78 protein-coding genes and 2 pseudogenes are annotated in these 103,952 nt (G+C 69.1%); 42 read left to right on the plus strand and 38 right to left on the minus strand.

The genetic code is table 11. The features are described from left to right. Positions 1 to 92 precede the first annotated feature (92 nt). The 5 genes from E3T49_RS15290 to E3T49_RS16670 all read right to left on the minus strand — a co-directional run bounded on the left by E3T49_RS15290 (position 93) and on the right by E3T49_RS16670 (position 10,478). Positions 93 to 1,064, minus strand: a complete 972-nt coding sequence (locus E3T49_RS15290; protein ID WP_134425781.1) for an AAA family ATPase — start codon at positions 1,062 to 1,064, stop codon at positions 93 to 95. A 22-nt stretch (positions 1,065 to 1,086) separates the two neighbouring features. After that, the gene (locus E3T49_RS15295) at positions 1,087 to 7,023 is read right to left on the minus strand and encodes a fibronectin type III domain-containing protein (RefSeq protein ID WP_134425782.1); all 5,937 of its coding nucleotides are present in this window, start codon (positions 7,021 to 7,023) and stop codon (positions 1,087 to 1,089) included. Next, entirely contained in the window at positions 7,020 to 8,471 is a 1,452-nt protein-coding gene (locus tag E3T49_RS15300; RefSeq protein WP_134425783.1) for a serine/threonine-protein kinase, read from the minus strand. The genes E3T49_RS15295 and E3T49_RS15300 overlap by 4 nt, the downstream gene beginning before the upstream one ends. Before the next feature lie 134 nt (positions 8,472 to 8,605). Further along, complete coding sequence (locus E3T49_RS15305) at positions 8,606 to 9,412, minus strand: PP2C family protein-serine/threonine phosphatase (protein ID WP_134425784.1); 807 nt, start codon at positions 9,410 to 9,412, stop codon at positions 8,606 to 8,608. 28 nt (positions 9,413 to 9,440) lie between these two features. Beyond that, positions 9,441 to 10,478 carry an FHA domain-containing protein gene (locus tag E3T49_RS16670; RefSeq protein ID WP_241972860.1) on the minus strand — a complete coding sequence of 346 codons (1,038 nt, stop codon included), beginning with the start codon at positions 10,476 to 10,478 and terminating at the stop codon, positions 9,441 to 9,443. A gap of 221 nt (positions 10,479 to 10,699) precedes the next feature. On the opposite strand from E3T49_RS16670, the gene E3T49_RS15315 reads away from it, so the two are divergent. Then, the gene (locus E3T49_RS15315) at positions 10,700 to 11,182 is read left to right on the plus strand and encodes an Lrp/AsnC family transcriptional regulator (protein WP_134425785.1); all 483 of its coding nucleotides are present in this window, start codon (positions 10,700 to 10,702) and stop codon (positions 11,180 to 11,182) included. A 4-nt stretch (positions 11,183 to 11,186) separates the two neighbouring features. Then, entirely contained in the window at positions 11,187 to 12,728 is a 1,542-nt protein-coding gene (locus E3T49_RS15320; protein WP_134425786.1) for an aspartate aminotransferase family protein, read from the plus strand. A gap of 43 nt (positions 12,729 to 12,771) precedes the next feature. Here the strand turns inward: E3T49_RS15320 and E3T49_RS15325 are convergent, their stop codons facing one another. Then, complete coding sequence (locus E3T49_RS15325; protein WP_134425787.1) at positions 12,772 to 13,968, minus strand: DUF4192 domain-containing protein; 1,197 nt, start codon at positions 13,966 to 13,968, stop codon at positions 12,772 to 12,774. A 160-nt stretch (positions 13,969 to 14,128) separates the two neighbouring features. On the opposite strand from E3T49_RS15325, the gene E3T49_RS15330 reads away from it, so the two are divergent. Together E3T49_RS15330 and E3T49_RS15335 are read left to right on the plus strand one after the other, a co-directional pair. After that, positions 14,129 to 15,310: a MarP family serine protease gene (locus E3T49_RS15330; protein WP_134425788.1), complete on the plus strand. Its 1,182-nt coding sequence runs from the start codon at positions 14,129 to 14,131 to the stop codon at positions 15,308 to 15,310. A gap of 59 nt (positions 15,311 to 15,369) precedes the next feature. Next, positions 15,370 to 16,080 (plus strand): RNase H family protein, encoded by a 711-nt coding sequence (locus E3T49_RS15335; protein WP_134425789.1) that lies wholly within the window; start codon positions 15,370 to 15,372, stop codon positions 16,078 to 16,080. Here the strand turns inward: E3T49_RS15335 and E3T49_RS15340 are convergent. Then, on the minus strand, positions 16,046 to 17,539 hold the full coding sequence (locus E3T49_RS15340) for a sugar porter family MFS transporter (protein WP_134425790.1): 1,494 nt from the start codon (positions 17,537 to 17,539) through the stop codon (positions 16,046 to 16,048). The genes E3T49_RS15335 and E3T49_RS15340 overlap by 35 nt on opposite strands. A 114-nt stretch (positions 17,540 to 17,653) precedes the next feature. On the opposite strand from E3T49_RS15340, the gene E3T49_RS15345 reads away from it, so the two are divergent. Further along, positions 17,654 to 18,517, plus strand: a complete 864-nt coding sequence (locus E3T49_RS15345; protein ID WP_134425791.1) for a DUF429 domain-containing protein — start codon at positions 17,654 to 17,656, stop codon at positions 18,515 to 18,517. On the opposite strand, the gene E3T49_RS15350 is transcribed toward E3T49_RS15345, so the two are convergent. After that, a complete protein-coding gene (locus E3T49_RS15350; protein WP_134425792.1) occupies positions 18,489 to 18,779 on the minus strand; it encodes a hypothetical protein in 291 nt (96 codons plus the stop codon). The two genes, E3T49_RS15345 and E3T49_RS15350, sit on opposite strands and share 29 nt — an antisense overlap. 141 nt (positions 18,780 to 18,920) lie before the next feature. Here E3T49_RS15350 and E3T49_RS15355 point away from each other — a divergent pair, with 141 nt between their 5' ends. Then, complete coding sequence (locus tag E3T49_RS15355; protein WP_174722435.1) at positions 18,921 to 19,403, plus strand: hypothetical protein; 483 nt, start codon at positions 18,921 to 18,923, stop codon at positions 19,401 to 19,403. Here E3T49_RS15355 and E3T49_RS15360 read toward each other — a convergent pair. Then, complete coding sequence (locus E3T49_RS15360) at positions 19,306 to 20,250, minus strand: Pvc16 family protein (protein WP_166785582.1); 945 nt, start codon at positions 20,248 to 20,250, stop codon at positions 19,306 to 19,308. The genes E3T49_RS15355 and E3T49_RS15360 overlap by 98 nt on opposite strands. A 228-nt stretch (positions 20,251 to 20,478) precedes the next feature. Here E3T49_RS15360 and E3T49_RS16290 point away from each other — a divergent pair, with 228 nt between their 5' ends. Beyond that, on the plus strand, positions 20,479 to 20,769 hold the full coding sequence (locus E3T49_RS16290; protein WP_166785583.1) for a hypothetical protein: 291 nt from the start codon (positions 20,479 to 20,481) through the stop codon (positions 20,767 to 20,769). Positions 20,770 to 20,960: 191 nt separating this feature from the next. Here the strand turns inward: E3T49_RS16290 and E3T49_RS15365 are convergent, their stop codons facing one another. The 3 genes from E3T49_RS15365 to E3T49_RS15375 form a co-directional block, all read right to left on the minus strand. Continuing rightward, the gene (locus tag E3T49_RS15365) at positions 20,961 to 22,394 is read right to left on the minus strand and encodes a DUF222 domain-containing protein (protein ID WP_134425794.1); all 1,434 of its coding nucleotides are present in this window, start codon (positions 22,392 to 22,394) and stop codon (positions 20,961 to 20,963) included. Between the two features lie 85 nt (positions 22,395 to 22,479). Beyond that, the gene (locus E3T49_RS15370) at positions 22,480 to 22,662 is read right to left on the minus strand and encodes a hypothetical protein (protein WP_134425795.1); all 183 of its coding nucleotides are present in this window, start codon (positions 22,660 to 22,662) and stop codon (positions 22,480 to 22,482) included. Between the two features lie 143 nt (positions 22,663 to 22,805). Then, positions 22,806 to 24,269, minus strand: coding sequence for a cryptochrome/photolyase family protein (locus E3T49_RS15375; protein WP_134425796.1), 1,464 nt, complete (start codon positions 24,267 to 24,269; stop codon positions 22,806 to 22,808). 113 nt (positions 24,270 to 24,382) lie between these two features. On the opposite strand from E3T49_RS15375, the gene E3T49_RS15380 reads away from it, so the two are divergent. The 3 genes from E3T49_RS15380 (at position 24,383) to E3T49_RS15390 (ending at position 26,337) form a co-directional block, all read left to right on the plus strand. Continuing rightward, complete coding sequence (locus E3T49_RS15380; protein WP_134425797.1) at positions 24,383 to 25,285, plus strand: oxygenase MpaB family protein; 903 nt, start codon at positions 24,383 to 24,385, stop codon at positions 25,283 to 25,285. A gap of 9 nt (positions 25,286 to 25,294) precedes the next feature. Beyond that, positions 25,295 to 26,029: an SGNH/GDSL hydrolase family protein gene (locus tag E3T49_RS15385; protein WP_134425798.1), complete on the plus strand. Its 735-nt coding sequence runs from the start codon at positions 25,295 to 25,297 to the stop codon at positions 26,027 to 26,029. Between the two features lie 104 nt (positions 26,030 to 26,133). After that, positions 26,134 to 26,337 (plus strand): hypothetical protein, encoded by a 204-nt coding sequence (locus E3T49_RS15390; protein WP_134425799.1) that lies wholly within the window; start codon positions 26,134 to 26,136, stop codon positions 26,335 to 26,337. Between the two features lie 103 nt (positions 26,338 to 26,440). On the opposite strand, the gene E3T49_RS15395 is transcribed toward E3T49_RS15390, so the two are convergent. The 3 genes from E3T49_RS15395 to E3T49_RS15405 form a co-directional block, all read right to left on the minus strand. Beyond that, on the minus strand, positions 26,441 to 27,085 hold the full coding sequence (locus E3T49_RS15395) for a MerR family transcriptional regulator (RefSeq protein ID WP_198414271.1): 645 nt from the start codon (positions 27,083 to 27,085) through the stop codon (positions 26,441 to 26,443). Between the two features lie 2 nt (positions 27,086 to 27,087). Continuing rightward, a complete protein-coding gene (locus E3T49_RS15400; protein WP_134425800.1) occupies positions 27,088 to 28,032 on the minus strand; it encodes an NAD-dependent epimerase/dehydratase family protein in 945 nt (314 codons plus the stop codon). 148 nt (positions 28,033 to 28,180) lie between these two features. After that, entirely contained in the window at positions 28,181 to 29,455 is a 1,275-nt protein-coding gene (locus E3T49_RS15405; RefSeq protein ID WP_134425801.1) for a M18 family aminopeptidase, read from the minus strand. A gap of 86 nt (positions 29,456 to 29,541) precedes the next feature. Here E3T49_RS15405 and E3T49_RS15410 point away from each other — a divergent pair, with 86 nt between their 5' ends. Then, positions 29,542 to 32,754 carry a beta-phosphoglucomutase family hydrolase gene (locus E3T49_RS15410; RefSeq protein ID WP_134425802.1) on the plus strand — a complete coding sequence of 1,071 codons (3,213 nt, stop codon included), beginning with the start codon at positions 29,542 to 29,544 and terminating at the stop codon, positions 32,752 to 32,754. A 156-nt stretch (positions 32,755 to 32,910) separates the two neighbouring features. Here the strand turns inward: E3T49_RS15410 and E3T49_RS15415 are convergent, their stop codons facing one another. Continuing rightward, the gene (locus E3T49_RS15415; protein WP_134425803.1) at positions 32,911 to 33,633 is read right to left on the minus strand and encodes a hypothetical protein; all 723 of its coding nucleotides are present in this window, start codon (positions 33,631 to 33,633) and stop codon (positions 32,911 to 32,913) included. 65 nt (positions 33,634 to 33,698) lie between these two features. Between E3T49_RS15415 and E3T49_RS15420 the strand changes: the two genes are divergently transcribed. Continuing rightward, complete coding sequence (locus tag E3T49_RS15420; RefSeq protein ID WP_134425804.1) at positions 33,699 to 34,178, plus strand: PPOX class F420-dependent oxidoreductase; 480 nt, start codon at positions 33,699 to 33,701, stop codon at positions 34,176 to 34,178. 172 nt (positions 34,179 to 34,350) lie between these two features. Then, positions 34,351 to 36,567 (plus strand): RecQ family ATP-dependent DNA helicase, encoded by a 2,217-nt coding sequence (locus tag E3T49_RS15425; RefSeq protein ID WP_134425805.1) that lies wholly within the window; start codon positions 34,351 to 34,353, stop codon positions 36,565 to 36,567. A gap of 12 nt (positions 36,568 to 36,579) precedes the next feature. Here E3T49_RS15425 and E3T49_RS15430 read toward each other — a convergent pair whose 3' ends face one another. Further along, positions 36,580 to 37,599, minus strand: coding sequence for an ADP-ribosylglycohydrolase family protein (locus tag E3T49_RS15430; RefSeq protein WP_134425806.1), 1,020 nt, complete (start codon positions 37,597 to 37,599; stop codon positions 36,580 to 36,582). Between the two features lie 280 nt (positions 37,600 to 37,879). On the opposite strand from E3T49_RS15430, the gene E3T49_RS15435 reads away from it, so the two are divergent. From E3T49_RS15435 to E3T49_RS15445, 3 genes are read left to right on the plus strand one after another with little or no spacing between them, the layout of a single operon-like run. After that, complete coding sequence (locus E3T49_RS15435; protein ID WP_134425807.1) at positions 37,880 to 38,689, plus strand: amino acid ABC transporter substrate-binding protein; 810 nt, start codon at positions 37,880 to 37,882, stop codon at positions 38,687 to 38,689. Between the two features lie 12 nt (positions 38,690 to 38,701). Beyond that, complete coding sequence (locus E3T49_RS15440; RefSeq protein WP_134425808.1) at positions 38,702 to 39,370, plus strand: amino acid ABC transporter permease; 669 nt, start codon at positions 38,702 to 38,704, stop codon at positions 39,368 to 39,370. Next, positions 39,357 to 40,181, plus strand: coding sequence for an amino acid ABC transporter ATP-binding protein (locus E3T49_RS15445; protein ID WP_134425809.1), 825 nt, complete (start codon positions 39,357 to 39,359; stop codon positions 40,179 to 40,181). The genes E3T49_RS15440 and E3T49_RS15445 overlap by 14 nt, the downstream gene beginning before the upstream one ends. Positions 40,182 to 40,242: 61 nt before the next feature. Here E3T49_RS15445 and E3T49_RS15450 read toward each other — a convergent pair whose 3' ends face one another. Further along, positions 40,243 to 41,271, minus strand: a complete 1,029-nt coding sequence (locus tag E3T49_RS15450) for a TerC/Alx family metal homeostasis membrane protein (RefSeq protein WP_134425810.1) — start codon at positions 41,269 to 41,271, stop codon at positions 40,243 to 40,245. Between the two features lie 154 nt (positions 41,272 to 41,425). Between E3T49_RS15450 and E3T49_RS15455 the strand changes: the two genes are divergently transcribed. Further along, positions 41,426 to 42,118, plus strand: a complete 693-nt coding sequence (locus tag E3T49_RS15455; protein WP_134425811.1) for a Pr6Pr family membrane protein — start codon at positions 41,426 to 41,428, stop codon at positions 42,116 to 42,118. Positions 42,119 to 42,319: 201 nt separating this feature from the next. Here the strand turns inward: E3T49_RS15455 and E3T49_RS16675 are convergent. Both E3T49_RS16675 and E3T49_RS15465 read right to left on the minus strand, forming a co-directional pair. Continuing rightward, positions 42,320 to 42,481, minus strand: a pseudogene (locus E3T49_RS16675) (helix-turn-helix transcriptional regulator); the annotation flags it as partial. Continuing rightward, complete coding sequence (locus E3T49_RS15465; RefSeq protein ID WP_134425812.1) at positions 42,478 to 43,548, minus strand: TerC family protein; 1,071 nt, start codon at positions 43,546 to 43,548, stop codon at positions 42,478 to 42,480. The gene E3T49_RS15465 and the pseudogene E3T49_RS16675, both read right to left, overlap by 4 nt. A gap of 220 nt (positions 43,549 to 43,768) precedes the next feature. On the opposite strand from E3T49_RS15465, the gene E3T49_RS15470 reads away from it, so the two are divergent. Next, on the plus strand, positions 43,769 to 44,281 hold the full coding sequence (locus tag E3T49_RS15470; RefSeq protein WP_134425813.1) for a cupin domain-containing protein: 513 nt from the start codon (positions 43,769 to 43,771) through the stop codon (positions 44,279 to 44,281). Here E3T49_RS15470 and E3T49_RS15475 read toward each other — a convergent pair. Beyond that, positions 44,278 to 44,640: a DUF2834 domain-containing protein gene (locus E3T49_RS15475; RefSeq protein ID WP_134425814.1), complete on the minus strand. Its 363-nt coding sequence runs from the start codon at positions 44,638 to 44,640 to the stop codon at positions 44,278 to 44,280. The two genes, E3T49_RS15470 and E3T49_RS15475, sit on opposite strands and share 4 nt — an antisense overlap. Positions 44,641 to 44,693: 53 nt before the next feature. Between E3T49_RS15475 and E3T49_RS15480 the strand changes: the two genes are divergently transcribed. Next, the gene (locus E3T49_RS15480; protein ID WP_134425815.1) at positions 44,694 to 45,485 is read left to right on the plus strand and encodes an HNH endonuclease family protein; all 792 of its coding nucleotides are present in this window, start codon (positions 44,694 to 44,696) and stop codon (positions 45,483 to 45,485) included. A 62-nt stretch (positions 45,486 to 45,547) separates the two neighbouring features. Here the strand turns inward: E3T49_RS15480 and E3T49_RS15485 are convergent, their stop codons facing one another. Together E3T49_RS15485 and E3T49_RS15490 are read right to left on the minus strand one after the other, a co-directional pair. After that, positions 45,548 to 48,553, minus strand: coding sequence for an AAA family ATPase (locus E3T49_RS15485; protein ID WP_166785584.1), 3,006 nt, complete (start codon positions 48,551 to 48,553; stop codon positions 45,548 to 45,550). Continuing rightward, positions 48,550 to 49,770 carry an exonuclease SbcCD subunit D gene (locus tag E3T49_RS15490; protein ID WP_134425817.1) on the minus strand — a complete coding sequence of 407 codons (1,221 nt, stop codon included), beginning with the start codon at positions 49,768 to 49,770 and terminating at the stop codon, positions 48,550 to 48,552. The genes E3T49_RS15485 and E3T49_RS15490 overlap by 4 nt, the downstream gene beginning before the upstream one ends. Positions 49,771 to 49,911: 141 nt before the next feature. Between E3T49_RS15490 and E3T49_RS15495 the strand changes: the two genes are divergently transcribed. From E3T49_RS15495 to E3T49_RS15515, 5 genes are all read left to right on the plus strand, one after another. Then, positions 49,912 to 50,700 (plus strand): DeoR/GlpR family DNA-binding transcription regulator, encoded by a 789-nt coding sequence (locus E3T49_RS15495; RefSeq protein ID WP_134425818.1) that lies wholly within the window; start codon positions 49,912 to 49,914, stop codon positions 50,698 to 50,700. Beyond that, complete coding sequence (locus tag E3T49_RS15500) at positions 50,697 to 51,668, plus strand: 1-phosphofructokinase family hexose kinase (RefSeq protein WP_134425819.1); 972 nt, start codon at positions 50,697 to 50,699, stop codon at positions 51,666 to 51,668. The genes E3T49_RS15495 and E3T49_RS15500 overlap by 4 nt, the downstream gene beginning before the upstream one ends. After that, positions 51,665 to 53,674, plus strand: a complete 2,010-nt coding sequence (locus E3T49_RS15505) for a PTS fructose transporter subunit IIABC (protein ID WP_134425820.1) — start codon at positions 51,665 to 51,667, stop codon at positions 53,672 to 53,674. The genes E3T49_RS15500 and E3T49_RS15505 overlap by 4 nt, the downstream gene beginning before the upstream one ends. Before the next feature lie 91 nt (positions 53,675 to 53,765). Next, a complete protein-coding gene (ptsP, locus tag E3T49_RS15510; protein WP_134425821.1) occupies positions 53,766 to 55,451 on the plus strand; it encodes a phosphoenolpyruvate--protein phosphotransferase in 1,686 nt (561 codons plus the stop codon). A gap of 74 nt (positions 55,452 to 55,525) precedes the next feature. Next, positions 55,526 to 55,804, plus strand: a complete 279-nt coding sequence (locus E3T49_RS15515) for an HPr family phosphocarrier protein (RefSeq protein ID WP_134425822.1) — start codon at positions 55,526 to 55,528, stop codon at positions 55,802 to 55,804. Between the two features lie 65 nt (positions 55,805 to 55,869). On the opposite strand, the gene E3T49_RS15520 is transcribed toward E3T49_RS15515, so the two are convergent. Further along, entirely contained in the window at positions 55,870 to 59,421 is a 3,552-nt protein-coding gene (locus E3T49_RS15520) for a TM0106 family RecB-like putative nuclease (RefSeq protein ID WP_134425823.1), read from the minus strand. A gap of 312 nt (positions 59,422 to 59,733) precedes the next feature. On the opposite strand from E3T49_RS15520, the gene E3T49_RS15525 reads away from it, so the two are divergent. Next, positions 59,734 to 59,997, plus strand: coding sequence for a hypothetical protein (locus E3T49_RS15525; protein ID WP_174722436.1), 264 nt, complete (start codon positions 59,734 to 59,736; stop codon positions 59,995 to 59,997). Positions 59,998 to 59,999: 2 nt separating this feature from the next. Next, positions 60,000 to 60,989, plus strand: coding sequence for an FHA domain-containing protein (locus E3T49_RS15530; RefSeq protein WP_174722437.1), 990 nt, complete (start codon positions 60,000 to 60,002; stop codon positions 60,987 to 60,989). Positions 60,990 to 61,128: 139 nt separating this feature from the next. On the opposite strand, the gene E3T49_RS15535 is transcribed toward E3T49_RS15530, so the two are convergent. The 3 genes from E3T49_RS15535 to E3T49_RS15545 all read right to left on the minus strand — a co-directional run bounded on the left by E3T49_RS15535 (position 61,129) and on the right by E3T49_RS15545 (position 65,050). Then, on the minus strand, positions 61,129 to 62,811 hold the full coding sequence (locus E3T49_RS15535; protein WP_134425824.1) for an MFS transporter: 1,683 nt from the start codon (positions 62,809 to 62,811) through the stop codon (positions 61,129 to 61,131). Further along, a complete protein-coding gene (locus E3T49_RS15540; RefSeq protein WP_241972861.1) occupies positions 62,808 to 63,629 on the minus strand; it encodes a tryptophan-rich sensory protein in 822 nt (273 codons plus the stop codon). The genes E3T49_RS15535 and E3T49_RS15540 overlap by 4 nt, the downstream gene beginning before the upstream one ends. Positions 63,630 to 63,709: 80 nt before the next feature. Beyond that, positions 63,710 to 65,050 carry an LCP family protein gene (locus E3T49_RS15545; RefSeq protein WP_166785585.1) on the minus strand — a complete coding sequence of 447 codons (1,341 nt, stop codon included), beginning with the start codon at positions 65,048 to 65,050 and terminating at the stop codon, positions 63,710 to 63,712. Positions 65,051 to 65,090: 40 nt separating this feature from the next. On the opposite strand from E3T49_RS15545, the pseudogene E3T49_RS15550 reads away from it, so the two are divergent. After that, positions 65,091 to 65,477: pseudogene (locus tag E3T49_RS15550) on the plus strand (VOC family protein). A 13-nt stretch (positions 65,478 to 65,490) separates the two neighbouring features. Here E3T49_RS15550 and E3T49_RS15555 read toward each other — a convergent pair. Continuing rightward, the gene (locus E3T49_RS15555) at positions 65,491 to 66,189 is read right to left on the minus strand and encodes an HAD-IA family hydrolase (RefSeq protein WP_134425826.1); all 699 of its coding nucleotides are present in this window, start codon (positions 66,187 to 66,189) and stop codon (positions 65,491 to 65,493) included. 66 nt (positions 66,190 to 66,255) lie between these two features. Here E3T49_RS15555 and E3T49_RS15560 point away from each other — a divergent pair, with 66 nt between their 5' ends. Continuing rightward, positions 66,256 to 68,421: a S9 family peptidase gene (locus E3T49_RS15560; protein ID WP_134425827.1), complete on the plus strand. Its 2,166-nt coding sequence runs from the start codon at positions 66,256 to 66,258 to the stop codon at positions 68,419 to 68,421. 144 nt (positions 68,422 to 68,565) lie between these two features. Then, positions 68,566 to 71,703, plus strand: coding sequence for a DEAD/DEAH box helicase (locus E3T49_RS16775; protein WP_134425828.1), 3,138 nt, complete (start codon positions 68,566 to 68,568; stop codon positions 71,701 to 71,703). A gap of 32 nt (positions 71,704 to 71,735) precedes the next feature. Here E3T49_RS16775 and E3T49_RS15570 read toward each other — a convergent pair whose 3' ends face one another. Continuing rightward, positions 71,736 to 72,263 (minus strand): flavodoxin domain-containing protein, encoded by a 528-nt coding sequence (locus tag E3T49_RS15570; protein ID WP_134425829.1) that lies wholly within the window; start codon positions 72,261 to 72,263, stop codon positions 71,736 to 71,738. A gap of 147 nt (positions 72,264 to 72,410) precedes the next feature. On the opposite strand from E3T49_RS15570, the gene E3T49_RS15575 reads away from it, so the two are divergent. From E3T49_RS15575 to E3T49_RS16435, 3 genes are all read left to right on the plus strand, one after another. Continuing rightward, on the plus strand, positions 72,411 to 74,714 hold the full coding sequence (locus E3T49_RS15575) for a putative bifunctional diguanylate cyclase/phosphodiesterase (protein WP_134425830.1): 2,304 nt from the start codon (positions 72,411 to 72,413) through the stop codon (positions 74,712 to 74,714). After that, a complete protein-coding gene (locus E3T49_RS15580) occupies positions 74,711 to 76,969 on the plus strand; it encodes a putative bifunctional diguanylate cyclase/phosphodiesterase (RefSeq protein WP_166785586.1) in 2,259 nt (752 codons plus the stop codon). Before E3T49_RS15575 ends, E3T49_RS15580 begins: the two co-directional genes overlap by 4 nt. Before the next feature lie 431 nt (positions 76,970 to 77,400). Next, the gene (locus tag E3T49_RS16435; protein WP_206750827.1) at positions 77,401 to 77,892 is read left to right on the plus strand and encodes an AMIN-like domain-containing (lipo)protein; all 492 of its coding nucleotides are present in this window, start codon (positions 77,401 to 77,403) and stop codon (positions 77,890 to 77,892) included. A gap of 43 nt (positions 77,893 to 77,935) precedes the next feature. Here E3T49_RS16435 and E3T49_RS15590 read toward each other — a convergent pair whose 3' ends face one another. Then, positions 77,936 to 79,438 (minus strand): DUF222 domain-containing protein, encoded by a 1,503-nt coding sequence (locus E3T49_RS15590; protein ID WP_134425833.1) that lies wholly within the window; start codon positions 79,436 to 79,438, stop codon positions 77,936 to 77,938. 391 nt (positions 79,439 to 79,829) lie between these two features. Here E3T49_RS15590 and E3T49_RS15595 point away from each other — a divergent pair, with 391 nt between their 5' ends. Next, positions 79,830 to 82,661 (plus strand): cation-translocating P-type ATPase, encoded by a 2,832-nt coding sequence (locus E3T49_RS15595; protein WP_134425834.1) that lies wholly within the window; start codon positions 79,830 to 79,832, stop codon positions 82,659 to 82,661. A gap of 51 nt (positions 82,662 to 82,712) precedes the next feature. Next, positions 82,713 to 83,213 carry a DUF6328 family protein gene (locus E3T49_RS15600; protein ID WP_134425835.1) on the plus strand — a complete coding sequence of 167 codons (501 nt, stop codon included), beginning with the start codon at positions 82,713 to 82,715 and terminating at the stop codon, positions 83,211 to 83,213. 54 nt (positions 83,214 to 83,267) lie between these two features. Here the strand turns inward: E3T49_RS15600 and E3T49_RS15605 are convergent, their stop codons facing one another. Further along, entirely contained in the window at positions 83,268 to 83,915 is a 648-nt protein-coding gene (locus E3T49_RS15605; RefSeq protein WP_134425836.1) for a thermonuclease family protein, read from the minus strand. Positions 83,916 to 83,938: 23 nt separating this feature from the next. After that, positions 83,939 to 84,724 carry a DarT ssDNA thymidine ADP-ribosyltransferase family protein gene (locus E3T49_RS15610; protein ID WP_166785588.1) on the minus strand — a complete coding sequence of 262 codons (786 nt, stop codon included), beginning with the start codon at positions 84,722 to 84,724 and terminating at the stop codon, positions 83,939 to 83,941. A gap of 338 nt (positions 84,725 to 85,062) precedes the next feature. On the opposite strand from E3T49_RS15610, the gene E3T49_RS15615 reads away from it, so the two are divergent. Continuing rightward, positions 85,063 to 87,345 (plus strand): FdhF/YdeP family oxidoreductase, encoded by a 2,283-nt coding sequence (locus E3T49_RS15615; RefSeq protein WP_134425838.1) that lies wholly within the window; start codon positions 85,063 to 85,065, stop codon positions 87,343 to 87,345. A 38-nt stretch (positions 87,346 to 87,383) separates the two neighbouring features. On the opposite strand, the gene E3T49_RS15620 is transcribed toward E3T49_RS15615, so the two are convergent. Then, complete coding sequence (locus E3T49_RS15620) at positions 87,384 to 88,829, minus strand: short-chain fatty acid transporter (RefSeq protein ID WP_134425839.1); 1,446 nt, start codon at positions 88,827 to 88,829, stop codon at positions 87,384 to 87,386. Between the two features lie 449 nt (positions 88,830 to 89,278). Here E3T49_RS15620 and E3T49_RS15625 point away from each other — a divergent pair, with 449 nt between their 5' ends. Continuing rightward, on the plus strand, positions 89,279 to 90,373 hold the full coding sequence (locus E3T49_RS15625) for an S-(hydroxymethyl)mycothiol dehydrogenase (protein ID WP_134425840.1): 1,095 nt from the start codon (positions 89,279 to 89,281) through the stop codon (positions 90,371 to 90,373). Then, positions 90,373 to 91,002: an MBL fold metallo-hydrolase gene (locus E3T49_RS15630; protein WP_134425841.1), complete on the plus strand. Its 630-nt coding sequence runs from the start codon at positions 90,373 to 90,375 to the stop codon at positions 91,000 to 91,002. The genes E3T49_RS15625 and E3T49_RS15630 overlap by 1 nt, the downstream gene beginning before the upstream one ends. Before the next feature lie 38 nt (positions 91,003 to 91,040). Here the strand turns inward: E3T49_RS15630 and E3T49_RS15635 are convergent, their stop codons facing one another. Further along, entirely contained in the window at positions 91,041 to 95,837 is a 4,797-nt protein-coding gene (locus E3T49_RS15635) for an NAD-glutamate dehydrogenase (protein ID WP_134425842.1), read from the minus strand. Positions 95,838 to 96,078: 241 nt separating this feature from the next. Between E3T49_RS15635 and E3T49_RS15640 the strand changes: the two genes are divergently transcribed. Together E3T49_RS15640 and E3T49_RS15645 are read left to right on the plus strand one after the other, a co-directional pair. Then, positions 96,079 to 97,056 carry an NAD(P)H-quinone oxidoreductase gene (locus E3T49_RS15640; RefSeq protein WP_134425843.1) on the plus strand — a complete coding sequence of 326 codons (978 nt, stop codon included), beginning with the start codon at positions 96,079 to 96,081 and terminating at the stop codon, positions 97,054 to 97,056. A 255-nt stretch (positions 97,057 to 97,311) separates the two neighbouring features. Then, on the plus strand, positions 97,312 to 97,512 hold the full coding sequence (locus tag E3T49_RS15645) for a hypothetical protein (protein ID WP_134425844.1): 201 nt from the start codon (positions 97,312 to 97,314) through the stop codon (positions 97,510 to 97,512). A gap of 45 nt (positions 97,513 to 97,557) precedes the next feature. On the opposite strand, the gene E3T49_RS15650 is transcribed toward E3T49_RS15645, so the two are convergent. Further along, a complete protein-coding gene (locus E3T49_RS15650) occupies positions 97,558 to 98,304 on the minus strand; it encodes an endonuclease/exonuclease/phosphatase family protein (RefSeq protein ID WP_134425845.1) in 747 nt (248 codons plus the stop codon). Between the two features lie 118 nt (positions 98,305 to 98,422). Here E3T49_RS15650 and E3T49_RS15655 point away from each other — a divergent pair, with 118 nt between their 5' ends. From E3T49_RS15655 to E3T49_RS15665, 3 genes are all read left to right on the plus strand, one after another. Continuing rightward, positions 98,423 to 98,995 carry an MOSC domain-containing protein gene (locus E3T49_RS15655; RefSeq protein ID WP_241972862.1) on the plus strand — a complete coding sequence of 191 codons (573 nt, stop codon included), beginning with the start codon at positions 98,423 to 98,425 and terminating at the stop codon, positions 98,993 to 98,995. A gap of 75 nt (positions 98,996 to 99,070) precedes the next feature. Further along, the gene (heR, locus tag E3T49_RS15660; RefSeq protein WP_134425846.1) at positions 99,071 to 99,871 is read left to right on the plus strand and encodes a heliorhodopsin HeR; all 801 of its coding nucleotides are present in this window, start codon (positions 99,071 to 99,073) and stop codon (positions 99,869 to 99,871) included. Between the two features lie 137 nt (positions 99,872 to 100,008). Continuing rightward, positions 100,009 to 100,464 carry a GyrI-like domain-containing protein gene (locus E3T49_RS15665; protein WP_134425847.1) on the plus strand — a complete coding sequence of 152 codons (456 nt, stop codon included), beginning with the start codon at positions 100,009 to 100,011 and terminating at the stop codon, positions 100,462 to 100,464. Positions 100,465 to 100,620: 156 nt separating this feature from the next. Here E3T49_RS15665 and E3T49_RS15675 read toward each other — a convergent pair whose 3' ends face one another. The 3 genes from E3T49_RS15675 to E3T49_RS15685 all read right to left on the minus strand — a co-directional run. Then, positions 100,621 to 101,010: a DUF7715 family protein gene (locus E3T49_RS15675; protein ID WP_134425848.1), complete on the minus strand. Its 390-nt coding sequence runs from the start codon at positions 101,008 to 101,010 to the stop codon at positions 100,621 to 100,623. A 172-nt stretch (positions 101,011 to 101,182) separates the two neighbouring features. Continuing rightward, positions 101,183 to 102,067, minus strand: coding sequence for an alpha/beta fold hydrolase (locus tag E3T49_RS15680; RefSeq protein ID WP_166785589.1), 885 nt, complete (start codon positions 102,065 to 102,067; stop codon positions 101,183 to 101,185). Positions 102,068 to 102,278: 211 nt separating this feature from the next. Further along, positions 102,279 to 103,952, minus strand: a 1,674-nt coding sequence (locus E3T49_RS15685) for an FAD-dependent monooxygenase (protein WP_338145435.1), incomplete at its 5' end; no start/stop codon positions are given.

Consider the following 103,952-nt stretch of genomic DNA (forward strand, 5'->3'; position numbering starts at 1 on the left):
GCCGGCGTCCGGCCCCGGCGCAGCGACCGCGGCCGGCAGCGCGGGTGCCGCGGCCGGCAGCGGCGGTCCCACCGTCCCCAGCGTGCGCTGGGTCACGCAGCCTGCCTGTCGCTGGGCGGCGGCGTCTCCATCAGCACTCGGGCGATCACGCTGGACGCGGTGACGCCGTCGAACTCGGCCTCGGGGTCGAGCACGAGCCGGTGCGCGAGCACCGCGTCGGCGAGTTCCTTGATGTCGTCGGGCACGACGTAGTGACGACCGTTGGCGGCGGCGAGGGTCTTCGCCGTGCGGATCAGGGCCAGCGCCCCCCGCACGCTCACCCCCAACCGCACCTCGGAGCTCGTGCGGGTGCCGTCGATCAGCCGTGCCACGTAGTCGTTGATGGTGGCGTCCACGAACACCGTCCGGGCGAGGGCGGCGAGTTCGACGACGGTCTGTGCGGAGACCACCGGCGGCAGCGTGATCTCGTGGGCGCGGTGCCCGGCGCCCTCGAGGATCCGCACCGTCGAGGCGTGGTCCGGGTAGCCGATCGAGGCCTTCATGATGAAGCGGTCGAGCTGGGCTTCGGGCAGTCGGTAGGTGCCGGCCTGTTCGATCGGGTTCTGCGTGGCGATCACCATGAACGGGGCCGCAACCGGGTGGGTGACGCCGTCGGCGGTGATCTGGCCCTCCTCCATCACCTCGAGCAGCGCGGCCTGCGTCTTCGGACTGGCCCGGTTGATCTCGTCGGCGAGCACGATGTTCGCGAAGATCGGACCGCGGTGGAACTCGAACGCCCCGCTCCGCTGGTCGTAGATGCTGACCCCGGTGATGTCCCCGGGCAGCAGGTCGGGGGTGAACTGCACCCGGTTGCTGGTTCCCCGCACGCTCTGGGCGATGGCGCGGGCAAGCGATGTCTTGCCGGTGCCGGGCACGTCTTCGAGCAGCAGGTGCCCGCCGCTGAGGAGCGCGGTGAACGACATCCGGATGACGTGGTGTTTGCCGAGCAGAACCTGCTCGACCCCGGTCACCAGTCGGTCGAAAACGTCGGCGAACTGGGCCGCCTGCTCCGCGGTCATTGTCATGGGGTGATCACTTTCGTGGGTTTCATGGTGCGTAGGTATAGCTCTGATTATTCACGGTCACCGTGAGTCTCACCGATCCGGCGGGCGGTGGAGTACCCTCCGTGGCGAAACTGCAGGTGTTCGGGGAGTCGGCGGCGCGCGGGGCCACCGAAGCGTCACCAGGCACCGAGCACCGGTAGTCGGCGGGGAAGTCGTTGTTGTCCGGCCCGTTGGTCCAGCTGATCACGCCGGTCGCCGGGTTGTAGCCGAGCCCGGTCACGGTGAAGCTGACGGATGCCTCCGGCGCCGTGAGCGTGCCGGACCACGGCCCGCAGGAGCCCCAGTCGGTGCAGGCGGAGACCTGGTAGCGCACGACCTCGCCGAAGGGGAGTCCGAGCAGTTCACGCGGCCAGCCGGTCCCGCCGAAGGTCTTGTCGGAACCCGGGACGGGAGCGCCGGAGGCATCCACCGCCCGCAGTCGATAGTCACGGATGCCCGCGGACGGGCTGATCCCGTCGACACGCAGATCCCAGGCTTCTCCACGCGGCGCCATCGTGCTCGCCACGTCAGTGACGGGCCCCGGAGCCGGACGAACGAGCACGCTCGTCACGGCTGTCGACGCGCAGCCGGCCGCGTTGTACCCCCAGACCACGAAGTAGTACCGTCCGTTGTCGGTGAGCAGGTCGTCGAACACGACGCTGCTCGCCTCGCCGCCGAGAGTCTGCTGCCTGGCAACGATGCCGCCCTGGCTCGGTGCCTGCACCGCCCCCGACGCGGATACGGTGCAGGCCTGCGCACCCGTCGGAACCCGGTCGGCGTTCAGCTGTTGCACGAAATAGCCGCCGATCACGGCGCCCCGGCCATCGAACGGGTCGAAGGACACGGTCACGGCCCCGGCGGCGTCCGCAGCGGTGGCTGCTATCCCGCCGGCGCGGGCCGGCCCGAACGGCGTCGCGCTGCCGGACGCGCTCTTCCAGCCGGCCAGGGCTGGGTAAGCGTCGTTGCGGGCGCTGACGGTGAAGGGTGTGTTCACTCCGTTGGCCAGGCCCATCACGTCGACGGTGCAGGATGCCGCGCCGCAGTCCGGTCCGGTGGCGCTGACCTCCGGCGCCGCGACGCCGTTCGCGGTGACGACGTAGCCGCGCATCGCGGTTCCGCCGCCGGCCGGAGCGACGGTGTTCCAGCGCAGGCGCAGCCCGCCGTCGAGCGGCTCGGCCACCAGTCCCGTGGGTGCGGACGGGATCGAATCGGACCAGACCCGATCGCCGAGAACGGTCGGCGTCGACAGGCCGATCGTGTTCCGGGCGGCGACGGAGAGCCGGAGCGCGTTGTTCTGACCGTTGCCGGGCGTCGCCACCTCGCAGGCCGTGGCCTGGCAGAGGGAGGTGCCGACCACGGCACCCGACGCGGCATCCCGCAGTGTGATCTCGAAGCCCGTGATGGCCGAGTTGTTGAAGGCGCCGGCGTTGAACGAGACCGAGAGGGTGCGGTCCGCGAAGCCTGTGACGCGCAGGCTGGACACCGGGTCCGGCTTGTCCTGAACCGACACGCGCACCGTGCCCCAGGCGTAGCGGCTCGGGTCGTTGGTCGCGTCGGCCACCTGGTATTGCAGGTTCAGGTCGGTCGCAGCGGCGTCCGCCGACACCGTGACCGTCAGCCTGCTGTTGTCGGCGCTGGGCGTGACGCTGACCCCGTCCGGGACGCGGCCGCCGTCCAGCCCTCGCACGGCGAGCACGCGGAGCGGCACCGCCGGGAAGGGGTTGGTTGCGCCGTCGTTCGCGAGCACCTCGACGACGGTCGTGCGTCCGCGCGGGGCGACGGCGGCATCCGCCTGCGGGATCGCGACGGGCCGGGTGGAGGCGACCACGCCGAGGTCGATCCGGCCGGCGCGACCGTCGTTGAGGTCGTCCCGCACACCGATCGTGATGGAGCTCCGCGCACCCTTCGCAGTGGATTCCGCGGCACGCAGCGTGAGCGTCTGGCCGTCCAGCGTGTAGCTGAAACCGACCGGGCGCGGGTCGAGCACGGTGTACGCCAGCTCGGCCTGGTCCTTCGGATACGGGTAGCTGGTGAGCTTGGTGAGGTCGATGACCTTCTCCTGGCCCGGCTCGACGTCGAGCACGGCGCCGCCGAACGCCGGAGGCTGGTTCTCACGGGGCGTGACGAGGATGGGCAGCACGATGGTGGCCGTGCGGCCGGAGGCATCCGCCGCCCCTGACCCGTCGGTCACCTCGAAGGAGATGGAGGCCGGACCGAAGTACTTGTCGGCGCTCGTGAAGGCGAGGCTGGTGTCACTGCCGACCAGAGCCGCACCATCGGAATGGGTGGCCTGCACGAGGCTCTTGTCGGTGAGCCGCACCTTCTTGCCGCCGACCGCGACCACGTAGTCGTTGATGTCGATGGTCAGCAGCGACTCGCTCCGCACGGTGAGCGCGGGTACCCCCCGGCGCACCTGGGGCAGGGCGTCGTCCGACCCGGGAACCCAGATGAACGCGTAGGACACGATGCTCGCGTCTTCCGGGTGGGCGACCGCGAACGGGATGATCTGGCTGGCCGCACCCACCGTGACGCGGATGCGCCGGGCGGGCGTGATCTCGGCGACCGGTGCGAAGCGGTCGGGCACCGTCAGATCCAGTTCACTGGCCGGGCCCTCGGCGAAGAAGACGTTGGCCAGCACGTCGACGTCGACCGTGCGCGCCTCGAGCACGTCGGAGAGAGCCACGTGGGTGTCGCGCGCGTCCGGTCGCGAGCGGGGCGCATCCTCCTGCACCACGACGGTGAGGAAGGTCGAACTCGTGCCGCCGCGCTCGTTCTGGATCGCGTAGATGAAACCGTAGCGGCCCTCTGTCGGCGGTGCCGTCACGGCCACGGTGTCGCCGTCGACGACGGCGCTGCCCGCATCGGTGCCGGAGTCGCCGCTCCCCTCGACGCCCGTGATGCTCAGCGTGCCGCCGTCGGGATCGGAGTCGTTGCCGAGCACGCGCACGGCCACGGTGCTGCCGGGGCGCACCACGACCTCGTCCGGCGCGGCGACCGGGTTGCGGGCGCCGTCGAGGCGTGGGCTGATACCGACCCGGACCGTGCCGACGGCCCTGGCCCCGAGCGCGTCGACCACGGAGTAGGTGAACGTGTCCGTTCCGGCCGAGTATTCCCCGGCCGTGTAGGAGAGTGAGTCGGTTCCCGTGACCGAGACGGTGCCCTTCTCGGGGCTGGACTCCTGGCCCACCAATTGCACGGAGTCGCCGTCGGGGTCGATGCCGGACAGCGGGATCGGGATGCTCACGGTGTCGCCGGCGAGCACGCGCGCGGTCACGGTCTTCGGCACGGGGGCGCTGTTGGAGGTCGGGTCGGCCTCACGCACCGCGATGCTGACCTCGGCGTTGGCGAACTGGCCGTCCGGGGCGTTCACTCGGTAGACGGCGGTGACGTTGCCGGCCGTGTCCGGCGCCAGGAACCGCAGCACGCTGCCCGAGACGAACAGCAGGCCGCCGCCGGACGGGAGCTCGGTCGCGAGCGCCGGGGCGAGGGTCAACGGGTCCCCGTCGGGGTGCTCATCGTTCGCGAGCACGGGAATGTCGATGGCGTCGCCGACCCGCACGGAGATGGTGTCCGGCACGGCGATGGGAGCCTGTTTCTGCGCCGGCGGCGGGATCTCGATCACGGTCACTGTGCCGACGGCTTCGGCCAGGCCGTTGCTGACCCGGTAGCCGAAGACTGCCGTGCCGCCGTCGAGCGGTTTGGTCAGGGTCACCCGCAGGATGCGCTGGTCGAGGATCTCGATCCGCATCCCACTGTCGGCGGGGACATCCGTCGTGCCGGTCACCAGCAGCACTCCGCCGGCCGGGTCGGAGTCCGAGGCGAGAACGTCCACCAGGGTGGCCTGCTGGCCGCGGATGAAGGCGGTGTGCGGCACCGTGATCGGCGGGGTGTTCGCGTCGGGCGCGGCCGTCACCTGGACCCGGATGCGTCCGGTGGCGGTGAGTTCGCCATCCGTCACCGCGTACTCGATCTCGTGAACGCCCACCACGCTGCTCTGCAGCCGGAACGTTCCGGCGTCGAAGTCGGCGACGACATCGACCTCGGGTTTGGCCGGCACACTGCTCAGGCGCAGCGGCGCCGACCCACCGCGCACGTGTTCGAGCGGTGAGACGGTCACCTCGCTGCCCGCGGTCGCCAGCACGACGAAGGCCTCGGCGACGATGGGCACCGACCCGCGCGGGCGCACCATGACCGCGAGGGTGCCCGAACCGGACAACCGGCCGTCGGAGACGGTCAGGCCGACGGTTTTCGCGCCGCCGCCGGAATCACCGTCCGTGTAGACGACGGATCCGGCAGGGGTGAAGCTGACCCGGTCGGGTTCCGGCGTGGTCGCGGCAGCCAGGTAGAACGGGTCGCCGTCCGGGTCGATCCAGTCGCCGAGCACGGCGGTGGTGACCCGCCCGCCGGCGTGCACGGTGGTGTTCGTCGTGCGCGCCTGCACGGGTGCGGCATTTTCCTCCGGGCCCCGCACCGTGACGGTGACGGTGGCGGAGGCGCTGCCGCCCCGCCCGTCGTTGATGGTGTAGTCGAAGGCCAGGCTGCCGGATGCCTCCGGTGCGAGGGTCAGCTGCACCTGCTGGGTGTCCGCCACGAGCTCGAGCCGCCCGTCCGCGGCGGGCAGGTCGGTGACTGATTCGATCACCAGCACGTCGCCGTTGGGATCGAAGTCGTTGAGCAGCACAGGCAGCGTCACCGTGCGCCCCGGCCTGCCGCCGAAATCGTCGTCGACGGCGACCGGCGGCACCTGTGCCTTCTCGTATTCGGGCGTGCTGTCGTCCGTGGTCTGCTCGACCTGCTGCTGATCCTCCTCCGTGTCGATCAGGTCGGCCCAGTTGTCGATCAGTTCGTTGTCCTGCTGCACCGCCCAGGACGCGCCGTTGCGGGCGTCGTTCAGCACCAGTCCGGAGCCGTTCCGCCGGAAGGCGAGCCGGGCATCACCCACCACCCCGGACAGCGTGGCCGTGTTGGCGTCGACGGATGCTGCTCCGCCGCCCGCGGTGCCGGCATCCTCTCCGCAGTCGCGCCACACGGTGCCGTCCGACCAGGCCGCGTGGGCGCAGGAACCGTCCAGCACCGGGGCGGCGGCGTCGCCGTTCCGGCCGGTGACGAGCGTGCTCAGCCGGCCGCCCGCGACGGGAACCGAGACGAGCCCTTCCCGGTGGGCGACGAGGACGCGGTCGCCGGTGAGGCTCGGCTCGGCCAGGATCGGATCGTCGGCGGCTCGGATGCTCCCGGACAGGTCGTCCTCGCCCTCGGCGTGGAAGACTCGCCGGGTCGACGCGTTCAGCAGCGCCCAGCGGCCGTCGACGCTGGTCAGCTGGTAGCGGTCATCCGGTTCGCCCGCCGCCACCACGACGGTGCTGGTGATGGTGTCGCTGGTGAGGAGATCGACCCGGGCGAGCTCGCCGGTGGCGGGTGTGAAGGCGAAGAGCACCCCGGCGTCATCCATGCTGATCACCGAGCCGGCGCCGAAGGCCAGCATCGGCTCAGCGGTGCTGTCGAATCCGGACAGCTGGTTCGCGGCCACGTTCCAGACGTCGCCGTCCGCGGTGATCACCGCGCGGTCGCCCGCCAGGATGACCGACGCGGCTTCCGGCGGCAGCGCCACGCTGTCGGCCACCTCCGCGGTGGCGGGGTCAAGGATGTCGAGGGCGCTGTTGCCGCGGTCCAGCACCAGAACGGTGGCACCCTGCTGCACCACGTCGAGGCTGGCGCTGCCGGCGGTGACGACCGTGTTGAGTTCGAACACGGCCGTATTCGCCCGTCCGACCACCTGCCGGGCCTCGTTCGTCACCCAGACTGCCGCGTCACCGAGGTCCAGCCGTTGCGCGGTGTAGCCGCCCGAAACCACGGCCAGAGTGGCGACGACGGCGACCACCAGGGTTGCACTGAGAGTGGTGGCGAACAGTGACCGGTGGGTGGCGAGCCAGCGACGGATCATTGATCGGCGCCAGTCCCGGTCTGCGTACCGGCGGGTGCGCTGTCCACGCACTTCTCGCCGCTGGGCTCCCCGCTCTTGCCGTCCCGGTTCACGGCGACGGTCGCGCAGACCCGCGCCCGGCCCTGCGGGTCGACCGTGAATTCCGTTCCGCGCTGGATGCTGCTCTCGCCGGTGCGCAGGGTCACCACGTAGTTGTCGCCGTCCCGCACACCGGGATCGGACCAGGTGAACCTGGCCGTTCCGGAGCGGAGCTCACCGGTCAGATCGCTGACCCCGGGGATCTCGGTGCCGGTCTGGCGTACCAGCACGGACGCCGCCGTACCGGCCAGACCCAGGATGACGGCCGCGGCGGCCACCAGCCCCCAGACCGTGAGCAGGCGCCGCCGCGCCCTCGGCGCGGTGGTCACGGTGACGCCCGGAGTGCCCGTGCCGGCCCGTCCGGACGTCGCCGACCGGGTGCCCCGGCTGCTGGCCGGTGCCTTCCGGCGGCGACGCGGGGCGCTGTACGCGTCGACGGAGTTGACACCCGTGATGCGGGTGCGGTCGTCCTCATCGTCGACGGACTCCATCGCCCAGCCGTCTCGCGCCACCTCGAGCGGCGTCTGGGCGAGACCGAGTTCGGCCTCGACCGATTGGAGCTCGCGGATGAGCTCCAGCACACTTCCCTGGCGCAGTTCCGGCCGCCGGGACATGGACCTGGTCAGGATCGCCTCCAGCCGGTCCGGCACGTCGGCGCGGTTCAGCGGCGGGATGCGGGCCTTGTTGATCCGGGCCATCATCGCCGCGGAACCGTTCTCGATCCCGGGCAGTTCGAACGGTGAACGTCCGGCCAGGAGCGAGTAGAGCGTGGCGCCGAGCGACCACACCTCCGCGGCGACCGATCCCGAGATCTCGCCGAGGAGGACTTCAGGGGCAGACCACGGAATCGAGAGTCCCACGGCGTCGGATCGTTCGGCCTCGCCGAGGGTGGCCGCGATCCCGAAGTCGGAGAGCACCGGGTGCCCATACGCGGTCACCAGGATGTTGGACGGTTTCAGGTCCCGGTGCAGAACGCCGGCCTGGTGGGCGGTCTCGACGGCGCTGGCGATTTTCACACCGATTCGCAGGGTCTCCGGAACCGGCAGCGGTTGCACGCGATAGCGCTGGCTCAGGGTCGAGGAACAGTACTCCATCACGAGGTACGGACGCCCGTCCGCGGAGACGCTCGCCTGGAAGACCGTCAGGATCGACGGGTGCGAGCTCAGCTGCGCCATCAGGTTCGCCTCGGCCTGGAAGAGCTGGCGTACGTGGTCGTTGACGATCTCGGCGAGGAGCACCTTGACGGCGACCTGGCGCCTCGGCATGTTCTGCTCGTACAGGAACACGTCGGCGAAACCGCCGGATCCGAGCAGCCGCAGATAGGAGAATCCCGGCAGGTTCGGCGGCGTCGAGGGTAAGCGCCGTGCCATGTCGCCTCCCGGTACCGTCGATGCGTGTCAAACGTGTGAACAGGCGCACGTCGACCGGGTGACTCGACGGGCGCCCCTAATTTTAGGGGCCTGCCGACGTTCAGGAGCGTGCCCGCCGTTGGGGTGGCGGGAAACTACCCCAACTCTGGGGGTACGGCGTCGCCGACGGCGAGAACGTCCAGCACGATCACGGTGACGTTGTCGCGACCGCCGTTGTCGAGCGCGGCCTCCAGGAGAGCCTTGGCCGCGTCATCCGCTCGCGGGTTGGAGATCAGGAAATGACGGATGCCGTACGCCGTGAGTTCCTTGGTCAGGCCGTCGGAGCAGATCAGGAGCCGCATCCCGGCCTGCAGGGGGCGAATGCGGTAATCGGGCACCGGCGGTTCGTGGAACCCGACCGCACGGGTGACGATGTTGCCGTGCGGGTGCACATCGGCCTCGTCCCGCGTGATCCGGCCGGCGTCGACGAGCTCCTGGACCACGGAGTGATCGGTGGTGATCTGCTCCAGCACGCCTGAGGTGAGCTGGTAGACCCGGGAATCGCCGATGTTGAACACGATCCACTGCGGCACTCCGGAGACGACGGCCAGCGCCGCTCCCGTGACGGTGGTTCCGGTGCCGAGGTCGGTCACGCCCTCGCCGGAGGCCATGTCCACGACCGAGCGGCTGAGCGCGTCGTTGATCTGCTGCGCCTCGACGTGGTCCGTGCCGGCGAGTTCGGCCAGCCGGGTGACGACGGCGGCGCTGGCGACGTCGCCGGCGGAGTGCCCGCCCATCCCGTCGGCGACCGAGAAGACGGGAATTTCCGAGACGAGGCTGTCTTCGTTGATCTGCCTGCGGTGACCGGTGTCGGTCAGCGCCGCCCAGGCCAGGGTCACGGTCTTCTGCACCGTTGGAAGGAGGACGGTGGAACCGGTTGAGCCTTGACCAATCTGGGTCACGGTTGTGCCTTCCGAAATTGCCGAGCGATTACTGAGCGGGCGTCGTGCCGGCTGCGGGGAGGATCTCGATGATATTACCGTCCCCGATGTCCACTGTCGTACCGGGCAGCACCGTGAGCGACTGTCCGGGGTGGAGACGTAGCCTGCGTCCACGCGGCGGAATCACGATCGACCCGTTCGTGGAACCGAGGTCGGTGACGACCACCGAGCTGCCCTCCTGCCGGATTTCGAGGTGGGTTCCGGAGACCGCGGAGGTCGGTGAGTCCACGTTCACCAGCCGCGCCGGAGCACCGGATGCGATGCGCGGCGGCCGCGGACGGCGCCCGACGTGACTGGGCCGGTCAAGCGGAATCTCCTCCCCGTTCGGCAGCCGGAACCGCAGCCGCGCCTCGGCGGGACGCACCGGATGAGCTGCTGCCGCTCTCGGGGTGGCCCGGGCCGGGCGGCCCAGGACGGTGTCCGCGTCGGCCGGACTCTGGTTGCCCCCGGCGTGGATGATCGTGGCGTCGTCTGGGGGGTCGTCTGGGGGGTCCGCCGCTCCCGGGGCCGCGTCGGCCGGGGCCGGAGCCGGCAGTGCCAGATCCGACAACGACCAGAACAGTGTGGTCGCGTCCACAGATCCCAACCCGAACGGATGACCGGAGCCGAGGCCGGCCGCGGGCACCACCGGCCGGCCGGCGAACCCGATCGTGAGCCCGATCACGGACCGGAAGTCAGCCAGCAGCCAGGGGCGGATTCCGCCGGCCGAGAACCGACGCGATCCACCGACCGAGAACACGTCGACCGCCACGTCGCCGCGAGCGATCACGGAGACCGGGATTCCGTCCTCGTCGGTGGGGGCGCGCTGCACGATCACTGCGAAGTGCGCGGTCGGGGTCTCCCCACCGAGCGGAAGCAGGGCCACCAGCGCTTCGGCTTCGACGTGGGGTGCCGTGACGAGCGCGGCCAGTGTCGCGGTCACCGCCGACGGAGTGTCGTCCGGCAGCGCCGCGATGAAGCCGCGGCCCACCACGAACGTCCAACCGGCTTGTCTGCCGGGTTCGAGTTGGTATCCGACGCGCCCCACGGAATTGGTGCCTTCCATTCAGTACACGAGCAAGTCAACACCATCGGTTGCGGGATCGATCCGATTCGACGGTGACGCCGCCGAAGATCCGACGCACATTGAGCATCATCGCGGCGGGAATCGAGCCCAAACCAGTCAATACTCAGTGGATTCCGTTGTCCTTGCTGTGTATTACTGCGGAATCGCTTGCCTGAGGCAACTCCCACTGGCATACTCGCTGGATGAGCGTAAACGGGCGCAATGTTGCGGGCAAGTCGGCACCGCTGGACGAGGTCTCGAAGAAGATCATCGAGCAACTCCAGGTCGACGGCCGGCGCTCCTACGCCGAGATCGGCAAAGCCGTCGGTCTGAGCGAGGCCGCCGTGCGTCAGCGCGTGCAGAAATTGACGGATGCCGGCGTCATGCAGGTCGTCGCCGTCACCGACCCGATGCAGCTCGGGTTCTACCGCCAGGCCATGATCGGGATCCGTGCGACCGCGGACACCCGGGTGCTCGCCGACCAGCTGTCCGCCATCCCCGCCGTCGACTATGTCGTTCTCACGGCCGGCTCCTTCGATCTCCTGGTCGAGGTCGTCTGCGAGGACGACGAGGAACTGATCGACCTTCTCAATGCTCAGATCCGCGGTCTCGACGGAGTCAGCTCCACCGAGACCTTCGTTTATCTCAAACTCCACAAGCAGTTCTACAACTGGGGAACACGGTAAAAAAATGACAACCACAGCACCCACCACGCACTCCGCCGCGACCGACAGCGCAGTCGACGCCCACGTCGACGCCCACGTCGATGCACTGGTCGACGCCACGGTCGATACCGCGAGCGCCGGCGACACCGTAGCCGAGGCCCCGGCTGCACCGCGCGTCTACACGGATGCCGAGAACGCCGCCCTGCAGCAGAAAGCGAAAGACCACCTCTGGATGCACTTCTCGCGCCAGTCGGTGCTCGAATCGGGTCACGGCGTGCCGATCATCACCAAGGGTGTCGGACATCACATCTGGGACTCCAACGGCAAGAAGTACATCGACGGCCTGAGCGGACTGTTCACCGTCAACGCCGGCCACGGCCGTAAACGCCTCGCCCAGGTGGCAGCCAAGCAGGCCGAGGAACTCGCGTTCTTCCCGATCTGGTCCTACGCCCACCCGAGCGCGATCGAACTGGCCGACCGCCTGGCCGCCAACGCTCCCGGCGACCTCAACCGGGTCTTCTACTCGACCGGCGGCGGCGAGGCCGTGGAGACCGCTTTCAAACTGGCCAAGTACTACTGGAAGCTGCAGGGCCGCCCCACCAAGCACAAGGTCATCTCCCGCAACGTGGCCTACCACGGCACCCCCCAGGGTGCACTGGCCATCACGGGCATCCCGGCCATGAAGGAGATGTTCGAACCGGTGACCCCGGGCGGATTCCGCGTGCCGAACACCAACTTCTACCGCGCCGACGAGATGGGTTCCGGGTTCGGTGACGACGTGGAGAAGTTCGGCCTGTGGGCCGCCAACCGGATCGAGGAAATGATCCAGTTCGAGGGACCGGAGACCGTTGCTGCCGTGTTCCTGGAGCCGGTGCAGAACTCCGGCGGTTGCTTCCCGCCGCCCCCCGGCTATTTCAAGCGTGTGCGCGAGATCTGCGACCAGTACGACGTGCTGCTGGTGGCTGATGAGGTCATCACGGCCTTCGGACGTATCGGCAACATGTTCGCGTCGACCACCTTCGGGATCGAACCGGACATGATCACCTGCGCGAAGGGCATGACCAGCGGCTACTCACCGATCGGCGCCACCATCATCAGCGACCGCATCTACGAGCCCTTCAAGCACGGCGAGACCACGTTCTACCACGGCTACACCTTCGGTGGCCACCCGGTTTCCGCCGCTGTGGCCATGGCCAACCTCGACATCTTCGAGGAGGAGAAGCTCAACGAGAACGTGCGCGAGAACTCCCCGCTCTTCCGCGCGGAATTGGAGAAACTGCTCGAACTGCCGATCGTGGGCGATGTGCGCGGCGAGGGCTACTTCTTCGGAATCGAACTCGTCAAGGACAAAGGCACCAAAGAGACGTTCAACGACGCCGAGTCCGAGCGCCTGCTGCGGGGTTACCTCTCCAAGGCGCTGTACGAAGCGGGACTCTACTGCCGCGCCGACGACCGAGGCGACCCGGTCGTGCAGCTCGCTCCCCCGCTGACCATCGGCCCTGCCGAGTTCACCGAGATCGGCGACATCCTGTACGGCGTGCTCTCGGAGGCCCCGAAGTACCTCTAGCGTTCGGCGTCCCGGTGCCGATTCGCGCACCGGTCACGCGGACTCAGGCGTTTGCGGTCTCGTCCAGCGGGACCGCAAACGCCCAATCCGGCAGATGCCCCACACCGAACACTGTGCGCAGCAGTTCAGCCATTGGGTAGCGGGGATCGATCGCCAGCGCCCGGTCGACGAAGATGCCGGCGACGGACCCGCGCCCCATCGCCCAGGACAGCCAGGCCAGCATGCACAGCGGTGCCGGCCGGGCCCGGCGCGGCGCCAGAGCCACCAGCAGTTTCAACAGCCGGATCGCCCGCTCGATCCGCTCCGGGTCGGGGCGTTCCCGCGAGAGCCCGAGCATGAGGTCGCCGGTGGCCCGGGTGTTCGGGCTGTCGTTCCCGGCGGCCTGCTCCTCGCCGATGATGTCGTCGAGGCTGCGCCCCGTGGCGCGCTGGATGATCGCATAGCGCAGGTTCAGTTCGTGCGTCTGCCGCCCGACCGTCTCGCCGAAGGCGAACTGCAGCATCATCTGGTCCCGGCAGGCCGGCCCCTGCACGAGGTACAGCACAGTGGCCGCGTCGTCGACGCCCAGCTGCTCGAGGTCGAAGCCCAGCGCGGCCTCCGCGGCCGGCACCGGGTCGAGGATGTCGCGGGCCAGCTCGAGCAGCTCCGGCACCGTCTGCGACGTCGAGCCGAGCCGCTGATACCGAGCGAGCCGCCGGGCGACCTTCGCCTTCATCGACGGGTCGACCGCCGGCAGGTCGGCGCGGCTCTGCAGGGTGGCCAGGTCTGTGCGCACCGCGGCGGGGATGGCCCGGTGCACGTCGGAGGCGGCGATCGCGCTCAGCGGATTCCCGCCGGCCGGGCAGTCCGGGTCGAGGTATGAGCCCCACCCGTCCGGTGCCACACAGAGGGCGTCGCGCACCAGGAAACCGGAGAGTCGTGCTCGCGCGCACAACACCTCCGCGAAGCGTTCCTGCGGCAGGCCGGTCACGCCCGCGATGGTTTCGTCGCTGTAGAACACGGGAACCAGCGCGTCGACGCCCGGGATCTTGCAGACGGTGCCCACGAGGGTGGTGGCGATGCGCCCCAGCACTTTTTGCGGGGCTCCGGGTTCGGGCAGGTTGAACCGCATGGCCCCGCAGGTGCGGTTGCCGCGGAAGGCGACGAGCACCAGACTCTTCTCGGGCAGGAACCCGACGAGCTGTGGCACGAGGGCGAGGAAGTCATGCGCTTCCCTGGTCTTGACGATTGTCCTGTTCATGGATCCACCCTGATCGGAAGCGGCTTCCCCTCCCGATCCGGGCCCGGTCGGTGCACAACTCGGCGGATTCACATTCTGGGGAGGCCCGGCCACGTACTCTGGATCGAGACGGATGCGGCCGGTGGGCAAGCACGACACCGACAGAGAACGAGGTTCACGGATGGCGTTTTCAACGATTCTGGATGTGGTGCTCCTGATCGTGCTGTTCGGCTATCTCGTGTCCGGGTATCGCAGTGGGCTGATCGGAAGCCTCAGCGGAATCGCAGGACTCGTCGCAGGAGCCGTGGCCGCCTACTTCCTGGTGCCGCTCGTGGGCACCTGGGTTCCCGCTGCGGAGTGGCGCACCGCCGCCACCCTGGCGACCGCCGCCGTCCTCCTGATCGGCGGTCTCTCCCTCGGCCGTTCCGTCGGCCGCCTGCTCACCCCTCAGGGAACCCGCAACAAGCTCCGCGTCATCGATCGCATTCTGGGTGCCGGCGCCGCCGTCACCGTGTCCGCCCTGGTGGCCTCGATGATCGCCTTCAGCATCGGCGCCCTCGGCGTGCCGGTGGTCTCCTCGGCCGTGAGCTCGTCCAGCGTGATCCGTTCGATCGACTCGCTGACCCCCGACCCGGTCACGAGCTTCCTGGCCCAGCTGCGGTCGATCGTGGCGACCGAGGGCATCCCGCGCGTCGTCGAGGCTTTCAACGGCCCGGCCCCGGTCGTGCCCAGCGTGGGCACCGACAGCGAGGCACTGCTGGCGGCGCGGGCATCCGTGCTGAAAATCACCGGAACCGCCTACGCCTGCGGCCAGAACCAGTCCGGCAGCGGATTCGTCATCGCGACCGACCGGGTGCTCACCAACGCCCATGTCGTCGCCGGGGTGTCGGAGCCCGTGGTGGTCACCCCCGACGGCCGGGCCCAGTCGGGTCAGGTCGTCTATTTCGATCCGGTCGTCGACCTCGCCGTGATCGCGGTGTCCGGGCTGGACGCCCAACCGCTCGCGCTCGGCGACAACCTGGGACCGGGCAGCCTCGCCGTGAGCGGCGGCTACCCCTTCGGCGGGCCCTTCGAGTCCGCGCCGGCCGAGGTGGTCGCCGTCGCGCCCGCCATGGTGGCCGACATCTATGGCGCGGATCCCTCGTCCCGGCAGATCTATACGCTGGCCGCCGATGTGGCCCACGGCGAGTCCGGCGGCCCTCTGCTCAGCGAAGCCGGTGTCGTGGCCGGCGTCATGTTCGCCAAGTCGACCATCACCGACAACCTCGGCTACGCCCTGGCGATGGAGGAGGTCGATCCGGTCGCGGCTCAGGCATCCGCGCTCGACGCCCCGGTCTCCTCCGGCTCCTGCATCAGCGGGTAGCCCGCGGTGGCAGACTAGACAGGTCCTGAACGCGCGGGACCCCAGGAAAGGCCCTCAGCATGACTATCATCGCCGCCGCCGACGGTTCGGCCCTGGGCAATCCCGGTCCCGCCGGATGGGCGTGGTACGTCGACGACTCCTGCTGGGCTGCCGGCGGCTGGAAACACGCCACGAACAACCAGGGTGAGCTGAAGGCCGTGCTCGAGCTGTTCCGGGCCACCGCGCACCTCGACGACGACCTGCTCGTGCTGTGCGACAGCCAGTACGTGATCAACTCCGTGACCAAGTGGATGCGCGGGTGGAAGGCCAAGGGCTGGCGCAAGGCGGACGGCAAGCCCGTGATGAACCTTGATCTGCTCCAGGAGCTCGACGAGGCCCTGGCCGGACGCAAGTATCGGTTCGAATGGGTCAAGGGCCACGCGAACCACCCGCTCAACGAGGCCGCCGACACGCGTGCCCGGGCTGTGTCGGAGGCGTTCCAGCGCAAATCACCGATCAACGCCGGCCCGGGCTGGGTCCGGGCGGGCGACGCCCCGGCTGCCCGTCGGCCCGCGCTGACCGCTCCGGCGAAGGCACGGGCCGTCGCCGCTCCGACCGTCGCCCGGAAGCTCCCGGCCGGACCGGCGCATCCGGAACTCTTCGCTTTCGACGAGCCGCCGACCTCCCACACCGTGTCCCTGGAACTGTCCCCGGACGAGCACGCCCGCCTGTCGGAGCGCGCCGCCCGGCTCGGCGTCAGCGTTGAGGTACTGCTTCGCGGCCTGATCTGACCTCTGGGGTCCTCGCAGCGGTCTTGGCCGCGTTTCTCGCCGCGTTCCTCGGCGGCAGCAGGGTGTTCGCCTCGTCCAGGGACATGCCGTTGGTCTCCGGGATCTTGGTCAGCACGAAGACGAACGACAGCGCCGCGAACAGCGCGTACATGCCGTAGGTCAGCGGCAGCGAGACGGCTGCCAGCGACGGGAAGGTGACCGCGACCAGGAAGTTGGCGATCCACTGGGCCGCTGCCGCAATGCCGAGCGCTTTGACCCGGATGGTGTTCGGGAACATCTCGCCGAGCAGCACCCAGACGACCGGGCCCCACGAGGCGCCGAAGAAGACCACGAAGACGTTTGCCGCGACCAGGGCGATCGGGCCCCACGCACCGGGCAGGCTGATCTCGCCGCCCACGGTGACCGACTGGCTGAAGGCGATCGCCATGGTGGCCAGGGACAGCGTCATGCCGATGGATCCGGTCATCAGGATCGGCCGACGTCCGATCCGGTCGATCAGGGCGATGGCGATGAAGGTGACCGCGATGTTGGTCAGCCCGGTGAACACCGAGATGGTGAGCGAGCTCGATTCCTCGAAGCCGACCGCCTTCCACAGGGTGGTCGAGTAGAAGAAGATCACGTTGATGCCGACGAACTGCTGGAACATCGACAAGAGGATGCCGATCCAGACGATCGGGCGCAGGCCGAAGGACTTGCCGCGCAGCGACCCGGCACGCTGACCCAGGGCGTCGGCCTTGATCGAGGCACGGATGTCCCGGATCTCCCGGTCCACGTCGCCGTTGGGCCACACCTTCCGGAAGACCGCACGGGCCTCATCCTCACGGTCTTTCAGCACCAGGAAACGAGGGGACTCCGGCAGGATCTTGGCGATCACGAAGTACACGGCAGCGGGGAACGCGCAGGCCAGGAACATCCACCGCCAGGCGTCGATCCCGAACAGGGAGGGCTCACCCGCACCACCGGCCGTGTTGGCGAACAGGGCATCCGACAACAGCGCGGAGAAAATACCGATCGTGATGGCGAGCTGCTGGAGCGATCCGAGACGCCCACGCATCGCTCGCGGCGAGATCTCGGCGATGTAGGCCGGGGCCACCACGGATGCCAGCCCAATACCGAGACCCCCGACGATGCGCCACAGCACGAGGTCATAGACGCTGAAGGCGAAGGCGGAACCGACCGAGCTGACGAAGAACATGATCGAGCCCAGGAGCATCACCGGAATGCGGCCGAACCGATCGCCGACCCGGCCGCCCAGATAGGCGCCGGCGGCGGCCCCCAGGAGCGCGCTCGCCACCGCGAAGCCGGTCAGGGTCGCCGTGAGCGCGTACTCGTCTTCAATGGCATTCACCGCGCCGTTGATCACGGATGCGTCGAACCCGAACAGGAACCCTCCGAAGGCACCTGCAATAGCCAGCGCGATGACTTTCCCGTTCGTGGATGGTTTCTCGGTCTGGAACATCGTCACTGCCTCTAACTGATTGTCTAACAATCCGGAAGAGACTACGCCCGAACAGGGGGTGCCGATAATCGGCGGCGGCATACGACCGTCACCTGCCTGTGCTATTCATGAGCCATGACGCGATTCCTCGGAGTTGACCTGGCCTGGGCCGAAGGCAGCGCGTCGAAACCGGCCAACGAGTCCGGCCTGGCCTGCATCGATGAGACCGGCCGGGTGATCGACGCCGGCTGGGCCCGCGGCACGGATGCCGTGATGGCCTGGATCGACTCTCTGTGGGAGCCCGGCGCCGTGCTGGCGGTCGACGCCCCCCTGGTGGTGCACAACCTCACCGGCATGCGCCTGTGCGAGCGGGAGACCGGGAGTCGCTACGGCAGCTGGCACGTCTCCGCGAACGCCTCGAACCTCGGCCGCCCGTGGGCCGGCGGGGTGGCGATCCGCCGCCGGCTGGAGGCCTCCGGCTGGACCTACACCGACGGCCTCACGCCGGTCGATCCGGCCGCCCCCAGCTTCTTCGAGTGCTACCCCTACACGACGCTCGTGGGCGCGGCAGAGTTCGGCTACGTCGACAAGAGACCCCGCTACAAGCGCATGGGCACCTCGCTTCCGCCGGACGAGCGCCGGGCGGCGCGGGCCGCGGTCTGCGACGACCTGATCCAACGGATCTGGCGGCTCACCCGAGCCTCGCCACCGCTCGACCTGGGCTCCCACCCCGTCTCGGACGCCCTGGTGACCGTGCCGTCACCGTTGGTCGACCGACCCTACAAACACCGCGAAGACCTGATCGATGCCCTGCTCTGCGCCTGGACGGCCTCGCTCTGGTGGCACCGGGGCATGGAGCGCTGCCAGGTCCTCGGCGCCCTCGACGGCGTGTCGGAGCTCGGTCAGCGCCCGACCATCATCGCGCCGGCCCGGCCGGAGCAGCGCCGCGACGACGACGGGGCGCGGCTCGTCACCGCACCGGGTACCAGCGCGCCTTGACCCGCTCCGTCACCTGCCACGACACCGGTTCCACACGGGCGCGGGCCGCAGCGAGCACATGGTCACCCACTTCGAGCGCCATCGCGGCGTCATCCGCCGTGAACCGCACGATCGCGCGGGGTGCCCCGGCGACGACGGCGAGGTCGGATGCCTCCACAATCGTCATCTCGGCGGCGGCGGCCGCGAGCGACGACAGTACGGAGTCCGGGGCCACGCCCGGGCGGAGGGACCCGATGATCAGGGTGATGCGAAACGAGGGCATTCAGCCAGCGTAGGCGGGGAAGCAGGTGTTCCGGACCGGAGCGAAGAGGTGTCTACTGGAGCCACCGGCTCCGTCCCGGTCTCCGCTTCCGGCAGACTCCGCTGCCGGCAGACTCCGCTACCCGACCGAATGGAGGTCGACATGCTCTGGCGTATTCCCCTTCTGGTTCTGCAGGGATTCTTGGCTCTGACCTCGTTCGCGGGTGGGATGGCCCTCATGTTCGGGCCCAGCCTCGGCCCGCTCGGCATCGTGCCGCCGGCCGAGTTGCTCGCGGGCACCGGGTTCGACTCCTATCTGCTGCCCGGTCTCATCCTGGTCGCTGTCGTCGGAGGCACGCATCTCGTCGCGTTCCTGTTGCTGCGGCAACGCCGACGCTCCGCTCCGGCCGCGGCCTCGGTCGCCGGGTTCGGACTGCTGATCTGGGTCTTCGTTCAGATGATCTTCATTCCGTTCAGCTTCCTGCAGGCCGTTTACTTCGGCGGCGGCCTGCTGGAGCTGGTGTTCGTGCTCCTCCTGCTCGACGTGGTCAATCCTCGGTGGACGGCGGCGGTGTCCCCGGGAAGCGCACTTCGACCCGGGTCCGGTCCGCCAGCTCATCCCCGGCCGGATGAGTCAACTCAATGATCACGACGCTCGGAGCCTGGCCGAGGAGATCAAGGACCGATCCGATCTCCACCCCGGCGTAGGGGTCGTCGAGATCGAGTTCCTCCGGGCGCACGCCGAACAGCGGGTCGGCGGCAGCCACCATCAACACGGCTCCCCGGTGCTCGGCCTGCTCGAACACGCGCGCGAGCTTGGCTTCGGTTTCGGATTGGGTGGCGCCCACGATATCCCCCAGCGGCAGGGTCACGAGCGCTTTGCCCAGCTCACTCGCCACGGATGCCGCTGCCGTGGCCTTGCCCGCGGCATCCGTTCCCGTGAACACGGCGATCGCGCCGGCCCCCGCCAGCTTCACGACGTCACGCACGGTACCGACCACCGCAGTGCGCTCCGCCGCGTCCAGGGTGAACGACGCCATCACGGCGAAGGACAGCCGCAGGGGCGCTTGGGATGCCAGCCACAGGGAGGTCAGCACCTCGTTGGTCAGCGGGGAGGGCGAGAGCCAGACCTGCAGGTTGTCCGCCGAACCGATGGGGACATTCAGCACGGGGTGGCGCTCGATGACGGCTCGCGCCGTGCCGAAGACGCGGTGGCTTCCGGCATCCGTGTCGACCTCGTCGCCGGGATACGCGCTGACCAGGTAGTGCAGTTCGGCAATGACCCGGCTGGGTCCGCGCTGGGTTTCCTCCCGGTAGCTGATGAGGCTGTCGTAGTAGAGGAACAGGTTGATGGAGGGGCCGGTGACACCGGTTCGCGGGGAGCCGAGCGCGTAGGACGTGACCGGCAGCCCGATCGGTGGCGAGGAGAGCAGCCGTTGCAGAGCGACGGTCGTGGAGGCGATGGCCTGGCCGTAGTTCGTGAGCGACGACATGGTGACTCCGGCTTCTGAGCATTCTGGAACGAGGGACGGAAGTGAGCAGACGAGGCCACGGTACTCCGACTCCCCATGCAGGTCGAGGCATTCGCTGCTGCCCGGTCGACCCGGCCCCGGTCGGGAGCGCCATGCCGTAGCCTGCATCGGGAAGCGTGTTCGCGGCTGGTCTCGATGTGTGTCCGGCGACGTGTGGCCGCTGCTACCCGCTTGCGGCGAAGGAGACCCATGGACTACTCGGTAACGATCGTGGCGCAGGCGCATGTCACGAAACCTGATGCGCTGCGCTTGATCGCGGAGGCGGCGGGTTCGACCGTTCAGGATGCCGCCACGGCCCATCCCTTCGTGCCGCTCGTCGGCGGCGGCCGAGTCGAGGTGGAGATTCCGAAGTTCGGTGAGGCGCCGCCGCTTGCGATCGATGTGTTCAGCCCGCACAGTGTCGAGCAGGCCCGGATGTCCGCGCTGGCGCTGCAGGCGGCTCTGGTCCGTGTGACGGACTGGCCGACGGAGGTCAGGTAGGCACCCTCCACGACGCGCTGCTCGAGCCCCGGCGGTCGAGCCCGTCGAGACCCGGTGGTCGAGCCCGTCGAGACCCGGTGGTCGAGCCCGTCAAGACCCGGCGGTCGAGCCCGTCGAGACCCGGCGGTCGAGCCTGTCGAGACCAAAGACCAAAGACCAAAGACCAAAGACCAAAGACCAAAGACCAGCTCCTACAGCGTCACCCGCTTACTCGGCAGTGCAATCAGGGTCTGCTCCGGGTCGACGTCGACCGGTGGCCGGAGCCAATAGTCGTTTCCGGTGCGGATGATGCTCCAGTGCTGGTTGTGCAGCAACAGGTGATGCGGATGACACAGCAACACCCCGTCGGCAAGGTCGGTGTACCCGTTGTCAGCGAGCCATTCATTGATGTGGTGCGCTTCTGTCCACGCAGGTGATCGATCGCAGTCGACCCACCGGCAGCCGCCATCCCGCACTCCCATCGCAGCGCGTTGCGCCTCGGTGAAAAGACGTTGGTCACGTCCGACGTTGATGATCTGACCGGTGTCGTCGACCTGGATGCCGCGGGTTCCGGTGTCGCAGAGCAGCCGGTCGATCGTTTCCTTCGAGATGGGAACGGGGCTGCCCTCGATCTGCCCATGGGCGGCGGCTTCGGCGGGCACCGGTCCATCCGTCTTGAGGGACTTTTCGGTCACGATCACTCGAACCGCGGGGCGGCGGCCGCCGAAGACCCGGCCCTGGTCGGCCTCACCGGCGATCTTCAGCAACTGCACCAGGGCGTCGGCGGCGATCTGCTCGGTGCTGCGCGGGTCATCCTGCACACGCTTGGCCCAGGCAGCCTTCTCCTTGTCGACGAAACGCACCCCGCCGCGGCGAGGGCTGGTCACGGAGTCGAACGTGGACAGCACGAACTCGCCGTCTTCGGGGGCGAAGAGCCCATTCAGGCGCACCTTGCCGTTGTCCAGTCGGTAGACCCGCAGGAACCGGTCGTCGTGGGCCTGCTTCTCCCGGGCGGCGATGCCGGCCTCGTCGAGCTGGTCACGGAGGCGGCGGGCGAGCTTGAAGACCTGATCTGCGTTCAGTGACGCGGCCTCAACGAGGAGCGCCTCGAGGGCGGTGCCGAGCTTTTCAGCGGTGACCGCGGCATCGATCTCGCCGAGGCCGGAACGGATCGACTCGGCCGCATCGACCGAGAGGCTGCCGTCGGTGACAGCTCGGGCGATCGGTGCCTGCCACGGCAACTTCGCCACGAACTCCGCGACCGCGGCGGGATCCGCGTCGGGCGACTCCACGGCCGCCTCGACCAGTTTCTCCGCCGCCTCGGCATCGGCCATCATCGTACCGACCGCAACGAACTTGAAGGCGTCGTTCTTCGTCGACCCGGTCACCGTCTGGATGAGTGCCTCGGGCGAGAGGAACCCCTGCTGCGCGGCCAGGCCGGAGTGGCCGAGCTCCGGCCGCGAGCGACGGGCGATGGTCGCGGCCATCCACGCCGACCGGGTGTCGAGGAGCCGCCGGGCTGCTGCGATCTGCTTCTGACCGGCCAGCACCTCGGCATCGGGCAGGGCCTCATAATCGGCGCAGGAGGAGCCCAGGCGAGCGACGGCATCCGTTGCCGTTCTGAGGTCGTCTGCGGTGGTGGTCATGCGTCGAGAATAGCAGAGTTAGTACGCGTAGTCGAGAGTCTGTTATATATTTATAGACAGATACTCGAAGTTGTGTTCTAAGTAGTCACGGGTCGGCTCGCCGGGTCTCGACAAGCTCGACCACCGGGGTCTCGACGGGGTCGGCTCGCCGGGTCTCGACAGGCTCGACCACCGGGGTCGCGACAGGGTTGGCTCGCCGGGTCTCGACAGGCTCGACCACCGGGGTCGCGACAGGGTCGGCTCGCCGGGTCTCGACAGGCTCGACCACCGGGTCTCGACAAGCTCGACCACCGGGAGCGGGGCCCGACCACCGGGACGCGGCGCAGGTTGTGGATCGCGGCGAGCGTTCTAACGTGCGCCTGCTTCCACACGGTGCGCCGCGACGAGCGTGCGGGAGCGGTGCACCGACACTCACCAGTCGGTGCGGGCGCGTTCCTGGGCGACGACCGCGTCACGGTCGACCAGGCGGCGCAGCCCGGCGAGCGGCTGTGCCATGCGGTGATTGCCCCGGATGCGCGGCTCCACCCGGTCGAGGAACGCCCAGTACCCGGCGGTGAACGGGCACGCGTCCTCGCCCAGCCGTTTCTTCGGGTTGAATGTGCAGGAGCCGCAGAAGTCGCTCATCTTGGAGATGTAGGCGCCGCCGGAGGCATACGGCTTCGTGGCGACGATCCCGCCGTCGGCGTGCTGGGACATCCCGACGACGTTGGCGGGCATCACCCAGGGAGTGCCGTCGACGAACGCGTTCGTGAACCACTCGGTGAGCTCAGCCGGCTGGTAGCCGCGCTGCAGCGCCCAGTTGCCGAGCACCATCAGACGCTGGATATGGTGCGCGTATCCCGTGCGACGCACCTCCCCGAGCACATGGCTCAGGCACTTCGCCCGCACCGCGCTGCCGTCGAGTTCCCAGAACTCCCGCGGCAGTGCCACGTTCGCCTCGAGGTGGTTGCTGCGCCGCACGTAGTCCTCGCCCAGGTGCCAGTAGAGGTGCCAGACCCAGTCCCGCCAGCCCATGATCTGGCGCACCACGGCCTCCACGCTCTGCAGCGGGGCTCCCCCGGTCTCGTAGGCGGCGATCACGGCGTCGATCACCTCCCGCGGATGCAGCAGCCCCAGGTTCAGGGGAACACTCAGCTTCGCATGGGCCATCGTCTCGTCACCGAGCAGGGAGGCATCCTCGAACGGGCCGAAATCGTTCAGGCGCGTCTCGACGAAATCAGCGAGCGCCGCGAGCGCTTCCGTCCGGGTGGCCGCGAACAGGCGAGGTCCGTCCTCGCCGATGAGGTGGATGCGTCCCTCGGCCTGCCACGTGTCCAGGTCGGCGCGCACCTGCTCGTCGATGTCGTCTTCGACCGGGCGGAACGGGTCCGGCAGCCCCAGGCTCACCGCTCCCTTCGGCGGCGGCTGGCGATTGTCGTGGTCGAAGTTGAACTTGCCGCCCTCAGGGTCGGGCCCGCGCATGAGCAGCCCGGTCTCGGTGCGCACCTGGCGATAGAACTGGTCCATGATCATCCGGGATGGTGGTCGGCCTTCCGCCCACGCGGCGAAGTCTTCCTCGCTGGTCACGAAGCCGCGGCTCGGCAGAACCCGTGCTCCGAGCTCCCGAACGAGAGCCCGGGAGCCCCAGGAGGTGGGATTGACCACCTCGAGGTCACGACCGGTGAGCACGTCGCGGTAGTGCTCGGCGTGCAGGTATTCCACCCGGTCACCGAGTTCTCTGGCCCGGTGCCGGAGGGCGCTGAGGATCAGGTGCGCCTTGGCACGGTGGTACGGGTGCCGACCGAGTACACCGACGGACTCCACCATCAGGAGAGGTCCGCCGTCGTCGAAGTGGGGGCCGAGTTGGTCGGCGAAGATGAAGCGGGGCACTGCCATGGTTCGAGTTTAGGATGCTCCCGCGCACCCCCGCCGCGCACCCCGGCACGCGCACCGCTGCCGCACGCACGGTTCGAGGCCGATGCCCAGCCACGACGGGTTAACCTCGGTCCATGGGCAGGTTCACAGACAGCTGGCGGTCGCATCTTCTGGTGACCCTCTCCGGAAATGGCGACGGCCGCCCGCAGTGGGTGGAGAAGATGGAACTGGGCGACGACGTCGGCTTCTTCGGCCCCGGCTCCGCCTCCTGGGCCGTGCACGGCGGGCTCGCGACGATGGTCGCCGGCATCCGTGCCCTGCTCATGCAGACCCTCCATCCCGGCGCCATGGCCGGCGTGCACGACTGGTCTCGCTATAAGGAAGACCCGCTCGGGCGCCTCTCCGGGACTATCCAGTGGCTCGTCACTGTGACCTTCGCCGACACGACGCTGGCCGAGAGCGAGTCGTCCCGGGTGGGGCGCTTCCACGACCGTGTCACCGGAACCTACCGCGACGCCCAGGGAATCGAGCGTCCCTACGCCGCCGGAGATCCTGAACTTCTCGCCTGGGTGCACATCGTCTTCACCGACGCGTTCCTGGCCACCCACTCGATCTGGGGAGGCCCCATCCCGGGCGGCGCCGACGGTTACGTGCGCGAATGGGCCAAGGCCGGAGAGCTCGTCGGCGTGCACAATCCCCCGCGCTCCGCGTCCGAACTGCAGACCCAGCTCGCTGCGTTCAAGGATGCCGGCATCCTGAAAAGTGACGAGCGCGTCGCCGAGGCCGTGCGCTTCATCCGCAATCCCCCGCTCCGGCCCGGCATGATGCCGTTCTACCGGGTGATGTTCGCCGGCGCCGTCGCCTCGATCCCCCGCGAATACCGCGAGCTGCTCGGACTGCGCCGTTCCCTGCTCCCGGCGGTCTGGGCGACCGGAGCCGTTCTGGGTCTGGTTCGCCTGCTGCTGGGCCGGTCTTCGACCTCAGAGGATGCCGCCCGCGCCCGCATCGCACGCCTCGCCGAGGCGAATCCGGCCTAGGCTTGGCGGATGCCTCCGCACCACGGCCGCCGATTCCCGGTCGCAAACCCTCCTCGCCGTTTCCCGGTCCGGGTGGTCGCGGTCGGCGTGGCGGTGCTGATCGCGAGTGCCGTCGGACTCAGCGTGGTCCTTCCCCTGTCCGCCGCCGACGGCACTGTGCGCGTGACTCGCACGGATGATCGCCCGCTACGGGTGCTGTTCGTCGGGGATTCGATCAGCTACGGTCTGAACGCCCAGCGTCAGGACCTCGGCTTTCGCCCGCTGATGGTCGATGCGCTCGCGAAGGGAGGGCCGGTTCAGGAGTTCCACACGAATCGCGCCGGGGCGACCACGCACGCGGTGTCCCGGCTGGTCGACGTGCCGGAGGGACTCGACCTGGCCGTGGTCGAGCTGGGCACCAATGACGTGGTCGACCAGACCGCACCGGACGATTTCGCCCGCAGCTACCGCGCACTTCTCCACCGTGTGCACACGGAGTCGCCCGGGGTGCCGTTGCTCTGCGTGGGAACGTGGGGCAGCGCGGGCGGCGCGGACGGGTCCGACACCTACAACGCGCTCATCGACCGGGAATGCGCGCGGCAGGGCGGAGCCTTCGTCAGCCTGTACGGGCTGTACCCGATCGAGGCCAACCGCGGACCTGCCGGGCGGAAGGTCTTCGGCGGAACGAGTGACCGTTTCCACCCCAACGACACCGGCTACCGGGCTATCGCGGCCCTTCTCCTTGACCGGATCACTGTCCACTGACCGGGCAGCCGGCCTCCTTGGGCCGCATCACACAACGCATCGCATATCGCGCCACCGAAGTACACCCCCTTGTCGATCTCCCTGATCTGAGGAAATCTCCAAGTATGAGATCAATCGACTGGGTACTGACCATCCACTGCCGGGAGTGCGGAATCGGCGCCACAGCCCACGTCGGGTCCGACCGGCGCATCGTATGGCCGGTGATCGTGCATGAGGGCGGATGCGCACTTGCCGACGACGAGGATCTCGTGGAATCACGCTCCGGGCATCCCGTGCAGGGACGCCGCCGCCCGGTCTTCGCCGGCTGACCCGGTCCCCGGCTGTTTCTGGCGGCGACATCACTCCTCGGACCTTGTGGTTTCGTCGGCGGATTTCGTCGGCGGATTTCGTCGGCTCGGCGTGCGATCTTCTTCAGAGTTCGGACGCCGGAGGCGCGGAGTACCGGAGCGAGGACAGATGCTCCTGGGCCGCCCGGCGCAGACCGGAGAACAGAGTGTCGCCGAGCACTGTGCCCACGACGACGATCTCCGCCTTGGCCGCCCGCTCGATGCGGGCGTCGAGTTCATCGATGTCGGCCTCGGCCGCCACGAGGGCGGCGGCCGCGTACCGCCGGAACCAACCGGCGGCGTCGATCTGGCCGATTCCCGTGAACGTGTCGAAGACCTGGGCCGCCGCGAGGCGACCGGGGTTGTCGTCCGAGACGTGCCAGCCCGCCATCAGCGTGTCGACGTGGGCCAGGGCATCCGCTGTCACCGTCGTCGGATCGACCGCCTCGGACACGGAATGCTGGGCGATCTCGAATGTCTCCGGCAGGGGGAGCTCGGAATCGATGGCTTCCAGCACTCGCCGGGCGGCGGCGACGGAGAGGCCACCGACCTCGGTCAGGCCGCGGATGAGACGGATGCGACCGAGGTGCGCGTCTCCGTACAGCGCCTGATTCGGACCCGTGCGAACGCCCGCCGGCAGCAGGTTCTCCCGCTGATAGAACTTGATCGTCGCGACCGCTACACCGCTGCGTGCGCTGAGTTCAGCCATCTTCAGGTCGGCGTCCGCCATGGTCAGGCCCCCGCCCGCTCGGCCGGCGCGCGATAGCTTTCGATCACGGCTGCCAGCGACTCCGCCCATGGTGTGGCATGCACACCGAGCAGTCGCTCGGTCTCACTGGAGTCGACCAGGAACGGCCGGTTGAACTGGTAGGACGAGTCGTTGGCCGCCCGGATGAACGGCACGAAGAAGCCGAGCAGTCGCAGGAACACCGGGCTCAGCGCCTTGACTCTGCCTTCTTCACCGGTGAGCCGATTCACCCGCTCGGTGATCTCGGCGCGGGAGAGCGGCTTTGCAGCGGGCACGTGCCAGACCCGGCCCCACGCACCGCGGTAGTCCGCGGCCGCGATCAAGGTGGCAACGATGTCTGCCCGGTAGCACCAGCTGTGCGGTTCGGTCGGGCTGCCGAAGACCCGGGCGGTCTTGCCGGCCAGAACCGGCCCGAAGAAAGTCGAGCCGAGTTGGCTGTTCCGGCCGGCGCCCGGTCCGAAGTAGTCGCTCGCCCGCACCTCGACGACCTCGATCTCGCCCCGGGCCTGAGCGGCGAGCGCGAGCGTCCAGCCCTCGGCGCGCACCTGCCCCTTCGGCTCGGTCGGGTGCAGCGGCGTCGTTTCGGACATGGGCATGGCGCTGTCCTCGCCATAGCCGTAGAGGTTGCCCATCAACACCAGCCGGGCCGAGGACCGGTGGGCCGCTTCGATGGCAGCCCGGTGCATCGGGGGCCACAGCTGCGGCCAGCGGTGATACTGGCGAGGACCGGTAGCGAGAAAGATCGTGGCGGCGCCTGCTGCTGCGGTGGCCAAGGCGTCCGGATCGGACGCGTCGAGGGTGATCGGCGTCGTGCCGGGCACGTTCGTGCCGGAGCGGGTCGCGAGCAGCACGGTGTCCCCACGCGCGACGAGGGCGCGGGCAAGGGCTTCGCCGATGTAGCCGGCGCCGGCGATGAGGTGGACGGTCATGAGAATCTCCTCTGCGGACGACGAGAGAGCCGTCGTGATGATAGTGCGACTTTCTGATAGTTATAGTATCAGATATACGAACTATCTAGCAAGTAATGGGGCCCCTATTTCTGCGTCCGCCGCGGCTGCCGAAGGCGCCCGCCGGTCGCTAGTGCTCGGGGGCGAAGAACGCGCCGATCGCGCCGCTCAGCGCCACCGGGTCGTTCACGTGGCATAGTTCCCGGGCGGAATGCATCGACAGCAGCGGGATTCCCACGTCGACCGTGCGGATCCCGAGACGCGTGGCGGTCAGCGGCCCGATCGTGGAGCCGCACGGCACCGTGTTGTTCGAGACGAATTCCTGGTACGCCACGCCGGCCTGCGCGCAGGTGCGGGCCCAGAGCGCCGCACCCGCGGCATCCGTCGCGTAGCGCTGGGTGGCGTTGATTTTCAGGAGCGGCCCGCCCCCGGCGACGACCAAGTTCGCCGGGTCGTGCTTCTCCGGATAGTTCGGGTGCACCGAGTGGCCGGCGTCGGCCGAGAGGCACCACGAGCCGGCGTAGGCGCGCAGGCGATCGCTGACGGATGCCCCGAGCCCCGCCCCGATCCGGGTCAGGATGTCGTCGAGCAGCGGTCCGCTCGCACCTGAGCGGGTCTCGGAGCCGATTTCCTCGTGGTCGAAGGCCGCGAACACCAGGATCTGCCCGGTGGGTGCGGGGGCGGCGAGCAGGGCGACGAGGCCGGCGTGCACCGAGGACAGATTGTCCATCCGCCCGGCGGCGAAGAGCTCGTTCCCGAGGCCGAACCGCGCCGGCGGTGCCGTGTCGGCCGTAAAGATGTCGTACCCGGCAACATCCGCCCCCGTCAGACCGGCCAGACCGGCGAGGTGCCCGATCAGGTCGGCCTGGCTCTTCTCGCCGACGCCGAAGACCGGGGTCAGGTGCCGCTGCCGGTCCAGGGTGAGGGCCGTGTTGGCGTCGCGGTCGAGGTGGATGGCCAGCTGCGGGATGCGGCAGAACGGCCCGGTGCGCACCAGGTGTTCGGTGCCGTCGACGGTCGTGAGGCGGCCGGCGAATTCGAGTTCGCGGTCGAGCCAGGAGTTGAGGAGCGGGCCGCCGTAGACCTCGACACCGGCCTGCAGCCAGCCGTGGGCGCCGATGGTCGGCTTCGGTTTCAACTTGAAGCCGGGCGAGTCGGTGTGGGCGCCGAGGATGCGGAACGGGGTCGTCGGGCCGGCGCCGTCTGGCTGCACCCACGCGAGGACGGCGCCGTCGCGCACCACGTAGCGACGCCCGCCCTCCTGGGGCCACTCGTCCGTTTCGCTGACGCGGCCGAAACCGGCGGCGTCCAGGCGGCGGGCGACCTCGGCCGCCGCGTGGTACGACGACGGGGAGGCGGTGATGAAGTCGGCGAAGTCGTCGATGTAGTCGGGTGTGAAGGTCATGGGTCAATCCAACCACTCTGCGTACTATGTGCTCTGTCACGGCCCGACACCCACGGCCTGCCATCACGGTCCCAAGGAGCGCACCCATGAGTGAAACGAACCCGGCGAACAAGCAGCCGCACCCGTCCCGCGCCGCCTTCGACGCCGTGATCTTCGACCTCGACGGAGTGGTCACCGACACGGCCGCCGTGCACGCCCGGGCCTGGAAGGCCCTCTTCGACGAGGCGCTGCCGGGGCTGACCAGATCACCGGTGCCTCCCTTCGAGATCGGGATCGATTACCGACGGTACGTCGACGGACGGGCGCGGGAGGACGGCATCCGTGCGTTCCTCGCGTCGCGCGGGATCGAGCCGAAGCGTGGCCGGGCGACCATCGACGCCCTCGCCGCTCGCAAGCAGGAGCTCTTCACCCGCGAGCTCGCCGCGGGCGGAGTGAGCGCGTTCCCCGGCACGCTGGCTCTGCTGCAGCAGCTGCGGGAACAGGGTCTGCCGGTGGCCGTGGTGACCTCGAGCCGCAACAGTGGCGCCGTGCTGGCCGCGGCGCGCGTCACGGGCCTGTTCGACGTCACCGTCGACGGTACTGACGCCCTGCGAATGGACCTGGCCGGCAAACCCGACCCGGCCCTGTTCCTCGAGGCTGCCCGGCGGCTGCACGTGACGCCCGACCGCACGGTGGTCATCGAAGACTCCGAGGCCGGGGTGCAGGCCGCGGCGCGCGGTGGATTCGCCCTGGTCATCGGCATGGACCGCAACGGCGACGACCGGCTGCACTCGGCCGGAGCCGATCTGCTGCTGACCGACCTCGCCGGCCTGGATCTGGCCGCCCTGGATCCCGCCGTGACCGGGAAGAATCGCGGCTGGGCGGGCGGAGAGTCCGGCAGCGACCCGTGGCTGCTGCGTTACATCGGCTACGACCCCGCCACCGAGGGGCTGCGGGAGGCGCTGTGCACCCTCGGCAACGGCTACTGGGGAACCCGCGGCGCGGCCGCCGAGGCCTCCGACGACGGCGTGCACTACCCGGGCACCTACCTTGCCGGCGTCTACAACCGGGTGCAGACCGACCTCGGCGAGCGCACCGTCGAAGACGAGCACCTGGTCAACGTCCCGAACTGGCTCCCGCTGGGATTCCGGGTGGCCGATGGCGACTGGTTCGACGTCGGCCGGGCCCGGCTGGTCACCTACCTGCAGGAACTGGACCTGCGCCGCGGCCTGCTGACCCGGGTCATCCGTTTTCGCGACGAGGCCGGGCGCACCACACGGGTGACCTCCCGGCGGTTCCTGTCGCAGGCGGCGCCGCATGTGGCAGTGCTCGACACCACGTTCGAGGCCGAGGACTGGTCCGGCCCGCTGACCGTGCGCTCGGCCCTCGAGGGCCGTGTCTTCAACCGCAATGTGGCCGCGGACCGGTTGCTCAGCGACACGCACCTGCTCCCCCGCACGAGCGCGGCCGTCGACGCCGAGACCGTGCTGCTCGAAATGGAGACCACACAGTCCGGCATCCACATCGCCCTTGCCGCTCGCACCCGGGTTCGGAGGGACGAGCAGGCCGTTGATCCCCCCCGGCACCTGCTCACCGACGACGCCGGCTGGGTGGCGCACGAGTTCACCCTCGATCTGGAGCCGGGGCATCCGGTCAGGGTGGAGAAAACCGTGATCGTCAGCACATCCCGGGACCGGGCCATCGCCTCACCGGCGCGGGCGGTGGCCGCCTGGATGCGGCGGCTACCGGACCCGGCGGACCTGCTGGCGGCGCACGAGCTGGCCTGGCAGGTCCTCTGGGACGAATTCGCCGTCGGCATGCGCGCGAGCGATCACCAGTCGCTCGCGCTCAACCTGAACACGTTCCATGTGCTGCAGACGGTGGCGGCCGTCGACGCCGACCTCGACGCGAGCGTGCCGGCCAGAGGGCTGCACGGCGAGGGGTACCGCGGCCACGTGTTCTGGGACGAACTGTTCGTCTACCCGATCCTCACCCTGCGCCGCCCTGACCTGAGCCGCGCGCTGCTCGGCTACCGGTACCGACGCCTCGGCGAGGCCCGGGCCGCAGCCCGGGGAATCGGCTGCGAAGGCGCGATGTTCCCGTGGCAGAGCGGCATCGATGGGCGCGAGTCCACCCCGACGGAACTCTTCAACCCGCTCTCCCAGCAGTGGATGCCCGACAACTCCCAGAACCAGCGGCATGTGGGCCTCGCCGTCGCCTACAGCGTCTGGGAGTACTACCAGTCCACCGGCAACACCGAATTCCTGATTCACCAGGGTGCCGAGATGCTGCTCGAGGTGGCCCGCTTCTTCGCCAGCCTGGTCCGTTACGACGAGGCGGACGACCGCTACGACATCGACGGGGTGATGGGGCCGGACGAGTTCCACGACGGGTACCCGGGGATACCCGGCAGCGGCGTGCGCAACAACGCCTATACGAACGTGATGACCGCGTGGGTGCTTCGCCGCGCGGTGGACACCGTGGCATTGCTGCAGAACCGGTACTGCCGGCCCCTCTGGAACCGTCTGCAACTGCGGCCCGAGGAGGTCGACCAGTGGGCCCGGATCAGCCTGAGGCTGAGGGTGCCGTTCCACGCGGACGGCGTCATCAGCCAGTTCGAGGGCTACGAGGACCTCCCCGAATTCGACTGGGACGCGTACCGGGCCCGGTATCCCTCGATCGCCCGGCTCGACCTGATCCTCAACGCCGAGGGCGACAGCACCAACAACTACCGGCTCTCCAAGCAGGCCGATGTGCTCATGCTGTTGTACCTGCTCTCCGCGGAAGAACTGCGCGAACTGCTCGAGACGATGGGCTACGCCCTGCCGCCGGAGGCCATCGTGCGAACGGTCGAGTTCTACTCGGCGCGCTCCACGCACGGCTCCACTCTCAGCAACGTGGTGCATTCCTGGTTGGATGCCCGACGCGACCGGGAACGGTCCTGGGCCTACCTGACCCGGGCTCTGGACAGTGACCTGGGCGACATCCTCGGCGGTTCCACCCACGAGGGCATCCACCTCGGAGCGATGGCCGGATCGGTCGACATGGTCGTGCGCTGCTACACCGGTCTGGAGATCCGGCAGGACATGCTGTGGCTGCACCCGATGCTGCCGGAGGAACTCACAGAGGTCACCTTCAGCATCAACTACCGGGAACAGCCGATCCGCCTGGAACTGACTCCCGGCAACCTGCGCCTGCAACTGAGGGCGGGAGGCGCCGCCCCGATCCGGGTGCGCATCGAAGGCAGCGAGGCCACCCTCTCCCCCGGTGAGACCCGCGACTTCCCCCTCGGCGAAATGGTGCCGAACCGACAACTTTGAGGGGTGCGGCCGGGCTGGCACCCCTCAAACGTGTCGGTTCACCGCAGTCTCGATGGTGCATCCTCGACGGGTACGCCCGCCGTCGCCCCGGGGAGACGGCCGTGGTGGTCCTCGAAACGGTGACCTGAGCGGTACCGGCTCCAGCCGCGAACGCGCTCACGCCTCGGATTGCAGGGCGGCCCGGGCGAACGCAGCCCCGCCCGGCGTGACGATCCACCGCCTGTAGCTGCTCGCGCCGAGGTCGAACACGCCCAGCCCGCGCAGCAGACGCCATTTCGGCAGCACCAGGTCGAACGCCGCCTCGGCCGAGAGCGGGTCGCCGTCTCGCCGCACCCAGCCGACGGTCTCCAGGCTCAGGGCCAGCAGCTGCTTGAACAGGTCGCTCTCGTCGAATCCCCGCCGCGCGATGAGCAGGAGCAGGAGTCTGATGGCGTCGGTCTCGGCCGGGTCGCGGCTCTGGTCCACGGTCCGGGCCAGGTGCCACCACAGCTCCCGCGGCGCCTCGGCGAGCGCCCGGCCGCGACTGGTTTGCAGCAGCATGCCGTGGCTCACGCGCAGCAGGCCGACGGTGCGCAGGTGCGCGCGCAGCTCGAGCAGCGGCAGGAAGTTGCTCTCCCGGTTGGCCGTGCCGGGCCGACCCCAGTCGAGTTGGGCCCTGGCTTCCACAACCACCGCCGGCGGCAGATAGCCGGCCTGGGTCAAACGGATGCCGTGCGCGCCGACGCGACGCAGCATCCACTGCACCGGTGTCACCATGCGTTCCATCGCCCGCACCGGCAGCAGGATGGTGTCGGCCACCCGCGCCTCCGCGAGCACCAGGCGGAACCCGGCGACGGAGTCGGGGTGCATGCGGGTTTCGAGTTCCTGGGTGACCTTCACCGTTGGAGCATAGCGAGGTGGTGCGACACGGCGGCCGGGCATCCGTATTGCCGTAGCTTTGAACCATGGCCAGAGACATTGCAACCACCACCGTCGTCGACCTCGCCGAGATGCTCGACTTCGTTCGCCCGAGGCACCGGATGCTGCTGGCCACCACCCGCTCCGACGGCCGCCCGCAGATCTCGCCGGTGTCCGGCGGGGTCGACCCTGCCGGCCGCATCGTGATCTCCTCCTACCCGTCCCGGGCGAAGACGCGCAACGCCGAGCGCAATGTGCACGCCTCCGTGCTGGTGCTCTCGGACGACTGGGACGGCGGTTGGATCCAGGTCGACGGCGACGCCGAGGTGCTGCACATGCCCGACGCTGCGGACGGGCTGGTCGAGTACTTCCGCTGCATCGCCGGCGAGCACTCCGACTGGGCCGAGTACCGGGCGGCGATGGCGTTGCAGGACAAGTCCCTGATCCGGATCACCCCGACACGGTGGAGCCCGATCGGCACGGGCGGGTTCCCGGCCGACGTCGCCGCTCGCCTCGACGCGCTCTAGCCACAGACCCCGGCCTCGCGGCGCACCCTGTGGAAGCAGGCGCATGGTCTAACGTGCGCCTGCTTCCAGAACCTGCGCCGCGAGCGTGGTCCGGCGCACCGTCGGCGCATCGTCGGCGCATCGTGCGCACCCCGCTCGGCGCACTGTCACCCGCACCTGCGAAGCTGGACGGATGACCGACACCCGCACCATGGCCCTCGAGATCCTGCGAAACCTGGTCGGGCGTGACGACGCCGACTTCCACGAGGGGCAGTTCGAGGCGATCGAGACCCTCGTCGACCAGCGCCGCCGGGCACTGGTCGTGCAGCGCACCGGATGGGGAAAGTCGGCGGTCTACTTCGTCGCCACGCTGCTGCTGCGCCGTCAGGGTGCCGGCCCGACCATCCTGGTGTCGCCGCTGCTCGCCCTGATGCGCGACCAGGTGGCCGCGGCCGCCCGCGCCGGGGTGCGCGCCGTGTCGATCAACTCCTCCAACCCGCACGAGTGGGCCGAGGTGCAGCAGCAGCTGCAGGACGACGAGGTTGACGTGCTGCTGGTGTCGCCGGAGCGGCTCAACAACCCGAAGTTCCGCGACGAGCAGCTCCCGGCGCTCCTGGCCCGGGTGGGTCTGCTCGTGGTGGACGAGGCCCATTGCATCTCCGACTGGGGCCACGATTTTCGGCCCGACTACCGGCGCCTGCGCGACCTGATCGCCCAGATGCCCGCCGGCGTGCCGGTGCTGGCGACCACGGCCACGGCGAACAGCCGGGTGGTGACGGATGTCGCGGCGCAGCTGGTCTCGACAGGCTCGACCACCGGGGGCTCGCCGGTCTCGACAGGCTCGCCGGTCTCGACAGGCTCGACCACCGGGGGCTCGACCACCGAGGTGGTCACCATCCGCGGGCCGCTCGCCCGGGCCTCCCTGCGGCTGGGCGTGCTGCGCCTGCCCGACTCGCGCACCCGGCTGGCCTGGCTGCTCAGCCACATCGACGAGCTGCCGGGCAGCGGCATCATCTACACCCTCACCGTCTCGGCGGCGGAAGACACCGCCCGGCTGCTGCGGGACGCGGGCCACCCGGTGCGCGCCTACACCGGGCAGACCGACACCGCTGAGCGGGAGGAATCCGAGGGCATGCTCAAGCGCAACGAGGTCAAGGCCCTCGTCGCCACCAGCGCCCTGGGCATGGGGTTCGACAAGCCCGACCTCGGCTTCGTGCTGCACCTGGGTGCCCCCTCCTCCCCCGTTGCCTATTACCAGCAGGTCGGCCGTGCCGGCCGCGCCACCGAGAACGCCGACGTGCTGCTGCTGCCCGGAGTCGAGGACGAAGACATCTGGCAGTACTTCGCCACGTCCTCGATGCCCAGCCAGCACAAGGCGGAGGCCGTGATCGGGGCTCTCACCGAGCACGGAGGTACCCCGCTGTCCACTCCCGCGCTCGAGGCCCGCGTCGACCTCAAGCGCAGCCCGCTGGAGCTGCTGCTCAAGGTGCTCGATGTGGACGGGGCTGTGCGCCGCGTCACCGGCGGCTGGGTGGCCACCGGGCAGCCCTGGTTCTACGACCGGGAACGTTACGAGCGCATCGCCGCCGCCCGGGTGAACGAGCAGCAGGCCATGCTCGACTACGAGCGCACCACCGGTTGCCGGATGGAATTCCTGCAGCGCGCGCTCGACGACGACACCGCGGTGCCCTGCGGACGCTGCGACAACTGCACCACAGTCTGGTTCCCCGGCGACGTGGCACCCGAGATGGCGACTGCCGCGGCCGCGTCACTCGACCGGGTCGGGGTGGCCATCGAGCCGCGCGCCCAGTGGCCCACCGGGGTGGCGAGCCTGGGCGTGAATGTGCGCGGCAACATCCCGGCCGGTGAACGGATGCTGCCCGGCCGCGCCCTCGCCCGCCTCACCGACCTCGGTTGGGGCGGCCCGTTGCGCGACCTGTTCGCCACACAGACCGCAGATGCGCAGGCCTCCGGTGCGCCGGGCACGGATGCCCCGGCGAGCCCCGCCCTGATCCAGGCCTGCATCCGCGTGCTGGCGGAGTGGGGCTGGGACGAACGCCCGGCCGCAGTGGTCAGCGTGCCCTCGCGCCGGCATCCGGTGCTGGTCGAATCGGTGGCCCGGGCGTTCGCCGACGCGGGGCGCCTGCCCTGGCTCGGCTCGCTCGACCTCGTGAACGGCGGGCCCACCGGCACGGCGGGGGGCAACAGCGCCTACCGGCTCTCCAACGTCTGGGACCGCTTCGCGGTGGGGCCCGAGCTGGCGGCGGCCCTCGATGAGGTGCAGGGGCGGCCGATCCTGCTGGTCGACGACCTGGCCGACAGCCGTTGGACCCTCACGGTCGCGGGCCGTCTGCTTCGCCGGCAGGGAGTCGTCGCGGTGCTGCCGTTCGCGCTGGCGCTGAAGTCCTGAGCGGTCGAAGCGTCAGCGCACTGCGCGCAGTTTGACCGTGCGCCGCCGGCCGACCTCGTCGGCCACGGCTCCCCCGACCTCGCCGGCTTCGCCGCGGTGGGCCGCCTGCATCGACAATCGCACGAGATCCACGCCGCCGAGCCCCGGCCAGCCCTGCACGAGGTGGCGCCAGGCCGTCGGCACGGCGGCCAGCCCCCAGCGGGCGGCCGTCAGCGCTCCTGCGGTCGCCGCGACGGCGTCGGTGTCTCCGCCGCCCCGGGCCGCCGCTTCGATCGCACGGCGCACCTGGCCGGCATCCGTGGCCCGGGCGTGCGTGATCGCCGACCAGGCGGCCTGCAGAGTCTGCACGACCCAACCGTTCCCCGGGAAGTCTGCGGGCCGTTTGTGCTCGGCATCGTCGAACCGGGCCGTCCACATCTCACGTCGCTCACTCGGCAGCGTCGGCAGCCCCGCTCGGATGTCCAACTCCCCCTCGAGCACAGCCTGCCGCAGGGCGAGCCCGAACAGTGCGCAGGCATCCGACGCATCGGTTTCGCAGTGGGTCAGCTCGCTGACCCGGCGCGCGGTCTCGGCCAGGGCGACCGGGTCGTCGAGATAGGCCAGCGCGACGGCCGCGGTCCGGAGCAGGGAGCCGTTGCCGGCGCTGCGTCCGTTGCGTTCGTGCTGTTCCCTGGCCGCGCGGCGCGCGCCGGCCGCGGTCGGCTCGCTGCCGGACAGCACGGCACCCAGCTGGGTCCCGGCATACGGCGCCGATTTCGCCCAGTTCACCCACTGGGCCACGATCTCGTTGAGCACGGACTCGTCTCGAAGGTCCCGGCCGGCCGCCGCCGCCACCGCAAGCGGCACCGTCATTGCCGTGTAATCGGTCCATTCCCCGGGGGCCCAGTGGAATCCGCCGCCGCCGCGCATGCTGACCGGAGCGGTGTCGGGCAGCGGTCCGGCGAATTCGTAGCCTGCCCCGAGGGCGTCCCCGCAGGCCAGCCCGAGGAGAACCCCGGCCGATCGGTCATGTTGGGCGGCGGTGAGATTCATGCGGGCTCCTTCGAGTGGGGCCGAGCGTAGGTCTGAGAGAGGATCGAGAACGGGCAGAAGAGGGGGCGGTGACGAGGGCGGTTCCGGTGTCGACAGTGAGCCCGCAGGCCTCGCGCAGCCTATTGCGAGGCGGAAGCCCGAACAAGGGTGTTGACATCAGCCCGACCGATGTGACGCACGGTGTCACGGGAATACTGACCGGCACACACTCCTTGTTAGTCTTCGGACGTCGCTTTTCGGCGATGGATACGCACCTGCAACCTCGGTTAGGCCAGAAACAATGAAGCTCAAGATCATGTCGGCGGTACTTCTCACAGCGCTCACCGTGTCGCTGGCCGGCTGCTCCGCCGCCGACACCGATGACACGACCACCACCGGCGCCGACACCTCGCTGTCCTCCGTGACGGATGCGGGAGTGCTCACCGTCGGCACCGAGGGCACGTACCGCCCGTTCACCTTCCACGAGGGTGGCTCCGGCGCGCTGACCGGCTACGACGTCGAGATCATCGAGGCCGTCGCAGCCGAGCTCGGCGTCAAGGTCAAATTCGAGGAAACCCAGTGGGACGGCATCTTCGCCGGCCTCGAGGCCGGGCGCTTCGACGTCATCGCCAACCAGGTCACGGCCACGCCGGAACGCGTCGCGAAGTACGACTTCTCGACCCCGTACACCGTCTCGACCGGCGTCATCGTCGTGAAGAGCGACAACACGTCGATCACCTCCTTCAAGTCCCTCTCCGGCAAGACCACGGCCCAGTCGCTCACCAGCAACTGGAACACCCTCGCCACCGAGAGCGGAGCCAACGTTCAGGCCGTCGAGGGCTGGGCCCAGTCGGTCGCCCTGGTCGAACAGGGCCGCGTCGACGCGACCGTGAACGACAACCTGACCTTCCTCGACTACCAGAAGCAGACCGGTGCCGCCGGCCTCAAGGTCGCCGCGAACACCGATGAGAAGTCCGCGACATCCTTCGCGTTCGTCAAGGGCAGCACGGCGCTCACGGATGCCGTCGACGGCGCCCTCGAGAAGCTCGCCGCCGCCGGCACCCTGACGTCGATCTCGGAGAAGTACTTCGGGTCCGACGTCTCCAAGTAACCCGTCCCAGCCATGAACCAATCTGCCTGGGACCTTTTCTGGTCCTCGCTGGGCCCCATGGTGCAGGGGGCGATCCTCGGCACGATCCCGCTGGCCCTCGCCTCGTTCGCGATCGGGCTGACTCTCGCGTTGGGACTAGCACTGATGCGTCTGTCCCGGCTTGGGTGGGTGTCCGGCATCGCCCGGGTCTACATCTCGATCGTGCGCGGCACGCCTCTGCTGGTGCAGCTGTTCGTGATCTTCTACGGCCTGCCCTCGGTGGGCATCGTGATCGATCCGTGGCCGAGCGCCGTGATCGCGTTCTCGCTCAACGTCGGCGGCTACGCCGCCGAGGTGATTCGGGCGGCGATCCTCTCCGTGCCCAAGGGCCAGTGGGAGGCCGCGTACATGATCGGCATGTCGCATCGGCGGGCGCTGACCCGCATCATCCTGCCGCAGGCCGCCCGGGTGTCGGTGCCGCCGCTGTCGAACACCTTCATCAGCCTGGTCAAGGACACCTCCCTGGCGTCGGTGATCCTGGTCACCGAGCTGTTCCGCGAGGCGCAGCAGGTAGCTGCCTTCAGTTCGGAGTTCATGCTGCTCTACCTCGAGGCCGCCCTGATCTACTGGGTGATCTGCCTGGCCCTGTCCTCGGTGCAGAGCGTTCTCGAAAAGCGATTGGACCGCTATGTCGCCCACTGACCCGATTGACCCGACCGATCCGGCCGGCCCGACGGCCCCGGATGCCGCGGCGCAATCCGACGCCCTGCTCCGCGTGCGCGGATTGAAGAAGAGCTTCGGCCCGAACCAGGTTCTGCAGTCCATCGAACTGACCGTGGGTAGAGGCCAGGTGCTCGCGCTGATCGGCCCCTCGGGCTCCGGCAAGACCACGATCCTGCGCTGCCTGAACGGCCTGGAGCTGGCCGACGGCGGCACGATCGACGTCGCCGGCGAGGTGTCGCTCGACTTCGGCACTCCCCCGACGAAGAAGCAGCTGGCGGCCCTGCGCGACCGGTCGGCCATGGTCTTCCAGCACTACAACCTGTTCCCGCACAAGACCGTGCTGGAGAACGTGCTGGAGGGGCCCGTCGTGGTGCAGCGACGCCCGAAAGACGAGGTCACGGCGGAGGCGCTCGCCCTGCTCGACCGCGTTGGACTCAGTTCCAAGAGGGACAGCTACCCGTTCGAGCTCTCCGGCGGCCAGCAGCAGCGCGTGGGCATCGTGCGCGCGCTCGCCCTGCGCCCGCAGCTGCTGCTCTTCGACGAGCCCACCTCGTCGCTCGACCCGGAACTCGTCGGCGACGTGCTGCGCCTGATCAAGGAACTGGCCCTGGAGGGCTGGAGCATGGTGATCGTGACCCACGAACTCGAATTCGCCCGGGAGGTGGCCACCGAGGTGGCTTTCGTCGACGGCGGCCGGATCGTGGAGCACGGCGACCCGAAACAGGTGCTGCGCCACCCGAAAGAGGAACGCACCCGGCAGTTCCTGCACCGACTGCTGTTCCCCTTCTAGGTTCGCATCCAGGTGTGGGGGCCGACCTCGCCGTGCAGCGGCTCAGCCCCTCACCTGTATGTCAGCTCGTGCGCTCAGAGTCGGACTGATCCGCCGGCTCGGACTCGGGCTGATCCGCTGCCCGGAGGGAGCCGGCGTGAGCTCGCGCAGTGGGATCCTTGCGCGTCTTGATCAGGCTTGCGACCGTGGTCACGGTCAGGACCACACCGATGACGATGAGGCTGAGGTTCGTGCTGATCTCGGGCACGCGGTCGTCCAGACCGTGTCCCCAGTGCAGAACGAGCTTCACACCGATGAAGGCCAGGATCAGGGACAGGCCGGTCGACAGGTAGACCAGCCGGTCGAGGAGTCCCTTGACGAGGAAGAACAGCGCCCGGAGCCCGAGGAGTGCGAAGGCGTTGGCGGTGAAGACGATGTACGCCTCGTCGGTGATTCCGAAGATCGCCGGGATCGAGTCGAGTGCGAACAGAAGGTCGGTGCTGCCGATCGCGATCAGAACGATGAACAGCGGCGTCACCGCGCGGCGGCCGGCGCTGCGGGTGAACATTCGACCGTCGACATAGTCGTCGGTCACGGTCAGGCCCCGACGGGCCACCCGAACTAGCACGTTGTCCTGCACGTCGGGGTCGACGTCGCGGTGCCGGTACAGCTGCACGGCCGTGAAGATCAGCACCAGACCGAAGATCAGGAACATGAAGGAGAACAGCGAGAGCAGGGCGGCGCCCAGCGCGATGAAGATCCCTCGCAGAATCAGTGCGAGCACGATCCCGAAAATGAGGACCTTCTGCTGGTACTTTTCCGGCACGGCGAAGGTCGACATGATGATCACGAAGACGAAGAGGTTGTCGATGGACAGGCTCTTCTCGACGATGTACCCGGCGAAGTACTCCGCGCCGAAGCCCCAGCCCACCTGCGCCGCGAAAACGAGGCCGAACAGGATGGCGACCGCGATGTACAGCACCGAGGAGAGTGCGGCCTCCCTAAATTTGACGACGTGCGGCCGAGCCATGGCCAGGCCCAGGTCCAGCGCGAGCAGACCGAGAATGAGTGCGATTGTGAGCGTCCAGCGGAGCGCAGTTACTTCCAGCAACTGTGACCTTCCTGTCAGATCCTCAGTGAGGATTTTTGGTCTGGCCCCAATAGTAGGGACCAGATTTGTGATTGCGTAACTTGGATTCGTGAGCCGGAAGGGTGGAGCGGCCTGCCCTGCTGATTCTCCAGCCCGGCAGCACTATTCTTTTCCAGTGACTTCAACAGCGATTTCTACGGTGGCCTCCGACTCCTCATCGCCCTCCGCCCTCCGACGCCTCTCCGGTCTGCTCCGGATCGGGATGGGCCTGCTGCTGTTCGCGAGCATCGCCACCCAGGTCACCGACCAGATCTGGAACGACGCCTTCGTGGCCACCGAGTACTTCGGTTATTTCACGATCCAGTCGAGCCTGATGAACGTGGTCGTCCTGCTCGTCGGGGGTTCCCTCGCCTTGCGCAGTCGTGTCGATCCCGAACTTCTCACCACGGTGCGGATGTCGGTCCTCACGTACATGGTCGTCACCGGGGTCGTGTACAACGCGCTGCTGCGCAATGTGGTTTCCGACGGCTTCATCGGCGTCGGCTGGCCCAACGAGGTACTCCACGTGTGGGCGCCGATCTTCATCGCCCTGGACTGGGTTCTCTCGCCGGGGCGACCCGCCGTGGCGTGGAAGCGTCTCGGCTTCGCCCTGATCTACCCCGTTCTCTGGGTGGTTTACGCCCTGGTGCGTGGAACGACGACCGGCTTCTACACCTACCCGTTCCTCGACCCTGCCCAACCCGGCGGTTTCACCGCGGTGGCGCTGTACGTGCTCGGTATCGCGGTCTTCATCGCCGGCCTGGCCGCGGCCGCGATCGCCGCCAGCCGCCTGCGGGCCCGGGCTCTGGAGGCCGAGCCGGCGTCCTGATCCGCGCCCGCGGTCATCCGGCTGCGGCACCGCGGACGAGAGCGTGGTGAACACGGCGATCATCTCGTCCACGCTGTGCGAGGCGGTCGACGGATGCCGGAACGGCCGCTTTCGCTCGAGGCTGTAGTGGTTGCGCCGGCCCACCCGCTCCCGGCGGATGTACCCGGCCTCGACCAGGTCGGCCGTGATGCTGAGTGCCGCCCGCGACGACACCCCCACCGTGTCCGCGAGCTCCTGCACCCGCGCATCGGGGTTGTCCGCGATGGCGAGGAGCAGGTGGGCGTGGTGGGTGAGGAATGTCCACGGCTTGCCGGGGGCATCCGTCGCCGGGGTCTGAGGTTCGATTGTTGGCAGCTCGGTCATCGGCGGGTCTCGTTCTCCTGCTTGTTCTGCCCGGACTTCTGGGCCTCCCGCTCGCGGGTGCGAGCCGATCGACGCCAGACCGGCTCCATCTCCGCCATCTCCTCGGCGGTGGCCTCCCGGAATGCGCCGGCGGGGGCCGCCTCGACCTCGCGCCGCCCCTGTCCCCGGGTGGCCCGCAGGCTGAGCACGACCGAGACCGCGATGATCAGCGAGATCACACCGAGGGAGACGTTCGTCGGAATGTAGAACACGTCGAGCAGCAGCATTTTGACGCCCACCCAGATCAGCACCAGAGAGAGGCCGATCTTCAGGTAGACGAACCGGTGCATGAGGTCGGCGAGCAGGAAGTACATCGCCCGGAGGCCGAGGATCGCGAAGGCGTTGGCCGTGAACACGATGAACGGTTCACTGGTGACCGCGAAGATCGCCGGGATGGAGTCCACGGCGAACACGACATCCGTCACCTCGACCAGCACGAGAACCGCCAGCAGCGGGGTGGCGAGCAGGATGCCGTTCTTGCGCACGAGGAAGCGCTGGCCGTGGAACGCGTCGGTCATCGGGATGAAGCGGCGGAAGATGCGCAGCACGGGCGACTTCTCGGGGTGCGCGTGTTCGTTGCGGGTGCGGATCATGCGGTAGCCGGTGAAGATCAGGAACGCGGCGAAGACGTAGAGGATCCAGGAGAAGTTCTCGATCAGCACCGCGCCCGCGGCGATGAAGATTCCGCGCAGCACGAGCGCGCCGAGCACGCCGAGGAACAGCACCCGGTGCTGGAACTGGCGCGGCACCGCGAAGGCCGCGAAGATGATCGCCCAGACGAAGACGTTGTCGACCGCGAGTGACTTCTCGATCAGGTAGCCGGCGTAGTACTGCTGTCCGAACTCGGCCCCGGCCGTGACCCAGATCACGGCGCCGAAGGCGATGCCGATCACCACCCAGATCACGGACCAGACCGCGGCCTCGCGGACCCCGATCACATGGGCCTTACGGTGGGCGAACAGGTCGACGGCCAACATGACGGCGATCACGCCGAACACCGCCAGCCAGGCGTACAGAGGAACGTTCATGGGGATTGCCTTCCAGTCATTGTTTCGACTGGAGGTCTGGTCCAACCCGGATCGGGTCCCTGCGGCCGGGTTTCACTGACGAAACCGTAATGACGACCACAAACTGGGGATTACTCCCCTCCGCGAACTAGTGAAGCATACTTCACCCTTTTGGCCAAACCGCGGCGGTTGAGCAGGGCTGCCGCCGCGACTACCGTGCACGGGAACGAAGGAGGATTCCATGAAGGGTTTTGTCGACGACATCGAAGACGCAGCCATCCGCAACTCCAATTTTCGGCAGGTGCTGTACACCTCGGAGAGGTTGCAGCTGGTCGTGATGGCGCTGGAGCCGGGTGAGGACATCGGGGAGGAGGTGCACCGGGATCGCGACCAGTTCTTCCGGGTGGAGAAGGGCAAGGGAGAGATCTGGATCGACGGCTCCCGAACGAAGATCCGCAAGAACTCGGCCATGATCGTGCCGGCCGGGGCGCGGCACAACGTGGTGAACTCCGGCGGCAAGGTGCTGCGGCTCGCCACGATCTACGCGCCACCGGAGCACCAGGATGCGATCGTGCACCTGACCCGTGCGGACGCCCAGGCCTCGGAGGAGCACTTCGACGGCACGGTCACCGAACCGAAGCCGAAGGCGAAGGCGAAGGCGAAGGCGAAGGTGAAGGCGAAGCAACAGCCGCGGAAGACGAAGCCGGCCGCCACGCCGTCATCGACGAAGGCGTCGTCCACCGACACCGATTAGCCGGGCTGCGTGCCGGCGGGCGCAACCTGCAGTCTGCGTGCCTGCAGGGCTCGTTCGCGCATCGCGAGGAACAGCGGGAAGGTGAAGGCGAAGGCCGTCAGGCCCGAGAGCACCACGTACAGCCAGCCGCGCTTCATCCCGAGGCGTCTGGCCTCAACGATGATCAGGATGCTGCCGGCCACCGCCACCACCAACAGGTCCACGGTCAGCGATGACACCGCCGGGCCGCTGTTCACCCAGTCCCCGACGAAGTCGCGCAGTTGCACGATAGCGAGCACGTTGAAGGTCCAGGTGCCCACGAGACCGGCCAGGGCAAGCGCCAGGTATACGAAGGCCAGCGGGGTCCAGTTTTTGGTCATAGGCCATTATGGCTGCCCGGTAGGGTCGTAAGCCGACCCCTGGGAGCGCCACCATGCCACACTCACCGCGCGCGTCGGCGTCGGCCCGCAATCGGCGCTCCCGACGCCCCGCCACAGCGCTTGTGGTGGTTCTGCCGCTTCTGGCCCTGGTCTGGGCGATCCTGGCCGGTGTGCCAGGCCTCACACCCGGGCTCGCCCCCGGCACCACGCCGGGCCTCGAGCCGGGTGCGTCCTCCGTTCCCGGCGTGGGTGCCCCCGCGGCCACCGGCGACGCCGCCGACCTGCTCGCGACCCTGCCGGTCAAGGGCAAGGCCCCGAAGACGGGCTACGACCGAACCGGCGAGTTCGGTTCGGCCTGGCAGGACGTCGACGACAACGGATGTGACACGCGCAACGACATCCTGGCCCGCGACTTGACCGCCCTCGTGACCGATGACACCTGCCGGGTGCTCAGCGGCACGCTGCTGGCGCCGTACACGGGCGAGTCGGTCGCGTTCGAGCGCGGCGAGACCAGCTCGATGCTCGTACAGATCGACCACCTGGTTGCCCTGTCGAACGCCTGGCAGACCGGCGCCCAGCAGCTGGACCGGGCCGAACGGATCGCCCTGGCCAACGACCCTCTGAATCTGCTGGCCTCCGACGGCAGCTCCAACTCGAAGAAGGGCGATGGGGACGCCGCCACCTGGTTGCCCGCCCAGAAGTCGTTCCGCTGCGAGTACGTGGCCCGTCAGATCTCGGTGAAGGCCGCTTACGGTCTGTGGGTTGCCCCGGCCGAGCACGATGCCATGGGGCGGATTCTCGTCGACTGCCCGGGCCAGACGGCCTACGCGGCCACGGTCCGGTAGAACCGGGACTCCCCCGGAGCGGGTCGGGCCAGGGCAGTCGGGTGCCGGTGAGGGCAATCGGGCTAACCCGACACCACGACGTCTCCGATCTCGCTGTAACCCTGGGGGCTGACGGTGATGACCAGCTTGGCCGGGATCTGCTCCTTCATGGAGTCGACGTGGCTGATCAGCCCGATGGTGCGGCCGCCGGCGCGGAGGCCGTCCAGGGTGCTCATCGCGGTTTCGAGGGTGGCACTGTCGAGCGACCCGAAGCCCTCGTCGACGAACAGGGTGTCGAGGGCGATGCCGCCGGCCTGGTTCGACACGACCTCCGCCAGACCGAGGGCCAGGGCCAGGGAGGCCAGGAAGGTCTCGCCGCCCGAGAGCGAGTGGGTCGGCCGGGCGCGCCCGGTGTGGGCATCGCGGATCATCAGCCCCAACCCGGACTGACTCCCCCGGTACTGCACCGAGTCGTCGTGTTCGAGGGTGTACCGGCTGCCGGTCATCGTGCGCAGCCGGTTGTTCGCCGCGGCGATGATCTGCTCCAACTGCGCGGCGAGAACGTAGGTTTCCAGGCGCATCCGTTTGGTGTTGGGTTCGTCGCCGTGCACCGCGGCCGACAGCTCCCGCACCTGGGCCTGCCGGGACAGAAGTTCGTCCCCGGCGTCGAAGTGCGCCCGGGCATCCGCGACCAGCCCGGCCATGACCGCGACCCGCTCCCCGAGCGAGCCGCGGGCGGCCAGCGCGGCGTCGCGCTCTGCCGCGGCCCCCGCCACGGCGTCCCGGGCCGGTGCGAGGTCGAGCAGGTCGGCAGGCAGGCCGGCGAGCGACGGCTCGGCGAGCACGGATCGCGCCGCCGCCACCTCATCGTCGTGGCTGCGGATGCGCTCGTCGAGTTGGCGGACGTCAGCCTCGGCACGGTGGGCCGAGACGGCATTCGCCTCGTCGGCGAAGCCTTCCCGGACGAGCTGGGACTGCACGGATGCATCGGCGGCCTGCAGCACGCTGCGATGCTCGCGGCTGAGGCCGAGGGCCTCGTCGAGGGTGCGCGCCGCCGCCAGTTCGGCGTGCAGCCGGTCGACCCGGCAGCCGACCGAGGCGAAGTCGCCGCGCTGGAGTTCCACCCGGTCATCGATGGCCAGCCGGGCGCTGCGCCGCTCAGCCAGCTGAGCGGCCACCTCGTCGCGCGTGGACCGCAGGCCCGACAGGGTGCGGACGGCGGCGTCGAGTTCGGCCCGTAACCGACTCCGGTCCTGGCCAAGGGATTTCTCCCGCAGCCCGGCGCTGCCGGCCGCGGCCAGGGTCTCCTCGGCGACGGCCAGGTCGGCACCGAGCTGCTCGGTGTCGCGGTCCCCGGCCCGCACACGGGCCTCGGCCAGCCGGGTGGCGACCGTGCCGATGCCGGCATGGGTCTGCTCGAGCCGGGCCTGCCCGGTTTTCAAGCGCAACCGGGCCGCCACGATATCGGCCTCGGTGACCGGTTCGTCGTCGCCGGTGGCCGGGGCCGGATGCACGGTCGAGCCGCACACCTCACACGGCAGGCCCGGCAGGAGGTTCGAGGCCAGTTCGACGGCATGGCCGGCCAGTCTGCGGTCCACCAGGGTCTGGTAGTGCACCGCCGCGGCCGTGTTCTCGCCGGCCGACACCGCATCGGCGAGATGCGCCGCCGACAGGTCGGCGTCAAGACGCCGCACCTCGTCGGACGCTGCGAGGGCCGCCTGCAGCCGCTCCAGCCGGGCCCGCGCCTCGGGTTCACGGGCCGCCCCGAGGGCCGCCTCCGCGAGCTCGACATCCACCGCGTCGAGCCGTTCCGGCAATTCCTCCAAACGCGACTGTGTCTCGAGCACGGCCGCCGCCTGCCGGTCGAGGTCGGTCTGCAGCAGCGCGATCTCGCCCTCGATGCCGGGGAGCTGTTTTTCGGCCAGCGCCACATCGTTCAGGGACCCGAGTCGGCCGAGGAGATCCTCGGACACGACCGTGAGATTCGCCGCCGTCTCCGTCGCAGCCGGGTCGGCCTGGAACGCGCGCCAGGCCTCGCGGGCCAGCTGCTCGGCGGCGAGGGCCGGCTCGAGCGCGGCGTCGGCCTCCTGCCAGGCCTGCAGCGCGGGCCACACCCGGGCAGCCCGATTCGCGGCCTGCACGGCCGCCCGATCGGCGGTGACGCCCGGCTCCCGGCCGTCGAGGACCGTCCAAGCGGTGTGCGCCGCGGCCCGGCGTTCCTGCCGGCCGCGCAGTTCCTCGTCGGACTGCAGCTTCGCCGTCGCCGCGTCCAGCGCGGCGGTGCACCGCTCGGCGGCGTCCACCGCGTGCGCCAGAGAATCGTCCAGGTGCACGAGCGCGTCGGTGAACCAGCCGCGATCGAGAACCTCGGGAACCACGGGAAGCCCGGACGCGCCGGCCGGCTGCAACTGGCGGGAGGCCGTGGTCGCCAGTCCCGCCAGGCTCTGACGCACCGACAGCACCTCATCGTCGAGGCCCTTGCGCCGATTGATCAGTTCCAGGTCGAGATGCTCGAACCGGGCCGTGCCGAACAGGGTGCGCAGCACGCCACGGCGATCATCGGTCCTGGCCAGCAGGAACCGCTGGAACCGGTTCTGCGCCAGCAGGATCACCTGGAGGAATTGGTCTTGTTTGAGCGGCAGGATGCGGCTGAGTTCGTTACCGACGTCGACCGGCTTGGCCGCGACGCTGCGCCAGCCACCTGGAGCGCCCGGCTCGCCCGGCAGGTCACGGATGTCCAGACGCGCGTCGGGCGGCGACATGGTCGTTCCCACGCCACGCTTCTTGGCCTTCTCATACCGGGGCGTGCGATAGATGCGGTAATCGCTCTCGTTCAGACCGAATTCGAGCTCGACGAAGGTGAGGTCGTCGGGATCGCAGTGGTCGCTGCGCAGCGGGGACTCCGTTCCCTCGTAGCGCGGCACGCTGCCGTAGAGGGCGAAGCAGACGGCGTCGAGGATGCTCGACTTGCCGGCCCCGGTCTTACCGGTGATCAGGAAGATGCCGTCGGCGTCGAACCGTTCGAAGTCGATCACCTGCTCGTTCTTGTACGGGCCGAAACCGGCGATCCGCAGGCGTTTGATCTTCACCGGCTGACCTCTCTGATCGCATCGACGGCGAGGAGTTCCGCCACCAGGTCGCGCTCGAATTCGGTCTGCCCGACCCCGTTGCGCACGAATTCGAGGAATCCGGCGACGATCTCGTGGTCGGTGCGCCGATGGATGCGGTCGCCGTAACTGGCGGCATCCGGGTCGGCGACGATCGCGGGCCGATGCTCGAGGGTGACGCAGTGCGGAAAGCGTTTCTGCAGGCGACGCATGCCGTCGAGCGGCCGCACCTGGTCGGTCAGGATGGCGGACACCCAGTCGGGCTCGAATTCCGTGAGGGCGTCGTCGGTGAGGAGCTGGTCGATCTCGCCCGTGAGCACGCTGAGCCGGCGCGGGACCGGCAGCGAGACCCACTCGATCTGCGCTGGGAGAGCGGCCCGGAGTTCGACCAGCCAGCAGCCCCGGGGTTTGCCGGCCTCCGAGAACGAATAGTGCAGCGGAGCCCCGGAATAGCGCACCCGGTCGGTGAGCCGGGCCCGGCCGTGGATGTGGCCCAGTGCGACATAGTCCGGGTCGATCTGCGCCACGCCCGCCTGCGCGGGGGCGAGCGGGGCATCCGCTCCGGCGAAAACGGACACGGGCACCAGGTCGAGGCCGCCGGCGGTGATGTCCCGCACGGCGTCGGTGGCGGCGGCGGCGGGCACGCCCGCTGCGAAGCAGTGGCTGAGCACGACCGACCGCCCCCCGCGCACCGCCAGGTCGTCGCGGATCTGCTGCATCACGAAGGTGAGCACCTGCTCGTGCGTCTTCAGCTGCTGCCCCTCGACCTGAAAGGAACTGAGGTGGCGGATCAGCGCAGGCTCGAGATAGGGGATGCCGTAGAAGTGCACGGGACCGTCGTCGTCGAGGATCGTGACGGGTTCGAGGTACTGCTCCGGTCGGGTCAGGACGTGAATGCCCGCCAGTCCCGCCCATTCCGACTGGAAGCCCAGCCGGGTCGCCGAATCGTGGTTGCCGCTCGTCATCACGACCGATGCCCCTGCCTCCCGGATCGCGCGCAGCGCGGCCGCGAGCAGGGTGTAGCTCTCCGCCGACGGCATCGCCGAATCGAAGACGTCGCCGGCGACGACCACCACCGTGACCTGTCGTTCCCGCACGACCTCGACCAGCGCGTCCAGAACCTGGCGCAGGTGTTCCAGGGTCGGATGCGTGTGGAAGGTGCGCCCGATGTGCCAGTCAGACGTGTGCAGGATCTTCATTCTGTTCACGCTAGCGCCGACGACCGACACCCCGAGGACGTCCGGAACCTCATCTTTGTTTATCTGTGTTTTTCTTGACAAACAAAAACAAACACAGGTACGATTTTCGTATTCTTCAATTCAGCGTCGAGGAGGTCGAAAATGTTCGCAGAAGAGCGTCAGGCCCTGATCGTCGATCTGGTCGCCAGTTCGAACCGGGTCACGGTCAGTGACCTCGCCACCCGCTTCGACATCACCCCGGAAACGGTGCGCCGCGATCTCGACACCCTGGAGAGCTCGCGCCAGCTTCGCCGCGTTCACGGTGGCGCCGTCTCGTTCGACCGCCAGAGCATGGCGGAGCTCAGCCTCGAAGAGCGACAGACCCAGCACAGTGATGAGAAGCAGCGCATCGCGGCCGCGGCCCTCGCCCTGATCCCGGCGAGCCAGACCGGATCAATCCTGCTCGACGCCGGCACCTCGACCGAGTTGCTCGCCGATCTCCTCGTTGACTGGGCCCCCGCTGCTCCCGCCGACGAGCTCCTCGTGATCACCAACGCGGTGCCGATCGCCACCAAGCTCGCCGCCAACCCGGCAATCCAGATCTACATCCTCGGCGGCCGGGTGCGCGGCCTCACCCGCGCCGTCGTCGGCCCCAGCACCATCGCCCAACTGGATGCACTGCGCCCGGACATCGCCTTCGTCGGCGCCAACGGTGTGCATGCCGAGTTCGGTTTCAGCACCCCGGATGCGATTGAGTCCGCCGTGAAGACAGCCATCGTTCGTTCGGCCCGTCGCGTCGTCGCGCTCGCCGACTCCTCCAAGCTCGACAAGGAAACCCTGATCCGCTTCGCGGCCCTGGGCGACATCGACGTGCTGATCACGGACGCCCTCCCATCTAATGAACTTGCCGCAGCCCTGGCCGCGGCCGACGTTGAGGTTGTGATCGCGTGATCATCACGCTTACCCCGAATCCGAGCCTGGATCGCACCATCGAGCTCCGCGCCCCTCTGGCCCGCGGCGAGGTGCAGCGAGCCGGCTCCTCCCACGAAGAGCCGGGCGGCAAAGGCGTGAACATCGTGCGCGCCCTCGTCGCGTCGGATGTGCCGAGCCTCGCCATCCTCCCCGGTGACGGTCTGGACCCGGTGCTGGTCGCCCTCCGCGCCGCGGGGGTTCCCCACCTCGGAATGGCCATCGGCGCCACGATCCGCAGCAACATCGCGCTGACCGAGAACGACGGCACCACGACCAAGGTCAACGTGCCCGGCCCCGTGCTGAGCGCCGCCCAGCAGAGCGAACTCATCGAACTCGTCCTGCACAAGGCCGAGGGTGCCGACTGGCTCGTTCTGGCCGGATCGCTGCCGCCGGGCGTGCCCGTGGACTTCTACGCCGCGATCACCCGCGAGCTGCGCAGCCGGTTCGGCGCGCACGCCCCGAAAGTCGCGGTCGACTCATCCGGAGCCCCCCTCGCCGCCGCCGTCACGGCCGGGCCCGATCTGATCAAGCCCAATGCGGAGGAGCTGGCCGAACTCACGGGTCTGCCTGACCCGGACAGCCTCGAGGGTGACCCCGTGCTGGTGGCCCGCGCCGCCCAGCGACTCGTCGCCACCGGCGTCGGAGCCGTCCTGGCCACCCTCGGCTCCAAGGGCGCCGTGCTGGTGACGAAAGACGGCGCCTGGCTCGCCCAGACCCCACCCATGGTCGCTGTCAGCACCGTCGGCGCCGGCGATTCGGCCCTCGCCGGTTTCCTGCTCAGCACGATCGCCGGCGACACCGCCCCCGAATCTCTTCGCCAGGCTGCAGCCCACGGGGCCGCAGCCGCCTCCCTGCCCGGATCGACTGTTCCGGCACTGCACCAAACCAGACCGGGTGACGTCACCCTGACGTTGCTCAACACCCATCCAAAGGAGGATGTCCAGTGAGTGCACTGATCACCCCGGAGCTTGTTGCTCTGGATAAGAACCTTGGAGCCGCACCTTCGAGCGTAATCCGGCATCTTGCCGAGCTCGTCGTCGGAGCCGGCCGCGCCACCGAGATCGAGAGCCTCTACGCAGACGCCCTGGCCCGCGAAGCGAAGACGGCCACCGGCATCCCCGGCGGCCTGGCCATCCCGCATTGCCGCTCGGCGGCCGTTAAGGAGCCGACGCTGGCGTTGGCCCGCCTGACGTCCCCGGTCGACTTCGGCGCCGCCGACGGTCCCGCGGACCTCGTCTTCCTGATCGCCGCTCCCGAGGGCGCGGACCAGGAACACCTTAAAATCCTGGCCAAGCTGGCCCGCTCGCTGATGAAGGCCCCCTTCACCGCCGCTCTGCGCGCCGCCAAGACCCAGGCGGAGATCGTCGAACTGGTCACCAGCGTCGTCGCACCGACCCCCGTTGCCGCCGGAGGTGCCGCCCACGCCAACGTCGGCAGCACGCCCGGCGGGGCATCCGCCGACGTGAAGCGCATCGTGGCCGTCACCGCGTGCCCGACCGGGATCGCCCACACCTACATGGCGGCCGAGTCCCTCGTCGCCGCGGCCAAGGCTGCCGGCGTCGACCTCCAGGTTGAGACCCAGGGTTCCGCCGGACTCACGATGCTCGACCCGGCTGTCATCGCCGCAGCCGACGCCGTCATCTTCGCCGTCGACGTCGACGTTCGCGGTCGTGAGCGTTTTGCCGGCAAGCCGGTCATCCAGGTGCCCGTCAAGCGCGGCATCGACGAGCCGGCCAAGCTCATCAAGGATGCGCTGGCCGCGGCCGAGAACCCCAACGCCCGCCGCGTCGGCGGCACCGTCAGTGCGGCCGAGGCCGCGGAGACCAGCGAGCACTTCGGCCAGAAGGTCAAGCGCGCCCTGCTCACCGGTGTCAGCTACATGATCCCGTTCGTCGCCGGTGGAGGTCTGCTGATCGCCCTCGGATTCCTCCTCGGAGGCTACGAGATCACCGAGGTCGCCGACACGGTCACCCTGCAGAACAGCCTGTTCAACCTGCCGGAAGGGGGCATGCTCACCTACCTGGGAGCCGTCTTCTTCAAGATCGGCGCCCTGTCGATGGGCTTCCTGGTCCCGGCACTGGCCGGGTACATCGCCTACGCGATCGCCGACCGCCCCGGAATCGCCCCCGGTTTCGTCGCCGGTGCCGTCGCCGGGTTCATGGGTGCCGGCTTCCTCGGCGGCATCGCCGGTGGTCTGCTGGCCGGTCTCGCGGCCGCCAGCTTCGCGAAGCTCGACGTTCCTCGTTGGCTCCGCAGCCTGATGCCCGTCGTCATCATCCCGCTGGTCGCGTCGATCGTCGCCTCGGGCCTGATGTTCCTGGTTCTCGGTGGCCCGATCGCGCTGCTGACCACCGCCCTGAACGAGTGGCTGTCCGGCATGACCGGCGCCTCCGCCATCCTGCTGGGCCTGATCCTGGGCCTCATGATGGGCTTCGACCTCGGCGGTCCGGTCAACAAGGTTGCCTACGCCTTCGCTGTCGCCGGTCTCGGCACGGCAACCGTCGCCAACCAGGCGCCGTGGGAGATCATGGCCGCGGTCATGGCTGCCGGCATGGTTCCGCCGCTCGCCATGGCTCTGGCCACGGTGCTCGACCGCCGCCTGTTCTCCGTAGCGGAGCGCGAAAACGGCAAGGCCGCCTGGCTGCTGGGTGCGTCGTTCATCTCCGAAGGCGCCATCCCGTTCGCTGCCGCAGACGTGTTCCGCGTGATCCCGGCCTCCATGGTCGGCGCCGGAGTGACGGGTGCTCTCTCGATGGCCTGGGGTGTCACCTCCAAGGCCCCGCACGGCGGGATGTTCGTCTTCTTCGCCATCGACAGTTTCGCTCTCTTCGCCCTGGCGATCGCGATCGGTACCGTCATCGCGGCACTCCTGGTGATCGTTCTGAAGCGTTACGCTCGAAAGACACCGTTGGTCATCGCGAACGCAGCAGCGCCCGCCCTGGTCAACGCTTAACAGCACGTCGGCCGCCCCGAGCAATTCGGGGCGGCCGACGCGTAGCATCAATAGCGCAGTATTTTTGCTGCGCAAGAATAGAGGTTGTCCCGTGCAGAATTTCACTGGTGTAGGCGTAAGCCCCGGCCGGATCATCGGATCCGTTCGCCAGATGCCCAAACCGATCAGCGAACCTCCGGCAGGTGAACGCCTGGAAGCGGCGACAACGCCCGAAGTGGCGACCGTCGAGCTACGAGCGGCCGCCAAGGTCGTTCAGGCGGAGCTCCAACGCCGCGCCGAGGAAGCCACCGGTGCCAGCAAGTCGGTTCTCGAGGCCACCGCGCTGATGGCCACCGACCCGATGCTGATAAAAGCTGCAGTGAAATTAATCGCCACCGGAACGTCGGCCGAACGCGCAATTTGGGAGTCCGGCGCATCCGTCGCCGAGATGCTGCACAACCTCGGCGGTTACATGGCCGAACGGGCCACGGATGTCCTCGATGTACGGGCCCGGATCGTCGCCGAGCTGCGCGGCGTCACCGCCCCCGGCATCCCGCAGTCCGATGTGCCCTTCGTGCTCGTCGCCGAAGATCTCGCCCCGGCGGACACCGCCACCCTCGACCCGAACAAGGTCCTCGCCCTGGTCACCAGCGGCGGCGGACCGCAGTCGCACACCGCGATCATCGCGCGCGCCCTCGGCCTGCCGGCCGTCGTCGCCGCGGCCGGCGTGGAAGCCCTCACCGACGGCACCGAGGTCTACGTGGACGGCGCCGCGGGCACCCTCCTGGTCGGCCCGGGCGACGAACAGCGCACCGCGGTCACGGCATGGGAGCATGTCGCCGCCAGCCTGTCCGTGTTCGACGGCACCGGCAGCACCGCCGACGGCCACCTCGTTCCCCTGCTGGCCAACGTGGGCGGGGCCGCTGACGCGGTCAAGGCCGCCGCCGCCGGCGCCGAGGGCGTGGGGCTGCTCCGCACCGAGTTCTGCTTCCTCGAGCGCGACACCGAACCCACCATCGACGAACAGGTCGTCGCCTACAAGGGCGTTTTCGACGCGTTCCCCGGCAAGAAGGTCGTTGTGCGCACGCTCGACGCCGGCGCCGACAAGCCCCTCCCGTTCCTCACCGACAGCACCGAGCCCAACCCGTCGCTCGGCGTGCGCGGCTATCGCACCGACCTGACCAGCCCCGGCGTGCTCAAGCGCCAGCTCACTGCCATCGCCACCGCAGCGCAGGCGTCCTCCGCCGTGGTCTGGGTGATGGCGCCGATGATCGCCACGGTCGACGAGGCTGCCGATTTCGCCGCCATGTGCCGCGTCGCCGGCCTGAAGACCCCCGGCGTCATGGTCGAGGTTCCCTCCGCAGCGCTCCGCTCCGCGAGCATCCTGACCGAGGCGGAATTCGTCAGCCTCGGCACGAACGACCTCACCCAGTACACGATGGCCGCCGACCGGCAGCTGGGCACGCTCGCCGCGCTGAACTCGCCGTGGCAGCCTGCCGTGCTGCAACTGATCCAGCTCACCGTGGCCGGATCGATCGCTGAGGGCAACAACAAGCCCGTCGGCGTCTGCGGAGAAGCCGCCGCCGACCCCGTTCTCGCGGTCGTGCTCGTCGGACTGGGCGTCAACACCCTGTCCATGACGAGCCGGTCGATGTCCGCTGTGGGTGCCGTGCTGAAGTCCGTCACGCTCGAACAGGCGCAGAAACTCGCCCACCTCGCGGTTTCGGCCCGGAATTCGGACGAGGCGCGTACCAAGGTGCGCGCAGAATTGCCCATACTTGAAGAGTTGGGTCTCTAGCCGCTTCGGACACCCGTCGCATCGCACCATCACCGGCGAGCCACCCCTTCGCCGGGCACCAATTAGGAGGAACCATGTCCGAACGTAAAGCAACCATCGCGAGTCGCGTCGGCCTGCACGCACGCCCCGCCTCGATCTTCGCGGCGGCCGTCGGCGAACTGACCATCGAGGTCACCATCGCCCTCGAGACCGACCCGGCCGAAGACGCGATGGATGCCTCGAGCATCCTGTCGCTGATGAGCCTGGGTGCGTCCAACGGCGACGTCGTCGTTCTGCGCGCCGAAGGCGACGGAGCGGATGCCGCACTCGAGTCCCTCGTCAAGCTCCTCGAAACGGACCTCGACGCCGAGTAACACGAATTCAGAAGGCACCCTCGTTCCGCGCCGTAACGGCGGAGCGAGGGTGCCTTTTCGGTGGGTCAGGCAGGTGCCGGCGTGACCAGGGTGATGAACGCGCTCAGCTGGGCGAGCGCCGCCACACTGGTCGGCAGAGTCTCGGTCAGCGCGGGCGAGTAGACAAGCCAGGCCGCCCACTGCGCCCGGGAGACGGCCACGTTAAGCCGGTTGGCCAGCAGCAGGAACTCCAGGCCTCGCGGCACCTCCTGCGCCGACGACGCGGCCAGCGAGACGATCGCCACGGCCGCCTCCTTACCCTGGAACTTGTCGACCGTACCGACGGGCACCTCGCCGAGCCCGGCCTGACCCAGGCGCGTGCGGAGCAGCTCGACCTGCGCGTTGTAGGGGGCGACGACGATCACGTCCCCCTGGCCCAACGGTCGGGTGCGGCCTCCGGAGGTGAACGGGCGGCCGAGCAGGCCGCTCACCAGCGAGACCACGGCCTCGGCCTCCTCGACCGACGACGTGGAATTCAGCGAGTGCGGCACGGGTATCGGGTGCAGACCCGGCTCGACTCCGTCGAGGAATCGGTCCGAGGGGTGAGAGAGCAGCCGGCCCTCGTAGGACAGCGCCGACACGGGCGCGCACACGCTCGGATGCATGCGCCAGCTGGTCTTCAGGAAATAGCCGAACTCCGGCGGGAGCACCTGGTGTCCGTCGCTGAGCCAGCCGAGCGCTGAGCCGTCGACGGGTTCGGGATGCGTGCCCTGGCTGACCTGGGGCAACTGCTGAGGGTCGCCCAGGAGCAGCAGCCGCTCTGCCGCCACGGCGGCGGCGATGGTGCTGGCCAGCGAGAACTGCCCGGCCTCGTCGACCACGAGCAGGTCGAGGGATCCGCGCGGCACCCGGTCGGCGTTGCTGAAGTCCCAGGCTGTGCCGCCGAGCACCCAGCCGCCGGACTGGCCCGTGAACCGGCCGAACGTCTTGGAATCCAGTGGGGTCCACGGCACGGGCTTCTTCTCCTCGCCGTTCTTCGGCTTCTTGCCGACCTGACCGGGCTCCAGCCCGGCATCGACCCCCGCGGCAAGCACCGCCCGGAGCATGTTCTCGACCGCGGCATGCGACTGGGCGACGACCCCGATGCGCCAGCCGTGCCGAACCACGAGGTCGACGATCACCCGCGACCCCACGAAGGTCTTGCCGGTTCCCGGAGGACCCTGCACGGCCAGGTAGGACCGGTCGAGTGCGAGCAGGGAGTCGCGGATGGCTGTTCGCACGTCGCCGCCGTCTTCTCCCCCGCCCTCACGGAGGCCGGGCTGGGCCAGACCGACCCCACCGTGCAGACGGGGCGGTGTGCGGCGCAACAGGTCGAAGGCGGCATCCGGCAACGGATCCGGCCAGGCGTCCAGCACGGCGCGTCCCCACTCCGAGATGGCGGTGACCTGGCTGCCGGCCGGCGGCGGGGTGCCCGGCGTCAGGGCGATCGGAAGCTGCCGGTGTGCGGGCGCGTCGCGCTCGAGCACCTCCTCGACCAGGAACACGGACTCGTCGATCACGTCGACCACGGTCGCCTTGTTGTGCGCGGTGCGGGCGCCGGGGGCGTCGCTGCGCCGGATCGGCGGATACGGCGGGTCGTAGAGGAGGAAGGGTTGCTGCCCGACCTTGATCGAGCTGCCCGGCGCGAGCGCCCCTGTCAGTCGCAGCACCCGGCGGTCGAGGGCCTGGCGGCCTTCCCGGTGCCAGCCCAGGTGCACCGTGGCCGACTCGACGACGAGCACATCCCTGGTGTCGGCCCAGTCGTCCACGGGCGCGCTGAGGCGGCTGTAGTGGTCCCACCAGAAGGACTTCTGCTCCCGCCGGTGGTAGTCGATCGCCGCGGAGGCGAGAGCGAGGGCGGTCTGGTCGGCCGTGCGGTCGGCCGGCGGCACCTCGGCCAGGAGAGCGGAGAGTTCGAGGTAGACCGGATCGGGCTCCCGCACCGGCAGGGTCAGGGCCGCCAGGATCGCCGCCGGCTCCGCGGCGTCGCCCGTCTGCTCGGCCGCTCGCGCCAGCAGCCAGTCGCGAAGCCGCAGGGTGGAGCGGCAGTCGTACGCGTTGTAGCGGGCGATGTCATGCAGGATCTGCCGGGCGGCATCCGTCTGCCCCGCGGCCAGCAGGCTGCGCGAGCGCACGTATTCGGTGATCGAGTCGGCGGCGTTGGCCACGCCCTCCCGCTCCTCGGCGCCCATGTAGAGCGGCTCGAGCTTCTTGAGCGAGTAGCTGCGACTGCCGATGCGCAGCCCCTGACGCACGATCGGGTAGAGGTCCACCAGCACGTTCGCACGCAACAGGTCGTCGACCGCGTCCTCGCCGACGCCGTGGCGGGCGGCGAGGGAGAGCAGGTGGGTGCGTTCGTAGGGGGCGTAGTGGTAGATGTGCAGGCCCGGATGCCGCGAGCGGCGTTCCCGCACGTACTCCAGGAAGTCGATGAGCGCCTGGCGCTCCTCGGCGTGGTCGTGCGCCCAGAAGGTGCGGAACGTGTCGTCGGGCTCGACCAGCCCGAACAGGTAGTCGAGTCCCCAGTCGACGGTGCCGGAGCCGGTGCCGGAGCCGGAGCCGGAAGAACCCTCGTCGCCGCCCTGCTGATAGAGCGGGTCACCCTCGAAGTCGAAGAACACGTCGCCCGCGTCGGGGGCAGGCAGCGCCGCGAGGGCGGCCGGGTTGATGATCTCCCAGTTGAGCGGGCGGCCGCGACGCGGCGGCTCGATCTGCAACCGGGCCTGACCCTGCAGGGTGGCCAGGGTGGCGTCGGACAGGCCGGGGACCGGCAGGGTGCGGGTGGCGAGCTGCTCGATGGACTCCACGCCGGCCGTGCGCAGCCGGGCCCGCTGACCGAGCCTCAGGTTCGCGACCAGGAGCACGTCGCGGTGCAGGCGCACCTGCTCCTCGCAGACGTCGCAGCGGCCGCAGGCCGTGTAGCGCGGGTCGCCCCACGGGGTGGCCCGGGTATCGGCGAGACGCTCGTCGACCAGCCGTTCGAGGCGGGCCCGCCGCGTGCGGTAGACCGGCAGGATGTCCTGCACCCGGTGCGAGCTCGTGCGACCGTCGCCGAGCAGCAGGTGCACGTTCTCCCCCGTCGCCACGCCCATCCGTTCGAGTTGGTCGCTGTAGGCGGCCAGTTGCAGCAGCGCCGTGATCTTCGCCGAGCGCGCCAGCTTCGTGTCATAGACCTCGTACACGGGCGCGTCGCCGGCGGCGTGCGCTCTGCCGACAGGTTCTGAACGGATGATGAAGTCGGCATAGCCGAGGAAACGCCCGTCGAAGAACGCAGCCTGGAACACCACCTCGGCGCCGTCGCGCAGGGCAGCCTCGGTGCGGACGGCGGCACCGGTGGTCGAACCACTGATGATGTCGGCGAGGTCGCCGCGGTCGATCTCCACGACGCTCCGGGTGGCGCGCAGCCGGTGCAGCATGCGCAGCTCGTGGGCGTCACCCAGCTCGGCGGTGCGCACGAGCATGGCGTCTTCCGTTCCGGGGACGGCGTCGATGCGCCCCAGCTTCGCGTCGAGCCGCCGCAGCAGGGCCCATTCGCAGGCCGCCGCGGCGCTGAGATCGCTCGCGGAATAAACGACGGTGGCAGGGCCGGACAGGAACACGCGGATCTCCTTCGTGCGGGGCGCAGCCGGCTCCGGAAGCGCCGATCACGGGTATTTCGAGGCTAGTCGAGACCACTGACACGAGCCGGGGCCGCACCGGTTTCGGCCCGGCCCGAAACCGGTCCGGAACCGGTGCATCCGGGCTCTTCCCCCGACTGCCGCGCTCAACTAGGGTTGGCTCACACGCGGCTGCCGAGGCTCCTGACGGTTGCCCGCGCGGCGGTTCACTGTTGATCCGATTCTGGCCGTATGTGGCCCGATGTGTGACGACCGAGTGCCGATTCCCTGCAACCAAGCGAGAAGGAACACACCGTGACTGACAGCCAAAACACCGCACCCGCTTCCAACGCCTCCGGCCCCGACGCCCACAACATCAAGGACTGGACCGACCTCGGCAAGGAGATGTGGTCCTACCTGACCGGCAAGAGCGCCGTCATCAACTACAGCTTCATCGATATGACCGTGGAGGTGCCGCGTGACATCGGGCCGGACGCACCGCGGGCCACCTGGAAGCTGAACGGCACCCTGCGGGTCACCACGAGCGAGGGTTCCGGCACCGAACCGCTCACCAAGTAGCCATGAGTCCCACCACCCGCCTCGACATCGATCTGGAGTTCTCCCTCGCGGAGCCGGATCCGGCCGGCGACCCCGCGGATGCGGCGGGCGCCGAGCGGATGCAGGGCACCATCAAGGCGAGCGGCCTCGACGTCGAGATCTTCGCCAGCAAGCCCGAGATGTTCGTGCGCACCAACACCATGAAGCTGAAGGACCTCCGCGGTCTGGCCGGCGACCTGGCGGAACGCGGCCTCAGCGTCTCCGTGTCGGGCCCGAACGGGCTGATCGTGCGGCTCGGAGCCGTCAAAGCGCCCGTCATCCAGCGGCTGCTGACCGGCTCCGCCCACATCGCCCTCGGGAGCAGGGCCGCGCTGGCTCCGCTGCTGCGGCGACGCAGCACGGCCGGGTCGGAGAGCCTGTCGCTGACCTTGCCGCCGACCACCCTGCTGCCGCTGGTGCCGACCTTCGACCGGCGCATTCGTCGCCGGGTGACCACGACCCACTACACCCCGGGTGCAGGTCGGCCCCGGCTGATCTTCGTGATCGGATCGGAGAACTGGAACGGCCAGATGCCGCGCGAGTTCGATTTGAGCCCGACCGTCACCACCATCGGTTCGGCCCCGAATGCCGACCTGCAGCTGGCCGGGCTGCAACCCTTCCATGCCGAGATTCGTCACGACGAGAATGACGAGTACGTGCTGTACCCGCTCGGCGACGTCTCCGGCGGCGCCAAACGGGAGCCGAGGCAGGGCCGTCGTGACGGTCAGGTGTTGCGCACCGGAGCCCGCATCGAGATGGGCCCGTGGCGGATGGCCTACTTCCGCGAGGAATACGCCGACCACGGCCGCCCGTTCGGCGGTCGACTGGGTGGCGAACTGTCCGTGCAGAAACCGCAGCCGAGCCGTCGCGCGGCGCGGGCGGAGGAGCGCACGGGCACCGCAACGGGGCCCGGTCCCGGGCCCCGCACGAGCGGCGAACCGAACGCGGGGCCGTTGGACGACTCCGAGATCTAGTCGCCCGCACCAGGCACCGACCACAGGGTGCGCCGCTCGCGGCGCACCCTGTGGAAGCCGGCGCACGTTCTACCGTGCGCCCGCTTCCCTGACCTGCGCCGCGACGGATGTCCTGAGTCGCCCACCTGCGCGGGCTCGGCTAGACGGGTTCGCCCGCGGTCTCGGCCGCGGGGCTGCTCGCGCCGGGGGCCGCGTCCTCGGGGCGCGGCTCCGCGTGGGGCGCGGTGCCGGACAGGCGCAGCGTGGCCAGGAACCCGAGCACCAGGAACCCCGCGGCGGCGTACGCGGAGTACCGGGTGCCGTCGCTGAACGCCTCACGCGCGGCATCCGCCAGCTCGGGGCTCTGCTCCTCCAGCGACGGGATGACCGAACCGGCGCTGTCGACGACCGCGTCGACGATCTGGCTCTGGGTCTCGGCCGGCAGCCCGGGCACCTCGGCCAGTTTCGCGTCGAGAGACGCCCCGACCGAGGTGAACAGCACGGTGCCGAGCACCGCGATGCCGAGGGCCGAACCGATCTGCCGTGCGGTGCTGGAGGTTCCGGAACCCTGGCCGCTCTGGGCAACGGGCACGTCCTTGAGCACGACGCCGGTGAGCTGGGCGGTGGCCAGGCCCACGCCGATCCCGTAGACGAACAGGAACGGCACCACGACGAGCCAGGTGGACTGCGCGGTGATCACCAGGCCGAGGCCGGCGACGCCGACGATCTCGGCGACGATACCCATCCGAACAATGGTCTCGGGCGAGGTCTTGTTTCCGAAGGCGCCGGACACCCCGCTGGCCACGAAGGAACCCAGAGCGAGGGCGAGCAGCACGAACCCGGTCTGCAGGGCGTCGTAGCCGAGCACGTTCTGCAGCCAGAGCGGCAGCGACAGGATGATGCCGAACTCGCCGAGCGAGACGATCATGGCCGCGATGTTGCCGTTGCGGAACGACGCGATCCGGAACAGGGAGAAGGCGAGCAGGGTGGTCTTGCCGGCGCGCTCGCGGTAGAGCCCCCAGTAGACGAAGGCCACGCCGGACACGACCGTGACCAGGAAGACGAACGGGATGATCGAGATGTCGTACGGCCAGGTCCAGTCACCCACCGCGGGCGGGTTGTTGGTGAACCACCAACCGTAGGTGCGGCCCTCGATCAGCCCGAAGACGAGCGATGCGCTGGTGATCACCGAGAGCACGGCGCCGACGACGTCGATGCGGCGCGGTTCGCCGGCATCCTTCGATTCGAGTACGTAGACCAGCACGCCGATGATGATGACGACGCCCAGCGGCACGTTGATGCCGAATGCCCAGCGCCAGGAGTAGTAGGTGGTCAGCCAGCCGCCGAGCAGCGGACCCACCGCCACCATGCCGCCGATGGTCGAGCCCCAGATCGCGAATGCGATGCCTCGGTCGCGGCCGCGGAACGTGGCGTTGATGATCGAGAGCGTGGTGGGTAGAACCATGGCTCCGCCGACGCCCTGGACCAGGCGGGCCAGGATCAACAGCTCACCCGTCTGCGACAGCGCCGCGAAAACGGATGCCGTGGCGAACACGATCACGCCGAGGATCAGGATGCGCCGCCGCCCGAACCGGTCGGCGAGGGTGCCGAACACCAGAAGCAGGGCCGCGAACACGAGCGTGTAGCTCTCCTGCACCCACTGCACCTGGGTGGACGTGATCGCCAGGTCGTCGACGATCGAGGGGATGGCCACGTTGATGATCGTGGAGTCCACGATGATCAGGGCGACCGCGACGCTGATGAAGACGAGGCCGGCCCAGCGCCGCCGGGCCGAGGTGGCGGTGGCGCCGTCGGGCGCGGCCGGGGTGACGGCGGTACTCACGCGGAGACCAGTCCGGTGACGGCCGACCGGGGCGTGCGCACGCGCAGGGTCACGGTGACGATCACGATGGCGGCCACGGCGAGGTTGGCCGCGATGGCCGCGGGGGTGGAGAGCAGGTTGCCGGTCAACCGGGCCACGGCCAGCCAGGCCAGCCCCCACGACAGCGACGCGGCCGGGGCGAGCCGGCCGCGGCCGTAGACGGCGACGAGCACGCCGACCAGGCCGGCCACGGCGATCACCAGGACGGCCCACAGGTCGGAGCTGAGCCCGAACCCGTCGAAGCCCGCAGCCACGAGAACGGCCGTCACGTTCGCGGCGGTCGCCACGCTGACCCAGCCGAGATAGAGGCCCACGGTGCCGTCGGCGACGATCGTCTCGATCAGGTTCCCCGGCCGGGAGAGCAGCGTCAGCTGGAAGGCCCGGATCAGCACGATCAGCAGCAGCACGATCACGGGCACGCTGAGCCAGAGCAGGTCGAACTGGATGCTCAGGATCCAGGCCGCATTCAGCACGAGCGACGCCGCGATCGGGTAGCCCAGGGTGCGCTGGCGGGCATCCGTTTTCTGCGCGGGCAGGAACTGCCAGACGGCGTAGGCGATCAGCCCGAGGTAGATGACGGTCCAGATGCCGAAGGCCGGGCCGTCGGGGGCGATCGGGGTGGCGTCGGCGGCGAGCGCCCCGCCCGACGCGTTCTGGATCGGGGTTCCGCCGGCGGCGCCCGACCCGATGAATGATCCGACGATGGCCAGGATCGCGCTCACCAGCACCACCGTCTGACGCAGTAGATCGTTGCTTGCGCGCTTCCTCATCGCATTCATCTCAGTCTCCTAATAATCAATTCGCCTAACAGCTTACGGTAACAGTGCCTCCGACCACCCGCAGTTGCCCGCCGCACGGCTCACTCGCCGAACGCCACCGAGCAGGTCTGCTGACTGGCGGTCTGACCGCGTAGTCCCGCGAGAACCTCGGCCTCCCCCGGCTCACCCGGCTCACCCGCAGCCTCCCTCGGATTCTCGGGCTCCACCGTGCCCGTCGCGGGCGGCACCGGAGCCGCGGTCACCGGTGCCGCCGTGCCGCCGGGCCGGAGGGCCGCGCTGGATCCGAGCGACTCCGGCGCGAGCGTGAACTCCTCATCGGCCGCGAGCTTCTGCACGAGCCGCCCGGCGAGTGCCGGGTCCGGCACGAGCTTGGCCGGGTTCTCCGGGTTGGGCAGCGTGGGGTACTGCACGAAGAGCAGCTGGTCGGGGTCGATCTTCGTGAGCACGAGACCCATGCTCACGAGGGTCGGCACGGTGGCGAGTGACTCAGACAGCCGGAGGTTCACGGCGGTAGCGCTCGCCAGCCCCGAGAGTTTCGGCAGGTCGGTGAGCGTGCTGCCGCTGGTGAGCACCCGCACCAGGGAGGAGAGGTACGCCTGCTGGGAGGAGATCCGGGCCAGGTCGCTGCCGTCGCCCACGCCGTGGCGGCTGCGCAGGTAGGACAGCGCCGTCTCTCCGGCCACCACGCTGACTCCGGCCGGGAGGTTCAGCCCGGTGTACGGGTCGTCGATGGCCTCGGTCAGGCAGATCGGCACGCCGCCGACCGCGTCGGCCATCGCCACGGTCCCCTCGAAGGAGATCAGCCCGGCGTACGGAATCGACAGACCGGTGAGCCGCTCGACCGTGGCGACCACGCAGCCCAGCCCGCCTCGCCCGAAGGACGCGTTGATCGGGGCCGCGGACACGGCGGCGGACACGGTGCCGCTGTCGGCATCCGTGCAGGCCGGCTGCGGGATGACGAGATCGCGCGGCAGGCTGACGACGACGGCGCTCGCCTGGTCTTCGGCCACGTGCAGCAGGATGTTCACGTCGTTCAGCGTGGCGCCGCGCGAACCGTAGCCCGCGCTCTGGTCACTGGAGTTGTCGACGCCGACCATCAGCACGGTGAAGCCGCCGTCGAACGCGGTGATCGAGGGCAGGGCCGGAGCGGGAATCCTGCCGTCGGCGGCGGCACCGGCACCTGCGGCGGCGGTTCGCCCGTTGGAAATGTCGACGGCGTTCCCGGCCACTCGGGCGGAGAACTCATTGACGAACACCGAGGCCAGCACCGTGCCGCTGACCAGCAACACGCCCAGGGCGATCAGCGCGAATCGCAGCACGGGAAGCCCCCGGCTCCGCCAGCGCGAGCGGCGACGGTGACGGGCCGGACCGGATGCCGGTCGGGCGACGGTCAGTGAGCCCGGTTGCCTGTCCGGTTTCATCCTGACCTCTTCCGCCCCTGGAGTATGCGAAACTGCCGAGATGCTCATCAACGGAGTGCACCACATCGCCATTATTGCCAGCGACTACGAACTGTCCAAGGCCTTCTACCTCGACGTGCTCGGGTGCACGCTCGAGGCCGAGTAATACCGGGCCGAGCGGCAGTCGTGGATGGGCAAGCTCGCCTTGAACGGCCACTACCTGATCGAGCTGTTCTCCTTTCCGGACACCCCGCCAAGGCGGAGCGGGCCGGAAGCGCTCGGGCTGCGCCACCTCGCCTTCGAGGTCGACGACGTGCCTGCAGCGCGCGACGAACTCCTCGGCAAGAACGTCGACTGCGAGGAACTCCGGGTGGACCCGAATACGCACAGGGCGATGTTCTTCTTCCGCGACCCCGACGGTCTGCCGCTGGAGATCTACCAGAGCTGAGCCTGGTCGGCTCCTACTCCCCCGTGACGAGGTGGAACACCACGCCATCATCCTGCACGCTCACCCGCAGGCGATCGAGGCTGGGCACCACCAGGTCGGCTTCCAGCTGGGCGGCGAGGTGGGTGCCGACGACGCCGATGGTGGCGCAGCCGGCGGCGCGGGCCGCCGCGAGACCGGCCGGGGCGTCCTCGACCACGACGCAGCGCGCGGGGTCGACGCCGAGGCGTTCGGCCGCGAGCAGGAACGGCTCGGGGAAGGGCTTGCCGCGGCTGGTGTCGTCGATCGTGACGACCGTGCGCGGAGCGACGAAGCCGGCCGCGTCGAGCCGCACCAGGCACAGCTCACGGCCGCAGGAGGTGACGATCGCCCGGCGCTCCTCGGGGATGCCGGCCATGAGTTCGGCCGCGCCGGCCAGGATCGTGACGCCATCCGTGTCGGAGAGTTCGAGTTCGGTGAGGCGGGTGACGGATGCCTCCACCCGCTCCTCGGCCACCAGGGTCGCGATCATCTGACGCGCCGGAACCCCGTGCTCGGGGCCGGTGAACGACGGGCCGAGGCCGACCTCGGCAGCCCAGCGCAGCCAGGACCGGGTGACAGCCTGGGTGGAGTCGACCAGGGTGCCGTCCATGTCGAACAGCACCCCCTGGAAGACCTTCCCCTGCAGCGCCTCCGCCAGGGTCGTGTCGAGCGGGCTGGGTGCGGGCTGCGTCATGGTGGTTCCGTTCGTCGTGGGGCGGGTACCCCTCAAGTCTGCGCCCCCGGAACTACGCTGGGAGCCATGACCACTCCTCCCCGCGCAGCCCGGAAACCGCAGCAGCGCATTTTCCACAACGACGTGTTCACCGACGACTACGAGTGGATGCGCGACAAGGACAGCCCCGAGGTGATCGCGCACCTCGAAGCCGAGAACACGTTCACGGATGCCCGCACCGCGCACCTCTCCCTGCTGCAGGAGCAGGTCTTCGAGGAGATCAAGGGCCGCACCCAGGAGACCGACCTCAGCGTTCCGGTGCGTCAGGGCGCCTGGTGGTACTACACCCGCACGGTCGAGGGGCAGGAGTACGGCATCCACTGCCGGGCACCCATCTCCGACCCCGGAGACTGGACCCCGCCCCTTCTGCCGGAGCCGCTTTCCGGGGAGACCACCACCGCGGGCCTGCCGGGCGAACAGATCGTGCTCGACGACAACGCCGAGGCCGCCGGCCACGAGTTCTACTCACTCGGCAGCACCGACGTGAGCGTCGACGGAACCCGGCTGCTCTACGCCGTCGACACCGAGGGCGACGAGCGCTATACCCTGCGGGTGCGCACCGTGGCGACCGGCGAGACCCTCGCGGACGAGATCCCGAACACCGGCGAGGGCGCCCTGTTCGACCCGAGCGGCCGGTACATCTTCTATACGACCATCGACGATGCCTGGCGCCCCGACACCGTGTGGCGCCACGAGGTGGGCACCGCGGTCTCCGCCGACGTGCCGGTCGTCCACGAGCCCGACGAGCGGTTCTGGGTGGGCGTGAGCCTCACCCGCAGCCGCAGGTTCCTGCTGATCGAAGCCGGTTCGAGTGTGACCACCGAGACCCGGCTGCTCGATGCCGCCGACCCGACCGGCGAGTTCACGGTGGTCTGGCCGCGGCGGGACGGCGTCGAGTACGGCGTGGAGCATGCGGTGCTGAATGGCGAGGACCGCCTGCTGGTGGTGCACAACGACCACGCGGTCAACTTCGAACTGGTCAGCGTCTCCGCCGCGGAACCGCAGGGTGCGAAGCGGATGCTGCTGCCCCACGACCCGGCCGTGCGGCTGGAAGACGTCGACGCGTTCCGCGACTTCGTGGTGGCCGAATACCGGCGGGACGGGCTCACCCGCGTCGCCGTGAGCGGCGTGAACGGGGTGACGGGCGGCGACGGGCTCGATTTCGTCGAGCTCACCTTCGAGGAGCCCCTGTATTCCGTGGGCACGTCGGCCAATCCCGAGTGGGAACAGCCGACCATCCGTCTCGGCTACACCAGCTTCGTCACACCGTCGACGGTCTACGACCACGTCGTCGCCACGGGCGAGCGCCGACTGCTGAAGCAACAGCCCGTGCTCGGCCACTACGACCCGAACCTGTTCGAGCAGCGTCGCGAGTGGGCCACCGCCGCCGACGGCACGCGCATCCCCCTCTCGCTGGTCTACCGCCGCGACCTGGTCACGCCGGGCGAGCCGGCCCCGACCCTGCTCTACGGCTACGGCTCCTACGAGATCAGCATCGACCCGACGTTCAGCATCGCCCGGCTCAGCCTGCTCGACCGCGGCATGATCTTCGCGATCGCCCACGTGCGCGGCGGCGGTGAACTCGGCCGCGATTGGTACGAGAACGGCAAGAAGCTGCACAAGCGCAACAGCTTCACGGACTTCATCGACTGCGCCCGGCACCTGATCGACCGGGGCGACACCGCCCCCGACCGGCTCGTCGCCGAGGGCCGCAGCGCCGGCGGACTGCTGATGGGCGCCGTGGCGAACCTGGCCCCGGAACTGTTCTCGGGCATCCTGGCCGGCGTGCCCTTCGTCGACGCGTTGACGTCGATCCTGGACCCGTCGCTGCCGCTGACCGTGATCGAGTGGGACGAGTGGGGCGACCCGCTGCACGACCCCGAGGTGTACGCCTACATGCGCGGCTACTCCCCCGTGGAGAACGTGCGCGACACGCACTACCCACGAATATTGGCCGTGACCAGCCTCAACGACACCCGGGTGCTCTACGTGGAGCCGGCCAAGTGGGTGGCCCGGCTGCGGGAGGTGGGGGCGGATGTCCTGCTGAAGACGGAGATGTCGGCCGGCCACGGCGGCGTGTCCGGCCGCTACAGCCGGTGGCGGGAGGCGGCGTTCGACTTCGCCTGGATCATCGATGCCGCGCGGGCGCATCCGTCGGGCGAGCCGGCCCTCAGCCTCACCACCACCGCCTGACGCCCCTAACGAATTCGACGGAGATTCTGCCCAAAGCGGCCCCGAAACAGCCCGAAAAGGCTGTTCTGGAGCAAAATCTCCGTCGAATTCGTTCACCACCGGGGGCGGCGCTCGACCGGGGCGGCCGCGTGAGAGCATGGAGCCATGTCTGAGCCCGGGTCTGCACCGGCGCGGGCCGACTGGAAACAGATCGCCGCACCCCCCGCCGGCGAGCCGGATCCGGGCGCCGAACCGTTCGTGCCGATGGGCCTGCAGTTCGAGTTGCGCGAGCAGACCCCGCGCACAGGCGAACGCTGGCGGGGCGCGACGGCCCGGCCCCTCACTGCTGTGCGACCGGGCACGGGCGAGATCCGTCTCGGGGTGCGCCCGGTCATGCGGAGCGCCCGCGGCAACTGGGTGCACACGCCGGGGTCCTGGAACCAGCTCGCCTTCCACCGCAACCGGCTCACCCTCAACCCGGAGCACCACCGCTGGCTGAGCCAGGTCCTCGCCCTGCACCGGGCCGTGCGCGGCGTCTACACCAGCCAGGAAACGGACTGGCTCTACCTGGACGACTTCGAAAGCCCCCTGTTGTGGACCCTGTTCGACCAGGCGGCGGTGCTCGGCCTGCACCTCGCCGGCAGCAAGAAGGATGCCACCGTCAGCGTGGGCCGCGCGGCCCACGTGAGCCTGGACGCCAGCACGCACGGCGCCGACCTGAACCTGACCACCCGGCTCCTGTTCGACGGCGTGCCGCATCCCGCCGAGCACGCCGGGGCCATCGGCGACCACGGCGTCTACGGCTACCTGCTCGGTCCACACCCCGTGTTCACGCTCGCCCCGGCCGGGGCACCGCTCAGCGCCCAGCAACGCCGGCTGCTCGGCCGGCCTGCCTCCGCGCTCGTGCCCGGCGACGAGGTGGCCGAGTTCCTGACCGACTTCTACCCGACCCTGCGGCGGGCCCTGCCGGTCACGAGCACGGATGCCTCCGTCAGCTTCCCGCAGGCCGACCCGCCCCTGCTCGTGCTCACCGCGCAGTTCCGGCCGAGGCAGTCGCTCACGCTCGACTGGCACTGGGAGTACCGCGAGGGTGCCCGCGTCGCCCGGCTGCCACTGCTCCCGGCGCCCGGCCCCGAGTCCGGCGCCACCCCCGGCACCGTCCCGGTGCCCGGGACCCGCGACGAGCCCGCCGAACGGGTCGTGCACGAGAGCGTCACCCGGCTGCTCGAGGAGGCCGACCGTGCCGATACGGCCCCGGCCGCGGCATCCGTCACCCTGCACGGCGTCGACGCGGCCGAATTCACCGAGCACCTGCTGCCGCGGCTCGAGCGGCTGCCCGGCGTGCGAGTGGACGTGCGCGGCCGGCGCCCCGACTACCGCGAACTGACCGAGCCGCCCGAGCTGACCATCACCACCGTGGAAACCGACCAGCGGGACTGGTTCGACCTGGGCGTGATCGTCACGATCAACGGCCGGAGCGTTCCCTTCGGCCCGCTGTTCAAGGCCCTCGCCAAGGGGCAGGCGAAGCTGCTGCTCGTCGACAACAGCTACCTCTCACTGCGGCAGCCCGCGTTCGAGCGTCTGCACGAGCTGATCACGGAGGCCCGCGCCCTGGCGGAATGGGACACCGGGCTGCGCATCAGCCGCTATCAGGCTGCCCTGTGGCACGACTTCGAGGACCTCGCCGACGAGACCGAGCAGGCCGTGGCCTGGCGGGCGGCGGTGTCCGGACTACTCGAGCACGCGGGCCTCGCCGAGCACGGGGGACCTGCGGCGCACAGCGAGCCGGTCCAGTCGCCCCCGCTGCCCGTCGACCTGCGCGCGACGCTGCGTCCGTACCAGGTCCACGGCTTCGCCTGGCTGGCCTTCCTCTGGCGGCACCAGCTGGGCGGCATCCTCGCCGACGACATGGGCCTCGGCAAGACCCTGCAGACTCTCGCGTTGCTGGCGCACGCCGTCGCGCAGCCGGGCGAGCAGACCGAGCAGGCCGAACATGCCGAGCCGCACCGCCGGCGGCCGTTCCTGGTGGTGGCCCCGACATCCGTCGTCGCCACCTGGCGCAGCGAGGCCGCGCGCTTCACGCCCGGCCTCGACGTGCGGGTGGTCACGGCCACCCAGGCCGCCGGCGGCACCACGCTGACGGATGCCGCGGCCGGCGCCGACGTCATCGTCACCTCCTACGCCCTGTTCCGTCTCGACTTCCCGGCCTACCAGGCTCACGGCTGGGCCGGGTTGATCCTGGACGAGGCGCAGTTCGTGAAGAACAGCGCCTCCCGGGTGCATGAGTGCGCGCGGGACCTGACAACGCCCTTCAAACTCGCCATCACCGGCACCCCGATGGAGAACAACCTCGGTGAACTGCACGCCCTGTTCGCGATCGTCGCACCCGGCCTCTTCCCGTCGCTGCGCCGCTTCACCGAGGAGTACGTGCGTCCGATCGAGCGCGGCGACACCCCGGCGGTGCTCGCCCGGCTGCGGCGGCGCATCCGCCCCCTGCTGTTGCGGCGCACCAAGGAGCTCGTGGCGCCTGAGCTGCCGCCCAAGCAGGAACAACTGCTCGAGATCGAGCTGAACCCCCGGCACCGCGCGCTGTACGACACGTTCCTGCAGCGGGAGCGGCAGAAACTGTTCGGGCTGATCGACGACCTGGACAAGAACCGGTTCATCGTGTTCCGGTCGCTGACCCTGCTGCGGCTGCTCAGCCTGGACGCGTCCCTGGTCGACGAGAAATACGCGGGGGTACCCTCGAGCAAGCTCGACGCCCTGCTCGATCAGCTGGGCGATGTCGTCGCCGAGGGCCACCGCGCCCTGGTCTTCAGCCAGTTCACGAGCTACCTGAAGAAGGCGGCCGCCCGGCTGGACGCCCAGGGCATTCCCTATTGCTACCTCGACGGATCCACCCTGCGACGCTCCGAGGTGATCGACCGGTTCAAGTCGGGCGTCGAGCCGGTCTTCCTGATCAGCCTGAAGGCCGGCGGGTTCGGCCTCACCCTGACCGAAGCGGACTACGTCTTCCTGCTCGACCCGTGGTGGAACCCGGCCACCGAGATGCAGGCCGTCGACCGCACCCACCGCATCGGCCAGTCCAGGACGGTGATGGTCTACCGGATGGTCGCCACCGGCACCATTGAGGAGAAGGTGATGGCGCTGCAGAAGCGCAAGGCCGAGCTGTTCGACTCGGTGCTCGGCGACCCGGCGCTGGGCGACAGAGCGCTGGGCGACCCGGCACCGGACGGCCCCGGCCCGCGCGGCTTCGGTGACAGCCTCACGGCCGACGATATCCGCGGGTTGCTCGAGCGTTAGCGGCCACGGCCACCCCCGGCCGACCGGTCCTGCTACTCGCCGCGCAGCTCCCGGGCGATGCCCGCCGACCACTCGTCGATCGCGGCCCAGTCGCGGAAGTCACCCTCGGGCAGGAGCTCACGCCCGCTCGGGATGCGCCGCACGAGCCGGTCGCGGCGGCCGAGCACGTTCGGGTCGAGGGCACCGAAGAACACCTGCATGCCGCGCGGCTGGAGGGACTCGCTGAATTCCTCGAACTGCTTGGGCTCGCTCTCCTTGAGCAGGTCTCGCCCCTGCGCATCCTGGCCGGCCGTGCCCAGCGGCCCGCTGCTGAACAGCCACACCGGGTGCCCCGAGAGCAGTTCCCGGTTGCGCCGAACGAACTCGGTCGCTTCCTTGCGCCACGATCCCATGTAGGCGGAGCTGCCGATCACGAAGGCGTCGTACTTATCGGCCTTGTCGACGGATGCAGCCGGCCGGGCGACGGCATCCTGCCCGGCCTCGCGGAGTTTGCGGGCGATGCGCTCGGCGATTCCCTCGGTGGCACCGTACTTGCTCGAAAAACCCACCAAAACCGTCATGATCGCCTCCAACTCGTCGGACATTCCCTTCCATGGTACGACCGCCGGGCTCCCGGCCCCGGACGGTTGGCCACCCCCATTTGCGTGGATCGGAGCTCACCTGCCCCCCGCCGCTGCTAATCTGAACCGAGATAACGTGGGGGTGCCGTGCAGGTGAAGTCAAGGGCGCTCGACGGGCGCCTGCTCAGTGGTTTTTTGGCCAGATCCGGCTCCCGGCTGGCCTGGCTGATGTCCGCATTCCTGAGCCTGTACGTGATCGGGTTGCTCGTGCCCGACACTGGTCTCAACTTCGTCGTCGACGGGGTGCTGGCCACGCTGGTGAAGCTGTCTCTCGTCGCCGTGTGCTGGACCGCTGTGGTCCGCAAGCGCAAGCACAGGCGTGCGGAACCGACCTCGGGTGGCCCGATCCGGTCCCGTCAGCCGGAGCTCGTGTTGACGGCCGTGGCCATCTCCACCATCGCGTTCTCCGATTCGCTCTCCCTCGTCTCGCGGTTCTGGGGCGACGGCGGGCTCCGCGAGGTGATCGAGTTCGCCTACCTCGTGTTCTTCCTCCTCATGGTGACCGTGCTCGCCATCCTGCTGCGCCGCCGGTTGCGCGGCATGGTCTGGTCGGTCGTTCTGGACAGCACCATCGGGGTGCTCGGCACGATGTCGGTTCTGGCCGTGCTGCTCGGGCCGGTGGCGACCGCGCTCGACGCGGCCGGGGCGAATACGGCGATCTCCACTGCGGTGGCCTACCCGCTGTTCAACCTGCTGCTGGTTGCGGTCGTCGTCGCGGTCACCACCTCGCAGGGACCTGTGGCCGGCCGGCGCTGGATCCTTCTCGCGTTCGGGCTGCTGATCTTCACCGCCACCGGCCTCGCCTTCATCGCGCTCAAGGCCAACTATGTTCTGGGCACTCCGCTCGATGCCGGCTGGGCCGTGGGCCTCGCCCTGATCGCGCTATGGGCGGATGCCTCCTCACGCCCCGATGTGGCGCAGAACAGCTCGACCAACAGCCTGGCTGCACTGGCGATGCCGGCCGTGTCGACAGCGGCCGGCCTGGGTGTGCTCCTCCTCGCCAGCCAGACGACGGTGCCCGCCGTCGCCGTCGGCCTGGCCGCCGCCACCCTGGCGCTCGCGGCCGTTCCGCTGGTGTCCCGGCAGATGGCCCTGCGGCGCCAGGCCCGCACCGACGAGTTGACCGGCTTGCCGAACCGGCGGGCCCTGTACGCCGAGATCTCGAGGCGACTGGCCACCGACCAGAGCCCGAATCGTGCGCTGCTCCTGCTGGACCTGGACCGCTTCAAAGAGGTCAACGACAGTCTCGGGCATGACGCCGGGGATCGGTTGCTCGTGCAGGTCGGCCGTCGCCTCCAGGCCGGGCTGGGGCCGAACGACCTGCTCGCGCGCCTCGGCGGTGACGAGTTCGCCATCCTTCTCGAGCACTCCGACCAGGCGCAGGCCGAGGCCGTCGCCGTCAGACTGCGCGCCGCTTTGGCCCAGCCGTTCACGCTGGAGGGCATCTCCCTGCAGACCAGCGCCAGCATTGGAATCTCGCTCTACCCCGATCAGGGCGACGATCGCACCGCCCTGCTGCGCAAGGCCGACATGGCGATGTACAAGGCCAAGTCGACCCTGAGCGGCCACCACGTTTACCGCAGCGTGGACAACCGCCACGGTGACGTGCGGTTGCGCACGCTGCAGGAGTTGCGCCTGGCCCTGACCGAGGACCAGCTGATCCTGCACTACCAGCCGAAGATCAACCTCACGACCGGGTCGGTTTCCGGTGTCGAAGCCCTCGTGCGCTGGGAGCACCCCGATCGTGGGCTCCTGTTCCCCGACCAGTTCCTGACCCTCGTCGAAGAGGCCGGGCTCATGCACGCGCTCACCCAGGAGGTCCTGCGCAAGGCGCTGGACCAGTCCGTGCTCTGGGCCGCCCAGGGCCGAAACCTGACGGTCGCGGTGAACCTGTCCGCCAGTTCGCTGATCGACGGGGACCTGCCCGAACGGGTGGGCACCATGCTGTCGGCCCGCGACCTGCCGGCCACCGCCCTGATGCTCGAGATCACCGAGGACTTCCTGATGGCGGACCGGGACCGTGCCCGGGACATCCTGACCCGGCTGCGTGCCAGCGGAATCAAGATCTCCGTCGACGATTTCGGCACCGGCTACAGTTCGCTCGCCTATCTGCGCGACCTGCCCATCGACGAGCTCAAACTCGACCAGTCCTTCGTCTTCCCGATGGCGGACGACGCCCGGGCGGCAGCCCTGGTCGCTTCCACGATCGACCTGGCGCACGGCCTCGGACTGAAAATGGTGGCCGAGGGAGTGGAGAACAGCGTCGCCTACGACGAGCTGGTGCGCTACGGATGCGACTTCGCCCAGGGATATTTCATGTCGCGCCCCATCTCTGCCGCAGCGCTCGACGAGTGGTTGACCGCCCGGCTGAACGCGGCGGCCGTGCCATGACCGGCGGTACCCGCGAGCGGTTCCGCATCGGAGCGCTGACGCTCATGCTGGTGCTGGTCGTCGCCTATGCCGTCGGTCTGGCCCTGAAGGGTGATGGATTCAGCCCCCTGGTCGACGGCTGGCTGGCCATGCTGTCGGTGTGGGCGCCCGTTCTGGTCGGAATCACCGCCCTCCGCCGGGCGGCGCGAGGGAACATCGTGGTGGCCCTCGCCACTTCCGCACTGGCGTCGACGGCCCTGGCGGACAGCTACTACCTCGTTCTCACGGATGCGGACGGCAATGCGCCGTTCAGTTCGCTGGCCGACATCGGCTATCTCCTGTTCTATGTGTTGCTGCTCGCTGCGCTGGGAGTGCTCGTGCACCGGCAGCTGCGAGGCTCGGCCTGGTCCGTGTTCCTCGACAGCGCGGTGGGTTCGCTGGGGGCCGCAGCCGTCCTGGCCGTCGTCCTCAGTCCTGTCTTCGATAGCGTCGCCGCGAACCCGCTGAGTCTCGGCTCCGTCATCGCGGCCGCCTATCCGTTGCTCGACCTGCTGCTGGTGGCGGCGATCGCCGGGATCGTGGCGTCGCACGGTCGAGACGGCGGTCATCGCTGGCTGTTGCTCATCGCCGGCCTGGTGGTCATCGCGGGAGCCGACACCGTCTTCGCCCTGCAGGGCGACACTTACAGGGTCGGCACCTCTCTCGACGCGAGTTGGAACGTCGGCATGGCGCTGATTGCGCTCTGGGTGGACGGTTCCGCCCGTCCCCGCCCGGTGCCGGATCGCACAGGCATGAGCCGGGCCGTGTCCGCTCTGGCGGTCCCGATGGTGGCCACGGTGGCCGGGCTCGGGGTGCTGGTCCTGGCCAGCCAGATGGCGGTGTCCAACTTCGCGGTGGCGTTGGCCGGTGCGACCATGGCGGTGGCTGTGGTGCCGCTGGTCGGCCGCCAGCGGGTGCTGAACCGGCTGGCCCGAACCGATGACCTCACCGGATTGCGCAATCGCCGCGCTTTCAACGCGGATGTCCCTGCCCGCCTTGCCGACGGCGAAGGCAGGAAGGGCGCCCTGCTCCTGCTGGACCTGGACCGGTTCAAGGAGGTCAATGACAGCCTCGGCCATGACGTGGGTGACCGGCTGCTGATTCAGGTCGCCAACCGCTTGAACCGGCAGTTGCGCTCCGGCGATCTGCTGGCCCGCCTCGGCGGGGACGAGTTCGCCATCCTGCTCACGGATGCGGCCCGGCATGATGCCGTGACGGTTGCCGTCAAACTGCGTGCAGCCCTGGCCGAGCCGTTCCTGCTCGCGGGCATCACACTGCAGACCAGCGCCAGCATCGGCATCGCCCTGTATCCCGACCAGGGTTCCGATTTCACGGCGTTGCTCCGCAAGGCCGATATGGCCATGTACAAGGCGAAGGTGAGCCGCGGCGGACACCACGTGTTCGACAGTGACGACGACAGCCACGGTGAGATTCGGTTACGCACGCTGGAGGAGCTGCGCCTCGCCCTCACCGAGGGACAGCTGGTTCTGCACTATCAGCCGAAGGTCGACCTCGGCACCGGGGTGGTCTGCGACGTCGAGGCCCTCGTTCGCTGGAACCACCCCACGCGTGGGCTGCTGTTGCCGGATCAGTTCATTTCGATCGTCGAGGAGGCCGGGCTGATGCACTCCCTGACTCAGGTGGTTTTGAACCAGGCGCTGGATCAGGCGGCCGTCTGGCAGGCGCAGGGGCATCCGCTGACCATTGCGGTGAACCTGTCGGCCTCATCCCTGGTCGACATCGAGCTGCCGGACCGAATCGGCGCCATGATCGCCGCCCGGGGGCTGGCGCCGTCCACTCTGGCACTGGAGATCACCGAAGAATTTTTGCTCAACGACCGTGACCGAGCACGGGGCATCCTGACCCGGCTGCGCGAGCAGGGCATCCGGATCTCCGTCGACGATTTTGGAACGGGCTACAGCTCGTTGGCGTATCTGCGCGACCTGCCGATCGACGAGCTCAAACTGGATCAGTCCTTCGTCTTCCCGATGGCCGAGAATGAGCGCGCCGCAACCCTGGTGTCATCGGCCATCGCCCTCGCCCACAGTCTGGGGCTGCGCATGGTGGCCGAAGGGGTGGAGACCGGCGCCGCTTACGACCAGTTGGTCGGCTACGGGTGCGACTTCGCCCAGGGATTTCACCTGTCGGAGCCCGTTTCCGCGGCCACGCTGGACAGCTGGCTCGCCGAACGGCGCCGCACGCACGCCGCCCTTGTCGTGGAGCCTGCCGAGGTGTAGACCGCCCTGAAAGAGCGCCCTGATCCAGCGGGTCCACCGGTTCACCGGGACGCGGATTGAGGTTCATGATGACGCTTCGACCGGCCGCACCGGAACACTCTGCACTGGCGCAGTCTGCACGTCCATATTCAGCACGGCGATATTCAGCACTGCGACGGATGCTGCTGGTGCCCCTGCTGCTGATTCCCACGCTGGCCGCGTCGGCGTGTTCACCCTGGGATCCCAATCTCGGCGGGAACGCCTCTCCCTCCGCCACGGGTACCGCCACGGCCACGGCTTCCCCCTCGCCGACGCCGACTTCCCCGGCGTCACCCTCCCCCGGCACGCCTCCACCGGACGAGACGAGCCCGCCACAGTCGGGTGACCGGGTCATCTCCTCCCGGATCAGCCAGGACTGGGTGTGGCCCGGCCCGGATCAGCCGATCTCTGTCGTGCATGACAACCCGGTGCCGATCGCGCCACCGCCCGAGCCTCCGATTCCCTATCTGTATTCGATCGGGGTTGGGGAGCATCCGTCGGATACCCCGCCGTACGACCAGATGAGCTTCAAATTCAAGGGCGGTTTTCCCGGTTACGAGCTGATGTTCGTGCCCGAACTGGACTCGGACGCCAGCGGATTGCCGGTTCCCATGCCCGGGACTAGCCGCATTCTGCGGGCGGTCTTCAACGTTGCCCAGGCGCACACCGAGCAGGGTGAGTCGAGCGTCGTTTCGGCGCCGCCGGCCTTCATCGGCTACGACGCGATCACCCGTTACGCGCCGGCGGGCGATTTCGAGGGCTACGTCACCTACGGGATCGGTGTCGGACGTCCGATGGATACCGTGCCGCAGACGCTGGTTCGCGTCTACGAGGTGGAGAAGATCGAGCAGGGTCAACGTCTCTTCGTCGTCGCTATTCAGATCGATGCCAGCCTCTGGCGTTGAGTCCGGCAAAGACAGCAAACGTACCCTGCGACCCGGCTTCCGGTTACAGCGCCGCTCGTTTACTCGGCAGTGCGATCAGCGTCTGCTGCGGGTCGACTTCCACCGGTGGTCGTAGCCAGTAGTCGTTTCCGGTGCGGATGATGTTCCAGTGCTGGTTGTGCAGCAACAGATGATGCGGATGGCAGAGCAGCACCCCGTCGGCAAGGTCGGTGTACCCGTTGTCGGCAAGCCATTCGTTGATGTGATGGGCTTCAGACCAGGCGGGTGATCTATCGCAGTCCACCCACCGGCAGCCTCCGTCCCGCACTCCCATCGCCGCCCGTTGCGCTTCGGTGAAGAGTCGTTCGTCACGGCCGACGTTGATGATCTGCCCGGTGTCGTCAACCTGGATGCCGCGGGTTCCGGTGTCGCAGAGCAGCCGGTCGATGGTCTCCTGCGATATCGGCACGGGGTTGCCTTCGATCTGCCCGTGGGCGGCGGCTTCGCGGGTTTCGGTGGCTGCGGCGGGAACCGGGCCACCCTGGGCGGCCTGGCCGGGGGCCGGCTGGCCGGCATGACCGGCCGGCTGGCCCTCCTTCACGGCCTTCTCGGTCACGATCACCCGCACCGCGGGGCGGCGGCCGCCGAAGACGCGGCCCTGGTCGGCTTCGCCGGCGATCTTCAGCAACTGCACGAGGGCGTCGGCGGCGATCTGCTCCGTGCTGCGGGGGTCGTCCTGCATCCGTTTGGCCCAGGCGGCCTTGTCTTTGTCGACGAAGCGCACGCCGCCGCGGCGGGGGCTGGTCACGGAGTCGAAAGTCGAGAGCACGAACTCGCCGTCTTCGGGGGCGAAGAGCCCGTGCAGGCGCACCTTGCCGTTTCCCAGCCGGTAGACCCGCAGGAACCGGTCGTCGTGGGCCTGCTTCTCCCGGGCGGCAATACCCGCCTCGTCGAGCTGGTCGCGCAAACGCCGGGCGAGCTTGAAAACCTGGTCGACATTCAGCGACGCCGCCTCGACAAGGAGCGCCTCGAGGGCGGTGCCGAGCTTGTCGGCGGTGACCGCGGCGTCGATCTGGCCGAGGCCGGAACGGATCGACTCGGCCGCATCGACCGAGAGGGTGCCGTCGGTGACAGCTCGGGCGATCGGTGCCTGCCACGGCACCTTCGCCACGAACTCCGCGACCGCGGCGGGATCCGCGTCGGGCGACTCCACGGCAGCCTCGACCAGTTTCTCCGCCGCCTCGGCATCGGCCATCATCGTGCCGACCGCAACGAGCTTGAACGCGTCGTTCTTCGTCGACCCGGTCACCGTCTGGATCAGCGCCTCGGGCGAGAGGAACCCCTGCTGGGCGGCCAGGCCGGAGTGGCCGAGCTCGGGCCGGGAGCGGCGGGCGATGGTCGCCGCCATCCAGGCGGAGCGGGTGTCGAGCAGGCGGCGCGCGGCCGCGATCTGCTTCTGACCGGCCAGCACCTCGGCGTCGGCGAGAGCCTCGTAGTCGGCGCAGGAGGAGCCCAGGCGAGCGACGGCATCCGTTGCCTGCCTGAGGTCGTCTGCGGTGGTGGTCATGCGTCGAGAATACCAGAGTTAGTACGCGTAGTCGAGAGTCTGTCACCTATTAGTCGAAGCTTTTTCGAAGTCGTATTCTAAACGGTCACGGGTTGGCTCGACGGGTCTCGACAGGCTCGACCACCGGGGGGTCTCGACAGGGTTGGCTCGCCGGGTCTCGACAGGCTCGACCACCGGGGGTCTCGACAGGGTTGGCTCGACGGGTCTCGACAGGCTCGACCACCGGGAGTCTCGACAGGCTCGACCACCGGGGGTCTCGACAGGGTCGGCTCGCCGGGTCTCGACAGGCTCGACCACCGGGGCGCCGACGAGCCGTTCCCCAGCGGTTCTACACTGGAAGGTGCCGCGGGCCAGACTGACCCGGTATTTCGCGGAAAGAGGAACCCACCCGATGGACGCACCTGCTCAATCGGAACAACTGGACCGGATCGACCCCCTCGACCTCGACCCTTCACTGGCCGATGCCACCGAGATCGCCCGCCGGCTCGAGGCCGATGCCCACCTGGGCCTGACCGCGGCCGAAGCCGCCCGCCGCCTCGCCGCCGAGGGGCCGAACGAACTCCGTGCCGTGCGCCCGGTTCCGGTCTGGCGCAGAATCCTGGCCCAGTTCAACGACCCTCTGATCTACCTGCTGCTGGTCGCCACCGCGGTGTCGCTCGGCGCCTGGCTGATCGAAGGCTCCCAGGGCCTGCCCGTCGATGCCCTGGTGATCGCCGCCATCGTGGTGCTCAACGCCGTGCTCGGCCTGGTGCAGGAGGCGCGCGCGGACAACGCGGTGGCCGCCCTGTCCACCATGACCGCGGCATCCTCGACCGTCATGCGCGACGGCCTGCTCACCACCCTGCCGAGCACCCAGCTGGTGCGCGGCGACCTGCTGGTGCTGGGCGAGGGAGACAGCGTCGGGGCGGATGCCCGGCTCACCGAGGCGAACTCGCTGCGCATCGCCGAGGCCTCCCTGACGGGCGAAAGTTCGGCTGTCACCAAACACCCACGCACACTCCCTGCCCCCGCCGCCCTCGGCGACCGCCTGAACATGGTCTTCAAGGGCACGGCCGTCAGCCAGGGTGTCGGCCGCGGCATCGTCACCGGGACCGGCATGAACACCGAGGTGGGCGCCATCGCCTCCATGCTCGAGCGCACCGAGACGCACCCGACGCCGCTGCAAGTCGAGATCGGCCACATCGGAAAGCTGCTCAGCGTCGTGGTGATCGTGATCGCCATCGTCGTGATGCTGACCATCGTGCTGGTGCAGGGGGTGTCCACCCCGGCCGACTTCGTCACCGTGTTCCTGCTCGGGGTGTCCCTTGCCGTCGCTGCCGTTCCCGAGGGTCTGCCGGCGATCCTGTCGGTCATCCTCTCCATCGGCGTGCAACGGATGGCGCGGCAGAACGCCGTGGTCAAGAACCTGAAATCCGTGGAGACCCTGGGCTCCGCTTCCGTGATCTGCTGCGATAAGACCGGCACGCTGACCCGCAATGAGATGACGATCCAGCAGCTGCTGACGGCCTCCGGCCGGGTCGACGTGACCGGGGTGGGCTACCGCCCGGAAGGCGACGTGCGTCAGGGTGACGCGCCGCTCACCGACCTGTGTCTCCGGTACGAGGCCCAGCTGGTGCTGGGCGCGGGATCCCTCGCCGGCAACGCCCAGCTCACCGAGAAGAACGGCGAGTGGGAGATTCAGGGTGACCCCACCGAGGCGGCGTTCCTGGTGGCGGCGGCCAAGCTCGAGGGAACCACAGGCCACATGGCCCGGTTCGACCGTCTGGACGAGATGCCCTTCACCTCGGAGCGCAAGATGATGTCCACCCTGCACCAGGAGACCAGCGACGGGAGCCTGCGCATCTTCAGCAAGGGCGCACCCGACATTCTCCTTGAGCGGTGCACCTTTCTTCAGGTCGGCGAGAGCGTCGTACCCCTGACCGACGAGCGGCGACAACGGATGCTCGCCGACATCCAGGCGCTCTCCGCCCAGGCCTTCCGCACGCTGGGTGTGGCCTACAGCCGCGCCGACGAGAACACGGCCCCGCTCGACGAGGCCGACGAGCAGGGCCTCATCTACGCCGGGGTCGTGGGCATCATCGATCCACCCCGCACCGAGGTGACCCCTGCCATCAAGGAAGCCCACCGGGCGGGTGTGCGGGTGGTCATGATCACGGGCGACCATCCGACGACCGCCGCACGGATCGCGAGCGACCTGGGGATCGTCGAACCCGGTGCGCCGGCGCTGGCGGGAGCGGATCTCGACCTCCTCGACGAGCCGGGGCTGCGGGAAGCGGTGCGCGGGACATCCGTCTTCGCCCGCGTCTCCCCCCACCACAAGCTGCGCATCGTCGACGCCCTGCAGGCCAACGGCGACATCGTCGCGATGACCGGAGACGGCGTCAACGACGCCCCGGCGCTGAAATCCGCTGACATCGGCGTGGCCATGGGCGTGACCGGCACCGAGGTGACCAAGGAGGCAGCGAAGATCATCCTGGTCGACGACAACTTCGCCACCATCGTGGCCGCCGTGCGGGGCGGCCGGGTCATCCTCGACAACATCAAGAAGTTCCTGCGCTACCTGCTCTCCTCGAACATGGGCGAGGTGCTCACGGTGTTCCTCGGGGTGCTCCTGGCGGGGGTGCTCGGCCTGGCCGGTGCCAGCAGCGAGACCGTCGTGCTGCCGCTGCTGGTCACCCAGATCCTCTGGATCAACCTCATCACCGACTCCGGCCCGGCCCTGGCGATGGGCGTCGACCCGGAGATCGACGACGTGATGGCGCGCCCGCCCCGGCCCATCAATGAGCGGATGATCGACCTGCGCATGTGGATGGGCATCATGTCGACCGGCCTGGTGATGGCCGTGGTGACCCTCGCCACCATCGACCTGTTCCTGCCCGGCGGGCTGCTCCCGGTGCTGGATCCCGGCAGTGACGATCTCACCGTGGCTCGCACCGCCGGCTTCACCACGCTGGTCTTCGCCCAGCTGTTCAACACGCTCAACTCGCGTTCCGAACTGACCACCGCGTTCCACCGCCTGTTCGTGAACCGGTGGCTGTGGGGGGCGCTCCTGCTCGGGGTCCTGCTGCAGGTGGCCGTGGTCGAACTCCCCTTCCTGCAGGCCGCGTTCGGAACGGCCTCGATGGACACCGTGCACTGGGCCGTCTGCGTGGGGATGGCATCCATCGTGTTGTGGGCCGAAGAACTGCGCAAGTGGATCCTGCGGGCACGCACCCGATCCTGATCCTGATCCTGATCCCGCATCTATTTGCGCAAAGCGCAATACCATCGGGCCATGAGCGTGCCCGATCCGTCATCGTCCCCGGCCGAGGAGCCGATAGGCGGTCTGCGGCGGGGTGAAACGGATGCTCAGCGCCTCGACCGCAACTGGCTGTCGCTGCTGCAGGAGCTCAGGGTCACCCAGACGGGTACGCAGATCGTCGGTGGTTTCCTGCTCGCCCTGGCCTTCCAGCCGCGCTTCACCGAACTCGACGGCTACCAGCTCACGGTGTACCTCATCCTCGTGGCCACGGCCGCCGTGACCACGGTGCTGGCGCTCGGCCCGGTCAGCCTGCACCGGGTGCTGTTCGGGAAGCACGCGATGAAGCAGATCGTGCGGGTCGCCGATGTGCTGGTGCGGGCCACGCTGGTCGGAGTCGCTGTGATCCTGTCCGGCACCGCACTGCTGGTCTTCGACGTGGTACTGGGCCGGGCGGCCGGTCAGACGGCCGGGGCCGCAGTGCTGCTGATCATCGTTGTTGTCTGGCTGATCCTGCCGCGGCTGGCGAAGCGCTGATCTGAAGCACTGATCTGAAGCACTGACACGCTGCCACGCTGACACGCTGCCGCGTCAGCAGACGCCCCACTGGCCCGCGCCCGCGCTCATCGCGGCCTCCTCGGCCGCCCTCAGCAGCGGGAAGTAGGTGTCGTTCGGCGCGATCGTGAGCGACTCGGCCGCACCACCGGAAACCAGCTCGTAGTTGACGAATCGCCCGTCCTCGGTCCAGAGATAGAACAGGCTGCGCCCGTACTGGTCGGTCGGATCCTGATCGGCGGTGACCCAGGTCTGGCTGCCCTCCGGCAGCAGGGCCCGCAGCGCCTCCGTGGCCTGGTCGCCGAAGCATTCTGCGTTGTCCCCTACCTCCGGTGTGTCGATTCCGAGCAGTCGCACCTTGACGTCATCCGTCGTGGCCACCAGGGCGTTCGGCTGGTCTGCGCGCAGAAAGAGTGTGTCACCGTCGTGCACGTACTCCACCGTCATCGGCACGGCGTCGCCGGGCCGCGCGGGAATCTCGCCGACCGCCGCCGGAGAGACAGGGTCTGCGGCGGTCACCGCCGGCGCGGCGCTCACACCGGAGCTCTCGGTCTCGCTCAGCGAACCCAGCGCGCCCTGGAAAGCGGTCGCCAGAGAGCCGGACTGCTGCGCCCAGGCGAATCCGACTGCTCCCAGAACGAGAACGCCGACCAGCACGACCGAACGACCCTGTTGTCTACCCATTCTCCGAGACTAGGGCAGTACGCCTAGACCGCCGCGGTCTCGTCCACCGCGTGGAACCACGGCGGGTACACGACGACCTTGGGCTTGTAGGCCCCGGCCGCGAGGATGGTGCGCACGGCGTCGCGCACCTTGTCGTTGGCGACTCCGACGAGCGTGACCAGTTCGAACGGGAACGATTCGGTGACGAGCAGCTCGGCCTCACGGATCTTCTGCGATTCCTGGTCGGCACGCAAAGACCGCAGCATGCGATCGGCGGTCTCCGGCGCGGCGCCGAACCGGGTCAAGGACCCGGCGGCATCCCCATTGGCCACCGCGACGGCCGCCGCGGACGTCTCTGCGCCGTCGTGGGCGTCGCGGAGCTTCTTGACCGTGCTGACCAGGATGACGAAGTCGTAGGTCTGTGAACCGTGGGCCTCTTTCGACAGACGCGGGTCGTTGGACTCGGTGAGCAGGCTGTCCCACAGGCGGGCGTTGGGCGAGAGGTAGAACGGCACGTAACTCGCGACGCTGGGGCTGTCATCGCCCGCCACGAGCGCTGCACGCCGGGCCGCTCGCTGGGGTGCCGACGAGAGGTCGACGGCTGGGCGGGTCGTCCAGGCGTCGCTGGTGTCGGCGAGCAGGCGGCCACTGCTCAGGATGCCGGCCAGGTTACGGATGTGCGTGACGTGGTAGATGCGCTGCTCACCGACGTTGTCGGCGGCGGACTTCGAGCTGGTGACGGGCTTCACCGCGGTGGCCGCCCGCGTCGTGACGGGCTTCACGGCGGCGGTCTTGGCGCCCAGGGTGGGGTTCGGTCCGCCCAGGGTCACGGTGCGTGGTGACGGCGAGCTGCGAAGCGACGGGGCGCGGCCCGCGGACTTGCTCCGAGTGGCTCGGGTGGCCACACCGGGCACGATTTCGGGAGCGGCTTTCGGGTAACAGCTGGCGCAAAGCCCGCCCTCAAGTCCATGGATGCATTCGTCGCTCAAGCTGGAAAAACCTTTCGTGTGCGTGGCCCCCACACTCTTCAAGTCCGATGCTCGAAGACCACATATCAACGGTACGGTCATTTCGCACCCGGTGGTGACCGTTGTCGGGATTCGTGGCACCATTTCAGCCGGGATCATTACGCCTTGCCGGTAACGGTGAGCGATGCTACTACCGACGTATGAGCAGCGTCGACGATTTCAACGAGGACGCCATCGAGGTCTCCCGACCCAGAACGTGGGCGGCGGGAGTCCCCGGCGTCACCCATGCCATGGGGCCGGCCTTCCGGCAGATGGGCGTGCCGCGCAGCCTGCGTGCCCTGACCGCGATGAACCAGCGCGACGGCTTCGACTGCATGAGCTGCGCGTGGCCGGACCCGGATCACCGCAAGACGTTCGAGTTCTGCGAGAACGGGGCCAAGGCGGCAACCTGGGAGGCCACACCGGTCACGGTGCCGACCGCGTTCTGGGCCGAGAACCCGATCAGCGAGCTGCTGACGAAGTCGGAGTACTGGCTCGGCATGCAGGGCCGCCTCGTGGAACCGGTCTACAAACCGGCCGGCTCCGAGCACTACCGGCCGATCACCTGGGACGCGGCATTCGAGCTGGTGGGCGACACCCTCCGCGGCCTCGACTCCCCCGATCAGGCCGCGTTCTACACGAGCGGCCGCACCTCGAACGAGGCCGCGTTCCTGTACCAGCTCTTCGTACGGGCGTTCGGCACCAACAACCTGCCGGATTGTTCGAACATGTGCCACGAATCGACCAGCTACGCGATGCTCGAGACCGTGGGCATCGGCAAGAGCACCATCACCTACGCCGACTTCGCCCGCGCCGACCTGATCATCATCATGGGGCAGAACCCGGGCAGCAACCACCCACGGATGCTCACGGCACTGGAGGAGGCGAAGGCGGCCGGCGCATCCGTTGTCGCGGTCAACCCGCTGCCGGAGGCCGGACTGCTGCGCTACAAGAACCCGCAGACGGTGCGCGGCGTCATCGGGGCCGGCACCGTGATCGCCGACCAGCACCTGCAGATCCGGCTCGGGGGCGACATGGCGCTCCTGCAGGCCGTGTCCAAGCGGGTTCTCGACGCCGAAGCCGCCCGGCCCGGAACCGTCCTCGACCACGAATTCCTGCGGGAGCACTGCGTGGGCCTCGACGAGCTGCGCTCGCATCTGGCCCGGCTCGACGATGCCGCCGTCGCCGCGGCCACGGGCCTGACCGAGTCCGAGATCGACGAGCTGGCCGACCGGTACCTGCGCGCGGAGAAGGTCATCATCACCTGGGCGATGGGCATCACCCAGCACAAGAAGGCCGTTCCCACCATCAAGGAGATCATCAATCTGCTGCTGCTGCGCGGCAACATCGGCAAACCCGGCGCCGGCGCCTCCCCGATCCGCGGGCACAGCAATGTGCAGGGCGACCGCACCATGGGCATCTGGGAACGGATGCCCACGGCCTTCCTCGACGCCCTGGAGCGGGAGTTCGGCTTCGACCCACCCCGGGCCGACGGCCTCGACAGCGTCGGCGCCATCCGCGCCATGCGGGACGGGCGAGTGAAGGTCTGGATCGCCCTCGGCGGCAACCTGGTGGCGGCGATCTCCGATTCCGCCGTCGCCGAGGCCGCGATCTCGAAGACGGCGCTGAGCGTGCAGATCTCCACCAAGCTGAACCGGTCCCACGCGGTGGTCGGCGAACAGGCGCTGATCCTGCCCACGCTGGGCCGCACCGAGATCGACCGGCAGGCCACCGGCCCGCAGTTCGTGTCCGTGGAGGACACGGTGTGCGCGGTGCATTCCTCCACCGGCCGGCTCGAACCGGTGTCGGACCGGCTGCTCTCCGAGGTCGCCATCGTGTCGCGCCTCGCCCGGGCCACGCTCGAGACCACCACCTCGATCGACTGGGCCGGTTTCGAGAACGACTACGACGGCATCCGTGAGCACATCGCACATGTCATTCCGGGCTTCGCCGACTTCAATCAGCGGATCCGCCAGCAGGAGGGCTTCTCCCTTCCCCACGGGCCCCGCGACCGGCGCACCTTCCCCACCCCCAGCGGCAAGGCACTGCTGACGGTCAACGAACTGGAGCCCATCGAGCGCCCGCCGGGGCGTCTGCTGCTGCAGACCCTGCGCTCGCACGACCAGTTCAACACCACGATCTACAGCCCGAATGACCGTTACCGCGGCATCAAGAACGGCCGCCAGGTCATCTTCGTGAACCCGGAGGACATCGTCGAGTTGGGTCTGATCAGCGGAATGCTCGTCGACGTACACAGTGAGTTCAGCGACAACGTCGACCGGGTGCTGCGCCGGTTCCGGCTCGTCGCGTACCCGAGCGCCCGCGGTTGCGCCGCGGCCTACTTTCCCGAGGCCAATGTGCTGGTGCCCCTGGACTCCACGGCGGAGGGCAGCAACACTCCCGTCTCGAAGGCGGTGCTGGTGCGCCTGGAACCGTCGCGCTGACCCGAGCGCACCCGGCCCGGGACGGCCGGGACGGGCTGCTACGGGGTCGGCGGGATGACCGGTTCCACGAAGCTGAAGGTCATGCCGAGCAGCCACACCAGCAGCAGCACCACCGGCAGGTGGAAGAGGAACTGCAGCGAGGTGAAGCCGACGAGGTCGCGCGCCCGCAGTTTCAGAACGGCCAGCAGCGGCAGCATGAAGAACGGGTTGATCAGGTTCGGCAGGGCCTCGGCCACGTTGTAGATCTGCACCGTCCAGCCCAGGTTCATCTGGACATCCGTCGCCGCCTGCATCACATAGGGTGCTTCGACCAGCCACTTGCCACCGCCCGAGGGCACGAAGATGCCCAGGATCGCCGTGTAGATGGCGATGATCACGGCGAAGCCGCCGCCACCGCCCAGGCTGGTGAAGAACTCGGCGAGGTGCTCGGAGACCGTGAGGCCGTCGCTGCCGACGGCACGGGTGAGCACGGCGGCCATCGCGGCGTAGAGCGGGAACTGCACCAGGATGCCGGCGGTGGCCGGCACCGCTTTGGTCACGGCCTGCAGAAAGTTGCGCGGTGTCTTGTGCAGCACGAGACCGAGCACGAGGAACACCAGCAGGTACCCGTTGAGGCTGCTGATCACCGTCAGGAACGGTTTCGTCAGGAACTGCGCGACGAGCCAGCCGAGGGTCATCAGCCCGAGGATCGCCGGGAGGATCCAGTGGAACTCAAGCCACTCCCCCGGGCGGGTGCGGGCCTGGGTGGGTTCGGGCTGGTCGTCGAGGCTCACCTCGAGTTCGGCAGCGGTGCGGATGGCGACGCCGCGGGGTGCTGACAGGTGAGCGACGGTCACGGTGAGAGCCATCATCACCGCGAGCAGCACAAGCGACTGCCAGGTGAAGATCGTGGTGCCGAAGTCGAGCACGCCGGTGACCTTCAGCAGCTCCGGCGGGAGCGAGGTGGCCGTGGCCTGCAACTGCGCCGCGGACGACGACAGCCCCAGCGCCCAGACCGCGCCGAGCCCCATGAAGGCGGCGGCCCCGAGGGCCCGGTAGTCCACGCGCAGGTCGACCCGACGGGCGATCGCCCGAGCCAGGAGCCCGGCGAAGACCAGGCTGAGCCCCCAGTTCAAGAATGACACCGACATCGACAGCAGGGCCACGAAGCTCACGGCTGTCGCCGCGGTCTGCGGCACCGCCGCCAGCTTGTTGATGAGGCGGGCGACCGGGGCCGAGGTGGCCACGACATACCCGGTCAGCACGACCATGGCCATCTGCAGGGTGAAGGCGGTCAGGTCCCAGAAACCGTCTCCGAATGCCGTGACGACCGCGACCGGCGAGGAGCCGTTGGCCAGCGCGGCGATCGCGACGATGATGACGCCGCCGAGCGCGAAGACGTAGGCGTCAGGGAACCATTTCTCGGTCCACCGCGCCATGGACTGCGCCACACGGGCCAGCCCCTTCTCGGAGACGATCTCGGTGCGGGGCATGGCCGTGGTCATGGGTCGGTCCTCTTCATTGAGTGAGTCAGTTTCATTGAGTGAGTCAGTGCCTGAACGCAGACCAGGTCCGCAACCCGGCCAAGGCTAGGTGCCCTGAGTGGGGGTGTCAAAACGCCTGTCCGGATCGGCCGCTGGCAGGCCACGCTCAGGGTTGTCAATTTTCCTAGACATCCGTGGCGGGGTCTGCCTACACTTAAACCTGCGAATGCCCTTTCCTGGGCTGGGGAACTCGTCTTCAGAATCGACACCGATCTCCAGATGAACGACGACGACCATATGCTTCCGACTCCCACCTGTGCCTCCTGCTACGCCGCGATGGCGCCGGTCGGCGGAGGCTGGTGGTGCGATCACTGCGAGGAATTCGCGTAGCCGCTGGGGCAGCCTGCCGGAGAGGTTGGGTAGTGTGGACGGGTTCCACCAGCACCCCACGCAGCTACCAGAGGAGTTCCATGTCGGTCACCGTCTCAGGCGTCATCGCTCGATCGAAGGGTGCGCCGGTGGAGCTCGTCGACATCGTCATCCCCGACCCGGCTGCCGGCGAGGTCATCGTCGATATCGAGACCTGCGGCGTCTGCCACACCGACGTGCACTACCGTGATGGCGGCATCAACGACGAGTTCCCGTTCCTGCTCGGCCATGAGGCCGCCGGTCGGGTGAGCGTCATCGGCGCGGGCGTCACGCACGTCGCCGTGGGCGACTTCGTGGTGCTGAACTGGCGTGCGGTCTGCGGCGACTGCCGTGCCTGCAAGCGCGCCGAGCCCTGGTACTGCTTCAACACCTTCAACGCCACCCAGAAGATGACCCTCACCGACGGCACCGAGCTCACCCCGGCCCTCGGCATCGGCGCCTTCGCCGAGAAGACCCTCGTTCACGAGAAGCAGTGCACCAGGGTCGACCCGGCCGCCGACCCCGCGGTCGTCGGACTGCTCGGCTGCGGCATCATGGCCGGCATCGGCGCCGCCATGAACACGGGCAACGTCACCCGCGGCGACTCGGTCGCCGTGATCGGATGCGGCGGCGTGGGCAACGCGGCCATCGTCGGGGCCCGGCTCGCCGGGGCATCCGTCATCATCGCCATCGACCGCGACGAGAAGAAGCTCGCGACCGCGGTAGCGCTCGGCGCCACGCACAGCATCGACTCCGCCGGCCTCGACGAGGATGGCGTGGTCACGGCCGTGCAGGACCTCACCGGCGGCTTCGGCGCGGATGTCGTGATCGACGCCGTCGGGCGTCCCGAGACCTGGCGGCAGGCGTTCTACGCCCGCGACCTGGCCGGCACGGTCGTGCTGGTGGGCGTGCCCACCCCCGAGATGATGCTCGAGATCCCCCTGCTCGACGTGTTCGGGCGCGGCGGCGCGCTGAAGTCGTCCTGGTACGGCGACTGCCTGCCCGAACGCGACTTCCCGATGCTGACCGACCTCTACCTGCAGGGCCGCCTGCCGCTGGACGAATTCGTCAGCGAGCGCATCGGCATCGGACACATCGAGGAGGCCTTCGCGAAGATGGCCCGCGGCGACGTGCTGCGCTCCGTGGTCGTGCTCTGATGGCCGCCCGCATCGAGCACCTGGTCACCTCCGGCAGCTTCAGCCTCGACGGCGGCACCTGGGACGTCGACAACAACGTCTGGATCGTCGGCGACGACGACGAGTGCGTCGTGATCGACGCCGCCCACGATGTCGACGCCATCCTCACGGCCGTCGGCGACCGCAAGCTGGTGGGCATCCTCTGCACGCACGCGCACGACGACCACATCGGCGCCGTCGCCGGCGTGCAGAAGGCGCACACCGCGCCCACGTATCTGCACCCCGACGACATGATGCTGTGGGACCGGGTCTACCCGGATGCGCCGCCGAGCCGTCCGCTCGAGAACGGTCAGCACATCCAGGTGGCCGGCATCGATCTCGAGGTGCTGCACACCCCCGGGCACTCCCCCGGCGCCGTCTGCTTCTATTCCTCAGCGCTGGGCACCGTGTTCAGCGGCGACACCCTGTTCCACGGCGGACCCGGCGCCACCGGCCGCTCGTTCAGCGACTTCCCCACGATCATCGCGTCGATCACGGGCACACTGCTGACGCTGCCGGCGAGCACGGTCGTACTCACCGGCCACGGCGAGTCGACGACCATCGGCGCCGAAGCCGTGCACCTCGACGAGTGGATCGCCCGCGGCCACTAGGACGTGTCCGGCCGCGACGGATGCCCGCCGCCGGCCGGTCAGCGGCGCACGATCGAGCGCAGCAGCCGCACGACCACGGACAGGGACGCCATGTCGTCCTGGCCGAGGGCGTTGACCTCCTCGAACACGCTGCGGGCCCGGCCGAGCTGTTCCGCGTTGAGCGTCTCCCAGGCCACGACGCGTTCGTCGGCGGTGCCGGCATCCGTCTCGGTGAGCACCGCACGGGTCATGTCGGCGACGACCGCATAGAGGTCGTCGCGGAGGGCGGCGCGGGCCAGGGCCTGCCAGCGGTCCTTGCGTGGCAGCACGGTGATGCGCTCCAGCAGGTTGTCCACCTTGAACCGGTCGTAGACCGTGTAGTAGAGGCTGGCGACGTCGGTCATGGGCTCGTCGACCTGCGCCGCGATCTGCGCCACGTCGAGCAGGGCGAACGCTTCGAAGAGCTCGGCCCATCGGCGGCCGAGATTCTCCGGCACGCCCCACTCCTGGGCCGTCTCCAGGAGGGACAACACCCGTTTCAGGTCGCCGCCCTTGAGGTAGTCGTCGAGGTGCGCGCGCATCAGGTCCATCTGCGGTTTGTACTGGGCGACCACCTCGCCGACGGGGCGCGACGCCCCCTGGTTGACCTGCCAGCGCACGGCCCGGTCGAGCAGGCGACGGATGTCCAGGTGGATCGCCGTCCAGTGCTTCGTCGGGAACGACGACGGCAGGGCGTTGACCTCGCCGACGAGCACGTCGATCTCGAAGATCTCCCGCAGGGCGACGAACGCCTTGGCGACCGTGGCCTGGTTCGCCGAGGTCTCCTCCATGGCCCGGAACGCGAAGGTCACCCCGCCGAGGTTGATCATGTCGTTGGCCACGACGGTGGCGATGATCTCGCGGCGCAGCGGATGCGTGTCGAGCTCGGCGTCGAAACGCTCGGACAGCTGTTTCGGGAAGTAACGGCGCAGCGTGCGGCCGAACCACGGGTCGTCGGGCAGGTCGCTGTCCCGCAGCGACGTGGCCAGCTCGATCTTGGCGTACGCCGCGAGCACCGAGAGCTCCGGCGAGGTCAGACCCTGGCCCGTCTCGAGGCGCTCCCGCAGCGTCGCGGTGGTGGGCAGCGCCTCGAGTTCGCGCTTGAGGTCGCCCGAGGCCTCCTGCCAGTCCATCAGCCGCTCGTAGCTGGGGCTCCAGGTGGTCACCTTCGCCCGGTCGTTGAGCAGCAGGATGTTCTGGTCGACGTTGTCTTCCAGCACCAGCCGGGCCACCTCGTCGGACATGGAGGCGAGGAACTCCGAGCGCTCCGACTCGGCCAGCTTGCCGGCGGCCACCATCCGGTCGACGAAGATCTTGATGTTGACCTCGTGGTCGGAGCAGTCCACCCCGGCCGAGTTGTCGATCGCGTCGGTGTTCAGGATGACACCCGTGAGGGCTGCCTCGATGCGCCCGTGCTGGGTCATCCCGAGGTTGCCGCCCTCACCGACGACCTTGACGCGCAGGTCCCGGCCGTCGACCCGGATGGCGTCGTTCGCCTTGTCGCCGACCTCGGCGGCCGTCTCGGTGCTGGCCTTCACATAGGTGCCGATGCCGCCGTTGTAAAGCAGGTCGGCGGGGGCGGTCAGGATCGCGCGGAGCAGTTCCGGCGGACTCAGCCGCACAGTGCCCTCCGGCAGCCCGAGGGCGGCGCGCACCTCGGCGGAGATCGGCACGACCTTGGACTGGCGCGGGAAGACCCCGCCGCCGGCGCTGATCAGGCCGGGGTTGTAGTCCGCCCAGGAGGAACGCGGCAGCGCGAACAGGCGCCGGCGTTCCTGGAAGGAGGTCGCGGCATCCGGATTCGGGTCCAGGAAAATGTGCCGGTGGTCGAAGGCCGCCAGCAGACGGATGTGCTGCGACAGCAGCATTCCGTTGCCGAAGACGTCGCCGGACATGTCGCCCACCCCGACGACCGTGAAGTCCTCCGCCTGCGTGTCGACGCCCAGCTCGCTGAAGTGGCGTTTGACCGACTCCCACGCGCCGCGGGCGGTGATGCCCATGGCCTTGTGGTCGTAGCCGATCGAACCGCCGGACGCGAACGCGTCCCCCAGCCAGAAACCGTATTCGGCGGCGAGCCCGTTGGCCACGTCCGAGAAGGTGGCCGTGCCCTTGTCGGCGGCGACGACGAGGTAGGAATCGTCGTCGTCGTGTCGCACCACCCGGGCCGGCGGCACGAGCAGCTCCCCCTCCGGCGTGGTCACCAGGTTGTCGGTGAGGTCGAGCAGCCCCCGGATGAACGTCTTGTAGCTCGCGATGCCCTCAGCCATCCAGGCCGCGCGGTCGAGAGCCGGATCGGGCAGCTGCTTCGCGAAGAAACCGCCCTTTGCGCCGGTCGGCACGATCACGGCGTTCTTGACCGTCTGCGCCTTGACCAGGCCGAGCACCTCGGTGCGGAAATCCTCCCGCCGGTCTGACCAGCGCAGCCCGCCGCGGGCCACCTTGCCGAAGCGGAGATGCACGCCCTCCACCTGCGGGGAGTACACCCAGATCTCATATTTCGGCCGCGGGAACGGCAGCAGGTCGATCGAGGTCGGGTCGAGCTTGATGCTCAGGTAGGGCTTGTCCTGGAAGAAGTTCGTGCGCAGCGACGACTCGATCAGGTTGATCAGGGTGCGCAGCACCCGGTCGGCGTCGAGCGTGGTGACCTGTTCCATGGCCGCTGTGAGTTCCTCGGTGACCTGCAGGCTGCGACGGATGCGTTCCGTCTCCGCCAGGTCGGGATCGAACCGGGCCTCGAAGAGCTCCACCAGCCCCCGGGTGACGGCCGGATTGGCGAGCAGGGTGTCGGCGATGAAGCCGTAGGAGTTGGTGTTGCCGGCCTGGCGCAGGTACTTGGCGTAGCTGCGCAGGATGACGACCCGGTGCCAGGGCATGCCTTCCCGCAGCACGAGGCGGTCCAGGCCGTCCGATTGGATGGCCCCGCTGACGGCGGCGCCGAAGGAGTCGGCCAGGAGCGCGCCGGTCGTGATCGGGTCCACGCCCTCGGGGTAGTTGAGGCCCAGGTCGTAGAGGTAGAAGGCGCGGCCGTCCGCGGTCTCGATTTCGAAGGGCACCTCATCGAGCACCTCGATGCCGAGGTTCTGCAGGAACGGCAGGATCTGGCTGAGGCTCTTGGGCTCCATCATGTAGAGCTTGATGCGGGCATCCTCTTCCGGGATCTCCCCGGCACCGGTGGGCAGGTAGACGTAGAGGCCCGGGCGGGCCGTGCCCACGCCGGCGCGGAGGGCGTCCTGCGCGGCGGCGTCGGCCGCCTCGAACCGGCCGATGTCCTGCAGGGCGTTCTCGATCTCGTAGTCCACCCGGTAGCTGGCGGGGAAGGCCTCGGCCCACAGGTCGGACAGGCGCTCCGCCTCATCCACCGGGCGGCTCTCGCGCAGCTGCTCACTGAGACCCTCCGACCAGGAACGCACCGCCATCACCAGGCGGCGTTCCAGCGCGGCGGCGTCGACGGAGACGGCCGGGGCGTCCTTCGGCAAACGGATGCGGAAGAACAGCCGGGCGAGGGCGGATTCCGTCATGCGGGCTTCGAAGTCGACGGACTCCGCGGTGAAGGTGACCCGCAACTCCTCCTCGATCCGCAGGCGCACGGCGGTCGTGTAACGGTCACGCGGCAGGTAGACCATGGCGGTCATGAAACGGCCGTAGACATCCGGTCGCAGGAAGAGCCGGGTGCGGCGCCGTTCCTGCAGGCGCTGGATGGCGAGCGCGGTGGTCAGCAGGGTGGGCACGTCGATCTGGAACAGCTCGTCGCGCGGGTAGGTTTCCATGATCCCCATCAGGTCCTTGCCGCTGTGCGACCCGGCCGGGAACCCGGCCTGGGTCATCACGGCGTCGACCTTGTCGCGCAGGATCGGAACGTCGCTCACGGAGCTGGTGTACGCGGTGGCGGCGAACAGGCCGATGAAACGGCGTTCTCCGACGACTCTGCCCTCGGTGTCGAAACTCTTGATGCCGATGTAGTCGAAGTAGGCCGGACGGTGAACGCTGGAGCGGGAGTTCGCCTTGGTGATCACCAGGGCGGCGCGTTCGCGCGCCTTCTGGCGGCCGGCATCCGTGAGGTGCTGGATCTGGTGGCCGTCATCCTCGGACCGCAACAGCCCCAGGCCACTGCCCTCGCGGATGACCAGCACGTCTTCGCCGTCGACGGTCTCCAGGTCGTACTCGCGGTAACCGAGGAAGGTGAAGTTGTCGCCGCCCAGCCAGCCCAGCAGCTCCTGAGCCTGCCGGATGTCCTCGATGCCCTCGGCGTGGGCCACCTCGTCGAGCGCAGCGGCGATCTCCTGGGCCTTCAGGGTCATCGCCGGCCAATCCTCCACGGCGGCCCGCACATCGCCGAGCACTTTCAGCAGGCCGGCCCGGAGGCGCACCTGGGCCTCGTCGGTGGCGCGGTCGATCTCGATCGCGATCCACGATTCGCGCTGGCTGGCGTCATCTTTCGCGGCGGTCGCCGACACGCGGGCGGCGCTCTGCAGCTCGTGGCTGTCACGGTCCCGGGCAACGACCAGCAGCGGGTGCACGACCAGGTGGATGGCGGCGTGCTGCCGCACGATCTCGGCGGTGACCGAGTCGACCAGGAACGGCATGTCGTCCATGACGACGTAGATGACGCTGCGATCGGATTCGTTCCGGATCTCGACGCGGGCGGCGCCCGGCATCCGGTCCCGGGCGACCTGCCAGTGCTGCAGGGCCCGCGTGCGCAGCAACTCCACGTCGTAGTTCTGGCGGTCTTCGCCCGCGAGGTGCTCGTAGTAGTCGAGGAGGAAAGCGTCGAGCGTGTCTTGCGGGGGCAGACCCGCACGGGTGGACTCAGACGTCATTGAAAAATAGCCTCCATCAGATATCCGGCTTCCGCGTCGTTGCGGTCACCGTCGAGCCGTGGGTTCTCCGACGCGAACGTGGGCCCCCCATCCATCGTAGTTTTGTTCCGCTGATCCGCCACTCGCCCGTCGGCGGGTCCCCGAATCGGGCGCGCGAGAGTCACCTTTCCGGTCGAGAGTGCCCGTTCTACCGGTCACTCTCGACCGGAACGGGAACCCTCGGCGCTCGTAGGATGGGCGGATGCGCGCGATTCTGATCGACTCCCCCGGCGGCCCCGAACGACTCACCCTCACGACGGTGGCCGACCGTGCGGTCGGGGCCCGGGACATCCGGATTCAGGTGGCCGCGGCGGGCGTGAACCGGGCGGATGTCGCGCAGCGGCAGGGCAGCTACCCCTCGCCGGCCGGCGCGCCCGAATGGCCCGGGCTGGAGGTGTCCGGGGTGGTGATCGAGGTCGGCGACGCCGTCACCCGGTTCGCGCGGGGCGACCGGGTGTGCGCCCTGCTCGCGGGCGGCGGTTACGCCACCGAGGCCGTTGTGCACGAGGATCTGGCGTTGCCGGTTCCGGATTCCGTCGACCTGGTCGAGGCCGCCGGGCTGCCCGAGGCGCTGGCCACGGTCTGGTCGAATGTGTTCCTCTCCGCCGGGCTGGCCGCGGGCGAGACCCTGCTCGTGCACGGCGGGGCCAGCGGCATCGGCACCACCGCCGTGCAGCTGGGCGTGCTGGCCGGCGCCCGGGTGGCGGTGACGGCCGGGTCGGCGGAGAAGCTCGCGGTGTGCCGCAGTCTGGGCGCGGAAATCCTGATCAACTATCGCGAGCAGGATTTCCCGGCCGAGATCGCCGCCGCCACCGACGGGCACGGCGCGGACGTGATCCTCGACATCATCGGCGGCTCCTACGCGGCCCGCAATGTGGCGGCACTCGCCGTCGACGGCCGCATCATGGTGATCGCCAACCAGAGCGGCGAGCACGCCGACTTCAACCCGTTCCACCTGATGCTGAAGCGCGGTCGCTACTGGGGCACCACCCTCCGGGCCCGTCCGTTCGAGCAGAAAGCTGCGATCATGCAGGCCCTCCGCACGGATGTCTGGCCCTGGCTCGAATCCGGCCGCATCCGCCCGGTGATCGACAGCACTTTCCCGTTCGAGGCGGCCGCGGAGGCCCACCGCCGGCTGGAGGCATCCGTTCACGTGGGCAAGATCCTCCTAACCCCCTGACCCTGCCTCCGTCCGGCCCCCCGCCGGCCCCGGCCCCCTGCCCCCTGCCCCCTGCCGACCCGGCCCCCGGGCATAACTCCTGCAATTCGGCTGCGAACGGCCCATTTTCGCCCGTTTCGGGGCTCTCCCGAAGAATCTGCAGGAGTTATGCACGCACGGCTCAGCCACTGCCACCGGGCCGGGCCCGCACGCCCTGCTACCGTGAAGGCTCACGTCCTCCCGGCCGTTGATCCCCACCGGATAGGAACCACCCGCATGAAGAACTGGTCCTTCAACACCTGCGCGATCGCCGGGTTCAGTTTCAGCACCTTCGCGGTGGCGCTGGTCATCTTCAATGCGGTCACGGCCAGCCAGTTCCTCACCCCGCTGTTGACTCTGGCGGGGCTGTCCCTGCTGATCGGCGGCGCGCTCTCGGTACGCGCCCACTTCCTCTGGTCCCGCGGCGGCAGCCGCTAGCTGCCGACGCTCCGGGCACCGTTCCGGGCACCGTTCCGGGTGCCGCTAGATGACGAAGTTGCCGCCGGGGGCGCGCTCGACCTCGGCCAGGCTGGCCGGGATGTTCGTGGCGTTCACCGGCTCGTCGCTGTAGGTGGACGTGACCAGGATGGGCAGGTGGTCGGAGGTGCCCAGCGGCAGCGTTTCGACGCTGTCGATGGTCAGACCGATGGAGGTGGCCAGGTCGAAGTGGCCGCGGAAGAACTTGTACCGCGTGTAGGTGCGGGTGTCGCTCAAGGTGAGGTCGTAGCCGGACTGGGTGACGTGGTCGCCGAGGCGCCCCTTGAAGATGGGGTAGTTGTAGTCGCCCACCATCAGGGTCGGCAGGCCCGGGCCGAGCAGGTTCAGTTCCTCGTGCGCGGTACGGATCTGGTTGCGCCGCAGGGAATTGAGCGCGGTCAGCGGCGCGGCATGGAACGACGCGACGACGAGCTCGCGGTGGGCCACGATATCGGTCAGCCGGGTGCCGATCAGGCGCTCGTGCGCGGGAGTCAGAACCCGGTCGTGCAGCGACTTCTTCAACGCGAAGGTCTGGGTCTTCTCGTTGGTGAACCGGTCTTTGCGGTAGTAGATCGCCAGGCCCAGGCGATTGCGCACGGTGGAGTCGGCCAGGTGCAGACGACCGATCTCCTCGGGAAGTTCCAGGGTGTCGCACTCCTGCAGACACAGGACGTCCGGATCGTAGTGATCGGACAGGGCGATGAGCTCTCCACTGGCACGATTTTTGCGGAGGTTGTAGCTGATGACTTTCACGACTGACCTTTTTCGACTCGACTCGACTCGATGAACACCCACCCAGCCTACGTTTGCGACGGCGAAATGCTATATCGGCAGGGTGAATTCTCGGTGACGCCCGTGCGAGACTCGGGGCATGAAGCAGGATGCGATGGGCCCGGTTACGGTGACAGCCACGGTGGAGTCGGTCAGCCGCGATGACCGGCACCGCTTCAGCAAGGCCACGGTGCCGGGCATCCGTTTGATCGCCGGATTCGGGGTGGAGGGCGACGCTCACGCCGGAACCACCACGCAGCACCGCTACCTGGTGCGGACGGATCCGACCCGGCCGAACCTCACCCAGGTGCACTTCCTGGCCGCCGAATTGTTCGACGAGCTGCAGGGCGCCGGCTTCGAGGTCTCCGCCGGTGAACTGGGCGAGAACGTCACGACCCGCGGGCTGGATCTGTTCAGCCTTCCGCGGGGCGCCCGGCTTCGGCTCGGTGCCGACGCCGTCGTGGAGATCACCGGGATGCGCAACCCGTGCTCCAAGATCAACGGCCTGCAGAAGGGCTTGATGAAACGCCTGATCACCACGGATGCCTCGGGCCAGGTGATCCGCAAGGCCGGCATCATGGGCGTCGTCATCGTCGGCGGAACGGTTTCGCCCGGCGACGGGATAGTGGTGGACGTGCCGTCCGGGGAACAGGTTGCGCTCGGCGTGGTCTGAACGCGGCGACGCCTACGGGGAGCCGGGGCCGGGATCCTGCTATTCTCGGCCTCACCCGCCCGTTAAGGAGCCACGATGGCACGCAAGACGTACACCACAGATCAGAAGATCTCCCGCCTCAGGATCTACAACATCGTGGCCGGCTCCCTGCACCTCGTGCAGGCTCTCGGCTTCGCCTACGTGCTCACCCTCCTCAGCACGCAGGTCACCTTCGCGGTCACCGCCGACTACCTGTCCGGTCCGCCCGGCGTGCCGCTGCCGCCCGAGCGCGTCACGCTCTTCGACGTCAACGTGGGTATCGGAGTCGTCTCCTTTCTGGCCCTGTCGGCCTTCTTCCACTTCCTGATCTCGTCGCCGAAGTTCTTCCCCCGCTACGCGGCCGGCCTCAAAGCCAACCGGAACTACTTCCGCTGGGTCGAATACTCCCTGAGCTCCTCGATCATGATCTGGCTGATCGCCCAGATCACGGGAATCACGGATATCGCGGCCCTGTTCTCGATCTTCGCCGCCAACGCCGCCATGATCATGTTCGGGGCGTTGCAGGAAAAGTACGAGACACCCGGCAACGGCAAGTTCCTGCCCTTCATCTTCGGGTCGATGGTGGGGGTGGTGCCGTGGGTCGTCATCCTGATCTACTTCATCGGCCCCGGCTCGACCAGCGAGGCCGAACCACCGGCCTTCGTCTACGGCATCATCATCTCCCTCTTCCTGTTCTTCAACACGTTCGCGGTGAACCAGGTTCTGCAGTACCGCCAGATCGGTGGTTGGCGCGACTACCTCCGCGGCGAGCGCGCTTACATCACGCTGAGCCTGGTCGCCAAAACCGCGCTGGCTTGGCAGGTCTTCTCCGGAGCGATCATCCCGGCCCTCACCTAGGGCAGGCGCCCGCGTCGGGTTCTCACGGCGGGCGGGCGCCCTACCGCGGGCCGGACGCGGGGACTACATTGGGGGCCGTCGGCCTCGGCCGAGGTCGGCATCCGTTGTCAGTCCCAGCCACCGGCGAGGAGCCCACGATGAAAGCCGAACGAATCCAACTCGAACCGCGCACCCTGGTGGGCGTGCACGAAACGCCCCGAATGGATAACCTCACCGAGTTCATGGGGCGGGCCTTTGAGACCGCCGCCACCGAGATCGGCAAGCAGGGCGCCCACCCGGCCGGCCCTCCGATCTCGATGTATCACGGCGTACCGACCGACACCGTGGACGTCACGGCCGGGTTCCCCGTGGCCGAGCCGGTCACGCCGACTCCCGGAGTGGTGGTCGAGACGCTGCCGGGCGGCCCGGCGATAGAAGCCATCCACACCGGGTCGTACGACACCCTGACCGAGACCTACGCCGAACTCACCGTCTGGCTCACGGAGCAGAAGCTGACCCTTTCACCCGATATGTGGGAGGAGTACGTGGTTGGCCCCGACACCGAACCGGACCCCGCCAAATGGCGGACCCGGATCGTGTTCCCGCTGAGCTGAGCGGGGGGCGAGCAGCGCGAGGCGGCGAGGCGGGTCTCGACAGGCTCGACCACCGGTGCAGGCTCGACCACCGGTGCAGGCTCGACCACCGGGTCTCGACAGGCTCGACCACCGGTGCAGGCTCGACCACCGGTGCAGGCTCGACCAGCGGCGGCATCAACGGCGGCGGGGGGTGATCACGTCGAGCCGGCGGCTGACGACGGTTCCGTCGGCCCAGGCGGCGGCCAGTCGGATCAACGCGTCGACGGCCGTCGGCACGGATGTGCGGGTGCGGCAGGAGCACCACCCCGCCGCCTCGAAGCTGGCCCGCAGCGCCACCTCGTAGTCGTCCCGGGTGAACCCCGGGATCTCCCGCACGACCGCTGTCGTGGTGGTGCCGTCAGAACTGAAACCCGAGAACAAGCGCCCGCACGGGCACCGGCCGTTCGGATTGGCCGCGCTGGTCGGGCACGGGTCGAGCATCCACACGAGTTCCCCCGGGATGCAGCTCGTGAAGTCCCGCGGGTGCGCGCCCTGGGTTGCCTCGGTGGCCACTAGAGCCTTCATCGTCTTCTCCATATTCTCGGCACGAGTGTCTGTGAGTAGATACGAATCACGCTAGGTGCAGCCACCGACACTGGGCCGCTCGGCACAGCCCTGACGCGGTGAGACGACAGGTTTGAGGGGTCGACGGATGCCGCCACCCCTCAAACCTGTCGTCTCACCGGCAATGCCGGCCCTACAGAGACGAGGAGCGCTTGCCCGCGCGCCCGGCAGCACCCCGGCCCGCTGCGCCCGGACCGTCGAGGAACTCGAGCACGTCCGGCATGAGGCGGGGATCCGTGCTCGCCGCCAGGTGGCCCTTGCCGGGGTACAGGATCAGCCGGCCGTTCGGGATGAGCGCCGCCGTGTCCCGGAACAGGTCGGGCGGATAGAAGCCGTCCCGGTCGCCGCCGATCACCAGGGTGGGCGCTTCGATCTCTCCCAGCCGTCCGCGCAGGTTGAAGGCGTCATCCGCGCGGATGGTGGTGATCAGGTCCGGACTGGACCGGCCGAACATCATCGGGCCCAGCAACCACCCCATTCCCGCCGCCAGCCGGCTCGGCGAATTGTCGCCGCTGATGCGGAACATCTCCCGGCTGGCCTGCCGCGGTCGCCCGGCGAGCACCTCCTCCGCGACGCGTCGCATGACCTTCCGAGCATTGGGCCCCATCGCGTAGGCCGCCGAGACGAGGATCAGCCGTTGCACCACATCGGGGTGGTCGGCGGCGAGCTGCAGGGCCATGCTCCCTCCGGTCGAGGTGCCCATCACGTCGACGGGCCCCGGGAACTCCAGGCGCAGGGCGTCGGCGTAGTCCCGCGCGATGTCGGCCATCCCGGCGTTCGGGTCGAGGCCTGCATGCGGGGTCAACCGGAGCACCCGGTGCCGGGTCGCCAGCGGCATCAGCATCTGGGCGGCGAACATGCGCTCCAAGCCGACCGCCGGCTCGTAGTTCTGCAGGAGGCCGGGGATCGCCACCAGCGGCGTGCCCGCACCGAACCTCAGATAGGGCATCCCGCCGAGCAGGGTGCCGGTTCGCCGCACCTGGGAGTGCGCATCGGTGGCTTTCTTCGTTTCTGTCATGGGGGGCATCGAATCGACCCTTTCGTGTCGGTGACTGTTCGGAGGCGCACAGCCGGCTCCGCGGGAACCGTTGGTGACAGTACCCGCGCCCCGAGACGCCCGAAACCGCCGCCCCGGATCGCCCGGCACGGCAGCAGCGTCGGTGGTCAGCCCAGCCGCTCAGCCCAGCCGCTCAGCCCAGCCGCTCAGCCCAGCCGCTCAGCCCAGCCGCTCAGCCCAGCGGGTCGCTCGGGCCGAGGCCGATCAGGCGCAGCCAGCCGAGCAGTTGCAGGGGGTCGACGGATGCCGCGCGGAACCCGACATGGCCGTCGGGTCGCACGATGAGCACGCCCGTTCCTGGGCGGTCGGTCAGGCGGTGCACGTGGATGCGGGCATCCGTCAGCGCCGGGGTGAGAGGCGGGATCGCCGGGTCGGCCGCCGCCGCCTGCAGCAGGATGTGCACTCCCGGCCGCGCGAGCAGGTTGTGCAGCCGCACCCGCACTCCCGCGCAGGTGACCTCGGTGTCGGCCAGCCGGTCGCCCGGGTGCGGGCCGGTCGGAGCCGGCAGGCCGCCGTTGACCGAGAGCGGGCTGTGCCGGTAGCGCAGCCCGAACTGGGACAGGGTGCGCGCGCCGGCCGCCATCAGGCGCCGCCGCCGTATCAGCCACGGCAGCACGGGGGCGCCGATCGGCACGAGCACCGCGCGAAGGAACTGGGCCAACGGATGCCGGCTGGCCTCGGCCCAGAAGATGACGTGCGTCGCGCGCAGCACCCGCTGGTCGACGGGGCGCCGTTCGGCCTCGTAGGAGTTCAGCAACAGTTGCGGCGGGCGCGCAGCATTCTGCGCGAAGGCCAGCTTCCAGCCGAGGTTGAGGGCGTCCTGGATACCGAGGTTCATGCCCTGGCCGCCCGCCGGGGAGTGCGCATGGGCGGCATCGCCGGCGAGGAAGAACGGCCCGCGACGAAAATGCGTGGCCAGCCGGTGCTGCAGTCGCACCGGGGCCGACCAGACGACCGTCCTGATGCGGGCCGGCAGCCGGGCGGCGTCGAGCAGCGCCTGCAGTTCGGCCCGCGGCACGTGAGCACCGGGCTGCCCGAACGCGGCCGGCGCCCGGCCCGCGGGACGGGAGGCCAGCATCCGCCAGACCGCGCGCTCACCACGCGCGAACAGGAACAGCACCCCGCTTCGCGCGGCGGCGACATGCGCAACGGTCGGCTCGAGCGAGTCGCCGACGCCGGCCTGCGGGCCCAGGTGCGGGCCCAGCTCGAGGTCGGCGAGCACGACCTCCTCGGCGTAGTCGCCGCCGCGCCACGCCCCCACCCGGCCGCGCACCATGCTGGCGGCGCCGTCGCAGCCCACCAGGTAGCGGTACGGGATCTCCTCCTGCACCCCCTCCCGGCGGATGACCGCGCGCCGGGGCTGCAGCCGGAACCCCCGCAGCTCGGTTCCCCGCTCGATGCTCACACCGCGTGCCTCGAGCGCCTGGGCGAACACGGCCTCCACATCGGCCTGGCGGATCACGAGCAGGTGCGGGAAGGCCGTGCCGGGCAGGTCGAGCGCTTCGACGTGCACGGTCACGACCCGCGAACGCAGGTGCAGTTGCGCGGAGGCGGTGGTGTCGCCGCGGGCGAGGAGGGCATCCGTCACGCCCAGGGGACGCAGCAGCTCGAGCGTGCGCGGATGCATCAACAGCGCTTTCGACGGCCGGAACAGCTCGGCCCGGCGCTCGATGACGCGCACCCGGGCCCCGTGGTCGTGCGCCTGCAGGGCCAGGGCCAGCCCGGTGGGGCCGGCCCCCACCACGAGGATCTCGGCGGCCGACCCGCTCACCGCCGCGAGCCCCGACCTGCGCCGCGCCGTGCGCTCTGCGCGGCGCCCTGCCCCGCTCTCCGCACCGCCGGAACG

The sequence above is a fragment of the Cryobacterium cryoconiti genome (assembly GCF_004403065.1).
Classification (GTDB): Bacteria; Actinomycetota; Actinomycetes; order Actinomycetales; family Microbacteriaceae; genus Cryobacterium; species Cryobacterium cryoconiti.

What these genes read in the sequence shown, in the direction of transcription:
- E3T49_RS15340 (WP_134425790.1), bottom strand. Translation starts at nt 17,539, where the DNA reads ATGTTCCAGACCGAGAAACCATCCACGAACGGGAAAGTCATCGCGCTG.
- E3T49_RS15600 (WP_134425835.1), top strand. Translation starts at nt 82,713, where the DNA reads ATGAGCGTGCCCGATCCGTCATCGTCCCCGGCCGAGGAGCCGATAGGC.
- E3T49_RS15555 (WP_134425826.1), bottom strand. Translation starts at nt 66,189, where the DNA reads ATGACGCAGCCCGCACCCAGCCCGCTCGACACGACCCTGGCGGAGGCG.
- E3T49_RS15355 (WP_174722435.1), top strand. Translation starts at nt 18,921, where the DNA reads ATGCTCTGGCGTATTCCCCTTCTGGTTCTGCAGGGATTCTTGGCTCTG.
- E3T49_RS15425 (WP_134425805.1), top strand. Translation starts at nt 34,351, where the DNA reads ATGACCGACACCCGCACCATGGCCCTCGAGATCCTGCGAAACCTGGTC.
- E3T49_RS15640 (WP_134425843.1), top strand. Translation starts at nt 96,079, where the DNA reads ATGCGCGCGATTCTGATCGACTCCCCCGGCGGCCCCGAACGACTCACC.
- E3T49_RS15345 (WP_134425791.1), top strand. Translation starts at nt 17,654, where the DNA reads ATGACGCGATTCCTCGGAGTTGACCTGGCCTGGGCCGAAGGCAGCGCG.
- E3T49_RS15475 (WP_134425814.1), bottom strand. Translation starts at nt 44,640, where the DNA reads ATGACCAAAAACTGGACCCCGCTGGCCTTCGTATACCTGGCGCTTGCC.
- E3T49_RS15350 (WP_134425792.1), bottom strand. Translation starts at nt 18,779, where the DNA reads ATGCCCTCGTTTCGCATCACCCTGATCATCGGGTCCCTCCGCCCGGGC.
- heR (WP_134425846.1), top strand. Translation starts at nt 99,071, where the DNA reads ATGGCACGCAAGACGTACACCACAGATCAGAAGATCTCCCGCCTCAGG.
- E3T49_RS15480 (WP_134425815.1), top strand. Translation starts at nt 44,694, where the DNA reads ATGCCACACTCACCGCGCGCGTCGGCGTCGGCCCGCAATCGGCGCTCC.
- E3T49_RS15630 (WP_134425841.1), top strand. Translation starts at nt 90,373, where the DNA reads ATGGCCGCCCGCATCGAGCACCTGGTCACCTCCGGCAGCTTCAGCCTC.
- E3T49_RS15620 (WP_134425839.1), bottom strand. Translation starts at nt 88,829, where the DNA reads ATGACCACGGCCATGCCCCGCACCGAGATCGTCTCCGAGAAGGGGCTG.
- E3T49_RS15470 (WP_134425813.1), top strand. Translation starts at nt 43,769, where the DNA reads ATGAAGGGTTTTGTCGACGACATCGAAGACGCAGCCATCCGCAACTCC.
- E3T49_RS15540 (WP_241972861.1), bottom strand. Translation starts at nt 63,629, where the DNA reads ATGAATGCGATGAGGAAGCGCGCAAGCAACGATCTACTGCGTCAGACG.
- E3T49_RS15320 (WP_134425786.1), top strand. Translation starts at nt 11,187, where the DNA reads ATGACAACCACAGCACCCACCACGCACTCCGCCGCGACCGACAGCGCA.
- E3T49_RS15490 (WP_134425817.1), bottom strand. Translation starts at nt 49,770, where the DNA reads ATGAAGATCCTGCACACGTCTGACTGGCACATCGGGCGCACCTTCCAC.
- E3T49_RS15570 (WP_134425829.1), bottom strand. Translation starts at nt 72,263, where the DNA reads ATGACGGTTTTGGTGGGTTTTTCGAGCAAGTACGGTGCCACCGAGGGA.
- E3T49_RS15315 (WP_134425785.1), top strand. Translation starts at nt 10,700, where the DNA reads ATGAGCGTAAACGGGCGCAATGTTGCGGGCAAGTCGGCACCGCTGGAC.
- E3T49_RS16775 (WP_134425828.1), top strand. Translation starts at nt 68,566, where the DNA reads ATGTCTGAGCCCGGGTCTGCACCGGCGCGGGCCGACTGGAAACAGATC.
- E3T49_RS15530 (WP_174722437.1), top strand. Translation starts at nt 60,000, where the DNA reads ATGAGTCCCACCACCCGCCTCGACATCGATCTGGAGTTCTCCCTCGCG.
- E3T49_RS15405 (WP_134425801.1), bottom strand. Translation starts at nt 29,455, where the DNA reads ATGACCTTCACACCCGACTACATCGACGACTTCGCCGACTTCATCACC.
- E3T49_RS15625 (WP_134425840.1), top strand. Translation starts at nt 89,279, where the DNA reads ATGTCGGTCACCGTCTCAGGCGTCATCGCTCGATCGAAGGGTGCGCCG.
- E3T49_RS15400 (WP_134425800.1), bottom strand. Translation starts at nt 28,032, where the DNA reads ATGACCGTCCACCTCATCGCCGGCGCCGGCTACATCGGCGAAGCCCTT.
- E3T49_RS15560 (WP_134425827.1), top strand. Translation starts at nt 66,256, where the DNA reads ATGACCACTCCTCCCCGCGCAGCCCGGAAACCGCAGCAGCGCATTTTC.
- E3T49_RS15300 (WP_134425783.1), bottom strand. Translation starts at nt 8,471, where the DNA reads ATGGCACGGCGCTTACCCTCGACGCCGCCGAACCTGCCGGGATTCTCC.
- E3T49_RS15580 (WP_166785586.1), top strand. Translation starts at nt 74,711, where the DNA reads ATGACCGGCGGTACCCGCGAGCGGTTCCGCATCGGAGCGCTGACGCTC.
- E3T49_RS15445 (WP_134425809.1), top strand. Translation starts at nt 39,357, where the DNA reads ATGTCGCCCACTGACCCGATTGACCCGACCGATCCGGCCGGCCCGACG.
- E3T49_RS15290 (WP_134425781.1), bottom strand. Translation starts at nt 1,064, where the DNA reads ATGACAATGACCGCGGAGCAGGCGGCCCAGTTCGCCGACGTTTTCGAC.
- E3T49_RS15495 (WP_134425818.1), top strand. Translation starts at nt 49,912, where the DNA reads ATGTTCGCAGAAGAGCGTCAGGCCCTGATCGTCGATCTGGTCGCCAGT.
- E3T49_RS15360 (WP_166785582.1), bottom strand. Translation starts at nt 20,250, where the DNA reads ATGTCGTCGCTCACGAACTACGGCCAGGCCATCGCCTCCACGACCGTC.
- E3T49_RS15545 (WP_166785585.1), bottom strand. Translation starts at nt 65,050, where the DNA reads ATGAAACCGGACAGGCAACCGGGCTCACTGACCGTCGCCCGACCGGCA.
- E3T49_RS15655 (WP_241972862.1), top strand. Translation starts at nt 98,423, where the DNA reads ATGAAGCAGGATGCGATGGGCCCGGTTACGGTGACAGCCACGGTGGAG.
- E3T49_RS15435 (WP_134425807.1), top strand. Translation starts at nt 37,880, where the DNA reads ATGAAGCTCAAGATCATGTCGGCGGTACTTCTCACAGCGCTCACCGTG.
- E3T49_RS15390 (WP_134425799.1), top strand. Translation starts at nt 26,134, where the DNA reads ATGAGATCAATCGACTGGGTACTGACCATCCACTGCCGGGAGTGCGGA.
- E3T49_RS15635 (WP_134425842.1), bottom strand. Translation starts at nt 95,837, where the DNA reads ATGACGTCTGAGTCCACCCGTGCGGGTCTGCCCCCGCAAGACACGCTC.
- E3T49_RS15440 (WP_134425808.1), top strand. Translation starts at nt 38,702, where the DNA reads ATGAACCAATCTGCCTGGGACCTTTTCTGGTCCTCGCTGGGCCCCATG.
- E3T49_RS15365 (WP_134425794.1), bottom strand. Translation starts at nt 22,394, where the DNA reads ATGACCACCACCGCAGACGACCTCAGAACGGCAACGGATGCCGTCGCT.
- E3T49_RS15605 (WP_134425836.1), bottom strand. Translation starts at nt 83,915, where the DNA reads ATGGGTAGACAACAGGGTCGTTCGGTCGTGCTGGTCGGCGTTCTCGTT.
- E3T49_RS15675 (WP_134425848.1), bottom strand. Translation starts at nt 101,010, where the DNA reads ATGAAGGCTCTAGTGGCCACCGAGGCAACCCAGGGCGCGCACCCGCGG.
- E3T49_RS15430 (WP_134425806.1), bottom strand. Translation starts at nt 37,599, where the DNA reads ATGAATCTCACCGCCGCCCAACATGACCGATCGGCCGGGGTTCTCCTC.
- E3T49_RS15590 (WP_134425833.1), bottom strand. Translation starts at nt 79,438, where the DNA reads ATGACCACCACCGCAGACGACCTCAGGCAGGCAACGGATGCCGTCGCT.
- E3T49_RS15330 (WP_134425788.1), top strand. Translation starts at nt 14,129, where the DNA reads ATGGCGTTTTCAACGATTCTGGATGTGGTGCTCCTGATCGTGCTGTTC.
- E3T49_RS15645 (WP_134425844.1), top strand. Translation starts at nt 97,312, where the DNA reads ATGAAGAACTGGTCCTTCAACACCTGCGCGATCGCCGGGTTCAGTTTC.
- E3T49_RS15615 (WP_134425838.1), top strand. Translation starts at nt 85,063, where the DNA reads ATGAGCAGCGTCGACGATTTCAACGAGGACGCCATCGAGGTCTCCCGA.
- E3T49_RS15680 (WP_166785589.1), bottom strand. Translation starts at nt 102,067, where the DNA reads ATGACAGAAACGAAGAAAGCCACCGATGCGCACTCCCAGGTGCGGCGA.
- E3T49_RS16290 (WP_166785583.1), top strand. Translation starts at nt 20,479, where the DNA reads ATGGACTACTCGGTAACGATCGTGGCGCAGGCGCATGTCACGAAACCT.
- E3T49_RS15385 (WP_134425798.1), top strand. Translation starts at nt 25,295, where the DNA reads ATGCCTCCGCACCACGGCCGCCGATTCCCGGTCGCAAACCCTCCTCGC.
- E3T49_RS15380 (WP_134425797.1), top strand. Translation starts at nt 24,383, where the DNA reads ATGGGCAGGTTCACAGACAGCTGGCGGTCGCATCTTCTGGTGACCCTC.
- E3T49_RS15465 (WP_134425812.1), bottom strand. Translation starts at nt 43,548, where the DNA reads ATGAACGTTCCTCTGTACGCCTGGCTGGCGGTGTTCGGCGTGATCGCC.
- E3T49_RS15335 (WP_134425789.1), top strand. Translation starts at nt 15,370, where the DNA reads ATGACTATCATCGCCGCCGCCGACGGTTCGGCCCTGGGCAATCCCGGT.
- E3T49_RS15325 (WP_134425787.1), bottom strand. Translation starts at nt 13,968, where the DNA reads ATGAACAGGACAATCGTCAAGACCAGGGAAGCGCATGACTTCCTCGCC.
- E3T49_RS15665 (WP_134425847.1), top strand. Translation starts at nt 100,009, where the DNA reads ATGAAAGCCGAACGAATCCAACTCGAACCGCGCACCCTGGTGGGCGTG.
- E3T49_RS15420 (WP_134425804.1), top strand. Translation starts at nt 33,699, where the DNA reads ATGGCCAGAGACATTGCAACCACCACCGTCGTCGACCTCGCCGAGATG.
- E3T49_RS15375 (WP_134425796.1), bottom strand. Translation starts at nt 24,269, where the DNA reads ATGGCAGTGCCCCGCTTCATCTTCGCCGACCAACTCGGCCCCCACTTC.
- E3T49_RS15395 (WP_198414271.1), bottom strand. Translation starts at nt 27,085, where the DNA reads ATGGCGGACGCCGACCTGAAGATGGCTGAACTCAGCGCACGCAGCGGT.
- E3T49_RS15410 (WP_134425802.1), top strand. Translation starts at nt 29,542, where the DNA reads ATGAGTGAAACGAACCCGGCGAACAAGCAGCCGCACCCGTCCCGCGCC.
- E3T49_RS15515 (WP_134425822.1), top strand. Translation starts at nt 55,526, where the DNA reads ATGTCCGAACGTAAAGCAACCATCGCGAGTCGCGTCGGCCTGCACGCA.
- E3T49_RS15295 (WP_134425782.1), bottom strand. Translation starts at nt 7,023, where the DNA reads ATGATCCGTCGCTGGCTCGCCACCCACCGGTCACTGTTCGCCACCACT.
- E3T49_RS15595 (WP_134425834.1), top strand. Translation starts at nt 79,830, where the DNA reads ATGGACGCACCTGCTCAATCGGAACAACTGGACCGGATCGACCCCCTC.